The organism is Gordonia sp. 852002-51296_SCH5728562-b, assembly GCF_001665475.1.
GTDB classification, from domain to species: Bacteria; Actinomycetota; Actinomycetes; order Mycobacteriales; family Mycobacteriaceae; genus Gordonia; species Gordonia sputi.
The window spans coordinates 1-91,618 of record NZ_LZMI01000025.1; the positions used below are offsets into that span (position 1 = coordinate 1).

The 91,618-nt window shown below is 63.8% G+C and carries 79 protein-coding genes and 3 pseudogenes; 54 read left to right on the plus strand and 28 right to left on the minus strand.

Annotated features, from left to right (window positions below):
- The first annotated feature begins 87 nt into the window (after nt 1-87).
- Nucleotides 88-1,455: an FAD-binding oxidoreductase gene (locus A5766_RS05145; RefSeq protein ID WP_064903665.1), complete on the plus strand. Its 1,368-nt coding sequence runs from the start codon at nt 88-90 to the stop codon at nt 1,453-1,455.
- Nucleotides 1,456-1,654: 199 nt separating this feature from the next.
- Complete coding sequence (locus tag A5766_RS05150) at nt 1,655-2,566, plus strand: LysR family transcriptional regulator (protein ID WP_267626749.1); 912 nt, start codon at nt 1,655-1,657, stop codon at nt 2,564-2,566.
- On the opposite strand, the gene A5766_RS05155 is transcribed toward A5766_RS05150, so the two are convergent.
- Entirely contained in the window at nt 2,541-4,223 is a 1,683-nt protein-coding gene (locus tag A5766_RS05155; protein ID WP_064903670.1) for an acyl-CoA dehydrogenase family protein, read from the minus strand. The genes A5766_RS05150 and A5766_RS05155 overlap by 26 nt on opposite strands.
- A 158-nt stretch (nt 4,224-4,381) precedes the next feature.
- Nucleotides 4,382-5,005 (minus strand): annotated as a pseudogene (locus A5766_RS05160) (TetR/AcrR family transcriptional regulator C-terminal domain-containing protein); the annotation flags it as partial.
- Between the two features lie 738 nt (nt 5,006-5,743).
- Between A5766_RS05160 and A5766_RS05170 the strand changes: the two are divergent.
- From A5766_RS05170 to A5766_RS05180, 3 genes are all read left to right on the plus strand, one after another.
- Complete coding sequence (locus A5766_RS05170; RefSeq protein WP_005201858.1) at nt 5,744-6,742, plus strand: AAA family ATPase; 999 nt, start codon at nt 5,744-5,746, stop codon at nt 6,740-6,742.
- 5 nt (nt 6,743-6,747) lie between these two features.
- Nucleotides 6,748-9,288, plus strand: a complete 2,541-nt coding sequence (locus A5766_RS05175; protein WP_005201857.1) for a S8 family peptidase — start codon at nt 6,748-6,750, stop codon at nt 9,286-9,288.
- Between the two features lie 769 nt (nt 9,289-10,057).
- Nucleotides 10,058-12,568 (plus strand): CHAT domain-containing protein, encoded by a 2,511-nt coding sequence (locus tag A5766_RS05180; protein ID WP_005201856.1) that lies wholly within the window; start codon nt 10,058-10,060, stop codon nt 12,566-12,568.
- A 469-nt stretch (nt 12,569-13,037) separates the two neighbouring features.
- Here the strand turns inward: A5766_RS05180 and solA are convergent, their stop codons facing one another.
- From solA to A5766_RS05195, 3 genes are read right to left on the minus strand one after another with little or no spacing between them, the layout of a single operon-like run.
- The gene (gene solA / locus A5766_RS05185) at nt 13,038-14,192 is read right to left on the minus strand and encodes an N-methyl-L-tryptophan oxidase (RefSeq protein WP_064903745.1); all 1,155 of its coding nucleotides are present in this window, start codon (nt 14,190-14,192) and stop codon (nt 13,038-13,040) included.
- A complete protein-coding gene (locus A5766_RS05190; protein ID WP_064903673.1) occupies nt 14,189-15,316 on the minus strand; it encodes a tyramine oxidase subunit B in 1,128 nt (375 codons plus the stop codon). Before A5766_RS05190 ends, solA begins: the two co-directional genes overlap by 4 nt.
- Nucleotides 15,317-15,347: 31 nt before the next feature.
- Nucleotides 15,348-16,811 (minus strand): APC family permease, encoded by a 1,464-nt coding sequence (locus A5766_RS05195; RefSeq protein WP_064903748.1) that lies wholly within the window; start codon nt 16,809-16,811, stop codon nt 15,348-15,350.
- Nucleotides 16,812-17,056: 245 nt separating this feature from the next.
- Between A5766_RS05195 and A5766_RS05200 the strand changes: the two genes are divergently transcribed.
- Both A5766_RS05200 and A5766_RS05205 read left to right on the plus strand, forming a co-directional pair.
- Nucleotides 17,057-18,553 (plus strand): APC family permease, encoded by a 1,497-nt coding sequence (locus A5766_RS05200; protein ID WP_064903676.1) that lies wholly within the window; start codon nt 17,057-17,059, stop codon nt 18,551-18,553.
- Nucleotides 18,550-19,239, plus strand: coding sequence for a helix-turn-helix domain-containing protein (locus tag A5766_RS05205; protein WP_064903678.1), 690 nt, complete (start codon nt 18,550-18,552; stop codon nt 19,237-19,239). Before A5766_RS05200 ends, A5766_RS05205 begins: the two co-directional genes overlap by 4 nt.
- A 52-nt stretch (nt 19,240-19,291) precedes the next feature.
- On the opposite strand, the gene A5766_RS05210 is transcribed toward A5766_RS05205, so the two are convergent.
- From A5766_RS05210 to A5766_RS05220, 3 genes are read right to left on the minus strand one after another with little or no spacing between them, the layout of a single operon-like run.
- Entirely contained in the window at nt 19,292-20,605 is a 1,314-nt protein-coding gene (locus A5766_RS05210) for a xylulokinase (protein WP_082965451.1), read from the minus strand.
- Nucleotides 20,602-22,074, minus strand: coding sequence for a mannitol dehydrogenase family protein (locus tag A5766_RS05215; protein WP_005201849.1), 1,473 nt, complete (start codon nt 22,072-22,074; stop codon nt 20,602-20,604). The genes A5766_RS05210 and A5766_RS05215 overlap by 4 nt, the downstream gene beginning before the upstream one ends.
- Nucleotides 22,071-23,111, minus strand: coding sequence for an NAD(P)-dependent alcohol dehydrogenase (locus A5766_RS05220; protein ID WP_039854111.1), 1,041 nt, complete (start codon nt 23,109-23,111; stop codon nt 22,071-22,073). Before A5766_RS05220 ends, A5766_RS05215 begins: the two co-directional genes overlap by 4 nt.
- Before the next feature lie 125 nt (nt 23,112-23,236).
- On the opposite strand from A5766_RS05220, the gene A5766_RS05225 reads away from it, so the two are divergent.
- The 6 genes from A5766_RS05225 to thpD all read left to right on the plus strand — a co-directional run bounded on the left by A5766_RS05225 (nt 23,237) and on the right by thpD (nt 29,788).
- Nucleotides 23,237-24,304, plus strand: a complete 1,068-nt coding sequence (locus A5766_RS05225) for a sugar-binding transcriptional regulator (RefSeq protein WP_005201847.1) — start codon at nt 23,237-23,239, stop codon at nt 24,302-24,304.
- Nucleotides 24,305-24,354: 50 nt separating this feature from the next.
- Nucleotides 24,355-25,683 carry an ABC transporter substrate-binding protein gene (locus A5766_RS05230; RefSeq protein WP_005201846.1) on the plus strand — a complete coding sequence of 443 codons (1,329 nt, stop codon included), beginning with the start codon at nt 24,355-24,357 and terminating at the stop codon, nt 25,681-25,683.
- Nucleotides 25,684-25,701: 18 nt separating this feature from the next.
- Nucleotides 25,702-26,646: a carbohydrate ABC transporter permease gene (locus A5766_RS05235; RefSeq protein WP_231894558.1), complete on the plus strand. Its 945-nt coding sequence runs from the start codon at nt 25,702-25,704 to the stop codon at nt 26,644-26,646.
- Nucleotides 26,646-27,524 carry a carbohydrate ABC transporter permease gene (locus tag A5766_RS05240; protein ID WP_005201844.1) on the plus strand — a complete coding sequence of 293 codons (879 nt, stop codon included), beginning with the start codon at nt 26,646-26,648 and terminating at the stop codon, nt 27,522-27,524. The genes A5766_RS05235 and A5766_RS05240 overlap by 1 nt, the downstream gene beginning before the upstream one ends.
- Before the next feature lie 41 nt (nt 27,525-27,565).
- Nucleotides 27,566-28,675 carry an ABC transporter ATP-binding protein gene (locus A5766_RS05245; RefSeq protein WP_005201843.1) on the plus strand — a complete coding sequence of 370 codons (1,110 nt, stop codon included), beginning with the start codon at nt 27,566-27,568 and terminating at the stop codon, nt 28,673-28,675.
- Between the two features lie 189 nt (nt 28,676-28,864).
- On the plus strand, nt 28,865-29,788 hold the full coding sequence (gene thpD, locus A5766_RS05250) for an ectoine hydroxylase (RefSeq protein WP_210734976.1): 924 nt from the start codon (nt 28,865-28,867) through the stop codon (nt 29,786-29,788).
- 91 nt (nt 29,789-29,879) lie between these two features.
- Here the strand turns inward: thpD and A5766_RS05255 are convergent, their stop codons facing one another.
- A complete protein-coding gene (locus tag A5766_RS05255; protein ID WP_005201841.1) occupies nt 29,880-31,373 on the minus strand; it encodes an MFS transporter in 1,494 nt (497 codons plus the stop codon).
- Between the two features lie 105 nt (nt 31,374-31,478).
- Between A5766_RS05255 and A5766_RS05260 the strand changes: the two genes are divergently transcribed.
- From A5766_RS05260 to A5766_RS05270, 3 genes are read left to right on the plus strand one after another with little or no spacing between them, the layout of a single operon-like run.
- On the plus strand, nt 31,479-31,985 hold the full coding sequence (locus A5766_RS05260) for a MarR family winged helix-turn-helix transcriptional regulator (protein ID WP_005201840.1): 507 nt from the start codon (nt 31,479-31,481) through the stop codon (nt 31,983-31,985).
- Nucleotides 31,986-31,993: 8 nt separating this feature from the next.
- Nucleotides 31,994-32,869: an SDR family oxidoreductase gene (locus A5766_RS05265; protein ID WP_005201839.1), complete on the plus strand. Its 876-nt coding sequence runs from the start codon at nt 31,994-31,996 to the stop codon at nt 32,867-32,869.
- Entirely contained in the window at nt 32,856-34,007 is a 1,152-nt protein-coding gene (locus A5766_RS05270) for a CaiB/BaiF CoA transferase family protein (RefSeq protein WP_005201838.1), read from the plus strand. The genes A5766_RS05265 and A5766_RS05270 overlap by 14 nt, the downstream gene beginning before the upstream one ends.
- 39 nt (nt 34,008-34,046) lie before the next feature.
- On the opposite strand, the gene A5766_RS05275 is transcribed toward A5766_RS05270, so the two are convergent.
- Nucleotides 34,047-34,340 carry a hypothetical protein gene (locus tag A5766_RS05275; RefSeq protein WP_005201837.1) on the minus strand — a complete coding sequence of 98 codons (294 nt, stop codon included), beginning with the start codon at nt 34,338-34,340 and terminating at the stop codon, nt 34,047-34,049.
- A 188-nt stretch (nt 34,341-34,528) separates the two neighbouring features.
- Here A5766_RS05275 and A5766_RS05280 point away from each other — a divergent pair, with 188 nt between their 5' ends.
- The 12 genes from A5766_RS05280 (at nt 34,529) to A5766_RS05335 (ending at nt 45,654) form a co-directional block, all read left to right on the plus strand.
- Nucleotides 34,529-35,365 carry a sulfurtransferase gene (locus tag A5766_RS05280; RefSeq protein WP_005201836.1) on the plus strand — a complete coding sequence of 279 codons (837 nt, stop codon included), beginning with the start codon at nt 34,529-34,531 and terminating at the stop codon, nt 35,363-35,365.
- 186 nt (nt 35,366-35,551) lie between these two features.
- Nucleotides 35,552-36,580 carry a zinc-binding metallopeptidase family protein gene (locus A5766_RS05285; RefSeq protein WP_005201835.1) on the plus strand — a complete coding sequence of 343 codons (1,029 nt, stop codon included), beginning with the start codon at nt 35,552-35,554 and terminating at the stop codon, nt 36,578-36,580.
- Between the two features lie 2 nt (nt 36,581-36,582).
- Complete coding sequence (locus tag A5766_RS05290; protein ID WP_005201834.1) at nt 36,583-37,383, plus strand: crotonase/enoyl-CoA hydratase family protein; 801 nt, start codon at nt 36,583-36,585, stop codon at nt 37,381-37,383.
- 83 nt (nt 37,384-37,466) lie between these two features.
- Nucleotides 37,467-38,348 (plus strand): ABC transporter permease, encoded by an 882-nt coding sequence (locus tag A5766_RS05295; RefSeq protein WP_005201833.1) that lies wholly within the window; start codon nt 37,467-37,469, stop codon nt 38,346-38,348.
- On the plus strand, nt 38,345-39,139 hold the full coding sequence (locus tag A5766_RS05300) for an ABC transporter ATP-binding protein (protein WP_005201832.1): 795 nt from the start codon (nt 38,345-38,347) through the stop codon (nt 39,137-39,139). The genes A5766_RS05295 and A5766_RS05300 overlap by 4 nt, the downstream gene beginning before the upstream one ends.
- Nucleotides 39,132-40,739 carry an FAD-dependent oxidoreductase gene (locus A5766_RS05305; protein ID WP_064903681.1) on the plus strand — a complete coding sequence of 536 codons (1,608 nt, stop codon included), beginning with the start codon at nt 39,132-39,134 and terminating at the stop codon, nt 40,737-40,739. Before A5766_RS05300 ends, A5766_RS05305 begins: the two co-directional genes overlap by 8 nt.
- Nucleotides 40,736-41,110, plus strand: a complete 375-nt coding sequence (locus A5766_RS05310) for a 4Fe-4S dicluster domain-containing protein (protein ID WP_005201830.1) — start codon at nt 40,736-40,738, stop codon at nt 41,108-41,110. Before A5766_RS05305 ends, A5766_RS05310 begins: the two co-directional genes overlap by 4 nt.
- Before the next feature lie 11 nt (nt 41,111-41,121).
- A complete protein-coding gene (locus A5766_RS05315; RefSeq protein ID WP_005201829.1) occupies nt 41,122-42,150 on the plus strand; it encodes an ABC transporter substrate-binding protein in 1,029 nt (342 codons plus the stop codon).
- A gap of 19 nt (nt 42,151-42,169) precedes the next feature.
- Nucleotides 42,170-43,279, plus strand: coding sequence for an LLM class flavin-dependent oxidoreductase (locus A5766_RS05320; protein ID WP_005201828.1), 1,110 nt, complete (start codon nt 42,170-42,172; stop codon nt 43,277-43,279).
- 139 nt (nt 43,280-43,418) lie between these two features.
- Nucleotides 43,419-44,630 carry an LLM class flavin-dependent oxidoreductase gene (locus tag A5766_RS05325; RefSeq protein ID WP_051993706.1) on the plus strand — a complete coding sequence of 404 codons (1,212 nt, stop codon included), beginning with the start codon at nt 43,419-43,421 and terminating at the stop codon, nt 44,628-44,630.
- Nucleotides 44,627-45,124, plus strand: coding sequence for an NAD(P)H-dependent oxidoreductase (locus A5766_RS05330; RefSeq protein ID WP_005201826.1), 498 nt, complete (start codon nt 44,627-44,629; stop codon nt 45,122-45,124). The genes A5766_RS05325 and A5766_RS05330 overlap by 4 nt, the downstream gene beginning before the upstream one ends.
- The gene (locus A5766_RS05335) at nt 45,121-45,654 is read left to right on the plus strand and encodes a flavin reductase family protein (protein WP_005201824.1); all 534 of its coding nucleotides are present in this window, start codon (nt 45,121-45,123) and stop codon (nt 45,652-45,654) included. Before A5766_RS05330 ends, A5766_RS05335 begins: the two co-directional genes overlap by 4 nt.
- A 4-nt stretch (nt 45,655-45,658) precedes the next feature.
- Here A5766_RS05335 and A5766_RS05340 read toward each other — a convergent pair whose 3' ends face one another.
- From A5766_RS05340 to A5766_RS05360, 5 genes are all read right to left on the minus strand, one after another.
- Nucleotides 45,659-46,144 carry a GAF domain-containing protein gene (locus A5766_RS05340; RefSeq protein WP_005201823.1) on the minus strand — a complete coding sequence of 162 codons (486 nt, stop codon included), beginning with the start codon at nt 46,142-46,144 and terminating at the stop codon, nt 45,659-45,661.
- Nucleotides 46,145-46,190: 46 nt separating this feature from the next.
- Entirely contained in the window at nt 46,191-47,015 is an 825-nt protein-coding gene (locus A5766_RS05345) for a TIGR03619 family F420-dependent LLM class oxidoreductase (protein ID WP_051993705.1), read from the minus strand.
- Nucleotides 47,016-47,179: 164 nt separating this feature from the next.
- Nucleotides 47,180-47,455, minus strand: coding sequence for a GlsB/YeaQ/YmgE family stress response membrane protein (locus A5766_RS05350; RefSeq protein WP_005201821.1), 276 nt, complete (start codon nt 47,453-47,455; stop codon nt 47,180-47,182).
- Between the two features lie 229 nt (nt 47,456-47,684).
- Nucleotides 47,685-48,557, minus strand: coding sequence for a formate/nitrite transporter family protein (locus A5766_RS05355; protein WP_005201818.1), 873 nt, complete (start codon nt 48,555-48,557; stop codon nt 47,685-47,687).
- A gap of 138 nt (nt 48,558-48,695) precedes the next feature.
- Nucleotides 48,696-49,745 carry an NAD(P)-dependent alcohol dehydrogenase gene (locus A5766_RS05360; RefSeq protein ID WP_005201816.1) on the minus strand — a complete coding sequence of 350 codons (1,050 nt, stop codon included), beginning with the start codon at nt 49,743-49,745 and terminating at the stop codon, nt 48,696-48,698.
- A gap of 177 nt (nt 49,746-49,922) precedes the next feature.
- Between A5766_RS05360 and A5766_RS05365 the strand changes: the two genes are divergently transcribed.
- Nucleotides 49,923-53,252, plus strand: a complete 3,330-nt coding sequence (locus A5766_RS05365) for an arabinosyltransferase domain-containing protein (protein ID WP_064903684.1) — start codon at nt 49,923-49,925, stop codon at nt 53,250-53,252.
- A complete protein-coding gene (locus A5766_RS05370) occupies nt 53,242-56,619 on the plus strand; it encodes an arabinosyltransferase domain-containing protein (protein ID WP_064903687.1) in 3,378 nt (1,125 codons plus the stop codon). The genes A5766_RS05365 and A5766_RS05370 overlap by 11 nt, the downstream gene beginning before the upstream one ends.
- Before the next feature lie 48 nt (nt 56,620-56,667).
- Here A5766_RS05370 and A5766_RS05375 read toward each other — a convergent pair whose 3' ends face one another.
- Nucleotides 56,668-57,711 carry a DUF3533 domain-containing protein gene (locus A5766_RS05375; RefSeq protein WP_064903690.1) on the minus strand — a complete coding sequence of 348 codons (1,044 nt, stop codon included), beginning with the start codon at nt 57,709-57,711 and terminating at the stop codon, nt 56,668-56,670.
- Between the two features lie 68 nt (nt 57,712-57,779).
- On the opposite strand from A5766_RS05375, the gene A5766_RS05380 reads away from it, so the two are divergent.
- Nucleotides 57,780-58,256 (plus strand): glutathione peroxidase, encoded by a 477-nt coding sequence (locus A5766_RS05380; protein ID WP_064865944.1) that lies wholly within the window; start codon nt 57,780-57,782, stop codon nt 58,254-58,256.
- 62 nt (nt 58,257-58,318) lie between these two features.
- Here the strand turns inward: A5766_RS05380 and A5766_RS25410 are convergent, their stop codons facing one another.
- Nucleotides 58,319-59,167 carry a DUF2316 family protein gene (locus A5766_RS25410; RefSeq protein WP_156527369.1) on the minus strand — a complete coding sequence of 283 codons (849 nt, stop codon included), beginning with the start codon at nt 59,165-59,167 and terminating at the stop codon, nt 58,319-58,321.
- A gap of 94 nt (nt 59,168-59,261) precedes the next feature.
- On the opposite strand from A5766_RS25410, the gene A5766_RS05390 reads away from it, so the two are divergent.
- Together A5766_RS05390 and A5766_RS05395 are read left to right on the plus strand one after the other, a co-directional pair.
- Complete coding sequence (locus A5766_RS05390) at nt 59,262-59,747, plus strand: helix-turn-helix domain-containing protein (protein WP_156527370.1); 486 nt, start codon at nt 59,262-59,264, stop codon at nt 59,745-59,747.
- 309 nt (nt 59,748-60,056) lie between these two features.
- Nucleotides 60,057-60,830, plus strand: coding sequence for a glucose 1-dehydrogenase (locus A5766_RS05395; RefSeq protein WP_064903698.1), 774 nt, complete (start codon nt 60,057-60,059; stop codon nt 60,828-60,830).
- Between the two features lie 2 nt (nt 60,831-60,832).
- Here A5766_RS05395 and A5766_RS05400 read toward each other — a convergent pair whose 3' ends face one another.
- Nucleotides 60,833-61,720, minus strand: coding sequence for an alpha/beta hydrolase (locus tag A5766_RS05400; RefSeq protein ID WP_064903700.1), 888 nt, complete (start codon nt 61,718-61,720; stop codon nt 60,833-60,835).
- Between the two features lie 80 nt (nt 61,721-61,800).
- Here A5766_RS05400 and A5766_RS05405 point away from each other — a divergent pair, with 80 nt between their 5' ends.
- The 3 genes from A5766_RS05405 (at nt 61,801) to A5766_RS05415 (ending at nt 64,824) form a co-directional block, all read left to right on the plus strand.
- Nucleotides 61,801-63,603, plus strand: coding sequence for an N-acyl-D-amino-acid deacylase family protein (locus A5766_RS05405; RefSeq protein WP_064903750.1), 1,803 nt, complete (start codon nt 61,801-61,803; stop codon nt 63,601-63,603).
- Between the two features lie 188 nt (nt 63,604-63,791).
- Entirely contained in the window at nt 63,792-64,289 is a 498-nt protein-coding gene (locus A5766_RS05410) for a redoxin domain-containing protein (protein ID WP_005201795.1), read from the plus strand.
- A gap of 10 nt (nt 64,290-64,299) precedes the next feature.
- The gene (locus A5766_RS05415; protein WP_064903702.1) at nt 64,300-64,824 is read left to right on the plus strand and encodes a DsbA family protein; all 525 of its coding nucleotides are present in this window, start codon (nt 64,300-64,302) and stop codon (nt 64,822-64,824) included.
- A 50-nt stretch (nt 64,825-64,874) separates the two neighbouring features.
- Here the strand turns inward: A5766_RS05415 and A5766_RS05420 are convergent, their stop codons facing one another.
- From A5766_RS05420 to A5766_RS05435, 4 genes are read right to left on the minus strand one after another with little or no spacing between them, the layout of a single operon-like run.
- Nucleotides 64,875-65,882 (minus strand): pyridoxal phosphate-dependent aminotransferase, encoded by a 1,008-nt coding sequence (locus A5766_RS05420; protein WP_082965452.1) that lies wholly within the window; start codon nt 65,880-65,882, stop codon nt 64,875-64,877.
- Nucleotides 65,882-66,916 carry a 3-oxoacyl-ACP synthase III family protein gene (locus A5766_RS05425; protein ID WP_064903705.1) on the minus strand — a complete coding sequence of 345 codons (1,035 nt, stop codon included), beginning with the start codon at nt 66,914-66,916 and terminating at the stop codon, nt 65,882-65,884. The genes A5766_RS05420 and A5766_RS05425 overlap by 1 nt, the downstream gene beginning before the upstream one ends.
- Nucleotides 66,913-67,578: a hypothetical protein gene (locus A5766_RS05430; RefSeq protein ID WP_064903707.1), complete on the minus strand. Its 666-nt coding sequence runs from the start codon at nt 67,576-67,578 to the stop codon at nt 66,913-66,915. The genes A5766_RS05425 and A5766_RS05430 overlap by 4 nt, the downstream gene beginning before the upstream one ends.
- A complete protein-coding gene (locus A5766_RS05435; protein ID WP_064903709.1) occupies nt 67,575-69,260 on the minus strand; it encodes a thiamine pyrophosphate-binding protein in 1,686 nt (561 codons plus the stop codon). The genes A5766_RS05430 and A5766_RS05435 overlap by 4 nt, the downstream gene beginning before the upstream one ends.
- A 134-nt stretch (nt 69,261-69,394) precedes the next feature.
- Between A5766_RS05435 and A5766_RS05440 the strand changes: the two genes are divergently transcribed.
- Nucleotides 69,395-70,900, plus strand: coding sequence for a sensor histidine kinase (locus A5766_RS05440; protein ID WP_064903754.1), 1,506 nt, complete (start codon nt 69,395-69,397; stop codon nt 70,898-70,900).
- On the opposite strand, the gene A5766_RS05445 is transcribed toward A5766_RS05440, so the two are convergent.
- Nucleotides 70,817-71,488, minus strand: coding sequence for a response regulator transcription factor (locus tag A5766_RS05445; protein WP_064903712.1), 672 nt, complete (start codon nt 71,486-71,488; stop codon nt 70,817-70,819). The two genes, A5766_RS05440 and A5766_RS05445, sit on opposite strands and share 84 nt — an antisense overlap.
- Before the next feature lie 70 nt (nt 71,489-71,558).
- On the opposite strand from A5766_RS05445, the gene A5766_RS05450 reads away from it, so the two are divergent.
- Nucleotides 71,559-72,917, plus strand: coding sequence for a cytochrome P450 (locus tag A5766_RS05450; protein ID WP_064903714.1), 1,359 nt, complete (start codon nt 71,559-71,561; stop codon nt 72,915-72,917).
- Here A5766_RS05450 and A5766_RS05455 read toward each other — a convergent pair.
- From A5766_RS05455 to A5766_RS05470, 4 genes are all read right to left on the minus strand, one after another.
- Nucleotides 72,880-74,124: an APC family permease gene (locus A5766_RS05455; RefSeq protein ID WP_064903716.1), complete on the minus strand. Its 1,245-nt coding sequence runs from the start codon at nt 74,122-74,124 to the stop codon at nt 72,880-72,882. The genes A5766_RS05450 and A5766_RS05455 overlap by 38 nt on opposite strands.
- A 96-nt stretch (nt 74,125-74,220) precedes the next feature.
- Nucleotides 74,221-75,231 (minus strand): acrylyl-CoA reductase family protein, encoded by a 1,011-nt coding sequence (locus A5766_RS05460; RefSeq protein ID WP_064903718.1) that lies wholly within the window; start codon nt 75,229-75,231, stop codon nt 74,221-74,223.
- A 43-nt stretch (nt 75,232-75,274) separates the two neighbouring features.
- On the minus strand, nt 75,275-75,754 hold the full coding sequence (locus A5766_RS05465) for an ArsR/SmtB family transcription factor (RefSeq protein ID WP_064863116.1): 480 nt from the start codon (nt 75,752-75,754) through the stop codon (nt 75,275-75,277).
- The gene (locus A5766_RS05470; protein WP_064903720.1) at nt 75,751-76,719 is read right to left on the minus strand and encodes a serine hydrolase; all 969 of its coding nucleotides are present in this window, start codon (nt 76,717-76,719) and stop codon (nt 75,751-75,753) included. The genes A5766_RS05465 and A5766_RS05470 overlap by 4 nt, the downstream gene beginning before the upstream one ends.
- Before the next feature lie 172 nt (nt 76,720-76,891).
- On the opposite strand from A5766_RS05470, the gene A5766_RS05475 reads away from it, so the two are divergent.
- A complete protein-coding gene (locus tag A5766_RS05475) occupies nt 76,892-78,355 on the plus strand; it encodes an MFS transporter (protein WP_064903723.1) in 1,464 nt (487 codons plus the stop codon).
- 39 nt (nt 78,356-78,394) lie between these two features.
- Complete coding sequence (locus A5766_RS05480; RefSeq protein WP_197501345.1) at nt 78,395-79,525, plus strand: hypothetical protein; 1,131 nt, start codon at nt 78,395-78,397, stop codon at nt 79,523-79,525.
- A gap of 34 nt (nt 79,526-79,559) precedes the next feature.
- On the opposite strand, the gene A5766_RS05485 is transcribed toward A5766_RS05480, so the two are convergent.
- Nucleotides 79,560-80,927, minus strand: a complete 1,368-nt coding sequence (locus A5766_RS05485) for a CoA transferase (protein WP_064903724.1) — start codon at nt 80,925-80,927, stop codon at nt 79,560-79,562.
- Between the two features lie 64 nt (nt 80,928-80,991).
- Here A5766_RS05485 and A5766_RS05490 point away from each other — a divergent pair, with 64 nt between their 5' ends.
- The 14 genes and pseudogenes from A5766_RS05490 to A5766_RS25280 all read left to right on the plus strand — a co-directional run bounded on the left by A5766_RS05490 (nt 80,992) and on the right by A5766_RS25280 (nt 91,614).
- Nucleotides 80,992-81,699: an IclR family transcriptional regulator gene (locus tag A5766_RS05490; protein ID WP_064903726.1), complete on the plus strand. Its 708-nt coding sequence runs from the start codon at nt 80,992-80,994 to the stop codon at nt 81,697-81,699.
- A 345-nt stretch (nt 81,700-82,044) separates the two neighbouring features.
- Nucleotides 82,045-82,470, plus strand: coding sequence for a helix-turn-helix domain-containing protein (locus A5766_RS05495; protein WP_064903728.1), 426 nt, complete (start codon nt 82,045-82,047; stop codon nt 82,468-82,470).
- Nucleotides 82,471-82,581: 111 nt separating this feature from the next.
- Nucleotides 82,582-82,884, plus strand: a pseudogene (locus tag A5766_RS25500) (SRPBCC family protein); the annotation flags it as partial.
- Nucleotides 82,885-82,936: 52 nt separating this feature from the next.
- Entirely contained in the window at nt 82,937-83,236 is a 300-nt protein-coding gene (locus A5766_RS24910) for a hypothetical protein (protein ID WP_064903732.1), read from the plus strand.
- Between the two features lie 9 nt (nt 83,237-83,245).
- Entirely contained in the window at nt 83,246-83,467 is a 222-nt protein-coding gene (locus tag A5766_RS05510) for a cytochrome P450 (protein ID WP_064903734.1), read from the plus strand.
- Between the two features lie 74 nt (nt 83,468-83,541).
- Nucleotides 83,542-83,943, plus strand: coding sequence for a hypothetical protein (locus A5766_RS25415; RefSeq protein WP_331710679.1), 402 nt, complete (start codon nt 83,542-83,544; stop codon nt 83,941-83,943).
- Nucleotides 83,944-84,516: 573 nt separating this feature from the next.
- The gene (locus tag A5766_RS24310) at nt 84,517-85,611 is read left to right on the plus strand and encodes a hypothetical protein (protein WP_231894555.1); all 1,095 of its coding nucleotides are present in this window, start codon (nt 84,517-84,519) and stop codon (nt 85,609-85,611) included.
- A gap of 642 nt (nt 85,612-86,253) precedes the next feature.
- A complete protein-coding gene (locus A5766_RS05530) occupies nt 86,254-86,430 on the plus strand; it encodes a hypothetical protein (protein ID WP_231894556.1) in 177 nt (58 codons plus the stop codon).
- A gap of 248 nt (nt 86,431-86,678) precedes the next feature.
- Nucleotides 86,679-87,386 (plus strand): TetR/AcrR family transcriptional regulator, encoded by a 708-nt coding sequence (locus A5766_RS05535; RefSeq protein WP_231894557.1) that lies wholly within the window; start codon nt 86,679-86,681, stop codon nt 87,384-87,386.
- A 126-nt stretch (nt 87,387-87,512) separates the two neighbouring features.
- Nucleotides 87,513-87,917, plus strand: coding sequence for an SCP2 sterol-binding domain-containing protein (locus A5766_RS05540; protein ID WP_064903740.1), 405 nt, complete (start codon nt 87,513-87,515; stop codon nt 87,915-87,917).
- A gap of 27 nt (nt 87,918-87,944) precedes the next feature.
- Nucleotides 87,945-89,456, plus strand: coding sequence for an aldehyde dehydrogenase family protein (locus A5766_RS05545; RefSeq protein ID WP_197501347.1), 1,512 nt, complete (start codon nt 87,945-87,947; stop codon nt 89,454-89,456).
- Nucleotide 89,457: 1 nt separating this feature from the next.
- Complete coding sequence (locus A5766_RS05550; protein ID WP_082965456.1) at nt 89,458-90,597, plus strand: NAD(P)-dependent alcohol dehydrogenase; 1,140 nt, start codon at nt 89,458-89,460, stop codon at nt 90,595-90,597.
- A gap of 80 nt (nt 90,598-90,677) precedes the next feature.
- Nucleotides 90,678-91,109: pseudogene (locus A5766_RS25275) on the plus strand (AMP-binding protein); the annotation flags it as partial.
- 79 nt (nt 91,110-91,188) lie between these two features.
- Nucleotides 91,189-91,614: an AMP-binding protein gene (locus tag A5766_RS25280; protein WP_269449445.1), complete on the plus strand. Its 426-nt coding sequence runs from the start codon at nt 91,189-91,191 to the stop codon at nt 91,612-91,614.
- The last annotated feature ends 4 nt before the right edge of the window (nt 91,615-91,618 follow it).

Genomic DNA, 91,618 nt, shown 5'->3' on the forward strand with positions numbered 1-91,618 from the left:
CCGGAATCCGGTCCTCAGACCACACCATCCGGACCACTCAACGACCGACCGCCACCTCACGAAACTTCGAGGCTAGGCTTGGAACTCATGAGCAGTGCGCCTCTCGACGAACTGATCGCCTCGCTCGGCGATCAGATGGTCGTCACCGACCCCGACATCCTTGCCGGCTACCGCCACGATCGTGCCAACGACCCCGACGCCGGCACGCCGATGGCACTCATTCGACCTGTGACAACCGCCGACGTCCAGGTCGTCGTGCGGTGGTGCGCTGCGCATGGAATCCCGGTGATCACCCGTGGTGCCGGGACGAGTTTGTCCGGCGGGGCCACGGCGGTCGACGGAGCCGTGATGCTCTCGACCGAGAAGATGAGGAATCTGACGATCGATACCGCGACCCGCACGGCGGTGTCGCAGCCGGGTCTGTTGAACGCCGAGGTCAAAGCTGCCGCCGCGGCACATGGACTCTGGTACCCACCCGATCCGTCGTCGTTCGAGATCTGTTCCATCGGAGGCAATGTCGCCACCAACGCGGGCGGCCTCTGTTGCGTGAAATACGGCGTCACCACTGACTACGTGCTCGGCCTCGAGGTCGTCCTCGCCGACGGTCGCGCGATCAGAATCGGCGGCAAACAGCTCAAGGATTCGGCGGGGCTGCCGTTGACGAAGCTGTTCGTCGGCAGCGAGGGCCTATTGGGCATCGTCACCGAGGTCACGCTGCGGTTGCTACCGCCGCAGGCGTCGGCATGCACGGTGGTCGGAACGTTCGCGTCGGTGCACCACGCGAGTGAAGCGGTACTCGCCATCACCGCCAACATCCGGCCGGCCATGCTCGAGTTCATGGACTCGGTGTCGATCAACGCCGTCGAGGACATGCTCAAGATGGGTCTCGATCGGGAGGCCGGGGCCCTGCTGGTCGCGCAATCCGACGCACCGGGACCCGCAGGCGTCGCGGAGGTGGAACTGATCGAGAAGGCGTTCTCCGGGTGCGGGGCGTCCGAGGTGTTCGCGACGTCCGACCCCGCCGAGGGAGAGGCGTTCACCGCCGCTCGCCGCGCGGCGATCCCGGCCGTCGAACGTCTCGGATCGTTGCTCCTAGAGGACGTCGGGGTCCCACTGCCTGCGCTACCCGAATTGATCGACGGCGTTGAGGCCATTGCGACTGACAACAGGGTGATGATCTCGGTCATCGCCCACGCGGGTGACGGCAACACACATCCGTTGATCGTGTTCGATCCCGCGGACGCCGACGAGAGCGCGCGTGCGCAGGTGGCCTTCGGCCAGGTCATGGATCTCGCGATCAGTCTAGGCGGGACGATCACCGGCGAGCACGGCGTCGGACGATTGAAGAAAGGCTGGCTGCCTGATCAGCTCGGACCTGATGTCATGGAGCTCACAGCGAGAATCAAAGCGGCCCTGGATCCGGAGGGACTACTCAACCCCGGTGTGCTTCTCTAGGTGAAACGGCACCGGTCCGCATGTCGCAACGCCCCCTCTGTGCTGCGACATGCGGACCGGGATCGAGCACAGCTATCGTCTTCAAGTGGAAGGCGCTGACTCCAAGTTTGTACCGCTGAGGACACTGTAATCACGTTTTGCACAACCATCCATCGAGAATATCCGGACAATTGTCAATCTCAGGTTGATGATAGGGGCTATGACGACTTCATCGGATCGTGACCTGGACCTTCGGCGTCTCAGAATGTTCGTCGAAGTAATCGAAGCGCCGTCATTACGTGTTGCTGCCGAGCGTCTGTTCATCTCGCAGCAGGCGCTGTCGTCGGCGATCAGGGATCTCGAACGGCAACTGGGTGTGCAGCTGTTCTCGCGTTCGCGTCGATCGCTCACGCCGACTGCGGCCGGTACGGCGCTCTACGAGGGCTCGGTTCCGTTGCTCGCCGGTGGCTCGCATCTCGCGTCGGAAGTGCGGATGGTCGACGCGCAGAATCCCGACCCCTACGTGATCGGCTACACCCAGGGCCTGGCGCCGTCGGAGGTCTTCCAGGTGATCGAGGGGGCTGTGCAGCAGGACTCGACGATGCCGATCACCGTTCGCCCGGTTGCCGCGGAGTTCATTCGCGAGGAGCTGCTCGCCGGAAGTATCGACCTCGCGCTCGCCCGCACGGTCGAGGCGCCGCCAGACCTCGCGGGTGCCATCGCGACAAGTCACGAACTGCGTCTCGCGGTCAACGCGCGCCACCCGCTCGCGCAGCATGAGACGTGCGCAATGAAGGATGTCGCGTCGTGCCAGATCGTGATCTCCGAGCTCGAACCCGACTACACCAACATGATCGTGTCGTACTGCCGTCGCGCGGGCTTCGAACCCGAGATCATCGTCTCCAACCTCCGCGGCACCCCGCCGCACACGTCGGTGATCGCACATCCGCAGGCGGTCGCGTTCGTCACCAACCAGCCCGGATGGCTGTACGACAACCAGATCCGCGTCATCTCGTTCGACAATCCACCGCTGACCCCTGTCATGGCGATGTGGCTGCCCAACACCGCGCCGCGCATGCGCAACCGCATCCTCGACGCTGTGGGCGTCAGTGCCGTTGCAGAATCGCAGTGAGATCTGCGCCTACGGGAAGCGTGCCGTACTCGGCTCCGCGGTCGTCGCCCAGTCGGGCCTCGATGAAGGCCTCCGAGGTGGGCGTCGGCGAAAACCGCACCAGCAGTGAGGCTTCGAGAGCAAGCGCCATGGATTCGACGACGCGCCGCGCTCGGCGCTGAGCCGACGACGCGTCGAGCGTTGCCAACTCGGAGAGTTGTGCACGGACGTTGTCGAGATGGGCGTCGAGGATGGTGCTCGCGCCGCGTGCGAGATTGACCTCCGCGTCGAATGCGGCGATCGATTCGGGTTCGCGTGTCATCGCGCGCAGCACGTCGAGTGCGATGACGTTGCCTGAGCCCTCCCAGACGGCCATCACCGGCTGCTCGCGGTAACGCATCGCCAGAGGGAAATCCTCAGTATATCCGTTTCCGCCAAGGCATTCCAGTGCCTCGTAGGCGTGGTGCGGACCGCGCTTGCAGATCCAGTACTTGGCGACCGCGGTGGCGAGCCGGCGGAAGGCGCGCTCGGTGTCGTCGGCATCCTCGTCGTGTGCCCGAGCGAGGCGCATCGCGGTGACGGTTGCGGCTTCGGACTCGAGTGCCAGGTCGGCGAGCACCGCCGCCATGGCCGGTTGGTCGGCGAGCGTTGCTCCGAATGCCGCGCGATGGCGGGCGTGCCAGGTGGCCTCGGCGACCGATTGCCGCATACCCGCAGCGCTGCCGAGCACGCAGTCGAGTCGGGTCTGGGCGACCATCTCGATGATTGTGCGTACCCCACGGCCCGGCTCGCCGACCATCAGCGCGACGGTGCCGTCGAGTTCGATCTCGCTCGACGCGTTGGATTTGTTGCCGAGCTTGTTCTTCAGGCGCTGGATGCGGAACGAGTTGCGGGTGCCGTCGGGCAGGATTCGGGGGAGGAGGAAGCACGAGAGTCCCTCTCCGCCAGCACCTTCCGCCTGAGCGAGGACGAGGAACGCGTCGGACATCGGTGCCGAGCAGAACCACTTGTGACCGGTCAGCAGGTACTCCGCGCCCGGGCCGCCCGCACCGACCGGCCGGGCGACGGTGGTGTTGGCACGGACGTCGGAGCCGCCCTGCTTCTCGGTCATCGACATGCCGAAGATCGCCGAGGGTTTGTCTGCGGACAGGCCAGGAGAATAGCTGCGCGACAGCGCCTTTGGAACCCACTGGGCGGCGACGTCGGGTTGCAGTTCCAGCGAGGGGATGACCGCGTGGGTCATCGACACCGGGCATCCGTGGCCCGGCTCGATCTGCCCGAAGAGCATAAAGATCGCCGCGCGGGCGACGTGCGAACCCGGCTGCGGGTCGGCCCAACAGCGGGTGTGCGCACCGTGCTCGACTGCCGCGGAGATGATCCGGTGATAGCTCGGGTGGTACTCCACCTCGTCGATCCGGTTGCCCCAGCGGTCAAAGGTGTGCAGTTCGGGCGTGATGGTGTTGGCAAGCTTGGCGTCGTGCTGGAACTGCGCGCTGCCGACGAGCATGCCCACGTCGGTGAGTTCGCTTGTGGCCCAGGCGGCATTGTGGCGGTTGACGGCCTCGACGAGCACGGTGTTGAGCTCGTACTCATTGACGTCGACCCGCGGGGCCGACTGGTTGAACACCGCGTGCGTCACGTGCGGCCGCGGCTGCGTGGTCGGGGTGGTTGAGGTCATCGTGATGCCTTTCGTCGATGGCTGCGCGCGGGTTGGTCCGGTGTTTCTCGCTGCCCCCGCTGGTCGAGCTCCCCGCGCTGGTCGAGCTGCTCTCTCCGCTGGTCGAGTCCTCCCCGCTGGTCGAGCCCTCCCCGCTGGTCGAGCTTGTCGAGACCACCTAGCCGCGCGTTGAGAACCTCTTCGGAGATGCCGAGGTTCGTGAAGATCACCGTGACGGCGTCGGTGAGTGACGGCCCCAAACTGTCGTCGGTCGCCGACTTCTGCACCGCCAGACCGAAAATCGCCGACCAGAACGCCTTGGCCTCGACGCCGATAGAGGCGCGCAACTGCCAGCCGGTGCGCACCAGCTTCTGCATGAGCGCTTCCTCGCCGCGCTCGTGCAGAGTGTACAACGTCGTAGTGATGAACTCGCGCAGGTCAGGCCGTCTCGAAACGAGAAGCATTGCCGTGGTAAACATCTCGACGCCTCGGAGTTCCGGTCCCAGCAGTGTGGTCACGAGGGTCTGTGCGTAGTCGCGGACAGTCGGAGTGGCCTCGGCCGCCTCCTCGGCATGGCGTCCCGCGCGGAGAACCGCGGCGCACGCCACCTCGACGAAGAGTTGCTCCTTCGAGCCGAAGTAGTACGTCACCTGGTTGGGAAACGTGCCCGCCCGTTCGCAGATCAGCGCGACCGACGCGGTCTCGCCCTCCGCGCGGAACACGTGGTCGGCGGCGTGCAGCAGGGTCTGGCGCGTCTGCTTCCCCGAGCTACGCGTCGCGCGCTGCGATGTAGAAGAAGCCACGCCACCTCGCTGTTTGTATGACCGACAAGTTTGTATGTCACACAATAAATGCGATCGACGCCGGGGTCAACGGAGCGACGCCGAGGTCAATGGAGCGTTTTGGACCCCCAGTAGTCGTCGCTGTGAGATCCACGTGTAAACCCGATTTAGCCAAGTCCATTTCGACCGATCTCAGATAATCCACGCGTAGATCAGATGCGATGGGAGTCGTCCATGTGGAGGGCCGAAACGGCCAGCGCGCGTGGATGGGGTGGCCAACCGGTGCGTCGCGCCGCCAGCTTTGCGCTCAGGGCCAAATCCGGGTGGCGCGACAAACCAACCTGTGGTTATGCGGTAGGTGCCGAGGTGGCCTTCGCTGCTGAGACCGGTGTCCTCGGCGACGGATGTGACCTGGCTTGTGCTCGCTGACCAGCTGGTAGCGGCCGCGTTCGGGCGCTGCGAAGGGGTCGGGCATAACCTGTTGGACGCTGTCGGCGAGATCGGCCAGTTCCGTCTGGCTTCGGCGGCCTTCGAAGGCGCCTACGTGGAGAGGCATATCTTGGATCGCCCCGGGTTTGTCGTGCATTAGCCGTCTCGGTTGCGATTCGACGAGGCCCTCGGCCGGGCCGCTAGCGAGCGGTCTCTGAATCGGTTCGGCGGTGCGCTGCAGGGGACAGCTTGGACCCAGATAGTCTTGTGGCGTATAAGCCTGGCCGAATCGGTCGGTCGACTTGGAGTGGATCGAGGGGAGGTCAGTCTGTGGCGACGAACGATCAGCTCAAAGCGCTTGTAGTCAGTCACGCCGACGGCGATGATTCCCAGTTTTACTCGGTCGCGATGCAGGTGGCAGCAAAGGCCGCACGTTCTGGGCAGTCCAAGTTCGCCCAGGAGCTTCGCGACCTCGTGGATGACCTCCGTCAAAAGGGGGTCACCTCGACCCGGGTGGCGTCGGTAGTAGCGGTCACCCAGCCGCGAGGCGAACTCGGATCGCTGCTGACCGTCAGCTATCCGGATGCGCGGCTGAGTGATCTGGCTTTATCCGACAGCCTCGGCGACCAGCTCCGCCAGGTTCTCCTAGAACAGCGTCAGCGTGGCGAGCTTGCCCGACATGGCCTGCGGCCTGCTCGCCGACTGCTTCTGATCGGCTCCCCGGGCACCGGGAAGACCTCGACGGCTCGGGTGATTGCCGGGGAGCTGGGCCTTCCACTGTTCGCGATTCGGCTGGACTCGATTATCACCAAGTTCATGGGCGAGACGGCTGCGAAATTGCGACTGGTCTTCGATGCGTTGGTGGAAACTCGTGGGGTTTACCTTTTCGATGAAGTGGACGCACTCGCTGGGGATCGTGCGGCACCAAACGATGTAGGTGAGATTCGACGTGTGTTGAACTCGTTCCTACAGTTCCTGGAGGAAGACGATTCCGACAGCGTGGTCGTCGCGGCCACAAATCACCCCCGGCTGCTAGACAATGCGCTGTTCCGCAGGTTCGATACCGTGATGGATTTCGCCCTTCCTGACGACAAAGGCATAAGGACTGTGATCGAGAACAGGCTCGCCTCGTTCTCCATCAGCAACCTGAGTTGGAAACGCGTGATCTCCGCGGCGGAGGGCCTCAGTCATGCCGAGATTGCCACTGCTGCTGAGAACGCGGCTAAGCGGACAGTGCTGGCGGAACGGGCCCGCATCCGGACCGACGACCTCGTGTCTGCGTTGGCGGAGCGGGCTCGGGCTGACGCGCAGCACTGGCCGAACGCGTAGGTGGCATGGCCGAGCGTGACCGCCCGCACCTTTTCGTGCCTGCCCCGCCAGAAGCGGAACCGTTCACGTCGACGCGGGGTGGCGGAAGCAGCGACAGGCCAGAGTTTTCCGGCGACCGTGCAGACCACGGGCGGTCCCTAGCCCGGCAGTTCGAACAGGCCGTCCCCACTCCCGACGAGACGGACAATGCGGGAACCTACGTGTCGTTCGAGTCCTTTCTCGGTCTGGAGCTGGCACTTCAGAGCCTCGATGTGCAGCGCAGCGGCAAGCAACCCGAACTCGTTGCGGTCAAAGAGGTCCGGACAGTCTCAGGCACGATGCAAATCGCCACCGTCTACATCCCGAACAACAAGCGGGACTACTTCCTCCGACGCCTCAACGACTACGTCGAGACCGCCACCGAGGACAAAGCCAAGAACGCCACGCTTGTAGAGGGCATTGCTGCCATTCGCCGCGCCACCATCCGAGAGCTGTGGACCGATCCCGACGACGAGTTTCCCACAGACTCGAACGAGGTTGTGTGGTGGGAAGTTTGGCTGCGCCGCCGCGATGGCTACGAGCAGGAGAGGCTGCGTGGATTCGCCGAGCGGAATCAATTGCTGACCAACGGAAACTCTCTCGGCTTCCAGGATCGGACGGTCATGCTCGTGCGTGCCACTGCAAACCAACTCGCACATGGCCTCGACTCTCTCGATGACCTGGCTGAGCTGCGAAGGCCACACGAGGTCGCCAGCCTGCTCACCGATATGTCCGCCGTCGAGCAATCAGAGTGGGTCGACGACCTGCGCCGCCGATTGCAGGTCGCTGACCAAGACTCCCCAGTCGTGTGTGTCCTGGACACTGGCGTCCAGAACGGTCATCCGCTCCTGGCGGACTCACTAACCGAGGCCGACGTGCACGTCGCTAACATCACTTGGCAGAGTCGGCCCGTCAACGCCCACGGAACGGAGATGGCCGGGCTCGCACTCTTCGGAGATCTGCATCGAGCAGTCACAACTGCTCACGCCGTCCGATTGGATCACCGGCTCGAGTCGGTCAAGATCCTGCCAGACCACGGGCAGAACGAGCGCGACCTGTACGGGGCGATCACGGCCCGGGCCGTAGACCGTCCTGAAATCGAGGCGGCGGACCGGCTCCGCGTGTTCATGCTCGCGGTCACAGCCCCAAACACTGACGCCGACGCGTCGCAGTCCACCGACGACGTCGAGCGGGGCCGGCCCACGTCGTGGTCCGCTGCGGTCGACGCCTTGTCCTTCGGTCGCGCGATTGATCACACTGACTCCAGACTCACCTACCTCGACCGCGACGAACCCCGCACACCGCGCCTGTTCGTCATCTCGGCAGGAAACATCAACTCAATCAACCCAGCCGACGACCACCTAGACCGCAGTGACCTTTCGCCTGTCGAAGATCCGGCACAGTCATGGAACTCGTTGACGGTCGGTGCCTACTCTCAGCACGACGACATGGCCGACGCGCCAACAGCTTTCGCGGGCTATATCCCCATCGCGGCAAGGGGGGAGTTGTCGCCGGTTAGTCGAACTTCGGTACTACACGGCGGGGACTGGCCGTTCAAGCCCGAGGTCGTCGCGAACGGCGGAAACGTTGCCGCTTCACCGGACAAGACCAGCGCAGACACGCCGCCAAATCTCGGTGTGCTCACGACCAGAATGCAGCAACTTGGTACCGGATTCCTTACAACTACGAGCGCCACTTCTGCCGCGACCGCGCAGGTTGCTGCCATCGCCGCCAGTATCGGAGCGGCGTACCCAGATCTGACTCCCGAGACGATACGGGCGCTGATCGTGCACTCCGCGCGGTGGACCCAACCAATGCACGCGCGCTTCAACGACCGCAACGCCAACAAGACTGATCTGGCAAATCTGTTGCGCCGCTATGGGATGGGTGTTCCTGATCTGGACCGAGCCTTGCGGAGCGCTACCGACGCGCTGACGCTCATCGCTCAGGCACGCATTCATCCATTCGAGCGGGGCGACGGCGCAAACAAGGTGCGCGAGATGAATCTCCACGACCTGCCGTGGCCGATCGAGCAACTGGAATCGCTCGGGGAGATCGAAGTGTCAATGCGGGTCACGTTGTCGTACTTCGTTGAACCTAACCCGTCGAGCCGTGGCTGGACCGGCCGATACGTCTACCCCTCGCATGGCTTGCGATTCGCGACCAAACGTGCCGATGAGAGCCTCGGCCGATTCAGGCAGCGCATCAACAAACGCGCCCGCAGTGAAGGGCAGCGAGTCCCGAGCTCGAAGACTGAGAAGGGATGGCTTTTTGGCAGCGCCCAACAACAGAAGCCCGTCTCACTGCATACCGACATCTGGACCGGCCCCGCGGTCAACCTAGCCAGCAAGGGGGCGATCGTTGTCTACCCAGTTGCCGGCTGGTGGCAATACCGTCGCGCCTGGGACCAGAGCGATAAGGGTGTCGACTACTCCCTCGTTGTCAGCATCGAAGCTCCCGATGTGGACATTGACCTATGGACACCCGTCTCCCTTCAGATTCAAACAGTCGTTGAGACCAACACATGACATGAACCTCTCGCCGCCGATCCGCGCTACGGTGGTGCGCTTGGGTTCGCCCGCATGCACGCCTATGTACCGAGACGGTGTCGATACGAGTGCGCAGATGCGACCCCTGCTGCCGGCCCCTCAGTGTTAGGGGCACGCCTGACTCGCGTGGTGGCGTGTGTCCGTCCATACTCAGTGGGGCACCCCGACTTTCGACTCCTGGACGGTAGCCTGAGATCGATCAGGAGCTCTGTGTTGCAGCAGGTGTTTCCCTGCTACTAATGATTCTGACGAGTATGGCAGCCCTCGATGTCCGACAACCCTCCCCATGCTTGCATCTCCTTGAGCATCCAGTCACATCGCTCTCCGTGCGGAATGGGGTCAATCGCACGTTAGGAACCCAGAGACTGCTCACCAGTGACAGGTTGCGCGAGTATGCGGAGGACGGGAATCCGCTACTCAGGTTGCAAAGGCCGAGGGGATCCGCAGAACGAAGATTGTCGCGCTGATGAGCGCCTGCGGATTCCGAGTAGGACCCCACGGGCGTCCTAAATTTCACATTCCGACAGCGACGCTCCAGGCGCTCTACGAACAGTCCCGACTGACTCCTGTCGAGATCGGGGAGCTTTATGGAATTTCGCTTACCGTAGTCTTGCGGAGGCTCGTCGCTGTAGGAATTCCTCGGCGAGCACGAGGCGGCGCATCTTATGCTGCGAACGTACGGAGAATCGACCGTTCGCCAGAATTGATGAGAGAAGTTTGAACGGGCGAGGGTTGTACACTGTCAACAGTGTCCTCCATCCAAGCTCCCCAAGGTGGAACTTCTGTCACCGCGGCTTTGATCCAGCAGCTGCTCGCCGCCGCCGACGAAGCTGAGAATAGATTCTTCGAACGGGAGTTTCCTACAAAGGATGCCGCGATGGAGGCCGGTGGGAACCTCTTGACGATCGCAGACCGGACGGTCAGAGGTGGCGCCTTGGCCTTTGCCGATGCGGTACGCGCTATGAAGAACTACGGGGCGTGCCGCGGCATCGCACGTCGATACGCAATAGACGACGCTGAGATCACGAACAGCCAAGCTCGTTGTGGACAAGTGCTGAGAGCAGTGATTGTGCCAAACCGAGACGAGGCGCGCCGCAAAGCGTACGAAGTATTGGAGGAGGTATCCACTCGCTACGCTGCGCAGGGAAAGCGAAGCGAATCTGGGGCAGAAGCCGCCAACGCTGCTTTATGCATCCTTGAGATGTCGGCCGCTGACCAGATTTTGTTGGAAAAGGCCCGGGTTCTGCTCGAACGCTCGGTCGAATTGAAGAATCGCCCGTCCGATATCGCCTTCAGCCGATTCAATTTGGCCCTATGCCTTCGGCTCATCGCGGAAGCCGACTCCGACAACGAGGAACTGTTGAAACAGGCAGATCGACTACTGGATCGCGCATCCAAAGAGTTCGACAAGTTGGAAGAAGCTCCAATCGGTTTGGCTTCGACGCTACCCCTAAATCGCAGTCAGATTGTTCGTGGCCGGATTCGCGGACTTCGATCTCGTGAAGGTCTGAAAATTCTACTTTCTCACCGCCACGATGTTCCAGAATGGCTAAGGCAACGGTTTGACGCTAACCCGGTCGACTTTGCATCTGCGATCACTAGCAACCCTGCCGCGTACGGAATGTCATCCGCCCCTGGGTGGGCCACGCCCCATATTAGCGTGAACGTGCATGAGCGTCTGTACGAGCGCGCCCTCGACGCACTGTCCACGGCGATCAGTTCGGCTTCCGGTCTCAGCAAGGCTCGACTACTTTGGGAGCGCCACCTCCTGGCCAGCACTTACTTGAACACCTGGTCTGTCGACGAAGACGCCGTTGAAGCCCTCAAGCTCGTGTGGGTGGCTGAAGACCACCACGTGTACTTCGAGTGGGCGAGGAGCATGATTGCGCTAGAACCCGACGACCCGGCGCGTGATGATTACACAGAAATTCTGAGGAGGATCGCCGCGTGTATCACGACGTTGCGACGTGGATGGGCTAGTAACGATATTGAACGTCTGCTGAGGTCGAACGACACAACATTTCGCTTTCTTGCATGCAGGCTTGCAAATTTCTCGGAGTATGAGGTCGCTTTCGAGGTACTCGAGTTGACCCGTGGTCTTATCTCGACAAGGACTATGCAAATCATGGATGTATCTATCGCTAAGGGAACTCGGAGTAATTCTTCTTGCTCGTGGGTGCATCTAACACACAGCCCGGCTGCAACAGTTGTCATTGGTCTCAACGAGACACTCGATGGCGCCAAATGCTACTTCGGGCGCACCTTTCCTACCCTTTCCGGTCGCACCTTGGCGGTCCTGTTTAGTGGTGTCGTCGATTATGGTCTTATTGCAGCGCAGCAAGCGGGCAACAGGACGGATGCAGCTGCCGCTGCAACAACTATCGCAAAAGAATTGACACCGGTGGCGGACTTCATTATGGAGAATGCAACGGGGGTCAATATCAGAATATGTCCTGGAGGATATTTCCAAGCGTTTCCTGTGGCGTCGATAGAAACGGCGGATGGATTGGTGCTTGGGGCCCAAATGCGAACAGCGATCGCTCCTTCCCGCACGCTTGCTGCGGGCACCGATTCTCCAGTGGTAATGAGCGAGCCAGTCATGGTGGCATCTGCGGATGCCGTTCCAGGCTACGAAAGCCTCCCATTCGCTGCTCTTGATCTCGGAGCGATTGCCCGCTACTTTGAGATTGCGTCGGTCTCCGCGACCGCAGTTGATCTGCAAAATCTTGAAGATGGGCCGGGTACGGTACTTCACTTTAGTGGGCACTCGTACGCCGACATAGATCCAAGCAAGTCCAGCATGATACTTTATGGCGGGAAAATGGCCGCATCGGACATCTTGCAAAGTGGGCCTCGGCCAGCTTTTTGTGTTCTCAGCTCATGTCAGTCTGGCGCTGCACATAACTTTCAGGCACAAGACGAATTCCTCAGCATTCAAAGTGCGTTTCTATACGCTGGTGGCCAAGTTTCAATCGGTACTTCCTGGCCTGTAGGTGACTTGGCAGCCTACTGCTTTACTCAGAATTTATACAGACAACTTGCGGCGCACGATAAGAGAGATGCATCCGCATGGATCGCCGCTTTCTGGAACTCGCAGGAGTGGATCCGACGCGTGTCACTAGATGAGATTCGGCGTCTAATAGATGAATCCGAGGGTACTGTCGGCCTCCCGTCGTCTGTGCTCGGCCGAAGCTCTGACTATCAGCCATTCGCATCATTCTACGACTGGGCGAGCTTCACTATCCTCGCGCGTCAATGAGCTGAGTAGCTCGCGGCCTGACTCAACGACATAGCACTCCCGTACCCGCCGCAAGTCTGCGCCGCATCTCAACCCAACCGCACTACGAATCGCCTATGAACGCTGTTCACTGTCCGTCGCCACCCACTGGCCCTTCGAGCCGCGTCAATCCGAAAGAGCCCGAACGCTCCCCGAACACGCCACCGCCGGAACAGGAGCACAGGTGGGTACTGACAGGCATGTCGACGCGCTCGACACCATGGCCTTGGCCGGCGCCTTCTCCAGTCGGCGGCCATACCACCGCAAAAGAAGGCATCCCGCACGGCAAGCCCGCCCGTGATGCGGCACAACTATTGCGACACAACATCTCCACCACAACTACCGACACCTCGACAGAGCGATCGGCAGGCCCGGGGGTCACGGTAGTGCGCCGGCTCGAGCGGGAAGTGTCGATGCCGAATGTCGTTTGTGGGACCTGGCCCTGACACGCTCACGCCAACGCCACCGCCCGATGCCCCGCGACGCTGAACGCGTCGTCGCCAAACGGGTTCCGGCCGCCGGTCGCAAGCGCGGCCAGGCATTCACCCCACACCGGCGCGAACTTGAATCCGTTGCCGCTGAACGCTGTTCCCACGATCACGCCGTCGCCGACGCTGTCGATGATCGGCATCTTGGTCGGCGTCCACGAATCCGAATGCAACGACCACCGCACGACGTCGGGGATCAGATCGGGGATCATGCGCGCCGCCTGATCGCCGATCCAACGGAGTTGTTCACGGCTCAGCGTCGTCGGTCGGTCGGCCCAGTCGTCGAATGCGTCGAGGTCGATGTGTGGGCAGATCTTGATGCTGTAGCCGTCGAGTGTCGGTACTCCGAAGGCGTGCACGTCGTCGAGGTCGCGCATGAATCCGGGGAAGACATCGGGCGTGAACCGCTCCACGTGGCGCGGCATGAGCCACGTCAGCGCAAAGGTCTTCGTCTGCACCACGTCTCGCAGATCGGGAAGCAGTTGAGCAGTCCATGGACCGGCCGTCACGACGACGCGGTCGGCGGTGAACTCACCGCGACTCGTACGCACGAGAACGCCGCTCGGTGTCTCCACGATGTCGAGCACCTCGGTGTCGTAAACGGCCGACGCACCGTGTGAGAACGCCTGATCGGTGGCGGCGGCAACGGCCATCTCCGGACGCATGGCGCCCCCGAGGAGGTCGAGCGCGCCGATGTCGTCGTCCTCAATGTGAAACTGCGGGAAGCGAAGTCGCATCTGCGCAGCGTCGAGAATCTCGTGCGGCAGGTCGAAGTGCTCGATCGACGCGAGTGTCGGCTGCAAATCGGGATGATCCGACGGTGCGACGCTGAGTGCGCCTGCGGGCAGCAGGATGTCGCGTCCGTATCCGGCCCCGAGTTCCTGCCACAGCTCGCGTGACCGCAGCAGGGCGGGAGTGAACAGCTCACCCTCCTTCGCTGCGACGCGGAACAATCGCGACTCACCCGCGTACGCGCCCTCGGTGTGTACCCTCCCGAACTGCTCGATACCGAGAACGTCGACACCCTGCTTTGCCAACTGCCACAACGTCATCGATCCGATGGAGCCGAGCCCGACGACGATGACCGAATGGTGTGCGGCCACAGAAACATCGCTCATGACAGCGCCGGGCTTTCCCACAGGTTGAGAGGCGTCCCAATGCCACGCTCCACCGCGTTGCGGTACACGACGGTGCCCCACGCGACGTCTTCGACGGGCATGCCGCCCACCGACAGGATCACTATCTCGTCATCGTTGCGTCGTCCCTCAACGGCGCCCGCTGCAACCGCGCCGAGATCGACGAGTTCTGAACGCGGCATCGAGCCGTCGTGGATCATGTCCATGAACTTGCAGCCGATGATGGGAATCGAGTTGTGCGAGGGGTATTCGGTCTCGTCGAACCAGGCGTCGTAGAGGCCGATGTTGTCGACGACCTTACGAACGTCGGATGCCTTGAGGCCCTCGTCGATCTCGCAGCTGGCGGGCATGCTCAAGAACGCCCCCGGTTTCAGCCAGTCGCGGCGGACGAGGGGATAAGTCGACGGATCGCCGATCTCGCCCGAGGTGCAGTAGGTGACGATGTCGCTGTCGCGCACGGCATCCTCGACGTCGTCGACCTCGATGACGGTCAATTGCGGGTGCTCCCGCGCAACCCAACCGGCGAAGTTGTCGAGGCTGCCGCGGCTGCGGCCCTTCACCTTGACGGTGTCGATCTTGGGGCAGGTCGCCATGAATGCGGCCAGCGAGGTCCGGGCCATGACGCCGGGGCCGACGATGCCGACGACCTGTGCGTCCTCGCGTGCCAGGAATCGCGCGCCGACGCCCGGGACAGCTCCGGTTCGATACGCCGACAACAGGTTTGCCGACATCAATGCCAGCGGAGCACCTGTATCTGTGTCGTTGAGCATGAACATCAGAATGGACCTTGGAAGGCCCTTCTCGCGGTTGGCGATGTTGGAGCCGTACCACTTCATACCGCTCGTGCCGAAGCTGCCACCGAGGTAGGCGGGCATCGCCATGAAACGACGATCCGCCGTGTTCTTGGGCATGGTCTCGAACGGGGACTCGTCCGGGAAGGTGACCATTGCGCCGTGGGAGTCGCTGTTGGTGCCCGCCATGCGGTAGTCGCCGGAATGCAGCAGCACGAAGGTTTCCTGCATGGCGTCGACGCACGCCGCCATGTCGGTGACGCCTGCGGCGATCATGTCGGGTTCGGAGAGATAGCGAAAGTCGATGGAGGTCATGGATTTTCCTGTTCTGTGCTGAGAGAAGGAGTCAGACTGCGATGGCCGAGGTCAGGGATTCGTACGCAACGACGTTGCGGCGTCGCATGATCAGTGCCTGGACCACGCCGAGCGCGACTGCCGCGACAACGAGTGCGATGAAGAAGTCGGCAAGCGACTGCGAACCGCCGATCAGCGTCGGGAAGTTCCAGATCACCGCCACGAGGATGGTGATGAGTCCGATGAGCCCGAGCGTCGGTGCGATCACCGCTCGCCAGAGGCCGGCCTGAATGTTGTTGCGGCGGAAGTACACCAGCACCGCGAGGCAGGTCAGCGCCATCAGCACGACGATTCCCAGAGTTGCGACGCCGGAGAACCAGGCGAAGACCTCGAGTTCGGGATCGAGTCCCAGGGCAGCGAAGACGACGATGAGCAGTGCTGCGGTGATGGTCTGCACGAACGAACTGACATGGGGCGACAGGTGATTCGGGTGCACCGTGCCCAGCTTCGACGGCATCGCCGTCGCCGAGGCCATCGAGTGCTGGTAGCGCGAGATCACGTTGTGGAAGCTGAGGATGCACGCAAAGAGGCTCGTGATCAGTAGCACGTTGACCGTCGTCGATGCCCAGGTGCCCAGGTAGGTCTGTGCCGTCGCCATGATCATGCCCGACGGGTCCTTGGCGGCAGCGGCGACCACGTTGTCCGGTCCCCACGCCATGACGAGTGCCCAGGACGAGAAGGCGTAGAAGACGCCAATGAGCAGGACGGCGACGTAGGTGGCGCGCGGGATGGTGCGGTCAGGGTCACGAGCCTCGTTGCGGAAGATCGCGGTTGCCTCGAAGCCGATGAATCCGGCGACGGCGAACATCAGGCCGATTCCCGGTGCGCCCGACATCACCTCGGACGGCTTGAACGAGGCCATCGAGAGTCCCTGGTTGCCGCCCTTGGCCATGATGGCGATGTCGAGGATCAGCACGATCCCGATCTCAGCGATGAGCAGCAGACCGAGAACCTTGGAACTCAACTCGATGTGCCGGTAGCCGAGGATGCCGGTGAACGCTGCGATCACCAGTGCCCACACCCACCAGGCGATCGACGGTCCGCCGAGGTCGGAGACGCCGGAGGAGATCAGCACACCGATCAGGCCGTACACCGCTGCCTGGATCATCGTGTAGGTCAGCAGCGCCAGATGCGCGGTGCCGAGTCCAAGAGGCCTGCCGAGACCGTAACCGACGTAGGTGAAGAAGGCGCCCGGCCGGGGGATGTAGCGGGCCATCGTGCTCAGTCCCACCGAGAAGAGCAGCAGGACGACGGCGGCGATGACGAACATCGACGGCACGCCCGCGCCGTTGCCGAGCAGGAATGCGACGGGCACACCACCGCCGACGACGGTGAGCGGAGCGGCCGCGGCGACCACCATGAAGACGATGGCTCCGACGCCGAGCGACCCCTGCAGGGATCGAGACGACGAGCCGGATTGGCCGGCGGTGGCAGCGCCGGTATCGATAGATGTCATGTGATTCTCTTCTGCGATCAGACGGACGACATCATGCAAGGAATCGTGCAGGGAGATGTCGTGAGGACTGGGCGTCGATGCCCGTGGATATATGTTCTGACCGCCCCGTCGCGGCGCCGTTGCCCGCCGGTAACACGTCTGGACACCCTTGTGGGACGACGCTCGACGCCGAGACCCGTTGCGTGTCACGCCCACAACACCATCGAGTAACACGGCCGAAACACGCTGTGGTTAGCGTCCGCGCTATGCCGGGACCAGCAAGAGAGCGCGTTCGCGAGCGACTTCGGCTGGGCGCTCGCACTCAGTTGGTCGGGCTTGATCGTCGAAGTCTTGGATTCACCGATGTGGTCGCGCAGTCGGTGGCCGTCATGGCGCCATGCGCTGCAGCCGCAACGATACCCATGCTGCTCGGCCAGGCGAACGCGCCGTTGGTGTGGTGCGTCGTCACGGCAACCGTGCTCTGTGCGTTGGTCGCATCGACGCTCGGTGTCTTCGCTTCGCGCGTGGTTGCTCCGGGCGCCCTCTACACCTATGCGGCCAAGGGGCTCGGCCCCGGGGCAGGCGCTGCCACTGCGGCCGCGATGACACTCGGCTACGGGTCGCTGGCGATGTTCACGCTCTCGCAGACCGCAGCCTATGGGCTACGGATTTTCGGCCTCGGTGCACCGTCGACGCTGACGACGTGTCTTGCCGTTGCGGGGATCACGGTGGTCATGGGGGTTGTCCTGATCCGAGGCGTACGAGTCTCGGCGCGAGTCGGGCTGATCATCGAGGCCGTTGCGGTCGCCGGATTGTTGACCCTTGTCGGAGTGCTGGTCACACGCAACTGGGACCACATGTCGGTGCGCGCTGCGGTCGCGGTGCCGACCGGATGGTCGCACTATCTTGCGGGCGTAGCCGTCGCGACATGCGGGATCATCGGATTCGAAAGCGCCGCAACACTGTCGGTCGAAGCGAAACGTCCGCTGCGAACCATTCCGCGGGCGATCAACGTCTCGCTGGCCCTCGGCGCTGTCGTCGTTCTCATCGCGACACTGGCACAGGCGGGCGGAGCGAACGTGCTCGACGGCATCTCGGCACTCGGCGAGGGAAACGTCGATGTGCTCACCGAGAGTATCGGAGCGTCGTGGGTGGCCCCGCTCGCGAATCTCGGTGTGTGCGCATCGTTTCTGGCGTGTGCGCTTGCGAGTACGACGGCGCTGACCCGAACTCTGCTGTCGCTGGCCCGAGAGGGCGTCCTTCCTGGCCGACTCGGCTACACGCATCCGCGATTCAAAACGCCGGTCGTCGGTCTGGTTGTGAGTCTGCTCGTGATGGTCGCAGTCATTGTCGTATCGCTGGCGGCGGGTGCGTCGGAGAGTTCCATGCGCGGCTCGATGGCGGCAGCGCCGGCCATCGGATTCATGGTCGCCTACGTCCTGGTCTGTGTTGCGGCGCCTGCCTTTCTGCGCAAGACCGGTGAATTGCAACGACGGGCGGCGGTGACAGCCTGGCTCGCCGCGGTCGGATTCGGCGGCATCCTGGTGGTGTTCGTCGCGACGAACATCGGCGGCATCTGGGCACCTGGAATCATCGGCGCGTTGGTCTGGCTGGCGCTGGCGGCAGTCGGCTATGCGACGCTGCGTCGCGTTCGGCCACTGGTCACAGCGCACATAGGAATACACGAAACACCAATGCGCTCGGAGGTGTTCAGCGGACATCTCGAGTCCGACGCCGCAGTCAGTGGCGGACCGTCGCGATGAGTCCTGCCTTCGGGGGCGACTCGTCGTCGAAATCGGTGATCAATGCACTGCAGATCCTTGAAGAGGTCGCGACGATGGGACCGGGTGTGACCGCCGTCGAGTTGTCCAGGCATCTCGGATTGTCGAAGTCGGCGACGTATCGCCTCGTGAATCTTCTTGCGCAGGAGGAGTATTTGGTCCGTACGCCCGATCTGGGCGGCTTCGCGCTCGGCGCCAGAATCGATCGCATGCTCGGCGCCGCGGCCGGCCCACCGGTCTCCGACCAGCTCCGTACCGCTCTCGACGAGGTGCGCGCGGGTCTACGGTTCGGTGTGCACTTGTTCGGGAGCCACCGCGCGGGGACGTCGCGGGCCCGGCTGAGCCTGATGGACATCGATCCGGATTACCCGCTCAGTGATCCCGGCCGGCTTCTCCATGATCTGACCGCGTCCGCGGCGGGCCGGCTGATGACCGCCGTCGGATCCGGGCATCCCGCCGCGGCACCGACGCATGCGAGCCAAATCGGTTCGTTCATACCCAATTTCGGCTGCGTCTCGGTACCGGTGTGGGGAGCAGATTCGACGCTGGTCGCCGCGCTCACCATCGCCGCGCCCGCCAAGCACATCGAGAACCCGGAGACACTGGTCCGATTACTGGCCGACCCTGCACGACGGGTCGCCGAGATCATGGACTCCGGCGAGGAGTGAGCTGAAGACGGGGAGTAGCTCATATCGCTGAGATCAAGACATGGTCGTGCCGCTACGTCGCCACCGGCCATCCCGGCAGATGCCCCGTCAGTGCCCAGGCAGCCTGTCGGGCCGCCCCGAGTGCGACCCATTCACTTTCGGCGGGAAGAATGACGGTGCCTTCGAAGACTGATGGTGCGATGGCACGTATCGCCGGCGATTTCGCTCCACCTCCGATGAGAATGACCCTCTCGACATCGACGCACTGCGCCTCGATCTGCTCCCGGCACCACACCAGCGAACCGAGTAGTCCTTCGACGGCAGCACGTGCGACCGATGGTGCTGTGAAGTTCTCGGTCGTGATCCCCGTCAGTGATCCAGTCGCATCGGGCAGGTTCGGCGAGCGCTCTCCGGCGAAGTAGGGCACGAGACGCAGCCCGTGTGCGCCTGCAGGGGCCGAGACCGCCAGTCGTGCAAACTCATCGAGGTCGACGCCGAGCATTCTCGCGGTTGCGGCGAGAACCGGTGCACCGTTCAACGTGCACACCAGTGGCAGATGGCGGCCGGTGCCATCGGCGAAGCCCGCGACAATGCCGGATGGATCGCACGGCGCGACATCGGTGACAGCGCTGATGACTCCGGAGGTACCCAGCGAGACAATGGCGTCGCCCGGACCGGCCTGTAGTCCGAGTGCAGCGGCGGCGTTGTCGCCGAGTCCCGCGCCGAGTAGCGCGCCGCCGGGGATTCGCGCGGCAGCCTGTTCGGCCTCGATCACCCTGGGCAACAACGGAGTTCGCCCATGTAGTGCAAGTTCAAGCAGGTCGGGGCGATATTCGTCTCGGGCAGCGCTGAAGTATCCTGTTCCCGAAGCATCGCTGCGGTCGGTGGTCAGTGTGGCGATGTCGGTCGATCCGGACAGCCGCCACGTCAGCCAATCGTGGGGAAGACATACAGCGGCAGTCGTGTCGGCGTTCTGAGGTTCGTTGTCCGCGAGCCAACGCAGTTTTGCCGCAGTGATCGAGGCAACCGGGACGACGCCGACTGTCTCCGCCCATTTCTCGGGTCCGCCGAGCTCATCGATCAAGTCGGCGGCGCTCGTCGCTGATCGGGTATCGTTCCACAACAAGGCATCTCGAACCACCCTGCCCGACTCCTCCAGGCAGATCATGCCGTGTTGCTGTCCGGCAACGGACACGGCCGCGACGTCGTCGAGCCCGCCCGCGGCGGAGATGGCCGCGCACAACGCAGTCCACCAGTGCTCGGGATCTACTTCGGTACCCGGCGGGTGTGGCACGCTCGCCGAGCGAACGACTGCGCCGGTCTCGGCATCACAGATCACGATCTTGCAGGATTGCGTCGACGAGTCGATCCCCGCGACGAGTGTCATGAGAGCAACTCCTTCAGGGTCTCGCGGGAACCCTTGGTACGCAGAGTTTCCAGCGCCCACAGGTAGGGCTTGGTGAAGCCGTCATGGTCGGCGAGTTCGCCGAAGAGCCCTCTTTCCGACACGAAGGCGAGCGGTTCGGTCCGCGACTTTTGTGCCAGTGGCACGAGTTCGTCGGCCTTCGGGTCGACGACGTCGATCACGTCGCCGTTCTCGTCTATGCCCTCGGCGTATCGAGTCCAACTCGCCACGACGGCAGCGGCAAGATCGACGTTGCCACCCGCGTGGAGTCGCTCGCGAATCACTGGCACGAGCCATTTGGGAATGCGGTCGGAGGAATCCTGGCACAGGCGTGCGATCGTGTCGGCAATGGCGGGATTGGCGAAGCGTTCGAGAAGTGTGTCGATATATGCGTTGACGTCGACACCGGGCAATGGTGCAAGTGTCGGTTCTGCTTCGTCGAACATGTAGCGGCGCAGCAGTTCACGGATGTCGGAATCGCTTGCGGCGTCGTGAACATAGCGGTAGCCGAGTAGGTAACCGAAGTAGCACAACGCTTGGTGGCTCGCGTTGAGCAGACGTAGCTTCATGAGTTCGTACGGCGTGACGTCATCGACGATCTGCACTCCGACATTCTCGAGCGCGGGCCGTCCGTCGCTGAACGAGTCCTCGAGGACCCACTGGATGAATGGCTCGGCAACGACAGGCCAGTTGTCGACGATGCCGGTGCGTGCCTCGACCTCCGCCGCCAATTCAGGTGGGGTGACCGGCGTTATCCTGTCGACCATCGAATTGGGAAACGACGTATGGGTGTCGATCCACTGAGCGAGCTCAGGATCACGCAGACGCGCGTAGGCGAGGAACGTCGAGCGCGCTACGTGGCCGTTGCCCTGTATGTTGTCGCACGACATCACTGTGAACGACGGAATGTCGCGTGCACGCCGACGTGCAAGGGCTTCCGTCACCAATCCGAAAACTGTTGCCAGAGCCTGGTTTCCGCTCAGATCTGCGACGATGGCTGGATTCTCGGCGTCGAATTCACCTGTCGCAGGGGAGAAATTGTATCCGCCCTCGGTGACCGTGAGCGACACGATGCGGGTGCCGGGGTCAGCGAGCCTTTCTAAGACGGACTCGGGATTGTCTGGAGCATACAGATACTCGACGATTGATCCGATGACCGAGGTCTCGACAGCGCCGTCAGGACTCTTGAGGGTCAATGTGTAGAGCCCGTCCTGGGGCACGAGGGCGTCCCGCATGGCCTGATCGGCTTGCCGGACACCGACGCCGCAGATACCCCACGATCGTGACTCGGGTTCGGCGAGAAGGCGATCGACATACATTGCCTGGTGCGCGCGGTGAAATCCGCCGACACCGAAGTGGACGATTCCGACGGTGACGTGTGCGCGGTCGTAACCGGGCGTCGGAATGCCGGTGATTGTTGGGAGAGCGTCGTTGCTGAGCCGGATACTCACGAGTGCGCCTTTCGGGTGTCGGGTCGGGGTTCGGTGTAGCGCGAGAGTGCCGGATACACAACAGCTTTGATGTGTCCTGTGATGTGATCGGCGTTGAGCGCCGCGGGCAGCTCGTCGAGTCCGAAACGGGCAGTGACCATGGAGTCGAGGTCGACGGCGCCGGTGGTGGTGAGTCGGGTCGCCGTTGGCCAGGTGTTTGCATAGCGGAAGACGCCCGTCAGGACGATCTCACGGTTCTGTATCAACGATATGGGGAGTTCCATGGTGTCAGCACCCATGCCGACGAGCACAGCACGGCCTCCGGGTCGAAGAGCGGAGATGCCCGCGGTGACCGCTGCCGGCGCACCGCTCGCGTCGACGAATGCGTCCACGGGTGCGATGGCCGTGCCGGGAACGGCGACATCGGTTGCCCCGAATCGGAGTGCCTGCGACCGACGCTCTTCGTCGGGCTCGCTCACGACGATTCGCGAGAGCCCGGCCGCACGGGCTACCTGCGCGCACATCAGCCCGATCGGCCCCGCTCCGCTGATCAGAAGTGAATCACCAAGTCGAACCGATGCTTTCGCGATCGACGCGAGACCGACCGACAGGGGTTCGAAAAGGGCGGCGGCCTCGTCGCTCACGTCGTCGGGTACGGCATGAGCGAATGCGGAACCGATCGTCACGAACTCGGTCAGCGCGCCGTCGACCGGGGGCGTTCCGTAGAAGCGCATGGCCGGGCACAGGTGGTAGTCACCACGCATCGTCTCCGTGCTCGTCGGGTCGGGTCGCTGCGGCTCGATCGACACGCGCTGGCCGATGCGTGAGGATTGGACGCCCGCTCCGACGTCGACGATCACCCCGGCGGCCTCGTGTCCGAGGATCAGCGGCTCGCGCACGACGTGCTCGCCAATGCGTCCGTGGCGCAGGTAGTGCGTGTCCGAACCGCATATTCCGACCGCGCTGACCTGCACAAGGACGTCTCCGGGGCCGGGCCGGGGTACGGGTCTGGTCTCTACGGACAGCTGTCGGCCGGGCGAGAGAACCGAAGCTCGCATTGTGTGGAGTCCCTGATCACTCGTCGTCGAGGATGTTGCATAGCTCACATCACGGATGTTAGCGTATTGAGCAGATTTACCGCTAGTGAGCAAATGCTCACCAGTCGACATCACGCGAACAGGCGATGCTCATGGCGACACGCAACAAGACACCGGCACAGACCCGAGCCGAGACGGCAACGCATTCCGATGCCGGCACCTCTTCACGTTCGACGTCCCGCGCGACGTCGGATAGTGGATCGGATCTGAGGTTGCTGGTCCGGGCGGCAACGATGTACCACCTCGAGGGCCTGACCCAAGCCGAGATCGCCGCGCGTCTCGGCGTCTCACGCCCGACCGCCGGACGGCTCGTGGCACGTGCCCGGGCGCAGGGCCTCGTCCAGGTGACGGTTTCGGCTCCGCCGCACCTCTCCGTGTCGATTCACACCGATCTCGAGCGGAGCGTCGAGCAGGCATTCGGACTCGACGAGGCGCTGGTCATCGATGAGGTCGCCGACGGGACCACGTCCGGTAACGCTGCGCTCGGTCGGGCTGGGGCTTCAGTCCTTGCACGCCGCATCCAGTCCACGGACACATTCGGATTCACCTGGGGCCCTGAACAAGTCGCGGTCGCCGACGCGATGAGCGCCTCGGCGTCGTGTCAACGGGTGGTCCAGATGGATGGTTCGATGACATCCGTCGACTACCACACCGGCGTCGATCATGCGCTCGCGAGATTCTCCGAACGACTGCATGCGCAACCACTGCGGTTGGTCGCCCCGCTCTACGTCGACGCAGAGACCGTCACCGCCCTCAACCGCGATTCGATTCTGTCCCAATCGCTTTCCGCGGCGAGAGGTGCTCACATCATGCTCTTCGGAGTGGGCTCCGTGTCCACCTCGACGACGCTGTTCGAGGGTGCGTACATCGACGCCATCGTGCTCGACGAGCTCATCGAGCTGGGCGCGGTGGGAGAGATCGGCGGACGCTTCTACGACGCCGCGGGCGAGCCCGTTTCGTCGAGCCTTGTGGAACGGACGGTGTCTGTGCCGCTCGATGCCGTGCGCGCCTGTCCCACATCCATTCTCGTATCCGGTGGAGTTCACCGCCGTGAATCGATACTCGGAGCCCTGCGCGGCGGTTTCGCCACCATTCTGGTGACCGACACCGAAACCGCCGAATGGCTTGTCATGCAAGAGAAAGGCCGACAGTGAGGTCACTGAGACAACGAAGTCTTCGCGCTGCGCGACGACGGACGACATACATGCTGGCCGCGGTGTGTGCCGCTGCATCACTCGCATTCGTCACCGGGTGTTCGGGCGCGGGTTCGCTTGGCGGAGGCAGCCGAGAGGTCACCGTCGCCATGGTGTCGAACTCGCAGATGCAAGACGCCGTCAAGCTCTCCGAGCAGTTCGAACAACAGAATCCGGGAGTGCACGTCAAGTTCGTGACGTTGTCGGAGAACGAGGCACGAGCGAAGATCACCGCGTCGGTCTCGACCGGCGGTGGCGAATTCGACGTGGTGATGATCAGCAACTACGAGACACCCATGTGGGCCAAATATGGCTGGCTGGTCAACCTGACGCCCTACATGAATGCCGACTCGTCTTACGACGCAGACGATTTCATACCGACGCTCAAATCAGCGCTTTCCTACAACGGGCAGATGTACTCGGCGCCCTTCTACGGTGAGTCGTCGTTTCTGATGTACAACAAGAAGCTCTTCGCTCAGGCGGGTGTGAATCTACCTGCCACTCCGACGTGGCCACAGGTCGCCGACGCAGCACGCCGTCTCACCAACGACAAGACAGCGGGAATCTGCCTACGTGGCAAGCCCGGATGGGGCGAGGTGCTTGCACCGCTCAACACCGTGATCAACGCGTACGGCGGACGTTGGTTCGACGAGGACTGGAACGCTCAACTGACCAGCCCGGAGGTCGAGGCGGCGGTGCAGATGTATGTCGACACCGTTCGCAGGTACGGCGAGGCCGGCGCATCGTCGTCCGGGTTCCAAGAATGCGGAAACCTGATGTCGCAGGGGCAGGTTGCGATGTGGTACGACGCCACGTCGGCGGTCTCGGTTCTCGAGAGTCCAGACGACTCGACGATCGCCGGCGACGTCGGCTACCTACCCGCGCCGACCATGGCCAAGAATGACAACGGCTGGCTCTACACCTGGTCACTCGGTATCCCGTCGAGCAGCGACAACAAGGGCGACGCCTGGAAGTTCATCGACTGGATGACCAACAAGAGCTACATCCAGCACGTCGCAACAACACTCGGTGCGACGCACGTGCCGCCGGGCAGCAGAATGTCGACCTACCAGCTGCCCGCCTATCAGAAGATCTCGCAGCCGTTCGCCGAGCAGACGCTGTCGGCGATGCAGGCGGCAGATCAGCTCAAGCCGACGCTCAAGCCGGTGCCCTACACGGGAATCCAGTTCCTCGCGATCCCAGAGTTCCAGGACCTCGGTACCCGTGTCAGCCAACAGATCTCGGCCGCGATCGCAGGTCAGATCAGTGTTCATGACGCACTGGAGCAGGCGCAGCAGTACGCGCAGGTCGTCGGTAAGTCCTATCAGAGGGAGAGGTAGACCATGGCGACTGCAGTCATGACACCGCCGGCGCAACCCGACGCCGGTTCGGGTAAGGCGGTTACGTCCAAGCGCGACCAGATCACGCGCGCCGAGGGTTGGCGCAGGCGGGGACCGCTGCTACCCGCGCTGATCTTCATGATCGTGGTGACACAGATTCCGTTCGTGTTCACCCTCTACTACTCGACACAGTCCTGGAACCTGGTGCGCCCCGGTTCGCGTCGATTCGTCGGACTCGACAACTACGGCGCCGTCTTCTCCGACAGTCAGTTCTGGAAGGTCACGCTCAACACCATCGTGCTGATTGTGGGGACGGTGCTGATCTCGGTGGTATTGGGTCTGCTCTTCGCACTGCTGCTCGACCGGAAGTTCTTGGGGCGAGGGGTCGTACGCACCCTGCTCATCACACCGTTCCTGGTGACACCCGTTGCGGCGGCACTTCTGTGGAAGACGAGTCTTCTCTCGCCGACCAATGGTCTGGTGAACTGGGCGTTGAGCCCCTTGGGAATTCACGTCGATTGGCTGTCGCAGTTCCCACTCATGAGCGTGATGGCCGAATTGATCTGGCAGTGGACGCCATTCATGATGCTTCTCATTCTCGCTGGACTGCAGTCGATGCCGCGCGACATCCAGGAGGCGGCGCGAGTCGACGGTGCGACCAGCTTCCGGCTGTTCCGCGAGTTGACGCTCCCGCACCTGCGTCGCTTCATCGAACTGGGCACGGTACTCGGTGCGATCTATCTGGTGAACACCTTCGATGCGGTCTACATGATGACGGCGGGCGGGCCGGGTGTTGCCAGTTCCAACCTGTCGTTCTACATCTACCAGCGGGCGTTCCTCGGATTCGACATCGGCCAGGCCGCCGCGATGGGTGTCGTCACCGTCATCGGGACGATAGTCGTTGCATCGCTGGCACTTCGACTGATCTTCAAATCATTCACCGGAACCGAGGAGGCAGCCTGATGACCGCCACCGCCACCCCGACAACGTTGACGTCTCCCTCGACGCCGACCCCGACCATCCGACGTCGACGCGATCCGCGCGGCGGTGTGCTGACCGCGATCACCTGGATACTCGCCATAGGGTTCTTCTTCCCGGTGTTGTGGATGGTACTGACGGCGTTCAAGCAGGAGAGTGACGCGGCAACCAACCCGCCCACCTTCTTCTTCACGCCCACCCTGCAGCAGTTCCGCAATGTGTTCGACGCCGGGATCGGCACCCCGCTGCTGAATTCGTTGTGCGCCACCGTGGTCTCGACGATCCTGGTGTTGCTTCTCGGTGTACCAGCAGCTTTCGCGCTGTCGCTGCGCCCGGTGCGCAAGACCAAGGACGCTCTGTTCTTCTTCATCAGTACGAAGATGTTGCCCATCGTCGCGGCGATCATCCCGCTGTATGTGATCGTCGGAAAACTGGGGATGCTCGACAACGTCTGGACGTTGATCATTCTGTACACGGCGATGAACCTGCCGATTGCCGTGTGGATGATGCGGTCGTTCTTCCTCGAAGTGCCCGGAGAACTGTTGGAGGCGGCCAGTATCGACGGCGCGAGTATGTGGACCGCCGTGCGCGAGGTGATCTTGCCGCTCATCTCACCCGGTATCGCTGCCACTGCACTGATATGCGTCATCTTCTCGTGGAACGAGTTCTTTTTCGCCGTCAACATGACCGCGGTCAACGCGCAGACCATGCCGGTGTTCCTCACCGGGTTCATGTCGGGGCAGGGACTGTACTGGGCGCAACTGTCCGCGGCGTCGGTGTTGACTGCACTTCCCGTCGTCGTTTGCGGGTGGATCGCGCAGAACAAGCTCGTCCGCGGCCTGTCCTTCGGCGCCATCAAGTAGTCAACAGACAATCCAACATTCAGCACACACAGGAGTTCACAATGGCTTCCATCACCTACGACAAGGCCTGCTGCGTTTATCCCGGAGCCGAGAAACTGGCTGTCGACTCACTCGACCTCGATATCGAGGACGGCGAATTCATCGTTCTGGTCGGCCCGTCGGGATCCGGCAAGTCGACGGCCCTTCGGATGCTCGCAGGTCTCGAGGAGATCGACTCCGGCGCAATCCATATCGGCGGGAACAGCATGGTGGGTGTTGCGCCCAAGGATAGGGATATCGCGATGGTGTTCCAGAACTACGCGCTCTACCCCAACAAGACGGTCGGGGAGAACATGGGATTTGCGCTCAAGATGCGGGGAGTGCCCGCAGACGAGCGTAAAGCCAAGGTTGCCGAGGCGGCAAAGCTGCTCGACCTCACCGACTTCCTCGATCGCAAACCCGCGAAGCTCTCGGGTGGGCAACGGCAACGTGTGGCGATGGGCCGTGCGATCGTGCGTGAACCGCAGGTGTTCTGCATGGATGAGCCGTTGTCGAACCTCGACGCCAAGCTCCGCGTGCAAACCAGAACTCAGATCGCCGCACTGCAGCGTCGGCTCGGCACCACGACGGTGTATGTCACCCACGACCAGGTCGAGGCCATGACGATGGGCGATCGGGTCGCCGTACTGAAGAACGGGGTGCTGCAACAGTTCTCGACTCCGACCGAACTCTATGACCGACCTCGCAACGCATTCGTGGCAGGCTTCATCGGGTCGCCGTCGATGAACCTGTTCACCGCTCCGGTCACCGACGGCGCGGTGGGCATCGGCAAAGCGAGTGTCGATCTCGACGCGGAATCTCAAGCGGCGCTGCGTAAGTCCGGGGTGTCATCAGTGACCGTCGGTATCCGCCCTGAGCACCTTGCACTGGCCGATGACGGGGATGCCGGTATCGACGCCGACGTCGCTCTTCTCGAGGAACTCGGCAGTGAGACGTATGTGTACGCGTCCCTGGTCGACGATTCGATCAGGAATCTCGACGGCGACCCGATGACCGTGGTGATCCGCTCCGCGGATCGCGCACCCGCCAAGCGTGGAGACGGCATCCGACTGCGCCAGGCCGACCGCGCGGTACACCTCTTCCATCCCGAGACAGGGGAGCGGCTCAACTGATTCCTTCTGACCATCTGTGCAGGTGACGCTGCCCTTTCGGTGGTCTGTGAACCACATCGATGGTTTACGCACCTGGTTTGGGAACGTAGACTCCGCGAGTGCATGGGCCGCGGTGTGGTTTCGTGCCCACCCGCCATCTGCAGGCCGGTACGAGTTGCCCTGCGGCCCCGCTGCATGAGCACTCGAACCATGGCGAAATGCAGATTGAGGGAAGGATCAGCATTGATCACAGAAACTCGAACGGCCAGCCGCCCGGTGGACGTGTACCGAACACGTCTTGCCGATCACGGAGAGATAGAACCCCGCCCACACCCAGTTGTCTGGGAGCACGACGCGCGAGGGCCGCTGTCTGCTGCCGAGGTCGACGGCTACCGCGAGCGCGGGTACCACGTTGCCGAAAATGTGTTGTCCGACAGCGACATCGACACATGCCTGACAGAGGTTGCGGCCATCACCGACAAACTGGGCGTCGACGAACGCGTGGTGCGCGAGTCGTCGAGTGGCGACGTGCGTTCACTTTTCGCGGTCCATCAGCTCAGCGACGCGATCGCCGACATGTGTGATCGCACCGAAATCGCCGGTGTCGCAAGACAAATACTCGGCGACGACGTCTACATCCACCAGAGTCGTATCAACCTCAAACCAGGATTCGCGGGCGGCCCGTTCTACTGGCACTCCGATTTCGAGACCTGGCACGCCGAGGACGGCATGCCCACACCGCGTGCGCTCAGCGTGTCGCTGGCTCTGACTCCGAATCTTGTCACCAACGGCGCGTTGATGATCATCCCGGGCTCCCACGAGCAGTTCGTCGGGTGCGTCGGACAGACTCCCGACGGCTACCACAATCAGTCGCTGGTGTCGTACCGTCCGCCGTTCGGGACGCCCGAGGAATCCGACGTGACGACGTTGGCGGACGAGCACGGCATCGACATGATCACCGGGCCCGCGGGTACGGCGCTGTATTTCGATTCGAATTGCATGCACGCGTCGTCGGGCAACATCACGCCCTATCCGCGCAGCAACCTCTTCGTCGTGTTCAATGCGAAATCGAATGCGCTGCAAGCGCCTTTCGCGTCCGGCGCGCCGCGCCCGGACTATCTGGCGCATCGCTGAGTGAACGCGAAAAGTGGGGGACGAGAACTCGTCCCCCACTCTCGGTGAGCTGTTCGTGCGCCCCTCTGTTGGCCCGTCTGCCTGTTGGCCGTCAGTTCGCGGCGGGCACCGCCGGAGCGTCGTCCGATGACGCCGCAGTCGGTACCGGCTGCGGACCGCGCTTGGGAATGGTGAGCGTGATCGCGACACCGACGAACGCTGCAATCGCGCCGACGAGGAAGCACAGACGGAACGACGTGTGCGACGGCATGTCGTGGCCGCCGAGCGACACGGTCGCGGTGGTGAGCAGCACAGCCATGACAGCCGACGACACCGTGGTGCCGATCGATCGCATCAGGCCGTTGAGACCAACCGCCGCACCGGCTTTGGTCATCGGCACCGAACCCATGATCAGTGTCGGCATGGCCGCGTAGCCGATTCCGACGCCCGACGCAGCGATGATCGACGCGACCATGAGCTGCCACGGTGAGTTCATTAGGAACAGTGCGATCAGGTAACCGGTGCCGAGGACCGTGGCACCGATCGCCAGGGTGTATTTGGCGCCGATCTTGTTGATCAAGATGCCCGACACCGGCGAGAAGACCAGCATCATCAGGCCACCGGGGGCCATCCAGAGTCCGGCAGCCAGCATCGTTTGGCCGAGTCCGATCCCGGTTTCCTTCGGCATCTCCAGCAGAGCGGGGATGACGACCGACTGAGCCATCATGCCGAAACCGATCGCGATCGCGGCGATGTTCGTCAGCAGCACCGCCGGCTGCGCAGTGGTGCGCAGGTCGACGAGTGGGTCGGATGCGCGCAGTTGGTAGAAGCCCCACGCGATCAGCACGACGATGCCCACGGCGAGTAGGCCGAGCGTGGTGCCCGATGCCCAGCCCCAGTCATTGCCTTTCGAGACCGCGATCAATGCGGCACACAGGCCGATGGCCAGGCCGATGGCGCCGATGATGTCGAGTCGACCGCCCGCGGCGTCGGGAACATGCGGCACGACGACGATGACCAGCGCCAGCACGACTGCGCCGAGCGCCGCCGCGACCCAGAACAGGGCGTGCCAGTTCCACGTCTGCGCGATCCACGCTGAGAGCGGGAGACCGATCGCGCCGCCGACGCCGAGGGTGGCACTCATCGCGGCGATGGCCATCGAGGTGATCTTCGGCGGGGTGACCTCACGCATCAGGCTGATACCGACGGGGATGAAGCCCATCGCGAGGCCCTGGATGGCGCGACCGACGATCATCGGGATGACCGAATCGCTCAGCGCGCACACAACCGAGCCGACGACGAGCAGTACGCCCGAGCCGACCAAGACGCGCTGCTTGCCGAACATGTCGCCGAGTCGGCCCGCGATGGGCATCGCCACGGCTGCGGCGAGAAGCGTTGCGGTGATAACCCACGAAGCGTTCGAGCGCGACGTGTGGAGTAGATCGGGCAGTTCAGGTTGAATCGGGATCACGAGCGTCTGCATCAATGCGGCGACGAGTCCGCCGAGGCAGAGGACGATCACGGTGGCGACCGCGCCGGTCGCGGTCTTGTTCTCCACGTGCGGCAGCGAATTGTCTGCAGCAGGGGATGATTGAGTGTCGGACATGAACACCTCCTTGGGGTATGCACACTACATATGTAAACTACATATGCCTAATCCCTTAGGATATTTCGGACATAGTGGACAGCGTTGAGGGCGAAGGGAATTCGTGTGACGAGGGAACGCGCAAGCGGCGTCGACGACTCGAGCGATGAGTACGCACCCTGGCCGTCGCCGCTCTATCGCGATCTCGCGGAGGAATTCCTCCGCATGGCCCGACGTCGCTCGCATGTCGATCCCGACTCGATCCTCGAGGTCTCCGCTTTCAGCCTGCTGTGGATACTGTCCGACGGCAGGCCTCGCACGTTGCGACAGCTGACCGACGCCATGCAACTCGAGCAGTCGACCGTCAACAGGCAGGTGAACGCGGCGATCAAACACGGCTACCTCGAGCGCTTCGACGTCGCGGGATCGATCAGCAAGCAGGTCAGGCCGACGAGAGCGGGTCTCGACGCTTTCGAGCACGACGGCCTGCTGCGCGCGCGACGCCTCGAGCGTGTGCTCTCCGACATGGGGCCCGGATCTCCCGAGGCATTGTTTCGCCAACTCCACGCGTTCAACAACGCCTATGACCGTACGCTGGCCGACGACGACCGCAACCGGCGGCGACACGGATAGGAGGCACGATGGCCGACGCTCCGCGGCGATACGTGGTCACCGGAGCTGCCTCGGGAATGGGTTGCGCAGTGGCGGAATCCCTTCGGGCACAAGGGCACACCGTTATCGGTGTCGATCAACGAGATGCCGACGTCGTCGCCGACCTCGCGACGCCCGATGGTCGACGCGACGCGATCGCTGCCGTTCTCACGCTCTGTGACGGCGTACTAGACGGCGCCGTGCTAGCCGCGGGAGTCGGGCCCGAGGCGGGTGCAGAACGCGCGATTGTCGAGGTCAACACCTTCGGTGTCACAGAACTGCTCGCCGGACTGCGCGACGCGCTCACAGCGTCGAACAAGGCGAAAGTGGTTGTCTTCGGCTCCAATTCGACGACGTCGACACCGTTCGTGCCGAAGTCTGCGGTGCGCAAACTGATGAAGGGCGATGCGGCCGGGGCGGCCACGATTATCCGACGCCGCGGTAAACCGCTGTCGGGGCCGGTTGCCTACGCGGCGTCGAAACTCGCTGTGACCCAATGGTGTCGTGTGCACGGTACCGATCTCGACTGGGCAGGCGCGGGTATCCGGTTGAACGTGATCGCGCCGGGGCCGGTGATGACCCCACTGCTGCAGGCGCAGCTGGACGGTGTGTCGGGCAAGAACGTCCGGTCGTTCCCGGTCCCGTTGCGCGAGTACGGCACGCCGGAACAACTCGCGGCGTGGGTCATGCTCATGCTGTCGTCGGATGCCGACTTCATGTCGGGTTCAGTGGTCACGGTCGACGGCGGAACGGAGGCGTATCTTCGGTCGCGCGATTGGCCGGTCCGGCTGCCGTTGCACGAGGTGCCGCGAACGCTGTGGCGAATGTACCGAGCTCCCAGGGAGGGTCGCGTTGTCAGATACTGAGGGTTCGTCGTCCGAGAATGATTGGGCACCAGGGGCTCTCGACGGCCTCGTGGTCGCCGACTTCACCCGCGTACTTGCCGGTCCGTACGCGACGATGATGCTCGCAGACCTCGGCGCCGACGTCGTCAAGATCGAACGTCCGGGGGCGGGGGACGACACGAGGACGTGGGGGCCGCCATTTACGGCCGACGGCACCGCTACCTATTTCGCGTCCGTCAATCGCAACAAGAAGTCGGTGACGCTCGACCTACGCGATCCGGACGATCTGGCCCGCGCTCGTGCGATCGCGCTGCAGGCCGACGTCGTGATCGAGAACTTCCGGGCCGGAACGATGGAGCGCCTCGGTCTGGGATACGACCAATTGCGTTCGGAAAGACCAGATCTCGTGTACTGCTCGATCACCGGATTCGGTCGTGACGGGGGCGCGGCACTGCCCGGATACGACCTGCTGGTTCAGGCGGTCGGCGGATTGATGAGTGTCACCGGCTCGGGACCCGACGAACCGGTGAAGGTTGGAGTCGCAGTCGTCGACGTTCTCGCGGGTCTGCACGCGGGCTTGGGAATCCTTGCCGCACTACGCCATCGCGACCGGACCGGCCAGGGGCAACGCGTCGACGTCGACCTGTTCTCGGCATCGTTGTCGTCGTTGGTCAACCAGGCGTCGGGGTTCCTCAACGCAGGTGTGGTGCCCGCGCCGATGGGCAACCGCCATCCGAGTATCACTCCCTACCAGGTGTTCTCGACGGCCACCCGCCCGATCGCGTTGGCTGTCGGCAACAACGGCCAGTTCGAGAAGGCCGTCGAGGTGCTCGGCCGCCCGGAACTGGCTGCAGACGAACGCTTTACGTCGAACTCGGCGCGCGTTGCCCACCGCGACGAATTAGTCGACGAGATCACCACGGTGCTTGTCACCAAGGACGCCGATCATTGGTACGCCGAATTCACAGCTGCGGGAGTGCCTGCGGGACCGATCAATTCGGTCGCCGAGGCGTTCGACTTCGCCGACGAACTCGGCATCGACGTGCGCGCCTCGACCCCGGACAGCGCAATCGTGACGACTGCGAACCCGATACGACTGTCGGGTACGCCGGTCACCTATCGCAGCGGACCTCCGAAACTAGGCGCCGACAACAACTAGGCGCCGACAACATCACCGCGCCGACAACGAGGGTTGAGGTCACTCGTTGTGATCCTTGGGCCAGTCGCCCTCGGTGATCAGCTCTTCGAAGTTCTTGAGGAGATGCGGATTGAGCTCGTCCTCGACGGCCTTCTCGTAGTTGCCGTTCCACTTGGCGAACCACTTCTCGTCGCGATCCATCAGATAGATCGGCCAGCCGTGCGTGATGATCAGCTCGTCGGAGTACAAATCCGTCGACCCGTCGTCACGCATGTACCAATACTTCTTGCCTGAGTCGTAGAACGCGGCCAGTTCCTCGGCCGTCACGAAGTATGTGCCGTCTGCCTGCCTCATGGCGACGATCCTACGGAGTCAGGCGGGCCGGCGGGGGTAGGACTCGACACACGGGCGAAGGCCGGTGGTGGCGAGTATAGGCGGCGACAGGGCACGATTGGTATGCGCGGGTCGCCATGAGTCCACCTCCGCCATGACAGGTCCGTGTTCGCTTTTCGTCCAGGTCGTTGTTCCCAGAGAGGTCTCGTGTGTCAACCGTGCTGATCGACGTCGAGCAACTTGCCGACGCCATGCTCTCCGACACCCCGCCGGTCGTGCTCGACATCCGGTGGCAACTCGGCGACGCCGACGGTCACGCTCGCTACCGCACCGGACACATTCCGGGAGCGGTCTATGTCGACCTCGACTCCCAACTCGCAGCGCCGCCGTCGCCCGAGGCCGGGCGGCATCCGCTACCCGAGATCGACGCACTGACCGAGGCGGCGCGGTCGTGGGGCATCGACGACACCTCACCCGTCGTGGTCTACGACGACAACGGCAACCTCGCAGCTGCTCGCGCCTGGTGGCTACTGCGGTGGGGCGGCCACCGCGACGTCCGCATTCTCGACGGGGGTCTGGCCGCATGGCGCGATTCCGGCATGCGGTTGTCGAGCGGCGACACACCCGTCCGGCCCGGAAACGTCACGCTGCACGCGGGATCACTGCCGGTCGCCACGATCGACGACGTCGCGGCGCTCGGTTCCGATGACTCGAAGACAGTCCTCGTCGACGCGCGGGCAGGCGAACGTTATCGCGGTGAGGTCGAACCCATTGACCCGCGCGCGGGTCATATTCCCGGTGCGATCAGCCTCCCCACCAGCGAGAACATCGACGCGTTCGGACGTTTCCGCGCCGCGTCGGATCTGCGTGAGCGGTTTGCGCAGGCGGGCGTCACGGACGGATCGGCGGTCGTCGCCTACTGCGGTTCGGGTGTGAATGCCGCACACGAGATCGCCGCGCTGGAGATCGCGGGATTGTCCGGGACTCTGTATCCCGGCTCGTGGTCGCAATGGTCGGCCGACCCTGCGCGTCCAGCGGAGATATGACCGAACTGGAACCTGAACACCATCGAATTCGACGACTGTACTGCGAGAACAGGGTGACACTGGTCACGAACGCGTGCAGAAGGCAGCGCGGCTCCGACCTCCATCACGATGCATAGCTCTGAGACGTCAGCGGCTCGGAGTTCACCACCGGTTACGTCCGGCCCGAAGAACGAGAAGAGTGAGTAGATGCGCGATTTCCATTGTTCCAACTGCGGACAGCAACTGTCCTTCGAGAACACTGTCTGTCTCAATTGCGGGCACAACCTGGGTTTCCACCTGCCCAGCCGCACGATCCAGGTGCTCGACGACGACGAGAAGGGCACCGTCGACGGGGCGACGATCGTCCGCTGTGCCAACAATCTGCCCGCCGCCTGCAACTGGATGGTCGAGGAGGGCCCGGATCTGCCCGCGCTCTGTGAATCGTGCCGGTTGACGCGCACAAGGCCGTCGGACTCCGACGAACAGGCCATGGCCGCCTTCGCCGAGTCCGAGGCCGCGAAGCGTCGAGTGATCTACGAGCTCGACGAGCTCAAGCTCCCGATCTTCGGCAAAGACACCGACCCGGAGACCGGACTCGCCTTCGACCTGCTGTCGAGCCGCGATCAACCGGTCACCACCGGGCACGCCGACGGCGTGATCACCCTCGACCTCGCCGAGGGCGACGACGTGCACCGCGAGCGTCTACGCGTCTCGATGGACGAGCCGTACCGCACGTTGATCGGGCACTTCCGTCACGAGATCGGGCATTTCTATCAGATGGTTCTCGTGGGTGACGGCCCCAACCTCGAGCGCTACACCGAGCTGTTCGGTGACCCCAACACGAGCTACCAGGACGCGATCGATCGTCACTACAACGACGGACCGCCGGAGAACTGGGAACAGGACTACGTCTCCTCGTACGCCACGATGCATCCGTTCGAGGACTGGGCCGAGACGTTTGCCCACTACCTGCACATCCGCGACACCCTCGACACCGCAGCCGCCTTCGCGCTGGCACCCGCCGGCGCGACATTGGAGGCAGACCTGCCGGGCAAGGTCGGGTTCGAGCGGATCATCGACTGGTGGCTGCCGTTGACCTGGGCGCTCAACCAGATCAATCGGTCGATGGGGCATCAGGACCTCTACCCGTTCGTGCTGCCTCCGAAGGTGCTCGAGAAGATGGAGTTCATCCACGAACTCGTCAGCTCCGACGACCGTGCGGTGGTCGCGCAGTAGTCATGGCCGAGCCGGTGCTCTACGAGGTCGACGGGCCGGTTGTCACCATCACGCTCAACCGGCCCGAAGTACGCAACAGCGTCGACGGGCCGACTGCGCGTGCGCTGCGAGCAGCCTTCCACCGATTCGACGACGATCCGGACGTCAAGGTTGCGGTCCTCGTAGGCGCAGGCGGAACATTCTGCGCCGGAGCCGATCTCACGTCGGTCGGCGATCCGTCGCGCCGCAACGACCTCGACGCCGACGGCGGGGGAGACGGTCCGATGGGTCCGACCCGAATCGCGTTGTCCAAGCCGGTGATTGCGGCGGTCAGCGGGTACGCGGTGGCCGGTGGATTGGAGTTGGCGCTGCTCGCCGATCTCCGTGTGGTCGACGAGGACGCGACGCTCGGCGTGTTCTGCCGACGGTGGGGCGTGCCGCTGATCGATGGCGGGACGGTCCGCCTACCGCGCATCGTCGGCCTCGGCAGGGCGCTCGACCTCATCCTCACCGGAAGACCGGTCGACGCCGAGGAAGCCTTGGCGATCGGGTTGGCCAATCGGATTGTGCCGCATGGCAAGTCGCTGGACGCTGCGCGGGAACTCGCGCAGCAGATCGCGCAGTTCCCGTTCGAATGCGTGCTCGCCGACCGCGTGTCGGTGTACGCGGGACTCGACCTTCCCCTCGACGACGCGCTCCGCGCCGAGGGGGCGGCAGGCGTACCCATCGTCGAACGCGAGGGCGTCGCCGGTGCAGCGCGCTTCGCGGGCGGGGCAGGGCGTCACGGCAGCTTCTCGAGCGGACCACGGTCAGGATCGCAGTGAATTCAACTCTGTGATCGAGTGAGCGTCGGCACTACCGTCCACTGAAGTTCAGCCCGACTTCTTTGACGACGGAGATGCCACCCGTGACCCTGCATGTGCGTAGTGAGGCGTGGCCGCGCCACGAGCGCAGCCCGTCGAGAACCGCTGTCGTGCAGGCAGGTTCCGGAGCCACGTCTCGTGGCGGCGTCCGTGTTCCACGGCCGTCGGCGCGCGTCATCCGTCTGCTACGTCAGTCGTCGGGTTTGATCGTCGTGGTCTTCGTGTGGCAACTCGGTGCCCGCGCATGGTTGGGTGCCACGACACCTGCGCCGACCGAGGTGTTGTCCGCCGGTTGGGAACTGACGCGAACCGGTGAGATCTGGCAACACCTGGCAGCGTCGACGCGACGAGTCGCCATCGGTCTGGCCATCGGCATCACCATCGGAACTCTGCTGGGTGTCGCTGCAGGGCTGGCTCGCGTCGCCGAGGACTTCATCAACGCCCCGGTGCAGGTCTTGCGCATGATGCCAGCAGTTGCGCTGGTTCCGGTGTTCATCATCTGGTTCGGCATCGACGACGTCTTCAAGATCGCGCTTATCATTGTCGCGCCGATCTTCCCGATGTACGTCAACGTGTTCGCAGGTATCCGAAGCGTCGACCAGAAGCTGATCGAAGCAGCAGAGTCGTTGAACCTGAACCGATTCGAGCTGATGCGCTTCATCCTGCTGCCCGGCGCGCTGCCTCAGGCGTTCGTCGGTCTACGGCAGGCGCTGGGCATAGGGTGGCTCGTGCTCGTCGTCGCCGAGATGCAGACGACGCCGGTGGGTCTCGGCTATCTGATGAACGACGCCAAGGAGTACCTGCGCACCGATCAGATCTTCCTCGTGCTGGTGATCTACGCGATCCTCGGTCTGCTCACCGACCTCGCGGTGCGACTTCTCGAGAAGCGTTTCTTGTCCTGGCGCAACGGGTTTGCGGGACGATGACCGACACCGTAGCGGCCCAAGCCGCATCATCGTCCGGCATCGAGACGACCAGGGGCAGCGGTGTTGTCGTCGAGAACGCAGGCAGGACGTTCGGCGATCGCGACGTGCTGCGCAACGTCGACCTTCGCATCGGAGCGGGAGAGTTCGTCGCGCTGTTGGGTGCGAGCGGTTCTGGCAAGAGCACGCTGCTGCGCGGAATCGGCGGTCTCGACGACGGATTCACCGGAACTATCGAAGCCCCGACTGCCAAAGCGATTGTCTTCCAGGAACATCGATTGGTTCCCTGGCTTCCGGTGTGGCGGAATGTCGCACTCGGCCTGCGGGGTGCGCGGCCCCGTGACCGATCGGTGCAGGCGTTGGCCGAGGTCGGTCTCGCATCGAAGGAGAATTCGTGGCCGACCACGCTCTCCGGGGGTGAGGCGCAACGAGTTGCGTTGGCGCGGGCGCTCGTACGTGAACCCGACCTGCTACTCCTCGACGAACCGTTCGGTGCGCTCGATGCGCTGACGCGACTGAACGCCCAATCGCTCGTCGAAAAGCTCTGGCAGCGGCATCGCCCCGCCACGCTGCTTGTGACCCACGATGTCGAAGAGGCTGTGCTACTTGCGGATCGGGCACTTGTGCTCCGCGACGGACGGATCGCCGAAGACATTCCCGTCGATCTCGACCATCCGCGAGACATCACGGATCCGAGGTTCGTCGACCTACGCAGAACACTGCTGTCCGCGCTCGGCGTCGGACGGGGCCCAGATGGCACACACACTCGAGAACCGGAGAACCCTGATGACTGAGCAACTCACCCTGCAGACGGACGTGCTCGTTCTTGGCGGTGGACCGGCCGCGGCGTGGGCTGCGTTGAATGCCCGAGATCGAGGTGCCGAAGTGGTCCTCGTCGACAAGGGCTACTGCGGTACGTCGGGAACCACCGCGCCTGCGGGAACGGGAGTTTGGTACGTCGTGCCGGATCCCGAGCGGCGGGCGAAGGCCAAGGCCGATCGGGAGCAACTCGGTGGATACCTGGCCGACCACAACTGGATGGACCGGGTACTCGACCAGACGTACGCGAACATGCGACGTCTCGGCGACGAGGGCCGCTACCCGTACCCGATCGATGAGAAGACCGGCGAACCGATCCGCAGCGGTCTGCAAGGCCCCGAATACATGAGGCGAATGCGAGCATGGCTGCAGCGCAGGGGGGTTCGCATTCTCGATCACTCGCCGGCGCTCGAGCTGCTGGTCGACAACGCCGGCCGAGTGTCGGGCGCCGCGGGTGTGCAGCGCCAGACCGGCGACGAGTACCGCATCAGTGCTGGTGCGGTGGTGCTGGCGACCGGAGGGTGTGCGTTCCTCTCACGCGCGCTGGGCACAAACGTCGACACCGGCGACGGCGCGCTGATGGCGGCCGAAGTCGGTGCCGAGTTCTCCGGGATGGAGTTCGGCAACGCGTACGGGATCGTCCCGAAGGGTTCGACGATCACCAAGACGGCCTACTACGGGTACGCGAGCTTCTATCACGAGGACGGCAGGATCGTCGAAGGCGCGGGCTCGATGAGAGGACGCTCAGTGATCGCGCGAACCCTGTTGACGGAGAAGGTCTTCGCGCAGCTCGACCGCGCAGACGAGACGACCGCCGCCCAGATGAGGCTGGGCCAACCCAACTTCTTCCTGCAGTTCGATCGACGCGGAATCGACCCGTTCACCCAGCGGTTCGAGGTCGATCTCCTCGCGGAGGGGACGGTGCGCGGCACTGGTGGGGTGAACGTGATCGACGACGACTGCTGGACAGGCGTCGAAGGCCTCTACGCCGCGGGAGACGCCGCAACGCGTGAGCGCATTTGCGGCGGCTTCACCGGGGGAGGCAGTCACAACGCCGCCTGGGCGATGTCGTCGGGCACCTTTGCGGGCGCGGGTGCAGCGCGAGATGCGTTGGCGCACGGGCGTCGAGCGGTCGCGTCACTGAGGGGTGCGGGACGAGTCGGACTCGGAGTCGGCGATACGACGCTGAACCCCGACGCCGTCGTCGTCTCAGCGCAGTCACAGCTCCTGCCGTTCGAGAAGAACTATCTACGTGACGGGATCCGGTTGACGCCCGCGCTGGGTGAATTGAACAGTATTTGGGAGGCACTGTCGCACAGTGACTTCGGTGCGTCGACGGCTCGTGGGCGAGTCCTCACCAGGCAGGCTGCAGCGATCACCGCTGTCGGACGGTGGATCTACACGTCGGCCCTCGCGCGAACGGAATCGCGTGGGATGAGCACGCGCGACGACTTTCCCGCTCTCGACCCGGCGCAACACGGTCACGTCCTCATCAAGGGACTCGACGACGTCGAGATCCGTCGCACGCCTGCGCTTCCGGGTTCGCTGCGGCCTCATCAGGTGAGAGTCGCATGATCGAACTGGTTCTCGCCGACGCATGTATCGCATGCGATAGGTGCGTAAGTGTCTGCCCGACAAACGTGTTCGACTCGACAGAGTCGGGTATCCCCGTCATCGCACGCCAGACGGACTGTCAGACGTGCTTCATGTGCGAGGCATACTGCCCGACCGATGCGCTCTATGTGAGCCCCGAGTCGACGCCGGTCGACGACGTGGATCTGCTGCGCACCGACCTCATCGGCACCTATCGCGAGCACATCGGCTGGGGTAAGGGACGCGAACCCGGCAGTCGAACCGCGGTAGGACCCGAGATCCCACACGGCGACCCACCACCGAGGAACGCGGCACGCGTAGCCGCAACCACGCCATCACACCAGAGATCATGAAACGGAACACCATGAACCGCCCATTGAGGATCCGCCCTGTCGCGGTCCGCCTTCTCGCGCTCATCAGCGCGTCACTTCTCGCAGGACTGGCGCTCACTGCCTGCGGCGGCCAACAGAACTCGGGTGCGCAGCGAGACGTCATTGACACATTGCGCGTAGGCGTGATCGGTTCGGCAAACATCCTGACCGGGCCTACTGGGTACGCACACAGTAGAGGCCAACTGCTGCCTGCGCTCTCCTCTCTCGGGGTGAAGAACATCGAGGTTGTCAGCTTTCCCAACGGCCCCGATCTGAACCAGGCGCTCGTCGGCGGGCGGCTCGACGTCGCACAGTACGGCGACACCCCCGCGCTGGTGGCGCGCGGCAGCGGCCTCGACACCCGACTCATCAACATCGAGCAGTTCAACCTCAACGCCGGAGTCGTCGCGAAAGACCCGACGATCAAGACCCTGAAAGATCTGCAGGGCAAGAAGATCGGTGTACCCAAGGGGTCATACATCGATCGCTACCTCCAGGGTGCTCTGCAGGAGGAGGGCGTCACCGCTGAACTAGTGCACCTGTACCCGGCGGATCAGGAGGCCCCACTGGGAGCGGGCGAGATCGACGGTGCCGCACTGCCGGGCGTCGTGCCATCGGTATCGCTGCAGATGTTTGAACTCAAGGGATTCCACCTCGTCGACTCCGTTTACCGGGACCACCCGCATCTCGCCGGAACATCGTCGACTGTCGCCGAGAGCGGCTTCCTCGACAAGCATCCGACGTTCGCCGCGACCTGGCAGCAGCTGCACGCGAGCGCCGTGACCTATGCCAAGGCGCACTGGAACGAGTACGTGGACTTCGAGGTCAAGAACTCCAAGGCGCCCGCCGAGGCGATCCGTCAAGCCGCGAACCCCGACGGGTACTCGACCGAGCCATTCCCCGACGCAGGCGTCACATTGCTGCGCGGCACAAAAGAATTCCTCGTCGCGAAGAAGAGCATCAAGAAGGACTTCTCGCTCGACGACTGGTTCTATCGCGCACCCGCGTCATCCAACTCCTGAGCAATGGAAGCGAAATACTATGACCGACAACGTGACCAACGATGATGCAGCACGACGGGCCGGACCCAGGTTCGGTGTGTGGGCCAATGTGTACGGCACATGGGCGTCGGCCCACCACCCCGATGACCCGGTCGACGCATCGTGGCGACGCAACCTGAACCTGATCCAGCAGGCCGAGAACCTCGGATACGAAAGCACATTGGTTGCTCAGCACCTGATCAATCCGTTCTCACACGACTGGGAACAGTTGGAGACCTGGACAGCGGTCGCGGCGCTCGCGGCGTCGACGACGAAGATCGAGTTGATCGCCGCAATCAAGCCATTGCTGTTTCATCCGGTCGTACTGGCTAAGCAGGCAGCGACGATCGAAGAGATCTCTCGCGGTCGGCTGTCGTTGAACGTGGTCAACGCCTGGTACAAACCCGAGATCGAGCGGGCGGGCATCGCCTTCCCCGAGCATGACGACCGATACGCCTATGGTGCCGAATGGCTCTTGGTCGTACGCAGGTTGCTGGCGGGCGAGGTCGTCGAACATCACGGAAAGTTCTTCGACATCGACGGCTATCAACTCAGTCCGACCGGGCTCTACCGCGAACGGCCGCAGATCTACGTCGGTGGCGAGAGCGATCGGGCGCGTGACCTGGTCGCCGACCAGGGCGACGTGTGGTTCATCAACGGGCAACCGATCGACAGCGTGCGCGAGCTCATCGGATCAGTCGCCGCACGACCACGCCACGGCGACCCGGTGCGGTACGGGCTCGCAGCGTTCGTCGTGGCGCGGCCGACTGCCGCCGAGGCGCAGGCCGAGCTCGACCGCCACTGGGAACTCAACCGACTCGACGAGGAGTACACGGCGTCGATAATCGCCGGCGCCGACGAGAAGGCTGTGATGTTCCAGACATTTGCGAAGTACCCGGCAATCGGGACGAATGGCGGAACCGCGGCGGGACTCGTCGGCAGCTACGACGAGGTGGCCGACCGGATCGTCGAGTTTCACAACGCCGGCATCGAGACCTTCATGCTGCAGTTCCAACCGTTCGAAGCGGAGATGGAGCGCTTTGCCGGCGAAGTCATTCCGCGGGTCAGGGAGCGTATCGGGAGCGCCGAACTCCAAGTCAGTGCGTCGTGATCCAGCGCTAGCAGGCGGCAGTCAGCGGGTGGCAAATCTAGTAATCAGTGCGAACGCAACCCTTGGAAAAACTCTCCACCTGCACTGAACTGGTGTAGTTGCGCCTACGGCGCGGCACCTGCTCGCGCTCGATGCCCGGATGTGTCGAGCGACGAGATGCGTCGATCGAGGAGAGAGGCTTTACGTGAGCTCCCTGAAGTTCCATTGGTTCCTGCCCACCAACGGTGGTGACAGCCGCAATGTCGTCGGAGGTGGTCACGGCGTCGCTGCCGAAGCCGCTGGTCGACCGGCGTCGGTGCAGTATCTGGGACAGATCGCGCGCAGCGCCGAGCAGCTCGGCTTCGAGGCCGCGCTCACTCCGACGGGTGCCTGGTGTGAGGACGCGTGGGTCAGCACGGCCATGATCAGCAGCGTCTCCGAGCGTCTGAAGTTCCTCGTGGCATTCCGCCCGGGGATGACCGCGCCGTTCCTGGCCGCGCAGATGGCCGGGACGTTTCAGAATCTCTCCGGTGGTCGACTCCTGCTCAACGTGGTCACCGGCGGTGAGGACGCCGAGCAGCGGATGTTCGGCGACTTCCTCGACAAGAAGCAGCGCTACGCCAGGGCCGACGAGTTCCTGGAGATCGTGCGACGGCTCTGGACCGGCGACACGGTGAACTTCGACGGTCAGTACCTCTCCGTCGAAAACGCGGTGTTGCACCAGATCCCGGATCCGTTGCCGCAGATCTACTTCGGCGGCTCGTCGCCCGAAGGAATCGCGGTGTCGGCGAAGCATGCCGACGTCTACCTCACCTGGGGCGAGCCGCCAGAGGCCGTGGCAGAGAAGATTTCTCGTGTCCGTGCCGCCGCGGAAGAGCAGGGTCGCGAACTGAAGTACGGAATCCGGTTGCACACCATTGCGCGGGACACCTCCGAAGCCGCGTGGGCCGAAGCGGATCGCCTGCTGGCCAACATCTCCGAAGACGACATCGCGCGCATCCAGGCGGGGCTGAAACGCTCGGCGTCGGAGGGGCAGCAGCGCATGCTCGCGCTGAACAAGGGGTCCAAGGACGGGCTGGAGATCTACCCGAACCTCTGGGCGGGCGTCGGCCTGGTGCGCGGCGGTGCGGGAACCGCAATGGTCGGCTCCTTCACCGAGATCGCCGACCTGATCGAGGCGTATCACGAGGTGGGGATCGACGAATTCGTGCTGTCGGGCTACCCGCATCTCGAGGAGTCGTATTGGTTCGGGGAGGGTGTGCTTCCCGAGCTCACCCGTCGCGGACTGTGGGAGCACCCCGCTCCTGTCGCGGTCAGCGCATCGGTTCCGTTCGGGTCGCCCGCACCGCTCAAGCGGGTGTCGGCGTCGTGACGACTGCGGTCGTCGTCGGCAACCCGAAACCAGGTAGCAGAACACTCGGCGCCGCAACATATCTGGCCGCGGAACTGTCGGGTTCTGAACCCGATCTGATCGTCGACCTGGCAACACTTGGTTCGACGATTCTCGACTGGGGCGACGAGTACGTCAACGATCTCGTGTCACAGGTCGGCCGGGCTGATCTCGTCGTATTCGCCAGTCCCACATACAAAGCCGCATACACCGGTCTGCTGAAACTGTTCCTCGACCGCTTCGCCGGCGGGACAGGACTCTCCGGCATCGCGATTCCGCTGATGCTCGGCGGTAGCCCCGCACATTCACTCGCGCCGGAGCTCACGTTGCGCCCCGTGCTCAACGAGATCGGTGGCACGGTGCCGGGACGTGGACTCTACGTCATCGATTCCGCATACGACGACCCTGCCGCATACGCCGAATGGCTCACTGCGACAAAGCCGATCGTCACCACATTGCTGAAGGCAGGCTCATGAGCGAACCGCGTCCGAACGAACTCCCGACCAATGAACTGCATACCAACCAGGATCTCGATCCCGCTCGTCTACGCAAGGCATTCGGCATTTTCCCGACCGGTGTCGTCGCGGTTGCCGCAGAGGTCGACGGCCAGTTGACCGGCCTCGCCGCAAGCTCGTTCACCAGCGTCAGTCTCGACCCGCCGCTGGTGTCGGTCTCGGTGGCGTCGGGGTCCAAGACGTGGCCGGATCTTCGACGCGCAGCACACCTCGGCGTCACGATTCTCGCCGACCACCAGGGTGCCGCCTGCCGGCAACTCGCCGGAGCGGTCGAGCACCGATTCGACGGCATCGCGGTGAAGGCATCCGACGAGGGCGCGGTCACCCTCGACGAGGGACTGGCTCATTTCGATTGCACCATCTACCGCGAGGTCGAGGCGGGCGATCACATCATCGTGCTGCTCGAGCTGCACGGCGTCGACCATCCGGAGACCGGAAATCCGCTGATCTTCCATCGCAGCGGGTTCGGCAAGCTGGCGCAGGTCATCTAGGAAGCTACCCGAGAGACGCGAGGAACGTCTCGGCGATCGATTCGAGACCCGCCTGATCGTCGGCTCCGAAGCGGTGGGTGACCGGACTGTCGAGGTCGAAGACCCCGATGAGTTCGCCGTGGTGCACCAGCGGCACAACGATTTCCGACCGACTGTCGGCGTCACAGGCGATGTGGTCGGGGACGGCGTGCACGTCGGCGACGCGTTGCGTGATGCGGGTCCGTGCGGCAGCCCCGCAGACGCCGCGATCCAACGGGATGCGTACGCAGGCAGGTTTTCCCTGGAACGGGCCGACCACCAGCTCGTGGCCGTCGAAGAAGTAGAAGCCAACCCAATTGACCTGTGGCAGAGCCTGATAGACGAGCGCCGACAGATTGGCAGCATTGGCGACGCGATCGGATTCGCCATCGATGAGTGCGCGTGCCGCGCCGGTGAGCTCGGCGTAGTCGATCGCGGGGTGGCCGGTAGGCGGAAGGTACTCGGCGCTCATCTCACCACTGTGCCCGCATCGGTGGCTGTTGCGCCAGCGCGGGTCGTCATGTGTTGACCTGTGCCTTGCGTGCGAAACGTTCTTGGAGAGGGCCGAATACGGATGGCTCCCCGAACCAGACGACGACGTCGTCGGCCCCGGCACGACGCCACGTGTCGAGTTCGTCGACCAACGCGTCGACCTGGTCGGCGGTGCGGACGAAGCGCTTGATCGCCGTCGTGACGCGACCTTCGGTACGACGTTTGAGGTCTGCTGCTATCGCGCGGAACGTCGCCGGGTCGGTCCCCGAGTTGTTGAAGTAAATCGACTGCCAACGATCACCAAGGCGTGCAGCACGATTCACCGCCGCGGGGGAGTGCCCGCCGATCGTGATCGGAATGCCCTGTGGGCGTACCGGGGTGGGATACCCGCCGCCGAAGCTGTAGTGCTCGCCCAGCAGGCCGTCGGTGTTGCCTGCCCACAGATGGCGCAGCACGCCGATCGCTTCGTCGGTGCGGCGCCCGCGGTCGTGGAACTCGGCTCCCACGGCGGTGAATTCGTCGGCGTTCCACCCGACACCGACCCCGAGTTCCAGCCGCCCGTCGCTCAGCGCGTCGACAGTCGCGGCCTGTTTGGCGACGACGAACGGATTCCGCAGGGGGAGAACGAGTATGGAGGTGCCTACCCGCACGGTGGTCGTGTGCGCGGCGATGAAACCGAGCAGCACCAGCGGGTCATACTCGGCGGCATAGGCCGAATCGGGATGCTTGATCGGTGGAAGGACGTGCTCGGCCAGCCACATCCCGTCGAAGCCGAGGTTCTCAGCCGCGGTCGCGAGTTCGGTGAGTTGCTCGATGCTGCCGTCGTTGGGCAGTGCGACGTGAAAACCCATGCACACCATAGTGTGACGTACGCGTCGCGCAGACGATCATTGTGCCCACGGCGATCACAAGTGAGTCGACTCGTGATCATCAGCCACAGAGGTGGATTCGAATGCTGTGAATACGACTACGGCCGGGAAGTCCCCGTGCTTCCCGGCCACGCGTCACCCCAGTGCTAGTGGCGGACGGCGGTACGTCCCCGGATCGCCAGGTATGCGGCGATCAACACGATCGCCACGACGATGCCGACGATGAACGGGATGACCTCCCAGCCGCCGTTCGCGTTGCTGTACCCGAACTGGTAGGTCAGCCAGGAACCGATGAGCGATCCCAGGATTCCGAGAACGATGGTCATGATGATGCCGATGTCCTGCTTGCCCGGCATGAAAAGCCGTGCGAGTGCGCCGATGATCAGGCCGACGATGATGGCGCTGATGATTGTTCCGATCACGTGAAACTCCTCCGATAGCGGGCCCTGATCCCCCTTTGGATGTTCCACGACTGCTTCATGGAAGGAAGGTCGATTCTTCGACGCATCCGCAAGGCCCCGAGTCAACGTACGACCGGGGACCAGCGGCAAAGCTCATCGCCGACCGCGTCGTGATCCAATCGCAATGTCGGACATATGACCCATCTCGGGTGGGCGCCGATTGGTGCGGAGCGTGCGGGGGCGTGACGGTTCAGTGCCGGTGCCGTCGGAGGTGCACGAGGTGGGTGTCGCGCTCGTCGTTGACCCACGCGTAGTAGAACCCGATGAGGATTCCGCCTCCGACGAAGTTGCCCAGCAGCACGGTCCCGAGATTGCCGAACACCAAACCGATCGGTATGTCGTGTTGGAATCCGACGATCATGAACAACACGGTGTTGGCCACGGAGTGCTCGAAATCGAGGAACGCGAAGACGAAGACGGCGGTGATCATCGCCATGCATTTCGCGATGTCTTCGGTCAGGTAGCCGTTGTAGACGAGCAACATCGCGAGGTTGATCATGAAGTTGCAGAGGACTGCGCGGATGAACAGGTCGAGCCAACCGCTGAATCCGTTGCTGAGGTAGCCCGTCTTGACGTCGACCGCGTGCACCATCGCGTTGAGTACCGGGCCGTCGAGAAGTGTTGTGCCACGCAGCATCACGGCGATCAGCAGGCCGCCGAGGATGTTGCCGAGGTAGCAGAACAGCAGGATGCGCATGATCAGGACGGGTGTCACGCGTCGGTAGTACGCGCCGACCGAGACGATCATCATGTTCGAGGTGAGCAGCTCGGACTTGGTGTAGTAGATGAACACCAGCGCCCAGCCGAAGGCGAGCGCACCGATGAGCTTGCCGACCGCGTGCAGTTGCCCTGGCGGATCGGTCATCGTGTCGAATGCGGCGACGATCGTGTAGTTGATGACGTAGAAGATCGCGATGATGATGCCTGCCATCGCGGCGCGCTGGATGAACCGGCGTCGCAGATGGCCGGTCATCTTCTTCTTGGACTCGAGCACGTCGAGCGTGGTGCTGATGAAGAACTTGCCCGGGAAGAGCTTGTTCACATCGAACTCGGGGTCGCTCATGTGTCAACGGTTCCACAGCGCATGGCCGGGCGCCCGTTATACGTACACAACTGCGACCTCAGCGCGAGGCCATCGAAATTATTGTCGTGGCCTCGCGCTGACGACCGAGTTGTGTACGTACCTCGTCGAGGGTTGGGGTCAGTCGGCGAGAGTCGCGGTGTCGATCACGAATCGGTACCGCACATCGCTGTCGACGACACGGTCGTAGGCGGCGTTGATCTCATCGGCGCTGATCTTCTCGATCTCGGCGCCGATGCCGTGTTCGGCGCAGAAGTCGAGCATCTCCTGGGTGGCAGGAATGCCCCCGACCATCGAACCGGCGATCGAGCGGCGGTTGGCCAGCAGCGAGAATGCCTTGATCTCCAGGGGATGCTCGGGCACCCCCAGTTCGACGAGGGTGCCGTCGATGGCCAGCAACCCGAGGTAATCGTCGAGGTCGAGATTCACCGACACGGTATTGATGATGAGGTCGAACTCTCCGCGCAGGGTGCGGAAGGTCTCGGGATCCTTGGTCGCGTAGTAGTGATCGGCGCCAAAGCGTTCGCCGTCATCCTTCTTCGACAGGGTCTGACTCAGGACGGTCACTTCGGCGCCCAGCGCATGGGCGATCTTGACTCCGATGTGTCCCAGGCCGCCGAGACCGATGATCGCGACCTTCTTGCCGGGGCCGGCTCCCCAGTGCTTCAACGGCGCATACAGCGTGATTCCCGCGCACAGCAGCGGTGCCGCGACGTCGAGGTCGACGCCCTCGGGGATCTTCAGCACGAAGTCCTCGGTCACCACGACCTGTTGCGAGTACCCACCGTGGGTGAACTCGCCCTCGTAGGTCTTCGAGTTGTAGGTCTGGACGACGCCCTTGGTGCAGTACTGCTCGTCGCCGTTCTTGCACGCGGCACACTCACCGCACGAGTCGACGAAGCATCCGACGCCGACGCGATCGCCGACCTTGTGCCTTGTCACCTCATCGCCGACGGCCGCGACCGTTCCGGCGATCTCGTGTCCGGGCACGACGGGGTAGGTGGTCCCGCCCCACTCGTTGCGGGCGGTGTGGATGTCGGAATGGCAGATCCCGGCGAAGGCGATGTCGATCAGGACGTCCTTCGGGCCGAGGTCCCTGCGCTCGATGGTTGTCTTCGATAGTGGCGCATCGGGAGCTGTTGCCCAGAAAGCATTGACGGTCGTCGTCACTGTGTTCCCTCTCCGGCGTCCGCGGAATCCACGACGATCTGCCGGTGCCGCGGGCACCTCACCACATCCAGCCTGCCGACGTATTGCCGGATGCGCATGCGACTGTGTCGCGTGACACGCCCTGCTGAAATGGGGCCGACTTGGTTTTGTCACAGGCAACCTGACTAGCATTCGCGTGTGACCGAATCGCCGGAGAAGACGACAGCTGCGCTGCCCAACCGTCGATCCGACGACCCGAATAGTCGCGCACGACGCCTCTCACCTGGGACGACGTCGATCATTGCTGTCGCAGCGGGTCTGATCGCGATTGTGGCTGCAGTACTCACGCCCTTCCTCCCGGTCACCACGACTACGGCAACCATCACCTGGCCTCAGGGCCAGAAGCTCGGTGCGACCAACGCCGACATCACGGCTCCGCTCGTCGCGCAGATGGCGCAGGATCTCGACGTCACCATTCCGTGTTCGCTCCTGCGGTCGCCGCCGACGGATGCGTCGTCGACGATCCTCACGACGATGCCGCCCGCGGCGAAGAACCAGCGATCCTCTGCGCTGAACGTGACGGCAGACGCGAACGCGGTGACGGTGACGATGCGTGGCGACACCGTCGCGTCCGCTCCGCGCGCCGACGTCGCGTCGGATCGGTGCACGCAGCTGCACATCTTCTCGTCGGCGGCGGGTTCGGGCGCACGCTTCGTGGGACTCGGACCTGCACAGACGGCGCCGGAGGCCGACCGGCCGCAGGTGGCGGGCCTGTTCACCGACATCCCGACGTCGACGATCACGTCGACGCCCGGCCTGTCGGCGCGCATCGTCGTCGACGATCGGTTCGATTCGAGTCCGTCGGTCATCAAGTGGCTCGTGATGATCGTCGGCGTGCTTGCGGCGATCGTCGCACTCGCGGCGCTCGCACAACTCGATCGCATCCACGGCTACCACCGACGGGTCGGTGGGGTGCGGTGGTTGGCGCTGCTGCGTCCGCGCGTCACCGACATCGCCGTGACCGCCATCCTGATTGTCTGGCACTTCCTCGGAGCAGGCTCGTCCGACGACGGCTACATCCTCAACATGGGTCGGAACGCGGAGCACGCGGGTTACCTGGCCAACTACTACCGCTTCTACGGCATCCCCGAGGCGCCGTTCGACTGGTATTACGACTTCCTCGCGCACTGGTCGTCGGTGTCGTCGACGGGTGTGTGGATGCGCATCCCGTCGTTGGTGATCGGATTGGTGAGCTGGTTCATCCTCAGTCGGGTGCTGCTCCCGCGGCTGGGGCGTGCCGTCCGCACGTCGCAGTGGGCGATGGTGACCGGCGCCGCGGTCTTTCTCGCGTTCTGGCTGCCGATGGCCTCGGGTCTGCGCAGCGAGGGCGTCGTGGTGCTCGGCAGTCTGCTGACCTGGTGGGGCGTCGAGCAGGCCATCGCGACCCGGCGCATGTTGCCTGCCGCGGGAGCGGCCTTCGCCGCCGCTCTGACCCTTGCCACCGCGCCGACGGGTGTCATCGCGGTCGCACTGCTGATCACCGGTGCGCGGCCGATGCTCAAGATCCTTGTTCGACGACGCCGCGAATCGGGCCTCGCCTCCCTTCTGCTTCCCCTGTTGGCGGCTCCGGCGATCGTGGTGATCATCGTGTTCCGCGACCAGACACTCGCGTCGGTGTTCGAGGCCATCCGGGTGCGCTATACCGTCGGGCCGACGCTGGCCTGGTACCAGGAACTCCTGCGGTACTACTTCCTGGCGGTCAACACGCGCGACGGCTCGCTGGTACGCCGGGTGCCGGTGCTGTTGCTGCTGGTCTCGCTGTTCGTGGTTCTCGCGATCATGCTGCGGCGCAAAAAGATCCGTGGAGTCGACAGCGGACCGGTCTGGCGCGTCACCGGGGCGGTACTGATCACGATCGGGCTGCTCTCGCTCACCCCGACCAAGTGGACCATTCAGTTCGGCATCTTCGCGGGCCTCGCCGCGGCGCTCTCTGCGGTCGCCTGTGTTGCGATCGGCCAGGTGGCGCAACGTAATACGCGCAACCTGTCGATCCTGATCGCAGGTCTGCTCGTCGCCTGCGCGGCCGCGGCGGCCGGATACAACGCGTGGCCGTGGTCGTACGACTTCGGGATCTCGTGGTTCGACAAGGCACCAGTGGTTGCGGGACTGCAGGTCTCGTCGATGTTCCTGGTGCTGGCGGTGATCGCACTCGTCATCGCGGTATGGCAGCACCTGCGCCTCGACTACGTCGCCGACACCGGACTGCACCACGACGCGGGCAAGCCGCCCAAGCGGTGGCGAACCGGCATCGCGTCGTCGCCCATCGCCGTCATCGCGGTGATCATCCTGCTCGCGGAACTCGCGGTGTTCGCCAAGGCCGCAGCGGCTCGCGCCGACACCTACTCCGTGTTGAAGGGCAACGTGCACGCGGTCACCGGGGGTTGCGGGATGGCCGATTACGTTCTCGTCGAACCCGATTCGAACAAGGGCAGTCTCGCTCCGGTCGACAACGCCTCGGCGTCGAAGGCACTGGAGGGCACCTCGCGGGGCTTCTCGCCCCAGGGGGTCGCCGACGACCTCACCCCGGAGGCGGATTCGATCAAGCCGGGTACCCAGAACACCTCGGCCGATCTCTCGAAGACCTTCGTCGTCGCCGGTGGTGCGCCGGGCACGACGGGCGGGCGCGGACCAGAAGGGGTCAACGGCAGCACCGCGGCACTGCCGTTCGGACTCGACCCCGCGACGACCCCGGTGATGGGTAGTTACGCAGCCGATGGCCAGGCATCGCTGACGACCGACTGGTATCGACTGCCCGCGCGCGACTCGTCGCCGCTGATCGTCATCACGGCGGCAGGCGCGCTGGCCTCGACCGATCCCGACGGGGTCACGACGTACGGGCAGTCGCTGCAGGTGGAGTTCGGCGTCGAGCAGGACGGAAAGTTCCAGCAGGTCGGTGCGGCCGTGCAACCGATCGACGCCGACCGCAAGGCGAATCGGCCGTGGCGCAACCTGCGTATCCCGATGTCGTCGGTGCCCGCTGGTGCGACCGCGATGCGGATCGTCGCCACCGACAACAACCTCGACCCCGACCAGTGGCTCGCGGTGACACCGCCGCGCGCTCCCGAGTTGAAGACGTTGCAAAACGTCGTCGGGTCGTCGGACCCGGTGCTCGTCGACTTCGCGGTTGGCGCGGCATTCCCGTGCCAGCACCCGATGGATGCGTCCAACGGCGTCAACCAGATTCCGCAGTGGCGAATCCTGCCGGAGCTGGCGGTGGCGAACTCGCAGTCGAAGACGTGGATGGCCACCGTCAACGGTGGACTGCTCACCACGGCGGAAGCGCTGACGACGCCGTCGACGATGGCGACGTATCTGAAGAACGACTGGTATCGCGATTGGGGCAGCCTGCAACGGTTGTCGCCGTTGGTGCCAGAGGCGGTGCCCGCAGCGGTGAGTACCGGAACGTCGACCAGGTGGGGCTGGAGCCGTCCCGGAGCAATGCAGGTGGTGCCAGAAGATGATGAGTGAGACGCCGGTGAACGCAGCGGGGAAAGACGACGACAAGCCTGACGCCAAGAGCACGGGCGGATCGGTGTCGTCAACGTCGGCCGATCGGATCAGGATCGCCAAGATCGTCGCGGTGGTCGCGGGGCTCATCGGCATCGTGATCGCGTTGCTGACCCCGTTCCTGCCGGTCAACTACACCAAGACGGAACTGACCTGGCCGCAACAGAATTCGGTCGGCAGCGTGGCGGCGCCGAGCGTCTCGTTCTCGCCGGTGTCGATGGACGTGTCCGTCCCATGCTCACTCGCCAAGAGTCTGCCGGCGTCGGGCGGCGTGATCGTCTCGACGGTGCCGTGGAACGGAACCGACGCCAACAAGGTCGGCTTCTTCATCCGCGCCACCCGCGACTCACTGCAGTTGACACAGCGAAACATCGTGTTGCTCAGTGCCCCTCGAAGCGCGGCGGAGAATTCACCCGGATGCCGCGTCGTCTTCCACGCCGACACCGACGGTGCCGCAGGCAAATTCGAGAATCTCTCGACAACCGACACCGGTCTGGGCTCATTCGACCTGCGCGACGCGACAGCACGACCGCAGATCATCGGTGTGTATTCGCAGTTGCCGCAAGATGCGCCGACGGAAGGCTTGTCGTTCCGCGCCACGCTGGACACCCGGTTCGCGTCGACCCCGACGACGCTGAAGTTCTGGCTGCTGGTGATCGGCGTCGTCATGACGATTGCCTCGATGCTCGCGCTGGCCGTGCTCGACGCCCATGACGGACGCGGCGTCCACAAGCTCTTCCCGCAGGGGTGGTGGAGACCGCGCTGGGTCGACGCCTTCGTCACGCTCGTCCTGCTGATCTGGTTGTTCGTCGGTGGCAACACGGCGGACGACGGCTATCAGGTCACCGTCGCCCGAGTCGCCCGCAATGCCGGCTACCTCGACAACTACTACCGATACTTCGGTGTGCCGCAGGACCCGTTCGGCTGGCACTACCAGTACCTCTCGCTGTGGATGGAGGTGAGCACGGCGACTCCGTGGCTGCGCTTGCTGCCCTTCCTCTACGCGGTGGTCGGCTGGTGGCTGATCAGCCGCGCCGCCATCCCGCGGCTGGGCTACGCGGTTCGGACGTCGCAGTCGGCGATCTGGGCTGCCGCGCTGGTGTTCCTCGCGGTGTGGATGCCGTTCAACAACGGTCTTCGTGTGGAACCGATCATCGCCGTCGGCACGCTGCTTGCGTGGGTGCTGGTGGAGCGGGCGATAGCCACCGGACGGTTCTTCCCGTTGACGCTCGCGATCGTGGTCGCGGCGTTCACGCTCACGATCCACCCGACCGGCGTGATCGCTGCCATCCCGCTCATCGCGGGAATCCGACCGCTGTTGAAGCGTCTGATGATCAGACGTCGACGAGACGGCTTGTGGCCCATCCTCGTACCGATTCTGGCGTCGGGACTCGTGGTGCTCTACGAGATCTTCGCCGACCAGACGCTCGCCACGATTCGCGAAGCGATCAGGGTCAACTCCGCTGTCGGTCCGACCAACAAGTGGTGGGAAGAGGGCATGCGCTACTACATGCTCATGAATCCCACCGCCGACGGTGGCATCGCGCGCCGCTTCGGTGTGCTCATCACCTTCGTGTGCCTGATCGTCGTGGTGGTCATGCTGCTCAACCGTCGACGGTTGGCGGGCATTGCGTCGGCTCCCACCTGGCGGTTGGTTGCCACGGTCGCGGGCACCGCTCTGATGATGGCGTTCCTGCCGACCAAGTGGACTCACCAGATGGGTGTGTATGCCTGCATCGCAGGCGCTTTGGCCGCTGTCGCAACCGTGTGCGTCGACCGCGCCGTGATGCGTCGTCGACGCAACCGCACGCTCTTCGCCGCAGCGTGTGCCTACGTTCTCGCGCTGGCATTCTCCGGACGTAACCAGTGGTGGTACGTCGGCAGCTACGGAATCCCTTGGCGCGACGCCGTTCCCGACGTGAAGGGGATTCCGGTCTGGGCGGTCATCCTCACGGTCGCGGTGTTGTTGACCATTCTCGGTCTCTGGCAACACTTCCGCGACGACTACGTCTCCGACGACGTTCGACGCGGTGAGGAGCGGGTATCGAAGAAGCGGTGGACGGCCTGGCTGCGTTCGCCGTCGATCATCGTCGTATCGGTGATCATGCTGCTGTTCACCCTCGTCTCGTTCGCGAAGGCGGATTGGACACAACGGAATTCGTGGTCGTGGCTGAGTTCGAACGTCGCGGCGGTGCGCGGTCAGCCGTGCGCGCTCGCCGACTCGGTGCTCGTCGAGAAGGACGTCAACTCGGCCTTGCTCGCACCTGCACGTGTTGCGGGACAGAACAACCCGTCACCAGGAGCGGCGCTCGCGGGTGCCGAGGCGACCGGTTTCGACCCGAACGGCGTCGGATCCGATCTCTCCGACGACGGCACCGAATCGGACTCGTCAACGGGGACATCGTCGGCCGAGGTCGACCGGACGCAATCGGACGCGACCGATCAGACCGGAACGGACAGCAGTAGTCCGTCGAGCGACACCGCGGGCGGCACGACGTCGACCACGGGCGTCAACGGCTCGAAGGTGAAGCTGCCGTTCGGGCTGTCGCCGCAGCGCACGCCGGTGCTCGGTACCTACGGATCGCCGTCGGGCACAGGCAGTCTGACGTCCGATTGGTATCAGCTACCCGCGCGCAGCTCCGACGCTCCGCTCATCACCATGTCGGTTGCCGGACAGATCGAATACGTCGACGACCTCGCCGTGACACGTTCGGGACAGCAGGTCCGCCTCCAATTCGGCCGCGTGGGTCCGGACGGATCGGTGACGCCCGCGGGGATCATGATCCCGATGGACATCGGCGGTGCACCCGCGTGGCGCAACCTGCGGTTCCCGCTCGACGGTGCCCCGCAGCGCGCGACGGTCGTGCGTGTGCTGGCGCAAGACACGTCAACCAACTCCGATCAGTGGCTCGCCGTCACGCCACCTCGTGTCTCGAAGATGGTGACGCTCAACGACCTCGTGGGTAGCGAGGCGCCCGTGATGATCGACTGGGAGGCCGCGCTGGCGTTCCCGTGTCAGCGTCCCGCACAGGTGTACAACGGCGTGCTGGAGACACCGGAGTGGCGGATCTCGCCCGACCGCGAGGGCGAGCGGGTCAACTCGCAGCGCTGGATGGCGGGGACCGCGGGTGGTCCGCTCGGCATCGTCGAAAACGAGATGCGCCCAACGGTGTTGCCGTCGTATCTACGCAACGACTGGGCCAAGGACTGGGGCATGTTGCAGCGTCTCACTCCGCTTGTGCCGCAGAAGCCCGCAGAACTGACGGTGACGACCGACGTCCACAACGGACTGTGGTCGCCCGGACAGATCCGCGCCGTGGGCTTCTGAGGTCTATCGGTTTCTGGGGCCTATCGGTTTCTGGGGCCTGGCGCGAGATCAGGTGGCGCCGATGTCGGCGGCCGGTGCGTTTGGGGTCTTGCGGCCCCGAACGCGTCGCTCGAAGAGGTAGACGGCGATACTCACCGCGGACCACATGGTGAGCACCAGGAACGGCCAGGTATGTTGATGCCCACGGAAATACACTGCAGTGTGCAGTGCGTTGACCGACGCGCCGGGCGGCAGCCAGCCGCCGATGGTCGCGATCACCCTGGGTAGCAGCGGCCACGCGACGGAGCCTCCCGATGAGGGATTGCCCAGTAGCACCATGACCGCCCACGTCGGCAGGATCGCCCAGCGTCCGAACATCGCGCTGAACATCGTGAAGATCATGCCGCAGGTGAACATGGTCAGGGCAAGAATGAGCCACACCTCGAGCACCGGCAGAGTCAGCGCACCGATGATCCAGTCGATCATGGCGCAGATCGTGAAGCCACCCAGTAGCGAGTACAACGCGGTGAATCCGATTCTCTCCCAAGGCCGCAACTTGTTGGCATGCACACCGAGTTGGATCGCGCCGACGAATCCGATGATGACCGCGGCGAGCATCATGTAAAAGATGGTGAGCCCGTGCGGATCTCGCGGTTGTAGCGGGTTGGCGTCGCGGATGCTCACGCGGTATCCGGTCCCGGCGGCCGCGCGCGGCATGCTCTGTTCGAGTAGTTGGGCGACCGTCGCGCCGGATGCACTCGACAGGTCGACGTCGATGGTGCGTGCCGTGGTGTCGATGTCGACGACCGCGAAGACCTGTTGGTTCTGCAGCTGTTCGGCGGCCTCGGCGTGAGTCGACAGATGCCGTACGTCGACGGAGCTTCCGAGTTCATGTGCGAGCCGTGCCTCGACGTCGGCTGACTGTGGTGGCGGCAGGGTGCCGACGACCGCGATCGGCACGCGTTCGGGTTTCGGGTTGGCCGTCGAGTAGGTGTAGGAGCCGACGAACAACGCCGCGGCGATACCCAAGATCACCACGATCACCAGCGCGGGCGCGAACCGAGAGGTGCGGACGGCGTGCCAAGCCCTGCGGAAGTCATCTGAGGTGCGCACGCTTCGAGGCTATTCGTTCGTCGGATAGGCTGCGGAGAAGCTGATCGGATCGACGCGGAGGTAAGCCCATGACCAGTGCCTACGATTTCACGGCAACGGACATCGACGGCAACACCGTCGACCTCGACGACTATCGGGGGCAGCCTCTGCTGATCGTCAACACGGCGTCGAAGTGTGGTTTCACCCCGCAGTACAAGGGACTCGAAGAGCTCAGCAAAACCTACGCCGAGAGCGGACTCGTCGTACTCGGGTTCCCATGTGATCAATTCGCTCACCAGGAGCCGGGCGACGAGGCGGAGATCAAGAACTTCTGCTCGCTCACCTACGACGTCAGCTTCCCGATGTTCGCGAAGGTCGACGTCAACGGCTCCGACGCGCATCCGCTCTTCGCGTGGCTACGCGAGCAGAAGTCGGGCGTGCTCGGCAATCGCATCAAGTGGAACTTCACCAAGTTCCTCGTGAACCGCGACGGCCAGGTCGTCGACCGCTTCGCACCGACCGTGAAGCCCGAGAAGCTGACCGGAGACATCGACAAGGTGATCTGAGAACGGGAATCGCCGTGTGGCCGTTGTCTGCCGTGTGACCGTTGTGTGCCGTGTGACCGTCGTCAGCCCAGCCACACAGACCGCGCCCCGGAATCGCCGACGCGGACGACCATCACCAGAGCGCCAAGCGCCACAACGATAGTCGCCACCGCAAGCCCGACTCGCAGCCAACGATGCGCGCGTACCGAGGCCGCAGCCGGTACCCGTCGTGCGATGGTGTCGTCGTACATCGCCCAGGAGAGCACGACCAGTACGAAAAGCGCTGCGACCCAATAGAGCATCTGGCCGCCGAGCTCGGTATGGCGGTGCAATGTTTCTGAACGCGGTACCTGCTTCTCCAATGCCTCACCCGCGGAAGTGGTGAGCGGAGTGATGGCCATCGCGACAACCGCGACCGCCGGCGTGAACCAGCCGAGCCGTCGGCGCGCTGCCGGCCAGAGGCTTGCCAGGATCGCCAGCACGGCCGTCAGGGGAATCGCCACCACGGCAAGGTGAACAAAGAGGGGGTGCGCGGGCAGTCCTGCGATCGTGTCCATCGCACGAGTGTGACCGTCGGTCGCTGAAGGAGCGCTGAGAATGCGTCGGCAATCCCATCGCGTGGAGCGACTCAGTCCGAGAAGCGATGATCTCCGACGCCGAACCAGGCCTGCGCGGCCGATCGCATCCGCTCGGGAAGGTAGGTGTACTCGTGTGGCTCGGCGCCCGCCGCACGGGCCGCGGATTCGAGGTGATCGCGCAGGCGCCACACCCAGTGCCGGATCGGTCGCCGGTCCGATGTCGAGCGCGTCCTCGACTGCAGCCGTCGACAAGCCGAGTTCTGCTGCGAGCGTTGCGGTATCGAGGTCGGCGAGGTCGAGATTAGCGCGCAGTTCCGCGCTGGTGACGCGGCGTTGGTGTTCGTTCAGAGACATGGTTCGCCAACCCTCCTGGGCGCGGTTGCGCGTCTTGTGACCGACATGTTATCCCCTGTGTCGGCGGTCCGGGCGGCACATAGATAATGTGCGAATGACTAACGGAACTATAGTCCCTGAGCCCTGGTATTCAGCGTTGCTCAATGCTGGATTCACTGGTCCTTACGGCGACCCGTCGTTGCGCCAGCTGGCGTTGGCGGTCGACATCCATCCATCGACTGTTTCTCGCATCATGCACGGGACTAACGCGCGTGGCGCGCGAGCCGAGCACATAGAGGGGATTGCGAAGGCGCTCAGAATGGACCCGGTAAAAGTCGCGGAGTGGGCGAAGTCGGAGTGGCGCGAAGGTCCAGGACCCTATACGCCGCCGGCCGGGACCGAGATACTCACCCTTCGCCAGCGCGAAACCGTCGATCGAGTGATACGTGCGTTTATCGAGGTGAACCAGCGTGCGCGGACCCGTCGAGCTTTGGACTCGAAGATGGTCATAGAGCTTGCTGAAGCCACACGGATGACTCGTCGTGAGATCGCCGACATCCTGGAAGAGATAGAGGGCGCAGAAATACATGAGATGCAGTAACACCAAGAGACAGAACAGAATACGGCGATAACCGATCCTCGGAACTAGTCGATCCAAAGAGTTCGATTTGTGTGCATGCGTGTCCGCAACTGGTCTCATGAGGTATGCACGACACACTCAACAAACGGGCGGAAACCGCAAGCAGTGGCACTCAAGGCGCGGTGCCAACCTTCGTTGTGAGTCGGTCTGCTGGCCGTTCTGTGGACATCTCGACCCCGCGGGCCGAATCTGCGCGATCGGAGAAATTCACGCCATACAACGAAGCGACGGGCGTATGGTCTGCCGAGACGGAGTCTGGAAGGGGAGACGATGAGCGAGCGGCTGGCGGGCAAGGTTGCATTGGTGAGTGGCGGCGCGCGGGGCATGGGTGCCGCGCATGTGCGCGAGATGATCGCGGAGGGCGCGCGCGTGGTCGCCGGTGACATCCTCGACGACGAGGGCAAGGCGCTGGCGGATGAACTGGGCGACGCGGTGCGCTACGTCCATCTCGACGTCACAGAGCCCCATGACTGGGACGCCGCTGTCGCGCTGACGGTCGAGACCTTCGGGCACCTGGATGTCTTGGTGAACAACGCCGGGATCGTGAACTTCGGCCTGTTCGAGGACTATTCGCTCGACGACTGGCGCACGATTCTCGACGTGAACCTGACCGGGGTGTTTCTCGGCATCAAAGCTGTTGTGCCGCAGATGAAGGAGGCCGGTCGCGGTTCGATCGTCAACATCTCGTCGATCGAGGGGTTGGCGGGGACGATTGCCACTCACGGCTACACGGCGTCGAAGTTCGGTGTGCGTGGACTCACCAAGTCGGCTGCGCTGGAGTTGGGGTCAAGCGGCATTCGGGTCAACTCGGTGCACCCGGGCTTGATCAAGACACCGATGACCGAGTGGGTGCCCGAGGACATCTTCCAGACCGCACTCGGCAGGGCAGCCGAGCCGTCCGAGGTGTCGAAACTTGTTGTCTACCTTGCCTCCGACGAGTCGAGCTACTCCACGGGGGCGGAGTTCGTCGTCGACGGTGGTGTGGTTGCGGGATTGGCGCACAAGGACTTCGGGGTCGTCGACGCGTCGGAGGGTGACGGCTGACCTCACACGGAGGCGAGCTCTCTACGCAGGAACGACCGCAGTGACTCGTTGAATCGTTGCGTCGTGGGTGCTTTCGGCACAAGCTGATCGAATGCGTGGAAGGCGCCGTCGGCGACCTCGACCTCGCAGTCGACGCCTGCCTCACGGAGTCGTCGCGCGTAGTCGAGTGTCTCGTCGTGGAACAGGTCGCAGGTTCCGACACCGAGCCAGGTGGGCGGGAGACCGTCGAGGTCAGCGCGGCGTGCGGGTACGGCCCGCCCTCTGTCTGCGTCTCCGAGGTACAGATCCCACCCCCGCTTATTGTCACTCTCGGACCAGAGCACGTATCGACGTCCCGTTGGCGTCGCGGCGGTCCGGTCGTCGAGCATCGGGTACACGAGAGCCTGTGCGGCAAGCGGGATGTCGCCACGGTCGCGCGCCAGTAGTGCGAGCGCCGCGGTGAGGCCGCCGCCCGCGCTGGCGCCGCCGATCGCGATGCGATTGCTGTCGACCCACGGCTGCTCGGCCAGCCAGGCGAGCGCGGTATAGCAGTCCTCGAGCGGTGTGGGATAGGGGAATTGCGGTGCGAGCCTGTAGTTCACGGCAGCCACCGTGATGCCGGTGGCGTCGGCGAGGTCGCGGCAGTAGATGTCATCTTGTCCGGCGGAACCGAGCACGTACCCACCGCCGTGGATCCACAGCATTGCGGTGCCGGTGTTCTGTGCTCCGGTCGGACGGTGCAGGCGAATCGATACCCCCGGCGCGATACTGACCGTCGGGACGCCGCGCAGGCGTGCCAGCGGCACACCGCCGAGTCGTAGGACGGCTTGCGGCATGTGTCGCAATCCGATTCCGCGAGGAATCCAGCGCGCGGTGCGTCGAAGGTCGGGAGCGATGTCATCGATCGTCATCGACTGGACTATACATTTTCGGAAAAGTGTCTACACAGACTGTGATCTGTGCCACGATGAGCCCGGCGAAGGGAGTGGTCATGTCCACATTTGACACAGTCGTTCGAGGTGGCCGGTGGTTCGACGGCACGGGGGCGCCCTCGGCGATCCGCGACATAGGTATTCGCGACGGTCGTGTGGCCGCGATCAGTACCGAGCCGCTCGACACCGACGGCGCGCAGGTCATCGACGCCGAGGGTGCGTGGGTGACGCCGGGACTGATCGACATCCACACGCACTACGACGTCGAGGTTCTCGACACCCCGGAACTGACCGAGTCGCTTCGCCACGGAGTGACAACGGTATTCATCGGATCGTGCTCGCTGTCGACGGTCTACGTCAACGGCGAGGAGGCGGGCGACCTCTTCGGGCGCGTAGAAGCGATTCCGCGCGACCACGTCATCGCCGCGGTGGACGAGCACAAGGACTGGTCGTCGCCGAAGGAGTACGTCGAGCGATTGGAGAGTCTGCCGCTCGGGGCGAACCTGGCTGCGTTCATTGGACATTCGGACATGCGGACATCGGTGATGGGTCTCGATCGTGCGACACGATCGGACGTACGACCCACACACGCAGAGCAGGCGCGGATGGAGGAGATGCTCGGCGACGCACTCGTCGAGGGATTCGTCGGACTCTCGTCGCAGCAGCTCAAGTTCGACAAGCTCGACGGCGTGACGTGTCGCTCACGAACGTTGCCGTCGACGTACGCCAAACCCAAAGAACTGCGCCGACTCAAGAGCATGCTGCGACACAGTGGCCGCGTGCTGCAGTCGGGACCCGACATTCAGAACCCGCTGAATCTGGTGTCGCAGATGGTGCAGTCGATCGGCTTCGGGCGCCCTGTGCTCAAGACGTCACTGCTATCCGCGGCCGACGTGAAGTCGAACGAGAAAGCGCTGATCCTGATGGACCGGCCCACCGCGCTCATCAACCGGCTGGGCGGCGACTTCCGCTGGCAGCATCTGCCGGTGCCGTTCGAGGTCTACGCGGACGGTATCGATCTGGTGATCTTCGAGGAATTCGGTTCCGGCGCAGCAGCATTGCATCTCCGTGACGACATCGAACGAGATGCGCTGATCCAAGATGAGGAGTACCGGCGCCGGTTCCGCAAGGATTACGAGCAGAAGTTCGGCATCAGGGTGTGGCACCGCGACTTCTTCGACGCCGACATCGTCGCGTGTCCCGACGAGTCGGTGATCGGAAAGTCGTTCGGCCAGGTCGGACTTGATCGCGGCGGACTCCATCCGGTCGACGCCTTCCTCGACCTCGTCGTCGAGCACGGACGTGAGATTCGTTGGCGCACAACCATCTCGAATCACCGTCCGGAGATGCTCAAGAAGATCGCCACCTGGCCAACAGTCCAGATGGGCTTCTCCGACGCGGGCGCGCACCTGCGCAACATGGCCTTCTACAACAGCGGACTGCGACTGCTGCGCCATGTTCGCGACGCCGAGCAGGCCGGAAAGCCTTTCATGAGTACCGAATACGCGATCCATCGACTGACCGGTGAGGTCGCCGACTTCTACGACATCGACGCGGGACACCTACGTGTCGGAGACCGCGCCGACCTCGTCGTGATCGATCCCGTACACCTCGACGAGCAGCTCGAGGCGTACGGCGAGGCGCCGATCGAACAGTTCGGCCAGATGTCGCGCATGGTGAATCGAAACGACGACGCGATCAGAGCCGTCATGGTGAGTGGGCAGACAGTGTTCGCCGACGGCGAGTTCGCGTCGTCGGTGGGCACGACGCGCACGGGAAGCTTCCTGCGGGCCGGGCACACCACGCCGCCGACAATCGCGCCGCCGACGACAGCTGAGCGTGAACTGATCCGGTCGAACTGAGTGCTGTCGAACTGAGTGCGGTCGGGGAGTCGTTGAGGACTCCCCGATCGGCGCTCTACGCCTCGAAAGTCACTGTTACGTATAGGTGCGACAGCGGTTTGCGTCGCATCTCCACCGGCAGACGTCGGTACGCAGAAGTCGCCAGGCTTTCAGTGCGGTGACCCCCTCCCGCGTGCAACGATCGGAGTATGGCCGATACAAGCACCGCACCCGACAGCATCCTTGAGGCCGGTACCACCGCGCCCGATTTCACCCTCAAGGCGACGCCCGATCAGTCGCTGAGCCTCTCAGAACTCAAGGGCAATCCTGTTGTCCTCGTCTTCTATCCCGCCGACTGGAGTCAGGTGTGCGGTGACGAACTCGCCGTGTTCAACCAGTCGCTGCCGCTGCTGCAGGAGTACCGCGCCGTACTCCTCGGCATCTCGGTCGACAGCGCGTGGAGCCATCAGGCGTTCAAGGAGTCGCGCAAGCTCGGCTACGACCTGCTTGCCGACTACAACCCCAAGGGTGCGGTCTCGAAGGAGTACGGCGCGTACGACGAACAGGCCGGATGCTCCAAGCGCGCGCTGTTCGTCGTCGACGCAGACGGTGTCATCTCGTGGAGCTACCTGTCGCCGATGGCCATCAACCCGGGTGTGAACGGGGTTCTCGACGCCCTCGAAGCCCTCAAGAACAAGAACGCGTGAGGAGCCGACCATGCCGCTGACCCAACCCGTGGGATCCGACGACTACATTCAGGGACCGTCCGACGCCGCTCTCACACTCGTCGAGTACGGCGACTATCAGTGTTCCTACTGCGGGCAGGCCTATCCGATCGTCAAGCAGATCCAGCGCACCTACCCCGACTCGCTGCGATTCGTCTTTCGCAACTTCCCGATTCCCGAGATCCACCCGGAGGCACTTGCAGCCGCGGAGGTCGCCGAATACGCCGGTAGCCAAGGCAAGTTCTGGGAGGCGCACGACGCGCTGTATGAGAACCAGGATCAGCTCGGCGACGGCTTCTCCCGCGAGTTGGTGTCGAGTCTCGGACTGAACGCCGCCGCAGCGGAGGCTGCGGTGAGTGCGCAGCAGTTCGGTGATCGTATCCAGGGGCAGATCAACAGTGGACTCCGCAGCGGCGTCAACGGCACACCCGCCTTCTTCATCAACGAGCAGTTCTTTCCCGGACCCTTCACCGAACTCCCCGACGTGCTCGAGCAGATCTTCGCGTCGGGACGCTGACACGCCCAGGCAGTTGCTCGCCCAGGTAGTAGTTCGAGGTAGTAGTTCGCTCAGGCAGTAGCTGCCGTCGCGCGCAACGCGGCCAGTACCCGCGAGTTGCTGAAGGCGTCACCGACGGTTATCCGGACGCCGTGACCGGGAACGGTTTTCACCGCAACGCCACAGGTGCCGAGCAGCGAGCCGAGTGCCAGTCCGTCCGCGCCGGGTAGATAAACGAAGTTGCCCTCACCCGCAATGGTCGACGCACCTATCGCGTGCAGTTGTACCGAGAGCAGATCACGCGCGGCGCGCATCGCCTCGACCCGGTGCGCGAGCGCGGTCGTCGCGGCCAGTGCCACCGGCACCGCGGCTTGGGCCGGCGCACTCACCGCGAAGGGAATCTCGAAGCGGCGGATCCCCGACATCAGCCGCTCATCACCGACGCCATATCCCACCCGCAGAGCCGCGAGACCGTGTGCCTTACTGAAGGTTCGGACGACCACGAGGCGGGGATGCAGTGCGATCAGCCGGTGCAGATCTGGTGCGGCAGTGCTGAACTCGATGTAGGCCTGATCGAGGATGACTGCCACGTGGTCGGGTAATGAAGTCAGGAACGCGTGTAGTTCGCGTTCGTCGACGACCGTACCCGTCGGGTTGTGTGGTGAGCAGACGATCACTGCGACGGTGGCCGCGGTGACGGAGGTGCGCAGCGCGTCGAGGTCGACGCCGCCGAAGCGATCGAGCGGCACGCCGCGAAAGTCCATGCGCAGCAACTGCGCGAGGATGGGGAATCCGTCGAATGTCGGGGTCGCGGTCACCAACTCGGGCACGACGCCCCTGTGTTGGTCGAGAGCTGCCTGCAGTGCTTGGAAGATCACTCCTGTTGCTCCAGCGCCGACGGTGACCATGTCGTCGGACACGCCCAGATGGTGTGCGATGACACGACGGGAACCGTGCGGTGTGAACTCCGGGTAGCGGTGCGCCGACAGCACCTGTTCATGGAGCACCTCGGCGACCGCAGGCAATGGCGGATACGCGGATTCGTTGAGATCGAGTCGAATCATGTTGTCGGCGAGCACTAGTGACGATCCGACCAACGAATCGCTGCCGCTCCGGCGAAATCTCCCGCGTGGGCGAACGCCGACATCATGACGACGTCACCGGGCCGGATGCGCCCGTCGGACACCGCGGTGTCGAGGGTGATCGGGAGTCCGACGCCGAACAGGTTTCCGCACTCGTCGAAGGTGTCCGGGTGTCGCTCGGCGGGGAGTTCGAGCGCCTCGCGCCAGTTGCGTAGAAAGATGCGGTTCGGCTGGTTGGTGATGAACCAGTCGAGGTCGGACGGCCGGATGTCGATGGAGTCTGCCACTTCGATGGCGGCGGCGGGGACCATGCGATTGCCGCGCGCGAGAACCTTGGTGATCTTCGCTTCGGTGAAGCCGATGTGGATCTCTCCGGTGCCTGCTTCCCAGTATCGACGGTCGGGTTCTGCGACCGATGTCATGTCGGCCGAGTACTCGCCGTACGAGTGGGTGACAAGTCCGAGGACGGGGGAGCCTGCCGGATCGTCGAGGCTCACCACGGCGGCTGCCGCGCCGTCACCGGGGATCGCGGCCTGTGCCTTGCCGCGAACCTGCTCCTGGGTGAAGATCTGGGATGCGCTGTTCTGCGCCAATCCCAATAACGCCTTGCCACCGCCCGCCGCTGCGAGAAGCGCAGCAGCGATATCGATCATGTGGATGAACGCGGCGCAGCCGCCGTTGTGGACGTCGAGGACCGTGGTGGGTCGTAGACCGAGACGGTCGGCGAGTTCGCCACCGCATCCGCGGACCGGTACCTCGGGAAGTTGGCTGTGCGTCAGGACCACAGTGACGTCGTCGAGGTAGGCGTCGCCATGCCTCTCCGTGAGAGTTCTTGCGGCAGAGACCATCATGTCGGCCGACGTCTCGCCTTCGGCCGCGTGATGTCGGAATGCGGGCGCCGAGAACATGATGTTGTCGGCGAGGTCGTCGTTCTCGGCGAACTGGCTGAAATAGGATGCCGGAACGCGATTCTCGGGCAGATATCCCGCAATGTCGGCGAGGACGACGGCGGGTGCAGTCGGGTTGATCATGAGCGCATCCAATCGGGGGTGAGGGGCAGATTGTTGGCGTGGCGGTACTCGGCAATCGCGGTGAGGTTGTTCAGTTCGAGCTGGTGTCCTGCGGCGAACATGTCCCAGAAGTCGCCGACCCAGACCGGCCGGTCGGCCGGTGCCGTTTCCGGGTACGGATTTCGCTCATAGAACGGATGTCGGCAATTGGTCCACAGCACCACCGAACCCGGTTTATTGAGCACGACCTGTGCGTCGACCACGCGCATCAGGTAGATCATCCACAGGTGTTTGCCCTGATCCCACGCGCAGTGATAGTCGACGGTCATGGCGTCGGGATTCGCGACCGTTCGCGTGTAGATGTCGGTGGCGTCGCCGAGTCTGTCCGACGCCAGCCACAGTCCCGGCTCATCGGTTGGTGTGAATCCGCGGAGACTGTAGGTCCACTCCTCGAGAGACCTTGTGTCGGAGAGCCATTCGTAGAGTTCGCGAGGCGGGGCGTCGACGTATCCCTGGACCGGACAAAAGTCGCCGTAGATCTTGTCGTGCGGATAGACCGACCGCAGCATGTCGAGAATGATCGGTGTGGCGGTCTGTCGTGGGTGTGTCTCGATGCGGGTCAACCCGTCGAGCTCGGCGGCTTGCCGGCCGAGGTCGGCCAGCGGTGTGGTCTCGATGGTCATCGGAGTCCTCTCTGCAGAAACGGTAGGAACGGTGGTATTTCGTCCGGATCGCAGTCGACGACGAGTGCGTTCGGCCCTGTGGCGGAAAAGAGTTCGGCAGCGTCGGCTCTCAGTTCACCCAGGTCGCCGGGCTGGCGGACCTCGACGTTGGAGAACATGGCCGCCATGCCGCGTGCGATGTCGGTTGGTCTGAAACGGTTCACGCTCGGAGTGTCGGGAAAGTACAGGCTCTCCCGTGTGACACACATGCCGTGCGCGTCATTGTTGAGGATGACAAGAGTGACCGGCGCTTCATACTCGACGGCGGTGTGGAACTCCATGCCGTGCATGAAGAAGGCGCCGTCGCCCGCGACGATCACCGTCCTCCCGTCCGCTGCCGGTCCGATCGCCGCACCGATTCCTGCCGCGATCGCGTAGCCCATACCGCCCATACCGAGAGCGACTGTGAACCGTCCTTCGGTGACCGGCGTGAGGTAGTGGATCGCGGCCGCGCCGACGTTGCCTGCGTCGGCAAACAAGATCGCGCTCTCGGGAAGGGCGTCGGCGATCGCATCCATGATCTCTCGCAGGCGGGGGAGCAGAGACCCGGGAACCGTTGGGGTGTCGAGGTATTCGATCCCGACAGTGGGCAAACTCTGCTCGTCGACTCCCAGCCGGTCCAGCTCGGCGTCGAGGTACGCCAGCGCATTCGGCAGCGAACCGACGATCGCCGTGCCGCGGGTCGGGCGTGCGCTGTGGCGCCCGATGTGCACGATCTCGAGGTCATCGAGCGCCGGGTCGAGACCTCCGCGATCGGTGGCGCTCATGCGGCAGCCGATACTGACACAGATCGACGCAGACGTGAGTGCTTCGCGCGCAGACGGATGCCCCATGACGCCGGTGATGCCCGCGTGTCCCGAGCGGGTGTCGGTGGTATCCGCTCCGCCGGGCGACGCAACGATCGTCGCACCCAGCCGAGAAGCCAACCGTTGCACTGTGTTTCCCACGCGCGCCCGTGAGGCCTCATCGCCCAGCCAGAGGCAGATGCGTGCACCGTCTGCGACCGCGTCAGCGAGGTGTCGCGCGAGCGTGGTCAGTCCGTCGGTGTCGATACGTCCGCGGTCGACACGTCCGTTGTCGGTTCCCGGCGAGTGGGGTGGCTGATACGTGTTTTCCCACATCGACTGCGATTGCACGTCTTTGGGGATCACCAGGGCGGCGGGCAACCCCCGATCAAGGGTGTCGAACGCCGATTTGAGCGCGGGCCCGAGCTCGGTTGTGTGCGTGACGAGTTCGGCGTGGCCGGTCACCGATCGCAGCACGCCCATCAGATCGATCGTGTCAGGCGCGTCGAGCATGTCCTGGAACGCGCCCCGGGCGGTGAGCGCCGTCGGTGCGACGCCGATGACGGCAAGCACAGGAACCCTGCTGTCGTACGATTCGGCCAGTGCCGGAACGACATTCATCGAACCGCCACCGGAGGTGGTGACGACCATCGACGGCGAGTCGGTCATCCGCGCCACCCCGTCGGCCATCGCTCCCGCGGCGAACTCGTGCTTGGCGACCACCGTGGGCATGCCGAGACGTGCCGCGGCGTCGTACATGTCCTCGATGTTCGCGCCGTGCACTCCGAAAACGTGGGTGACTCCGCGCTGTTGGGCACTCACGAGGACGTGCTCCGCGACATTCTGGCGACCGGTCATGACGCCAGCGTGCCCTCGGGCACCTGAAGGTTGGCTGAAACCGGCTCCTGTCGATTCTGGCGACGACGCAATAGACTGACGTCCACGACCTACCAGCGACCCGATCGGTGGTCGAACGTGCATTGGATGAGTTCGTGACCGTAACCAGACGTCTTCGCAAGCGAATCAGTGGTTTCGGTGTCCGTGCGCAGCTCACGATCGTTTCAGCGGTCATACTCGTCCTCGCACTGGCTATCAGTGGGGGAGTCATGTTGTTGATGCTGCATCGCGAGAACACAGCGCAGATGTACCGCGCGACGGGTCGTCAGGCGTATCAGATCGCCACCGCGGTCAACCGTGGTGGCGTGTCGGCAGTTGATCCCGACGATCTCACTCCCGGCGCGGGTATCGACATCACACAAGTCGTCGACGACAGGGGAGTGGTGGTGGCTGCGTCGCCCGGAGCTCCTCGCTCGCCGATTCGGTTGGCGAGCCACTCCACTCCCGACGAATCGACGGCACGCTACGCCGACAACATCAGTGTTCCCGGGTACGGCGACGAGTTCTGCGCGTCGGTGAGCACGGCCTATCACGACGGCCGGGAGTACACGATCCTCGCGCTCGACAAGGCAACCGGCATCAGGAGTAGCGAGTGGACGACCGCGACGCTCATGGCGATCGAACTGCCGATCATCGTGGCACTCGGAGCAGGTGCGGTCTACCTGCTCGTCGGTCGGTCGCTTCGGCCTGTCTCGCGTATCACCAAGCAGGCCAACGAAATCACCTCCACCGAGTTGGAGCAGCGAGTTCCCGTGCCGACCGCGGATGACGAGATCCGCACGCTCGCGGTCACCGTCAACAGCATGCTCGGGCGACTCCAACGCGGGCGGGAGTCGCAACTGCGTTTCATCGGCGACGCGTCGCATGAACTGCGAAGTCCACTGACGACATTGGTGGGTTTGCTCGACCTCGCCGACGACACGTCGACACCGATCGATGTGGAAACCGTCCGCACCATCCTCCTGCCCGAGGCGCGTCGGATGCAGGCCATGGCAGAAGATCTGCTCCTACTGGCACGCGCTGACGAACGGGGTCTGACAGTCACCGCCGGCGATGTGGACCTCGACGACGTGGTCGTCGGGGAGGTCGCACGGCTGCGTGCCATGGGTGCTGCAAAGGTGACCGCACACATTGTGCCCCTTCGAGTCTCAGGCGACGCAGAGATGATTCGACGCGCCGTGCGCAACCTCGTCGACAACGCCGCCAGGCACAGCGATTCGGCGGTGTGGGTCTCGCTGCACTCCGATGAATCGAATGCGGTCATCGCGGTCAGCGATGACGGGCCCGGCATCCCCGCCGACCGACGATCGGTGATCTTCGACAGGTTCTCGCGACTCGACGTCGATCGTCAGCGTGACTCGTCGGGAGCCGGTCTCGGCTTGGCAATCGCGTACGAGATCGCGCGGGCCCATGGCGGTTCGGTCTCGGCTGTCGACGGCAGACATGGCGGCGCCACCGTCGAACTCGTTCTGCCAACAGGGCACTCGTCTGATGGTCCCGGAGAAGCAGGGAGCCGTTCAGAGTGCGATCAGACGGTACCCGGCGCCGCGGACCGTCTCGATGGACGCGATCCCGAACGGGGCGTCGATGCGCTTGCGTAGGTACGCGATATAGACCTCGACGATGTTCGGATCACCGTCGTAATTCTCGTCCCACACCGATTGGAGAATGGCTTGTTTCGACATCACCCGACCCTGGTTGCGCAACAGCAGTTCAAGCACTGCGTACTCGCGAGGAGTAAGGGCAATCGGCGTCCCATGACGCGTGACGACGTGTTGGGCGGGATCGAGACACAGCGATCCCGCCGTGAGTATCGCAGGCCGCTCGCGCTGACCGCGTCTGGCGACGGCCCGTAGATGGGCCTTCAGTACGACGACGGAGAACGGCTTGACGAGGTAGTCGTCGGCTCCGAAGTCGAGTGCCTCGGCCTGGTCGTACTCGCCGTCTTTCGCCGACAACATGACGATCGGCACCCACTGCGACTGTCTGCGCAACTCTCGGACGACCTCATAGCCGTTGAGGCCGGGGAGCATGATGTCGAGCACCACTGCGTCGAATTCCTCGTCAACGGCACGCTGTAGCGCCTGCGCGCCGTTGTGCAGGACCGCCACGTTCCACCCATCGCTGACCAACACACGACGAATGGTCTCGGCCGCCCGCACGTCGTCGTCCACCACCAACACACGCACGTCGGTCTTCGCCCTTCTCCACGATGCTCACCCACCGCGGCTTCCGGCGTCGCCATCAGAAAGGACCCCGATGCGTCACCGCACATTGACCCGACCCCGCAACAATTCGACCCTACTCCCGGTACGTGGACCACGATCGCTTCCGCTGCAGTCCGCACTGCGGCTGCGAGCCGACCCGGCGCAGTTCGCAGAGAATCTGCGTGCCGACTACGGCGACATCGCCTTCATCACGGTGCTCGGGCGCAACATCGTCATCGTGCAGGGTCCCGAGGCGCTCGGCGAGTTGGTTCGCGACGCCGACCGCGCGTTCCGCAACGAGCCGGTCTACGGATTCGCGCTGGGCACACTCTTCGAACGCGGAATCCTGCTGATGGATACGGAGGAACATCGCAAGCATCGTCGAATCATGCAGGCGGCATTCACCGCCGACCGTCTCGCCGGCTACCAGGATCAGCTCAATTCGCTTGCCGCTGAGGCCACGATGCGATTCACTCGCGGACCCGACGTCGACATGCGTACCGAACTCAAGGCGATGGCACTCGACGTCGCGTTGGAACTGTTTGTCGGCGAAAAGCTTTCGCGCGACGACGCCGATCGGATGAATGCGGCGTTCGTCGATCTCATCGAGGCGGGCAGTGCGCTGGTTCGGGTTCGACTTCCCGGCACCATGTGGGCGCGTGGGCATCGTGCGCGCGGCGTCGTCGACGAGTTCTTCAGTGCCCTTCTGCCCGCGCGGCGCAGCGCGGATGGGCCGGACCTGATGTCGGCGCTGTGCCATGCACGCGACGACGACGGCTCGCAGCTTTCCGACCAGCAGGTCGTCGACCACATGCGATTCATGCTGTTCGCCGCTCACGACACCGCAACCATAGCGATGACGTCGATGGCTTACCGGTTGGGACGTGACGCGCGGTGGCGCGCACGCGTCGTCGACGAGGCGCAACGCCTCGGTGAAGCGCCGTCAGCAGCCACGCTGAAGCAGTCCGACGTCTATCAGGCGGTGTTCAAGGAGTCGCTGCGGCTGCGGCCGCCGGTTCCGGTGATCCCTCGTGCGGCGATTGCGGACACGTCGATCGGTGGCCACTTCATCCCGAAGGGCACATTTGTCATCGCGGTCAGCGCGAGCAATCACCGGATACCCGAAATATGGCCGCGGCCAGACTTTTTCGATCCTGAGCGATTCATGCCGGAGAACGCGGAGCGACGGCATCGGTTGGCATGGGCGCCTTTCGGCGGCGGTGCGCACCAGTGCATCGGCATGAACTTCTCGTATCTGGAGGCGGCGACTGCGATTCACCACATGGCCCGACGGCTCGACTGGACGGTCGACTCCGACGACTACGAGCGTCGCGACGTCGCTCTGACAGCGAATGTGGGCTTCAGCGCCGCGGTCACCGACGCGCGAGAACGATCCGACACGCGTAGATAGCGATACCGATGACGATCACCACGAGGCCCGAGATCACCGAGGCGCGTGGAAGTGTGCATGCGAGTACAACGCAGCCGACGAGGCCGACGACGCAGAAGATCAGAGGTGGGCGCCGCTCGACGCGCGAAAGCGTCATGGCCGACGCGTTCGCGATCGCGTAGTACAGCAGGACTCCGAACGACGAGAATCCGATCGCGCCACGGACATCTGCGGTCGCGGCAACTATGGCGACAACTGCACCGACGGCGAGTTCGGCGTGATGCGGCACGCCGAAGCGCGGGTGAACCTTCGCCAACGTCCGTGGCAGGTGTCCTTCGCGCGACATCGCCAACGTCGTTCTGGAGACGCCGAGGATCAGCGCGAGCAGGGAGCCGAGCGCTGCGACAGCGGCGCCGACCCGAACGACAGGAGTCAGCCAGCCAGCGCCTGCGGCCTGAGTCATCGCGGCCAGCGGCGCTGTCGCCGTGGCGAGTCCCGATGCGCCGAGCGTCCAGAGTGCAGTTGCCGCGACGGTCGTGTAGACGACCAATGCGATCCCCAACGCGACGAGGATCGCTCGAGGAATGATGCGTGCAGGCTCCCGCACCTCCTCGCCGAGCGTCGCGATGCGCGCGTAGCCGGCGAAGGCGAAGAACAGGATTCCCGCGGACTGCAGTGTCCCGGTGACTCGTGCGTCCGAGCGGACCCCGAGTGAGTCGACGCTGCCCACGTCCGACGCGAGCGTCGTCACGACCACCACGGTGAGGACCATCAGCACCACGGCGACGATCGCGCGTGTCAGCCACGCCGATTTCTGCACTCCGACGTAGTTCACCGCGGTGAGCGCGACAACAGCGGCGACCGCCACCACGTGTGCATGTGCAGGCCAGGCATAGAGCCCGACGGTCAGCGCCATTGCGGCGCACGACGCCGTCTTGCCGACCACGAACGCCCACCCCGCGAGGTATCCCCAGAAGTCACCGAGCCGCTCGCGGCCGTACACGTACGTCCCACCGGAGACCGGGTAGACGGCCGCAAGTCGCGCCGACGACGTCGCGTTGCAGTAGGCCACAACAGCGGCGATGACCAGCCCGATCAGCAGCGCCGATCCGGCTGCGGCAGCTGCGGGTGTCAGCGCAACGAAGATCCCGGCGCCGAGCATCGAGCCGAGGCCGATGATCACGGCGTCGGACATGCCGAGTCTGCGGTGCAGCGTCGGGTCAGTCATGGGTCGATCGTGGTCGAAGCATGGTCGAGACTCTCACCGGAAGGTGAATGGCAGGTGGCGTGCTATTGGACGACGAAGACCAGGGCGCCGCTGGGATCAGCTGTGAGCGCTGATACGTACCACTGTTCGTCCAGTCGTCTTGCCCGCCTGTATCTCGGCGAGCGCGCCGTCGAGATCGTCGACCCCGATCTCGGTGGTGAGTCGATCGAGATGCGCTGGGCGCAAGTCGCTTTCGAGGCGTGCCCAGACCGACCGGCGGAGCTCGGGCCCGATCAACACGGAGTCGATTCCGAGGAGCGCCACGCCGCGCAGGATGAAGGGCATCACGGTCGTGGGCAGGTCGGCACCACCGGTGAGACCGCTCGCGGCGACCGAGCCGCTGTGGTTCATGGTCGACAACACGTAGGCGAGCGTCGTGCCGCCGACGCAATCGACTGCGCCCGCCCACTGCGATTTACCGAGCGGACGAATCTTGGTGTCGTCGTCGACGAGACGGCCGACCACCGACGTGGCGCCAAGATCGGTCAATAGCGCTGCGGCGTCGGACTTTCCGCTCGACGCGGTGACCGAGAACCCGAGTGCGCTGAGCAGATCGACACTCACCGAACCGACACCGCCACTGGCCCCGGTGACCACCACGGGGCCGTCGTCGGGCGTCAGTCCGCGGTCGAGAAGTGCGACAACACTGAGTGCCGCGGTGAAGCCCGCCGTGCCGATGGCGGCCGCTTCGCGCGTCGAGAGTGTGTCGAGTCGTACGACCTGCGCGGCGGGTACTCGTGCATAGGCGGCGTAACCGCCGTGTTGCGCGGTTCCGATCGGACCGCCATGTGCCACAACGCGATCGCCGGGGTTGAAGTCGAGTGTCGACGATGCGATCACCTCGCCGGCGAGGTCGATCCCCGGCACGATGGGATAGTCGCGCACCACGCCGCCACGCGGTGTGACAGCGAGTGCGTCCTTGTAATTGACGCCGGAATAGTCGACGGCGATCGTCACCTCGCCGTCGGGCAGCTCGGTGGCGTCGAGTTGCTCGCTCGCCAAGGTGATTTCGCCGTCGGACTCGCGGGCCATCAGGACGGTGAACTGATCGGGCAGGGTGCGCGTCATTGTGCTCCTCGGATCGTCGTGGGTCGTCGAAATCCAGCGTAGGTCAGAGCAATCCTCCGATGTCGCCTGCGGCGAGCAGACAGATCAGCACCGGGACCAGATGAGTCGGGGCGATCCCGTAGTCGTTGCGACCGACTTTGGTGACGATCGACGCCGCGGTCAGGATCTTCAGGTGGTGGTAGAGCTGACCCGATGTCCCGAAGTCGCCCGACTCCTGCAGATGTGCGACCGAGGCGTTGCCGCGTGCCAGGATGCGCACGATCTCGACGCGCGCGGGATGGCCGAGCGCGGCGAACACGTTGGCGGTCGTCTCCGGCGCGAGATCGAGCGTCGCGTCAGACGAATAGGCGATGTTCCACGTGACGGGTCCGGTGAGGTCGACGCTGCCCGAATAACCGAGCATTCCCGACCGGCCCTCGGCGGCTGAGTCCTGTTCGGTGCCCGCGTGATCGCTCGCGGTGAACACTGCCGCTTCGAGGCGCGCGACTCGGGCTGCGAGGTCGTCGGATGGATCGCTGCTCACCCCAAGCACCGTAGCGCGTGTCCGATGTCGCGATCGGTGATGGCTGCGAGCAGCAGTTTCTGATGGGTGAACTTGTCGGCTTCGACGTCGCGCCGGGAGACTCCGCGGACCATCAGCGTGCCGGTCCCGAGCTTGCCGTCGGGAGTGCGGTACTCGAAGACCTCGGTGATCACCCCGGGGAGACTGCCGCCCTTGAATCCGAGCACCGAGCCGTCGGGCATCGGTCCCTGGTATTCGAGGTGGTGGCGCGCAAGCTCTGCGCCAGGGCCGAATGAGCCGTCGGCAAAGCTTGTCATCAGCGCGTTGAGCGCGTTCGGCGTCGCCTCGAGATGCGAATCAGTTTGTGGTCGGAGCGGATTGGCGATAGCGAGGTAGGTGTCGAAGAGGCTCGGTACCGGACCGGTGAATCCGTAGCGCATCATGACGGCGCGTAAAGCGTTGTCGCCCAATGTGTTGCGAAGCAGGTCGGGCGCTGCGGAGTCGGAGAAGCGGATCATCACGTCGGCGAGTTGGCTGTAGGTCACCGTGGCTGAGGGGTCGAGCGGGATGCCCTCTCGTGATGGGATTCGGAGGTAGTCGAGCGCTCGAACATGCGCGCCGCCGTCGAGCGGGAGGTACCAGCGCTGCCAGTCCGTGATGGGGATGCGCGCCTCCGGGTCGAGCCGGCCGTCGGCAACTGCCTGCGCGTACGCCGCGAGATGGATGAGTTTGATCGACGACGCCGCGGGGAACGGGACGTCGGCGTTGTGTGTGATCGGGTCGCCGTCGAGGGGTCGGACGGTCAGCGCGTAGTTGCTGCGATGCCCAGCGAGGTATCCGATCCAGCCGGGCACGGACGTGACATCCGGCTTGACGGGCGGAGCACACACGGTGGTGGCGGAAGGGGGCGTGGCTTGGGCAGATGCAGGGGTGAAGAGACCCACGGCCACGGCAAGAACGAGTGCGAGGTAGGAAGCGGAACGCATCGAAACTCCTCAAGTTCGTAAATACGTAATTACGAAACTATCGACAGGTTGGTGTCGCCGCAACCCTGAGTTACCGACTGTCAGGTCCATGACAGGCGACGGCAGGGCCGTGTAAGAGCGGCTCCCTAACGTCAGTGTCAACAAATCCTGACTACTGATAGGAGGTGCTGTCATGGCAACCACCACTGATGCCGCGGCGCAGAAATCGTCGCGCACCTATACGTCGCTCGCCGCAGCAGCTATACCGCTCGCTGCGCTCTGTCTGGCCTTCTTCGTCGAGATGGTCGACAACACGCTGCTCTCGATCGCCCTGCCGACCATCGGTCGCGATCTCGGCAGTAGCACCACTGCGCTGCAGTGGATCACCGGCGCGTACTCACTCACTTTCGGCGGGCTGCTGCTCACCGCGGGGTCGATCGCCGACAGGTTCGGTCGACGCCGCGTCCTGATGATCGGCCTGGCCGCGTTCGGGCTGCTCAGCCTGCTGGTCATCCTCGTCAACTCGACGGGTGAGCTGATCGCGCTGCGAGCCGCACTCGGCGTCGCTGCCGCGATGATGGCCCCGATCACCAACTCGCTGGTTTTCCGTCTCTTCGACGACCAGAAACTACGGATGCGCGCGATGACCGTGATGATCGTCGTCGGCATGGCCGGATTCGTGCTCGGCCCGATCCTTGGTGGTTCCGCGCTTGCTCATGTGCGTTGGGAGTGGCTGCTCGTCGTCAATGCGCCGATCGCGCTCATCGCCGGCATCGGCATCTGGTTCGGCGTCGCGTCGGATCGTCGTGAAAACCTCACCGACTACAAGCTCGACATCCCCGGAGCGCTGCTGAGTATCGCGACGATCGGTCTCGCCTGCTGGTCGCTGACGAGCGGCGTCGACCACGGCTGGGCGTCGGCGATGACGCTGGCGTCGATCATCGGCGCGGTGGTCGCAGGCGCGGCATTCGTCTGGCATGAACGGCGAAGTGCCGCGCCGATGTTGAATCTTGCGCTGTTCCGCAACGGCACCGTGCGCGGTGCGACGATCGCCCAGGTCGGCAGCGCAATCGCGATGGCCAGCGTGATGTTCGGGCTTATCCTGCACTTCCAGTACGCCTACGGCTGGAGCCCGATGAAGGCCGGTCTGGCCAACTTGCCGATGATCGCGACGATGCTCCTCGCTACACCGCTGTCGGAGGCACTGATCACCCGCTTCGGTCACCGGATGACCTGCTTCATCGGCGCGATGGCGCTCGCAGTGGGCACCGCGGGTCTCGGCTGGGGTGTCACGCACGGATACCTCGCGATCGCGGTCTTCATGGTCGTGATGACCTTCGGACTACGGACGGTCATGACGATCTGTGCGATCGCACTCGTCGACGCGATGCCCGAGAATCAGACGTCGATCGGCACCGCGCTCAACGACACCGCGCAGGAGGTCGGCAGCAGCGTCGGCACGGCGATCGTCGGCACGATGCTCGCGACGCTCGTGGCGGCGCACCTACCGGAGGGGACGTGGACCGCGGCCTTCACCGATACGTTCTTCCACGGGGAGAGCATCACGTATGTCGTGCTGGGGATCGTCGTCGGCGTGATCGCGGGCATCGGAGCCCTCACGCTGACCAACTCCCGCAACGCCGAGGAAACTCACTAGGTTTCGTCGTGCCTCAGTTGTGCCGTACCCAGGTGTCAGATGGTGGCACCTGGGTACGGCACTGTTTGTGAACCGGTCCGAGTGTGTCCACAGATCACGGAGCGCGGCGTCGTACAGAGGCTCCGAGAGCCCACACTGCTGTCCATGACCGCCCTGCCGGCGCCACGGCCATCGCTAGAACGTATCGACCCAGAACGTACCGACCCAGAACGTATCGACCCAGAACGTATCGACGCAGTACTCGACGAACAGGACGGCGTGATCGCGCGTCGCCAGGTCGTCGAGGCGGGCTTCTCGGCGCCATACATTCGACGCAAGGTGCGCCGCAGGGAGTGGGTAGCGGTGTCGGCCGGCATCTACGTCAACCACACCGGACCCCTGACCGCTTCAGAGCGCGCGTGGGTCGCAGTTCTCGAGGCCTACCCTGCGGCGCTGAGTCACCGCTCGGCGATCGCGGTCGGCGATGCGATCGGTGCGGAACCCATCCACATCGTCGTCGATCGGAAACGCCGGGTGCGTCGACGTCCCGGCGTCGTCGTTCATTACGGAACCCGTCTCGACGAGCGAGTTGCCTGGCACCTGCGGCCTCCGCGGGTGCGACTGGAGGAGGCAGTGCTGGACGTGGCGGCCGACGCGTCGTCGACGACGAGCCTGATCGCCTGCCTCGCCGACGTCGTCTCAGCGCGTAGAACCACTGCCGACAGGCTGCTTGGTGCTCTGCAGCGGCGCCCACGGATGCCGTCGCGCGAATATGTCGTTGGCGTCCTGCGCGACGTACGTGACGGTACGTGCTCGGTTCTCGAGCACGGTTACCTGACGAAGGTCGAACGTGCGCACGGACTTCCGGCACCCGTGCGGCAGGCGCCGACCGCTGTGGGGCGAAACGGGTTTCGCGATGTCGAGTACGAGGACTTCGGGCTCATCGTCGAACTGGACGGGCGCCTGGGGCACGATGGGCCGCAGGCTCGCGACCGCGACCTCGAGCGTGATCTCGACGCGGCGGTGGATGGCGATCAGAAGACGGTGCGCCTGGGGTGGGGCCAGGTCTACGACAGGCCGTGTGCGACGGCGGCCAAGATCGCACGCGCTCTGGGGAAGGCGGGGTGGTCGGGAACACTCACGCGGTGCCCGGACTGCCCGGAAGTGCCGTATCCAGGAGTCGATATGTGACTCATGGATACGGCAGTGGTGCCTTCGCAAGAAATCACCACGTCAGCGGCGAAGATCCCAATGGTCGAGCTGGTAGCGGTGGCGGCGTGGGCTTGCCGTCGAACCTGATGGGGATCACCGGTTCGTCGATACGGCCGAACGGGCCGTCGACTGTCGTCAGATCGATTGACCTCGTGCCCCAGTCGGGGTCGGAGTTGGCGCCCGACGGTCCGAGAGATTGCACCCAGGTGCACACGCGCGCGAGTCGCACGCGCACCCTCCATGAACCGCCCTCGGACTGTCGACGGCGCAGTGCGGCAACGATTCCCGTCGCGCCGAGGTAAGCAGCCAGATAGTCGTTGAGGAGGTGTGTCGGGGGTAGTGTCGGCGGTCCTCCGCGCCCCTCTTCGAAGCTGAAACCGGTTGCTGAACAGGCAAGTTGATCGAAACCGCCGCGATCTCCCCACGGCCCGTCGGAGCCCCAGCAGTGGTATTCGACGACGATGATGCCCGGTCGTCGCTGCGCGAGGTGCTCGGCATCGAGGCCGTGGCGCTCTAGGCCGCGGTAGGCGTTCACGAAGACGTCGCCCTCGGCGATCAGATCGGTGAGTTCTTCCAACTGGTTCGGGTCGCGAACATCGCAGTAGGCGTTGCGTTTTCCGCCACCGGTGAGCGCGGGCATGGGGTGCGGGTCGACGAGGTCGGGTCGGGTGACGTGCACGACGTCGGCTCCGAAAGCGGCCAGTAGTTCGGTGCTCACCGGGCCGGCAATCACATGGGTCATATCCACAGCTCGAACGCCGTTCAGCGGCGGCCATTCTCGTGGTGCGGTGAGGGATTCGGGTTCGGAGTCGTCGATGCGTTCCAGGTCGATGACCGGTCGTCGCGCGACGTCGATGCCCACCGGCGACGCGGCCCACTGTTGCGCGGTTCGTGCTGCGGCCGCAACGCCGCCCGCCGCAACCACGGCTTCTTCGAGGGCAACCGAATTCCATGTGAGAGCGGCCTGCGCGATTCGCTCCTTTATCGGCGGGCAGTCCAGGACGGAACAGACGGCGTCGCGTTGGTGCGGAAAGGTGGTGATCAAGAACGTCCAGGCGTCGGCAGTGCGATAGAAGTCGTTGTTGCGCAGTGCTGTTGGGTCTTCTGCGACCGATCCGGTGGTTTGACCGTTGATCGTGGTCAGGTATGCGGCACGCAACTGGTCGACGGCGTCGGAGACACTCACGGATACTTCCGGGCCGTCACCCAGCGCTGCGATCTGGGCGCCGAACGCCGCGATCGCCGCTGCCGATGCGTCGCCAATTCGGTGGGGTGATGGCGTGATCTGGTCAGCGCCGGAGATTCGCGTTGGACCGACGTCGGTTCCGGTGAGCGCGGTCAGGCCGTCGACGATGTCGGAGACGCGGGGGGTGGTTGGCATGTCTCCAATCTTCGCGTCGCGCTAGCACCGCCGGTGAGTTTCCGAATATACGTAAGATGTCGGGGTGGGTGGACAACGCGCCGTCGTGCGAGCCGACCGGGTACTGGAAGAGGTCGCTCGCGCGTCGAAACCGTTGTCGCTGAGCGAGATTGCGCGCTCTATGGACGCACCCGTGTCGTCGACGTCGGATCTGCTTGATGACCTGGTGTCGTGTGGATACCTGGTTCGATCCGACCGCAGGTACCGTCTGGGTCCGCGCCTGATGACGTTGCGGCTGATCGCGGCCCATGCCGATGCGCCGCCGATCGACTCCGATGGGCTTGCGGCGCTGGCGGAGTACACAGGTCTGCCGGTGGCGCTTGCGGTGCTCGTCGGCTCCGACGTCGTGTATCTCGGGAGCGTCGGTGAGGTGTCGGAGTATGCAGAAGCGGTAGTCGGGGAGTACCGTCCGCGGCCACTTCTTCGGACAGCGGCCGGGCGTGCGTTCCTGGCTTTCGTCGACGACGGTGAGCGCGACCGGCTGTTGGCGATTCACGCCGGACCGGCCGACGCCGTTGGTTTCCGTCGTGAGGTTGCCTCGATTCGACGTCGCGGCCATGCGATCAGCGACGGGCTCGCCGATCCCGAGATCCGCGCTGCGGGTGTTCCGGTGTTCGAGCGCGGGCTGTTGGTCGGCGTCGTCGTGATCGTAGGCCCCCGATCAGTGTCCGGGCGTGCGAACCTCGTGGACCAAGCCGCGACCAGGGCCGCGACGTGGATCGGGACTCGATGACAGGAGCGATCACGCACTGAGGCGTTGCCGGTACATCTGCATGCGCGTGGACCGAGTGATCACTCGAGTAGTTGGTGGGCCTCGAGGTCTTGTCGCGGTTGACGCAATCGGGATCATTGTCAGGCGCGCTCGGGATAGACACCGCACCGCGCAGGCAGCAAGCTTTGATGACACAGCCTGTGGTTTGGGTCACGATAGCGCCGAGTCTGACCCTCTGTCACACCACGGAGTACACAGCCGGAGCGGAAGGACCGAACGATTGCAGCCCACTGCGTACCCGCTCACGCCGGTTTCCCGGTTCGACACCGAATCGGCTACGTTCCGCGAGGTCGAGGACTGCTCTCGTTGCCGATCGTCGCCGAGTCGTTGTCGCATGCGCTGATGTCGGGATTCCTCCTGGCCCCTCGCCATCAGTTCTCCGAGCAACTGCACAGCGCGGAGGCCGCGGCCCCGCCCGCGTCGATCCAGTTGGTACGTGACCGCATCGCAGAACGTCTCAGTGGTCCGATTCCGTTGACCGAACTGGCCGCCGAGACCGGCCTCGGCGTCCGGACCATCCAGCGCGGATTTGTCGAATATTTCGGTGTGACGCCGTCGGAGTACATCCGCAATGCCCGATTGCGCCGAGTCCACGCCGAATTGCTCGCAAGCCCCGCAACAACGCTTGTCGCCGAGGTCGCCTCCCGCTGGGGCTTCGGTCATCTCGGTCGATTCTCTGCCCACTATCGACGAATGTTCGGTATTTTTCCTTCGGAAACACTACGACGTTGAACAATACCGCGCTCCCGTACTGAGCCATCACCGCACTCCCCGGAGCAAATATCGGGTCTATTCGTCGTGCCCAAAAACGTCGCACAACGGTGCGCCAAGAAAGGAAATGAAATGACAACGGTTCGGACAGCTGTACTGATCGACCGCTCGGCGGATGACGTCTGGAAGGTCGTCACCGACGCAGGAACGATCAGCGAGTGTTTTCCCGTGGTCGAGGAGTCGGAGATGACCGACGACAATCACCGCGCCGTCGTTCTCCAGGGTGGAGTGAAGCTGTTCGAGGAGATCGTCACCAACGACTCCGATCTTCGTCGGTTCCAATACCGGGTTGTCAGCGGCGATCTGGCGCTGACACATCACCTCGGAACGATCGACGTGCATGACGTGGAGGGTCGATCACCCGTCGTCTACAGCTGCGATTTCACGCCCGCCGAGTTCACTGATCTGTTCGTTAACGGTACCGAAGGTGCACTCACGGGCCTCGCAGAGAATCGCCGCGTACCTCACCGCCGGACTCGGCACCACCGCCGGGTCGCTGGGCAACACGATGAAGCAGTTCGTCGACAACCCGGATCAATGGGCCCTCATGCGCGACGACCCGAGCCCTATTCCCTCGACGATCCTGGAGGGCGTCCTGATCGCTTCGGTAGTCCAGTGGTTCACCCGCGTCACCACCCGTGACGACGAACTTGACGACATCCTCATCCCGGAGGGCACACGCGTGCTGCATTCGTACGCGGCCGGCAACACCGATGAGCGGTACTAACCCGATCCCATGCGGTTCGATATCCGTCGCAACCCGCGCGACACCCTCGCCTTCGGCTACGGTCCGCACACGTGCATGGGAAAGCCGTTGTCGAACATGGAGATGACCGCACTGTGGACCGAGCTCGCCATGCGGGTCGACCGGATCGAGCCAGCGGGAGAGGTCCGTCGGCACAAGAACAATCTGATCCGCAGCCTCGAGTCGCTGCCGGTTCGTGTTCACGCGAGGTGAGGGCGATGGCAAAGATCACGTTCTCGTTCGAGGGTGCGGAATGGGTAGTCGACGCACCGGAGGGCTCGTCCGTCATGCGGGCCGCGGTTGCCCAAGGCGTCGAGGGAATCATCGCCGAGTGTGGCGGGAACGCGATGTGCGCGACCTGCCACGTCTATGTCGACCCCGACTGCGGCGCGGCAGCGGCGCTACCGTCGCTTTCGACGAGGAGGACGACATGCTCGACTACGCGGGGAGTGAACGGCGACCCGAAAGCCGGCTCTCGTGTCAGATCTCCGTTACCGCAGAGCTCGACGGTCTTATGGTGGAGGTTGCGGGCGACTGACTCCGTCCGCCTGGCGCGGCAACGATCGGCACCCTCGAAACCCGAGACCGCTGGACCCAACACCGGGACTCTAGTGCGCGGCGTCACAGAGGTCGTGTACCGTCTGGATGGTCTGCGATGCTTAATCTTCGTGCAAGACGCGAGCGCGTGACTTGGGGTGAAATCTCACACAGTAGTCGGGCTACAATGCGCGTCGGGCTGTCCTTCGCATCACTGGGAGACCCGGCTCTAGTGCAAGATTGTCACATCGTGAGGCCGTCATCGTGGACTTGGCAGCGAGGAATGAGGTCTTGCCGCCGACGCTATTTGGGCTGCGTGGTGGCTTGCGGGCGCTGTACTCGCTCGCACCGCGTCCCTACGCTGCCGTGCTGGACGTGGTAGAGGATGGAAACCAATGGATGCGAACGCATTGCAAGTAGAACCCGCGTCCCTGTACGACGTAGGGCGGACGCTTTCTGTCGCTGCGGAAGACGGTAACGATTCATTCGATACCGAGTATCGCGATCTGAGTGTAGCGACCGACAGTCTTTTCGAAAGATCGCGTTCAGCGATGAACTCCAAGGCGCAGTCGTGGCGTAGCAGAACGAATGGACTTGTCGCGCATCGATGAACATGCAACGGGTGTGCACCATACGGCTGCCGGGTTCGAGTTCGCCGAGAATCAGAACGTTGACGCTATGTATCGCAGCAGCAAGGGTGATGAATCGACGCTGAATCTTGAGGTGTGATGGTCGCCTTCGGAGAGATTTTGAAGTTCGACCCCGAACAGATAGGCGCAATTTTTGGCTCTTGCTCACGGCAGCACCAAGTTTGTTCCGGTCTTCATGGTCACGTCGGAAAGCTTTCAGATCTGCATTCATGGTCGGGTGCAGCTGCGGAGGCAGCCAAAGAAGCGGCCCACAGAACGCGAGTCGATCTCGACGCTCACGGGAATGAAGTGTGGCAAGTCGCCGCTGCTGCGCGTGACTGCTACGACGAGGCTGTGACGCTCTCGACGTCTGCAAAAAATATTCAAGCCGATGCCGACCATGAAGGATTCGACATTGACCCACTGAGCGGCACAGTGTCCGATCCGCATCCACCGGACATGCGTGGCTGGGAGGAAGAGGACCGGTCGGCGTACTACAAGGAACTAAAAGACTTGCAGAGGCGCGTGAACGATGTCGTCGCCTCCGCAGATCGTTTCGATGAAGACCTTGCTGCAGCGATCAACGCCGCAGACGGGTCAATTCCGCTTACGCCGCAAGGCGAAAGGGCGAACGTCAACCTGGCAGACCGTCGAGCCAATGAGGTTGCGGCGTTCCAGCAGACGTATCACCGTAACCCGACTTCTCCAAATGATTGGCGAATGGCGGAGCTACTCGATCCTCATTCTTACTCAGCGAAAAACAAAGGACTCAACAGCGAGATCAAAGTCGCTCGATTCACGCCACAGCCGGGGCGTGGCCTAGTGGCGATGAACGCCTTTATCCCTCGGAGTGAGGTGTTAAATGTCCCTCACTATGACTTGGGGGATAATCGCGGATTCGATCCGCGTGCAACGCCAGAATCCAGTCGTGCGAATATATGGATTGATTACGACCACGGGCTCATCGTGGCGCGACAGAACCCGTCCGTGTCGACCAAAGGCGAGGTTAAAGTCGGGAAGCCTGATGTGAGTGCATCAGAAGGGGCAGATGGGCAAGTTAATATCAAGTACAAGTTCGCGAACCCATTTGCGCCCGGGGGAGATGTCTGGGAGATGTCGGTGCCAGTCTGGTGCGTGAAACAGTGCACGGCGCCGTCGCGATACCCGGGGAAGGGGCTCCACCGTCGGTGAACGGCACGATGTCCGGTTATCCTGCTGTCGAGGTGTATGGCTACCCGTCCAACGGTGAGGCCCCGCAAACGATATATCAGTACATGCCTGGCGGGAAGGCAACGATAGGTGCGGACTCGACGGCTGGGCCTTTGCTCAACCTTCCGCTTGATCGGGCCGTCGGTGATGGCACTCTCTATCCGCAATCTACGAGCCCGCCGTACATGGTCAATGATCCTTATTCCAGGCCGCAGTCCCCGGTCGAGCACGACGGCACTACACTCGGTTCTCGGGCTGATCCGCCGCGAATTGAACGGGGTGACAGGTGAGTCGGGGGCTGCGGGCGGAGACGTCGAATTCGCTTCGCGCACTGGTCGCAGGGGCGTCAGCGAGTGTCACGGGCGGCCTCGCTGTCGGGATCGCGACAATTATCGTGTCGCACAACAGATCGTCGGTGGCGCCGCTCCTGATCGCGTTTATCGGCGTCGGAGTCGTCGTTCTGGCAGTTCGGCTCCTACCGTTACGTCGATCCCGGGAGTTCGGGTTGCTTCGACCACTGACTGCAGGGATAGCCGCTGGTTTGATCGGTTCGGCCCTCGCGCTGACCCTCCTGTTGCTGGCCGACTTATGAGAGCCGAGGTGTGGTCGATCCTTGGTGCAGCCGTGGGATCGCTACTGTTGGCTTGCGGCCTGGCCAGCCCGCTGTCATGGGTCCTGTACCTGCTGGCAACGCTCGGACTGGTGCAACCATCCCGCACGAGGTCATTCGGCATCGGGATGGCGACAGCGCTGCTCGCAGTCGGCGCGTTCGCGGTCGTACGACTCTTGCTGAACTCCTGAAGGTCACCTCTCGACGCTTCGATTGGTGCGTCTGTGCCGATCGGTGCGGTAAATGTGTGTCTTGCGTAAGGATGTGGGTGCTGCAGCACCCAACTCTTTCGATACGACACACATCTGGCTGCGTCGTTGGATGGTGAACAGGTCTGAGCCCCAGTGAGCCCCGATTGGTCGGGCGGAATTCGACGCGGACGCGGGCGCGACCTTGGCGCGGCTGCCCGCGTGGGCGAGGGGGAGGGCAAACTGAGGTGGTGACGGAATCGGTTTCGACGAGTAAACGGCGCTCGACAGCGAACGCGCGCCCGAGTAGCCGTGACGAGATTCGGGACGCATTCATTCGCCACGTGGCGGAGTCGGGGTATGACGGCACCAATTTCGGATCCATCGCCGACGAATTGGGCATCAGCAAGGGCACCATCGTCCACCACTTCGGCACCAAGGAACGGCTGTTCGCCGACGCCCACGAGCGCTACATGGAGAAGCGCCTCGTCGAAGCGCAAGACATTGTCGGGCGCCTCGACGCCGTCGAGGAACGTCTGGCGGGTCTGGTCTGGGCGTTCACCATGTACCAGACCTACGGGCGAACGGAAACGGTCGCGTTCCAGCGTGAGATCGTGCGCTTCAACGACGCCCCGTCGATGCGACGATCCCGCGACCTACGCCACGAATACCGTGATCTCGTCAAGGCAATCCTCGACGAGGGGATGAGCACGGGGGTCTTCCACGACGGGAACTCGTCGATCCTGGCGTTGCAGATCTTTGGCGGTACGCAATGGATGTGGACGTGGTTCAACCCTGCCGGTTCGCAGTCCAACGACGACGTCGCCACCACGTATGTGCTGCTGATCCTTCGAGGCCTGATGCTGTCCAGCGAAGGCATCGATGCCTTGATCGATCCGGCCGGTCGCGTCCGTGCGGCGGTGTACGAGGTCCTCGACGGAGGCGCAACGCCCAGCTGAGAGCGGTTTTCTCATACTCGGAAAGCGGCTTGGTCGAGCCGCGGTGTGACTATTGACTGTACGTACGGTCAGTGAGATAGTCGTCACACATCGGGCGGCCGATCGCCGGTGAGAGAGGGATCTACGATGAGCTACTTCGCTGACGCATCCGAGGTGTACGAGTATCTCGGTGGCGTGTTCAAGCAGGCAGATGGTGTCGACGGCGTCGGGTCAACACTGCGGGCGGCCAATATTGTGCTCCGACTGGACTATTCGGCGCCCGATGCGTCGATCACCGTTGTCCTGAAGGAGCCGGCCATCGCGGTCATCGAAGGCGACAGCGAGCTGACCCCGGATGTGCGGATGTCGATGTCCGCGGACAACGGCAACAAGTTCTGGCGCGGGGAGTACAACGTCGCAGTAGGGCTCGCCAAGGGGCAGGTGAAGGCGAAGGGGCCGGTGTCGAAGATCCTCAAGCTCATCCCAGCCGCCAAGCCGGTGTTTCCGATCTATCGAGATCTGGTGTCGGCGAAGGACGCTGAGAACGCCTGACGGTTCTCGCGCGAGAGAGGAGCATTCGTGACCATATCGTCGCACTATCAGATGTACATCGACGGAGACTGGGTCGACTCGGCCGTCAGCACCGACGTGATCAACCCGGCGTCGGATGAGTTGGTGGCGACCGTCGCATTCGGCAACGCCGACGACGCTGACCGGGCAGTTGCTTCGGCATTGCGGGCCCACCGTGACGGCGAATGGCGGAACACGCCTCCGGAGGAACGTGCGAAGGTGATGTCGCGGTGGGTAGAGATCCTCAACGAGCGTATGGACGATCTCGTCGATCTGCATATTGCCGAGAACGGGGTGACTCGACGACAGGCAATGGCATTCCATGTCGGCTACGCGATTTCGCATCTGCAGTACTTTGCCGATCTCGCGGCGAGTTACGAATTCACGCGCAGCGGGCCGATGCTCGGCTATCCGACCACCGCGGCAGGGATCGTTCGTCGGGAGCCGTTCGGGGTTGTCGCGGGCATCGTCCCGTGGAACTTCCCGATGCTGCTGGCGGTGTGGAAGTTCGGCCCCGCATTGGCGGCAGGCAACACGATCGTTCTGAAGCCGGATGAGAAGACGCCTTTGACTCTCCTCGAGATGGCTCGCGCGGCCGACGACGCGGGCATCCCCGCGGGCGTCTTCAACGTCGTGACCGGGCCGGGCGAGGTGGTCGGTGCGCGATTGGCCGCTCATCCTGACGTCCGCAAGGTTGCCTTCACAGGCTCAACTGCGGTGGGCCGCACTATCACCGAGCTGTCGGCCGTGAACATCAAGAAGGTAACCCTCGAACTCGGCGGCAAGGGTGCGAATATCATTCTGCCCGACGCCGATCTCTCGCAAGCGGTTGACGCAGCGCTCTTCGCCTTCTGCCTCTACCAGGGACAGGCGTGTGAATCAGGTACACGCCTGCTCCTGCCGGAATCGTTGCACGACGAATTCGTCGCACGGCTCGTCGAACGCGCGGCCGCCATTCGTGTAGGTGATCCCGACGATTTCGACACCGACATGGGTCCGATCATCTCCGCCGAACAGCGTCAGCGCATCGAGCATTACGTCGAGTTGGGCAAGAAAGAGGGCGCAACACTGGCTTTCGGTGGCGCGCGCCTGAGCGGTGGAGAGTTCGATTCCGGAAACTGGTTCGGCCCGACTATTTTCACCGATGTCGACAATTGCATGACAATCGCACAGGAGGAGATCTTCGGTCCCGTCCTCGTCGTCATCAAGTATCGCACCGTGGCCGAAGCTGTCGCGATCGCCAACGACAGCGAGTACGGACTGTCTGCCGGGGTCTGGAGCGAGGATATCGACGCGGCTCTCGACGTCGCGGACCAGATCGAATCGGGCACGGTGTGGATCAACGACTGGCACATGGTCAATGCGCTGTATCCGTTCGGCGGCTACAAGCAGAGCGGCAACGGACGCGAGCTCGGACCACATGCGCTCGACGAGTACACCGAGGAGAAGTTCGTTCACGTCGATCTCGCCCGTCGGATCGAGAACAAGGTGTACGACCTCGTCGTACCGAGAGAGGACTGAGATGTCGACAACACCGAGCTCCGGTCGGATGCGTGCCGCAGTCTTTGCAGAAATCGGTGACGAACCGTCCATCGAAGAGGTCTACCCGACCGATCTGGAGTCCGACGAGATTCTCGTCTCCGTTGCAGGCGTTGGCATCTGCCACACCGACCTCACCGCGATCAACGGAACTGTCCCGCTCCCAACACCTTTCGTTGTGGGACATGAGGGTGCGGGAGTGGTCGAGGCCGTCGGAAGCGGAGTGACCGAATTACGGGTCGGCGACCACGTGGTGCTCACCTTCGACCACTGCCACGAGTGCGCCAGTTGTCGATCAGGACACCCGGCGTACTGCGAGCTGTTTGCCGCGCTCAACTACTTCGGCACCCGTCTCGACGGGACGCCGACGCTACACAGTGGCGAACGGGAAATCAACGGAAGTTGGTTCGGACAATCCTCCTTCGCGACTCACGCTGTCGCCAGTACACGGAATGCGGTAAAGGTCGACGACCGGCTGCCCATCGAAATCCTTGGGCCACTGGGGTGTGGCTTGCTCACCGGTGCGGGCGCGGTGCTCAACGTGCACCGACCCAGTGAAGGGCAGAGCATCGGCGTATGGGGGATCGGGACGGTTGGGTTGGCAGCGGTCATGGCTGCCAAGGCTGCGGGATGTGATCCGATTATCGCCGTCGACCCGAATGCCGAACGTCTGGCGGTCGCACGGAAGCTCGGGGCCACGCATACGTACGACCCCACGGCGGTCAGCGACCTCGTGTGGGAGATCCTGCAATTGACGGGCGGACTCGACTACACGATCGATGCTGTCGGGTCAGGAGTCGTTGTGCGCCAGGCTCTCGAGTCGCTTCGGTCGCCCGGTGCGTGTGCCACGCTCGGTCTGCAGAAGCTCGAGAACGAGATCACCGTCGATCAAGGGCATCTGCTGCTCGGACGCACGCTGACCGGTGTGATCGAGGGCGATGCGGACCCGCACCGGTTCATCCCCGAGCTCATCGCGCTGTGGCAAGAGGGAAAGTTCCCATTCGACGAACTGATCACCACCTACGACTTCACCGACATCGCGAGCGCATTGGCGGATTTTCGCACTGGAACTGCCATCAAACCGGTTCTGATTCCGGAGAATTCACGCTTGGAGTCCGTATGACCTTTCAGAGCCCCACCCTGCGGCACGACGTCACCTCCGAGTCGACGTACGCGGCGTCGTCGAATGACGAAGTCACTCCGATGATCGACGTTGTCGACCGCTGGGTTGCCGAGAAGCCCGATGATGTGGCGGTGATCGATGGCGATCGGCACTTCACATGGAGTCGGTTCCGTGAGCGTATTGAACGCAACGCCGCTGCTCAGGTAGCGTCCGGTGTTCGGCCGGGAGATCGAATTGCATTCTTGGACAAGAACTCTGTGGCATGCGTCGAAACCACTCTCGCAGCGTCGTTGACCGGTGCCGCGAATGCGGTGATCAACTTTCGCCTGTCGCCCGCGGAGGTGGCCTACATCATCAACGATGCGCAGGCCTCACTCGTCATCACGGGGCCGGAGTTCGTCGACACCATAGCGGCGATCCGGGACGAGCTCACCACGGTCGAGCGTGTCATCGTCAGCGGTGGTCCCGACGACGAGTACGAGCGCTGGTTGGATTGTGGGAGCGAATCTTTCGTGGCGGCACCTTTCGACCCGGATGCCGCGTTCCTGCAGCTGTACACCTCCGGAACGACGGGGCACCCCAAGGGGGCCGATGCTCACGCACCGCAGTCTGTCGGCCCACAGTCGCGCCGCGGTCACCGGATTCCGCTTCACGGAGGACTCGGTGAGCATGGTGGCCATGCCTCTGTTTCACGTCGGAGGGTCGTCGTGGGTGCTCGCGGGTATGTCGGTGGGTGCCCAGACGGTGATCGTGCGCGAGACGGTGCCCGGTGACGTTCTCGACGAAATGGTCGAGCGCGCAGTGACTCACGCCTTCTTCGTGCCGGCGGTGTATGGGTTCTTTCTCGCGGAGCGGCGTCTGCACAAGCGGGACTATTCGGCGGTGCGATGTCTGGGCTACGGTGGTTCGCCGATGCCACTGCCCACGATTCGTGCCTGTCTAAACCTCGATCCACCGATCGGCTTTTGCGGTGTGGTGAAAAGTGTTGAGCACGTTCGGCCTGGGTGGCGGGCATGAGTCA

Excerpts from the sequence above, each read along its gene's own strand:
- A5766_RS05325 (WP_051993706.1), top strand. The coding sequence starts at position 43,419 with ATGTGTCGAGCGACGAGATGCGTCGATCGAGGAGAGAGGCTTTACGTG.
- A5766_RS05235 (WP_231894558.1), top strand. The coding sequence starts at position 25,702 with ATGACACCGCCGGCGCAACCCGACGCCGGTTCGGGTAAGGCGGTTACG.
- A5766_RS05510 (WP_064903734.1), top strand. The coding sequence starts at position 83,246 with ATGCGGTTCGATATCCGTCGCAACCCGCGCGACACCCTCGCCTTCGGC.
- A5766_RS05450 (WP_064903714.1), top strand. The coding sequence starts at position 71,559 with ATGCGTCACCGCACATTGACCCGACCCCGCAACAATTCGACCCTACTC.
- A5766_RS05205 (WP_064903678.1), top strand. The coding sequence starts at position 18,550 with ATGAGTCCTGCCTTCGGGGGCGACTCGTCGTCGAAATCGGTGATCAAT.
- A5766_RS05430 (WP_064903707.1), bottom strand. The coding sequence starts at position 67,578 with ATGACCATCGAGACCACACCGCTGGCCGACCTCGGCCGGCAAGCCGCC.
- A5766_RS05155 (WP_064903670.1), bottom strand. The coding sequence starts at position 4,223 with ATGACCTCAACCACCCCGACCACGCAGCCGCGGCCGCACGTGACGCAC.
- A5766_RS05335 (WP_005201824.1), top strand. The coding sequence starts at position 45,121 with ATGAGCGAACCGCGTCCGAACGAACTCCCGACCAATGAACTGCATACC.
- A5766_RS05210 (WP_082965451.1), bottom strand. The coding sequence starts at position 20,605 with ATGACACTCGTCGCGGGGATCGACTCGTCGACGCAATCCTGCAAGATC.
- A5766_RS05475 (WP_064903723.1), top strand. The coding sequence starts at position 76,892 with ATGGCAACCACCACTGATGCCGCGGCGCAGAAATCGTCGCGCACCTAT.
- A5766_RS05285 (WP_005201835.1), top strand. The coding sequence starts at position 35,552 with ATGCGCGATTTCCATTGTTCCAACTGCGGACAGCAACTGTCCTTCGAG.
- A5766_RS05245 (WP_005201843.1), top strand. The coding sequence starts at position 27,566 with ATGGCTTCCATCACCTACGACAAGGCCTGCTGCGTTTATCCCGGAGCC.
- A5766_RS25280 (WP_269449445.1), top strand. The coding sequence starts at position 91,189 with ATGCTCACGCACCGCAGTCTGTCGGCCCACAGTCGCGCCGCGGTCACC.
- A5766_RS05390 (WP_156527370.1), top strand. The coding sequence starts at position 59,262 with ATGACTAACGGAACTATAGTCCCTGAGCCCTGGTATTCAGCGTTGCTC.
- A5766_RS05370 (WP_064903687.1), top strand. The coding sequence starts at position 53,242 with ATGATGAGTGAGACGCCGGTGAACGCAGCGGGGAAAGACGACGACAAG.
- A5766_RS05355 (WP_005201818.1), bottom strand. The coding sequence starts at position 48,557 with ATGAGCGACCCCGAGTTCGATGTGAACAAGCTCTTCCCGGGCAAGTTC.
- A5766_RS05290 (WP_005201834.1), top strand. The coding sequence starts at position 36,583 with ATGGCCGAGCCGGTGCTCTACGAGGTCGACGGGCCGGTTGTCACCATC.
- A5766_RS05265 (WP_005201839.1), top strand. The coding sequence starts at position 31,994 with ATGGCCGACGCTCCGCGGCGATACGTGGTCACCGGAGCTGCCTCGGGA.
- A5766_RS05410 (WP_005201795.1), top strand. The coding sequence starts at position 63,792 with ATGGCCGATACAAGCACCGCACCCGACAGCATCCTTGAGGCCGGTACC.
- A5766_RS25415 (WP_331710679.1), top strand. The coding sequence starts at position 83,542 with ATGCGGGCCGCGGTTGCCCAAGGCGTCGAGGGAATCATCGCCGAGTGT.
- A5766_RS05540 (WP_064903740.1), top strand. The coding sequence starts at position 87,513 with ATGAGCTACTTCGCTGACGCATCCGAGGTGTACGAGTATCTCGGTGGC.
- A5766_RS05435 (WP_064903709.1), bottom strand. The coding sequence starts at position 69,260 with ATGACCGGTCGCCAGAATGTCGCGGAGCACGTCCTCGTGAGTGCCCAA.
- A5766_RS05175 (WP_005201857.1), top strand. The coding sequence starts at position 6,748 with ATGGCCGAGCGTGACCGCCCGCACCTTTTCGTGCCTGCCCCGCCAGAA.
- A5766_RS05455 (WP_064903716.1), bottom strand. The coding sequence starts at position 74,124 with ATGACTGACCCGACGCTGCACCGCAGACTCGGCATGTCCGACGCCGTG.
- A5766_RS05220 (WP_039854111.1), bottom strand. The coding sequence starts at position 23,111 with ATGCGAGCTTCGGTTCTCTCGCCCGGCCGACAGCTGTCCGTAGAGACC.
- A5766_RS05240 (WP_005201844.1), top strand. The coding sequence starts at position 26,646 with ATGACCGCCACCGCCACCCCGACAACGTTGACGTCTCCCTCGACGCCG.
- A5766_RS05200 (WP_064903676.1), top strand. The coding sequence starts at position 17,057 with ATGCCGGGACCAGCAAGAGAGCGCGTTCGCGAGCGACTTCGGCTGGGC.
- A5766_RS05190 (WP_064903673.1), bottom strand. The coding sequence starts at position 15,316 with ATGACCTCCATCGACTTTCGCTATCTCTCCGAACCCGACATGATCGCC.
- A5766_RS05380 (WP_064865944.1), top strand. The coding sequence starts at position 57,780 with ATGACCAGTGCCTACGATTTCACGGCAACGGACATCGACGGCAACACC.
- A5766_RS05315 (WP_005201829.1), top strand. The coding sequence starts at position 41,122 with ATGAACCGCCCATTGAGGATCCGCCCTGTCGCGGTCCGCCTTCTCGCG.
- A5766_RS05300 (WP_005201832.1), top strand. The coding sequence starts at position 38,345 with ATGACCGACACCGTAGCGGCCCAAGCCGCATCATCGTCCGGCATCGAG.
- A5766_RS05150 (WP_267626749.1), top strand. The coding sequence starts at position 1,655 with ATGACGACTTCATCGGATCGTGACCTGGACCTTCGGCGTCTCAGAATG.
- A5766_RS05480 (WP_197501345.1), top strand. The coding sequence starts at position 78,395 with ATGGTGGCACCTGGGTACGGCACTGTTTGTGAACCGGTCCGAGTGTGT.
- A5766_RS05485 (WP_064903724.1), bottom strand. The coding sequence starts at position 80,927 with ATGCCAACCACCCCCCGCGTCTCCGACATCGTCGACGGCCTGACCGCG.
- solA (WP_064903745.1), bottom strand. The coding sequence starts at position 14,192 with ATGAGCGATGTTTCTGTGGCCGCACACCATTCGGTCATCGTCGTCGGG.
- A5766_RS05225 (WP_005201847.1), top strand. The coding sequence starts at position 23,237 with ATGCTCATGGCGACACGCAACAAGACACCGGCACAGACCCGAGCCGAG.
- A5766_RS05415 (WP_064903702.1), top strand. The coding sequence starts at position 64,300 with ATGCCGCTGACCCAACCCGTGGGATCCGACGACTACATTCAGGGACCG.
- A5766_RS05310 (WP_005201830.1), top strand. The coding sequence starts at position 40,736 with ATGATCGAACTGGTTCTCGCCGACGCATGTATCGCATGCGATAGGTGC.
- A5766_RS05230 (WP_005201846.1), top strand. The coding sequence starts at position 24,355 with ATGCTGGCCGCGGTGTGTGCCGCTGCATCACTCGCATTCGTCACCGGG.
- A5766_RS05275 (WP_005201837.1), bottom strand. The coding sequence starts at position 34,340 with ATGAGGCAGGCAGACGGCACATACTTCGTGACGGCCGAGGAACTGGCC.
- A5766_RS05395 (WP_064903698.1), top strand. The coding sequence starts at position 60,057 with ATGAGCGAGCGGCTGGCGGGCAAGGTTGCATTGGTGAGTGGCGGCGCG.
- A5766_RS05320 (WP_005201828.1), top strand. The coding sequence starts at position 42,170 with ATGACCGACAACGTGACCAACGATGATGCAGCACGACGGGCCGGACCC.
- A5766_RS05400 (WP_064903700.1), bottom strand. The coding sequence starts at position 61,720 with ATGACGATCGATGACATCGCTCCCGACCTTCGACGCACCGCGCGCTGG.
- A5766_RS05550 (WP_082965456.1), top strand. The coding sequence starts at position 89,458 with ATGTCGACAACACCGAGCTCCGGTCGGATGCGTGCCGCAGTCTTTGCA.
- A5766_RS05255 (WP_005201841.1), bottom strand. The coding sequence starts at position 31,373 with ATGTCCGACACTCAATCATCCCCTGCTGCAGACAATTCGCTGCCGCAC.
- A5766_RS25410 (WP_156527369.1), bottom strand. The coding sequence starts at position 59,167 with ATGTCTCTGAACGAACACCAACGCCGCGTCACCAGCGCGGAACTGCGC.
- A5766_RS05405 (WP_064903750.1), top strand. The coding sequence starts at position 61,801 with ATGTCCACATTTGACACAGTCGTTCGAGGTGGCCGGTGGTTCGACGGC.
- A5766_RS05470 (WP_064903720.1), bottom strand. The coding sequence starts at position 76,719 with ATGCGTTCCGCTTCCTACCTCGCACTCGTTCTTGCCGTGGCCGTGGGT.
- A5766_RS05195 (WP_064903748.1), bottom strand. The coding sequence starts at position 16,811 with ATGACATCTATCGATACCGGCGCTGCCACCGCCGGCCAATCCGGCTCG.
- A5766_RS05305 (WP_064903681.1), top strand. The coding sequence starts at position 39,132 with ATGACTGAGCAACTCACCCTGCAGACGGACGTGCTCGTTCTTGGCGGT.
- A5766_RS05425 (WP_064903705.1), bottom strand. The coding sequence starts at position 66,916 with ATGATCAACCCGACTGCACCCGCCGTCGTCCTCGCCGACATTGCGGGA.
- A5766_RS05460 (WP_064903718.1), bottom strand. The coding sequence starts at position 75,231 with ATGACGCGCACCCTGCCCGATCAGTTCACCGTCCTGATGGCCCGCGAG.
- A5766_RS05345 (WP_051993705.1), bottom strand. The coding sequence starts at position 47,015 with ATGGGTTTTCACGTCGCACTGCCCAACGACGGCAGCATCGAGCAACTC.
- thpD (WP_210734976.1), top strand. The coding sequence starts at position 28,865 with ATGGCGAAATGCAGATTGAGGGAAGGATCAGCATTGATCACAGAAACT.
- A5766_RS05145 (WP_064903665.1), top strand. The coding sequence starts at position 88 with ATGAGCAGTGCGCCTCTCGACGAACTGATCGCCTCGCTCGGCGATCAG.
- A5766_RS05340 (WP_005201823.1), bottom strand. The coding sequence starts at position 46,144 with ATGAGCGCCGAGTACCTTCCGCCTACCGGCCACCCCGCGATCGACTAC.